Below are 109,937 nucleotides of genomic sequence, written 5' to 3'. Positions count from 1 at the left end.
GCTGATCAATGTGCGGCTCGCGATCGTGCTGGAGGTCGCGACGACGGCCGGGGCGCTGGCGGGCGTCGTGGCATCGGGACTGTTCTCAGCCCGATTGCTGTCGCTCCTGTTCGCACTCGTGATGCTGCTGTCGGCCTGGCAGATGGTGCGCCCGCGCACCGTCAGAATGGCCATGGCAGGCAACCCGGCCGCCTTCGCCCGCAGGCTCGACGGTATTGACCCTGATCCTGCCCCGGACGGCACCCCTTATCGGATCGATCGCTTGCCGCTCGCCATGGGGATGATGTTCGGTGCGGGCATGTTGTCAGCGCTGCTCGGCATCGGCAGCGGTGTGCTCAAGATCCCCGCCATGGACAGCGCGCTGCGACTGCCGATCAAGGTCTCCTCCGCGACGTCGAACTTCATGATCGGCGTCACGGCCGCGGCCGGTGCCATCGCCTACTTCCTGACCGGCGCCCTCGATCTCACGCGCGCGGCACCGATCTGCCTGGGATCGGTCGCGGGGTCGATCGCCGGCGCGCGGGCGCTGAAAGCGTTGCGCCCCGATCGCCTGCGCGTGATGTTCGTCGTGATCCTCCTCGTGCTCGCCGTGCAGATGGCGCTGGCCGCGGCCGGAACCTCGTTCCTTACGTTGGGCGGCGGGTGAGCATGGGATCGTCAGAGCGTCCGATCTCGCTCCTTCTCACGGTCGGAACGGGCGTGGCCACGCTTCTGGTGGCGGTCGGCCTCGTCTTGCCTCCGGGCTTGCACGCCGGCGCGGTTCTCAATCTGGTCGGCGTCGGCCTGTTCATTGCGTTACCCGTCGGGCGGGTTCTGCTGATGCTGGTGCTGTTCGTCCGGCAGCGGGATACCTTGCTAACGGCCGCGGCGATGGCGGTGCTGCTGATTATCGTCGTGGGCAGCTCGGCGGCGATGATGCTCGATCGCTGAGCGGGGCGTGAGGCCGTTCCTGGACGCCCTCGTCATTGCATGGCGGCGAGAAGATCGTCGACGCGCGCCGTCGCGAAGGCGGTGAAGCTGTCGGCCACGCCATAGGGGATCAGCAGCTCGCGACCGTGGACCATCGAGCCGCAGCTATAAACGACGTTCGGGACAAAGCCGTCGCGCTCGTCGGGACTGGGCTGTAGGATAGGCTCGGGCGTCCGAGCGAGCACGCGTGAGGGATCGTCGCGATCGAGCAGGCAGGCGCCCACCGCGTAGTTGCGCACGGGCCCAACGCCGTGGGTGAATACCAGCCAGCCCTCCTCGATCTCGAGGGGCGAGCCGCAATTACCCATCTGGACCGTCTCCCAAGGGTAGCGCGGCTCGATCAGCTTGGCGCCGCCATTCCAGGTAAAGGGATCGTCGGAGAAGAGCAGCCAGATGCTCTCGCTATCCTGTCGGCCGAGCATGGCGTAGCGGCCGCCGACCCGGCGCGGGAACAGCGCCATGCCTTTGGCCGCCGTCGCGTCGCCAGCGAGCTGGCGCATTTCCCATGAGCGGAAGTCTGTCCCGACCAGCATCTCGGAGCGCGCGGTCATTCCGTCGAACGCGGTGTAGGTGCCGTAATATGTGACCTCGCCATCGGCCTCGACGAAGCGGACCAGCCGAACATCCTCGATGCCCTGGCGCTGGCTGGGGAGTACGGGGAAGAGCACCGTCTCCGAGACGACGTGGCTACCCCCACAATGCAGTTCGAGCCTCGCCGGGCCTGCCCGGACCGCCTCGTTGTCGACGATCGGCGGCTGGGTCGTGCGGCCGACCGGATCAATCTCGAGCCCGCTTCCTGGCGTCCATAGGCCGGTGCGGAAGCTGACCGAGGAGACATGGCCTTCGCCGATGCCTCGGAGCGACATGACGAAGCGCAGACTACCGTCCGGCACGCCGGCTTGGTCGGGGTGAAGCACGGCGCTCGGATTGAAGAGCGCGGCCGCCTCGAACGCATATTCCTCGGTGAACGAGGCGGCGAGGAGATGCTGCCGGGATTCGTCGAGCGGTGAAACGCCGTTGAGCATCGGGAGCAGCTCGGCGAAGCGACGCCGAAACGTCGCTTTCACATCGCGATGGCGGCCGTCCATGGACGCGAGGACGCTGCGCAGCGTCGCGGCGACCTGGGCGTCGTCGTAGCCGATGATGCGTTCGGCGATCACGCGCAGGCGCGAGCGGCCCTCCCCGTCATGCCCGGCGGGATAGCCGGGTGCGAACGGGCGAACCACCGTTCGCGACGGGTCGGGCTTCAGCATCGCATCATGATGGTGGAGGAGCACCAGGTCCCCAGAGGGGCGCCAGCCCATGAGAAGCCAGCCGAGATCCGTGAGCCGCATCGATCGCTCCTTGGGAAAAGGCTCAGGCGCGATCGGCAGGCGCGAAGCGCATCGCGACGCCGTTCATGCAGTAGCGCAGGCCCGTGGGCTTCGGGCCGTCGTTGAACACATGGCCGAGATGCCCGTCACAGCGCGCGCAGCGCACTTCGGTGCGCTCCATGAACAGGCTGGTGTCGCTCTTCGTGACGATCGCATCGGGGAGATGCGTCCAGAAGCTCGGCCAACCGGTGCCGCTGTCGAACTTGGTCCGAGCGGCGAACAGCGGCAGCGCGCAGCCAGCGCAAAGGAAGGTGCCGGTGCGATGCTCTGCGTTGAGCGGACTGGAGAATGGGCGCTCGGTCGCAGCCTGCCGGAGCACGGCATAGGCTTGCGGCGACAGGCGCCGGCGCCACTCCGCGTCGGTGAGGCGTAAGGGGCGCGGCGCTGCCGCGAACGCCGGCAAGGCCGCGCCTGCCATGGCGGCGCCGGCGAGCGCGAGGGCGCTGGTGGTGAGAAAGGCTCGGCGATCGGATGTCTGGGTCATGCCCCTCCTACGCTCGATCGCGAATGGCGGTTACGCGTAACCTGTCGGCCCCACGCTGCGTATGTCCGGGTAGCAAAAGGAGTTTTCCGGCTATGCGTTCAGTTTCCTATCTCGGCTTCGGCGGTGTCGTGGCGGTTGCAATGATCGCGGCATCCTCGGCCGTCGGTGCGTCCGCCGAGACGTTCGTCAATGCGCCTCAGCCGCGGGTCACGACGCCGGCCGCAGGCAAGACCGAGACCGCGATCTTCGCGGGCGGCTGCTTCTGGGGCGTCGAGGGCGTCTTCGACCATGTGAAGGGCGTTGTGTCTGCGACGTCCGGCTATGCCGGCGGCACCACCGGTTCGCCCAGCTACGAGCAGGTGTCGACCGGCACGACCGGGCACGCAGAGGCGGTTCGGGTCGTGTTCGACCCTGCCAAAGTCAGCTATGCCGAGCTGCTGCGCATCTATTTTTCGGTGGTCGCCGATCCGACGATGCTGAATGCGCAGGGGCCTGACCACGGCACGCAGTACCGGACCGCGCTGTTTCCGCAGTCGGCTGGCCAGGAGCGGGTCGCGCGGGCCTATCTCCAGCAGCTCACGGCGGCGCACACCTTCGCCCGCCCGATCGTCACCCGGATCGAACATACGAGCCGCTTCTATCCGGCTGAGGGCTATCACCAGAACTTCATGGCGAAGAACCCGACTTATCCGTATATCGTCATCAACGACGCGCCGAAGGTGGACGCGCTGCGCCGTATGATGCCGAACCTCTATCGCTCGTGAGCTCGTGAGCGGTGTGCTGCCCGATGATACGGAAAAATCGGTAGATTTGTAACCGATCGCGAGCGACCGCCGTAAGACCGGAATGAGGATGGCCACGAGCGAAGCTGAGCTCAAAGCGCTGATGATCGGCAGCCTGAACGGCGATGCGCTGGCGCATGGCCTGTTGCTGCGCGCGCTCGTGCCCCTTCTCCAAACATTCTACCGTCGCCGCATGGCTGATGCCGACGTCGACGATCTCGTACAGGACACCTTGATCGCCGTGCATACCCGCCGCGAGACATTCGACAGGGAGCGCCCCTTCACTGCGTGGCTCTATGCGATCGCGCGCTATCGGGCGATCGACCACTACCGGCGCCGTCGGCAGACGGTGGCGATCGAGGACGTAGAGTCCATTCTGGTGGCTGAAGGCTTTGAAGATGCCACCAACGCCCGCATGGACGTCGACAATCTCCTCCAGACGCTCTCCCCCAAGCAGGCCCGCGCGATCCGCGACACGCATGTCGACGGCAAGAGCGTTGCGGAGGCCGCTGCCGGCGCCGGAATCGGAGAGTCGGACGTGAAGGTCTCGGTGCACCGCGGCCTGAAGGCGCTCAGCGCCCGGATCAAAGGCTCATCACGATGAACACCGAACAGCTCATCCAGTCGCTCAGCCGGGACGTACGCCGCGTACCGCGTCACGCCGTTGTGAAGCGGATCGGCTTGGGCATCGCAGTCGGTTGCTTCGCTGCCATGCTGCTGGTCACGGTGACGCTCGGCATCCGTCCGGACCTGCGCATCGCGATGCACGGCTTCTCCTTTTGGATGAAATGGAACTACACGATGTCGCTCGGACTGGGCGCGATCTACGGGATCACGCGGCTAGCGCGGCCCGCGCCCGGATCGCTCAGTGGTCTGTGGTTTCTCGCGGCACCGGTGTTGGTCCTGGCAGGTATCGGGGTTGGCGAGCTCGCCCGCACGCCCTCATCGCACTGGCTGGCGATGTGGCTCGGCCGGAGCTGGATGGTGTGCCCATGGTTTGTACTGGCGCTGGCGGCGCCAATCTTCGCCGGACTGCTCTGGTCGTTCCGGAAGCTTGCGCCAACGCACCTGCGGGCCGCTGGCGCGGTTGCCGGTCTCGGCGCGGGCGCCTGGGCCGCGACGATCTACTGCCTGCATTGCCCGGAGGTGTCGGCAATCTTCGTGCTCACCTGGTACAGTCTGGGGATCTTACTGGCAGCAGGGATTGGGGCGCTACTGGGCCCACGACTGCTACGCTGGTAGCCGCAGCTCACGGTCGCCGGTGCCGATTGCGTGGGCGACCTTGCCGATCGACAGCCCGGCGACGCCGCGAGGCAAGCCGGGCTGTCGCGAGTAAGGTTTTGCCCGGAGTTTAGCTCTGGAGCTGACGGTCCGTTGAATTCCCAACCTAAGTTGGTCTTCGCTACCTCAGCACCTCGTTGAACTCGATCACGTTGAGATCGGGGTCGCGGATGAAGCATGTGATGCGCCGATCATGCCCGAGCCTGATCGGTCCTTCGCTGATCCAGATTCCCTCCTGCTCAAGCCATCGGACGAGCTCGTCCATGCTGTCGATGACGAACGCTGCGTGCGTGTAACCGGGCCGCTTCACGGCAACGTCGAGCAGGACGTTGCCTTCACCGGCGGGTTCGCCGTTGTAGATGAGATGGATGCGCAGGCCGGTCGGATGCACCAGGCCGAGTGCCGAGACTTCAGGTGCATCCTCGTCAGGATCGGGGACAAAGCCCAGCTTGGCGTAGAAACGCTCCGCGACCTCAAGATTGGAGACGCGGATGCCGATATGGGGTCGGCTCCGGCTGAGGGCGAAATGACACTCTCTCATGACTGCCATCCGAAACGCTGGTCGAGTTTACTCCTTCGCCGGCTGCAAGACCAGCGGTTACATTGACCTTGGCGGGTGTGCCGCGGGCGCCTGATCGACGACGATTGATCATGCTCTCATCCGCGGGTTGGTTACCGCACTACCCGTATCCGTCGCTGGGCCTATCCTCTGTCTAAGCACGGGCATCGGATGAACCTGCCCCTTGGTGTACCGAGGATTGCCCATCACAGTCGGGTGCCCGCGGCACGCCGGCCAAGGCTATGCAAATGGTCCGCTGGCGCCTCCTCTCGTGATTGTTACAAGTGGATCAGCCAGCCACAGCTGGTGACACGCGACGTGCAATGTCCCAAGCATAGCCGACCAGTTCACGCGCGATCGCAGTGGTCACCTTCGGCTGCGGTTTGCCGGTGGCTGCCAGGCGACGGTAGCGCTGACACAGGCGAACCTGTGCTTTCCATCCGATCGCCTGGATTTCGTCTGGTAAATCAGCAACGCGCTCACGATAACGGCGCTCCTCGCGGGCAGGAAGACGATACGACCATCCTGCTTCGACCAGCATGGTTCGGGCATGTCCATTACCCGCGCGGGTAATCCAGCCGCGCTTGGTACGAGCGCCGCTGGAATGCTCGGAGGGCACCAGGCCGACATAGGCCATCAACTGTTTTGGGTTGTCGAAGCGAGTGAGATCACCGACCTCGGCGACCAGCGTAGCGGCGACGATCAGCCTAATGCCGCGCAAGGCCTGGAGATTGTGGACCAGCGCTCCGAAATGCCAGGCTTGCATTGCTTCGCCCAGCGCGGCCTCGAGGCGACCGACCCGTGCCTGAGCCTCCAGCACCCGCTTTTGCATTTCCTCAAAGGCCAGCTGCTGGTGCGGGAAGTCGAAGCGCTGTTCCGATAACCACCGCCAGTACATCTTCGTCCAGGCCGTCTTGCCGCCAAAACGACGATCGTGGCGGAGCAGGAAACTTCGCACTGCCTGCCGCGCCTCGGTAGCATTTTCCTGAGCGCTTCGCCGGGCCCGGATCAGGTCGCGCACCGCCTCGTGGGCTTCGTCCGGCACCCAGATCGCGGTGAGCTCGCCGGCACGCAGCAGCCGCGCCAACGTCATCGCATCACGCCGGTCGGTTTTTACGTGATCCCCCGGCCGTCTCGGCATCATTGAGGGGGCGATAACGATACAAGCCTGTCCCAGTTTCGTCAGAAGCCGGTGCAAACCATAGCCGCAAGGGCCAGCCTCATAGCAGACGCTCAAAGTTACATCCGGCGCCGCCAGTCGCTTGACCAGCCTTCTGACTGCGTCGTCCTCATTGACGATTGTGCCTACAAAGCGCACCTCGCCTCCGCGTTCTCCATCAGCGACTGCGACCGCGATGGTTTCCTTGTGCACGTCCAAACCGACATATTTCACTGCCTGTGTCATGACTCGCCTCCGTTGCTCACCAATCCAACGTCAGCATCTCAGATTTGAGCCCTTGAGGCTCCGGCAGTCATTGGGTCTAAGCCGAAAGAGCATGGTTGGAGAAAGTGCGAAGCCGTTTCACGCGATGCATGCCTGATTGCAGCAGCGGTTATGAACTATCGGTCTTCCTGTCGCCGCCCCATCGCTGAAGCCGCTGAAGTGAACCAAGCAGCTCGTCAGTTGCTCGATCCCCGCTTTCGTTTATGCCCAAGAGCTTTGCTGCCGCTTCGCGTGCAAAAACGTCATCTGGATCATCGTGGAGCATGGTTTTGAGGAAACCCAACGCACGTCGATCGCGGCGACGACCAAGACCAATGATTGCCTCATAGCGAACGTCAGGATCAGCGTCGCAGAGTTGATTCTTTAGCGCGTGTCGGATGGCATCTGAGTCAGCGTCGCTTTGCTGACCAATCCCGAAAGTTGCCCAATTTCGCACCTCGGGATCGCGATCTGTCATCAACGATAGCAGAGTGGTCTGCGCTTCGACGCTATCAACAGCTCCTAATGCAAACGCGACTGCATACCGGATGTTGTCCCAGCTGTGGTGCGCAAAGGGGATGATGTACGGGGCAGCACGTGACCGATCTATATGATGAAGTGCAAAGATGGCATCAAACACCACCTGCTGGTCATCATCCGCGAGCAGGCGGAGGACGGCCGCAAAGCACTGATCAGGAAATGTACGATCTGGAATGCCGATCTGCCCGAGAATGTCGGCAGCCCGTCCGCGTTCTTTAGGATCACGTGAGCAGGCCAGGGCAAGTGCCCGGTCCAGCACATCCTTCGATCCGCGCCAATGTAGTGCAGCCACAGCGTCCCATGCTGCATCATTGTCACCTTCAAATGCAGCATTGAATAGCTCGGGTATGGAGCGATTATCGTCTGCCGGGCTGGTCATGCTATTACCTCGATCTCGGGAGACCTGTCCGCCTTCGACCGCCCAACGATCGCGGTGACGGTGTTCTTGCTGAGGCCGAGGTCGCGCGCGATCCAGCGATAGCTGCGCCCCTCGGCGACGAGCGCCAGCACCCTGGGGGCGAGCCGGTCGGACTTGGGGCGGTCGCCGGTCTGCCGCCCGAGCTTGCGGCCGCGCGCGCGAGCTGCGGCGAGGCCGGAGCGAACCCGTTCGCTCAGCATGTCGCGCTCGAACTGCGCGATGCCGGCAAGCATCGTCGCCATCATCCGCCCGTGCGGGGTGTCGACCTCGAACGTCATGCCGCTCATGGCGACGACCGACACCCGCCAACCCGACAGCCGGTTGAGCGTATCGAGCAGGTCCTGCGTCGAGCGCCCCCAGCGGCTGAGTTCGGTGACGAGGATCGCATCGATGTGCCGCGCCTGCGCCAGCTTCATCACCTCAGTGCGCGCCGAGCGGTTGGCCTTCATGCCCGAGGCAGTTTCGCGAAACACCTCGACCACCTCATAACCGCCGCGTTCGGCGAAACCGGCAAGGTCGCGCAACTGCCGCTCGCACGACTGGTCGGCGGTCGAGACCCGGGCGTAGATGGCAGCGCGTTGTCCCAATTGAACCTTCCCGAAATCCGGCCCCGAAAACCCTTGATTTGCGTGGAGTCAGTGTTGTCCAAAACAGACTTCTGTTCAATCGGGACACTGTGCCATGCCGCGCCGCCATATCCTGAGCGCCCGGCAGCGGTCGGTGCTGCTCGACCTGCCGACCGACGAGGCATCGCTGCTGCGGCACTACATCCTGGCCGACGACGACCTGGTCCATATCGACCGGCGACGCCGGCCGGAGAACAGGATCGGCTTCGCGCTGCAACTGTGTGCGCTGCGTTATCCCGGCCGGATGTTGGTACCGGGTGAGGTCATCCCGCTGGCGGTGTCGGCCTTCCTCGGCGCCCAGCTCGGCATCACCGGCGACACGCTCGCCCGCTATGCCGTCCGCCGACAGACCCGCCAGCAGCACATGGAGGTGTTGCGACGGACCTACGGCTACAGATCGTTCCCCGGTCAGGGCGCACCGGCACGCGCGTTTCGCGACTGGCTGCTTGGCCAAGCCGAACAGGCGCGCTCGAATGACGATCTCGCCCGGCGCTTCATCGCCCGCTGCCGCGACACCATGACCATCCTGCCGGCGATCACCACCATCGAGCGACTGTGCGCCGACGCGCTGGTCGCGACCGAGCGCAATATCGAGAAGCGGATTGCCGCGCGCCTCGATCGCGTCGCCTGCACCCGGCTCGATCGGTTGACGACCGAGATGCTGCCAGGCGCGATCAGCCGCTTCATCTGGCTGCGCCGGATCGAGCCGGGCAACAATTCCGCCGCGGCGAACCGGCTGCTCGACCGGTTGGAGTTTCTCCGCGCGATGAACCTCGGCGCTGACCTGCTCGCTGGCGTCCCGCCGCACCGCGTCGCCCGGCTGCGCCGGCAGGGCGAACGCTATTTCGCCGATGGCCTGCGCGATCTGAACGCCGACCGGCGCCGCGCCATCCTCGCGGTCTGCGTCGTCGAATGGGCTGCCGCGACCGCCGATGCGGTGATCGAGACGCATGACCGCATCGTCGGCCGAACCTGGCGCGAGGCGAAGCAACTCCACGATGCCCGCACCGCGGAAACCAGAAGCGCGGTCACCGCGACGCTGGACGGGTTCGCCGCGATCGGCCGGTCGTTGCTGGACGCACATGGTTATGGTGCGTCGCTGGAGGATGCGGTCGCGCGCGTGGCGGGCTGGGACCGGCTCGACTACCTTGTCGCGACAGCCACGACGCTGACCGACACGCTGAGCGACGATCCGCTGGCGCATGTCGATCAGGGATATCACCGCTTCCGCCGCTATGCGCCGCGCATGCTACGCTGCCTTGACCTCGCAGCCGCACCGGTCGCCCGCCCCCTGCTCGACGCGGTGAAGGCCATCGCCGCCAAAGGCGAACTGCCGGTGACCGACGATTTCCTGCGCCCGCATTCCAAGTGGCGGCGTCAGTTGCGGGTGAAGGGCAGTGACGATGCGCGTCTCCGCGAGGTCGCGGTGATGTTCCACCTGCGCGACGCGCTGCGCTCAGGCGACATCTGGCTCGACCGCTCGCATCGCTACGGCGACCTGCGCCATGTCCTCGTGCCCATGGCGGTCGCACGCAGCATGAAGCTGGCGGTCCCGCCCGACCCGCATGTCTGGCTGGCCGACCGCAAGGCGCGGCTTGCCGATGCCCTCGCCCGCCTCGGTCGCGCCGCGCGCAACGGCACAATCCCCCACGGCGGCATCGAGGACGGGATGCTGCGCATCGACCGTCTTACCGCCGATCCGCCGGACGGGATCGATGAACTGGTGCTCGATCTGTACCGTCGCCTGCCGCCTGTCCGCATCACCGACCTGCTGCTCGAAGTCGATGCCGCGCTCGGCTTCACCGATGCCTTCACCCATCTGCGCACCGGCATACCGTGCAGCGACCGGATCGGCCTGCTCAACGTTTTGCTCGCAGAGGGGCTGAACCTCGGCCTGCGCAAGATGGCCGAGGCGTGCAACACCCATGATTACTGGCAGCTCTCCCGCCTCGCGCGCTGGCATGTCGAGAGCGAGGCGATCGACCAGGCGCTGGCGACCGTGGTCGCCGCGCAGGGCGACCTGCCGATGGCGCGGGTGTGGGGTATGGGCACCACCGCGTCGGCCGACGGCCAGTTCTACCCCGCTGCGCGGCAGGGCGAGGCGATGAACACGGTCAATGCCCGCTACGGCAACGACCCCGGCATCAAGGCCTATACCCATGTCAACGACCGCTTCGCGCCGTTCGCATCACAGCCTATCCCCGCGACCGTCAGCGAGGCACCCTATCTGCTCGACGGGCTGACGATGAACGAGGCCGGGCGGCGGATCGAGGAGCAGTACGCCGACACCGGCGGGTTCACCGACCATCTGTTCGGGATCAGCGCGATGCTCGGCTATCGCCTCGTACTTCGCATCCGCGACCTGCCGTCCAAGCGGCTGTACGTCTTCGACCCTGCCGCCACGCCGACTGAACTGCGCCCGCTGGTGGGCGGCAAGGCGCGCGAGGCGCTGGTCGTCGCCAACTGGCCCGACCTGTTCCGCTGTGCCGCCACCATGAGTGCCGGGCAGGTCGCGCCGAGCCGCATCCTGCGCAAGCTCGCCGCCTATCCGCGCCAGAATGACCTGGCCACAGCCCTGCGCGAGGTGGGTCGGATCGAGCGCACGCTGTTCATCATCGAATGGATTCTCGACACCGGGATGCAGCGCCGCGCGCAGGTCGGACTCAACAAGGGCGAGGCGCATCATGCGCTGAAAAACGCCCTGCGCATCGGCCGCCAGGGCGAAATCCGTGACCGCACCACCGAGGGCCAGCACTACCGGATCGCCGGCCTCAACCTGCTCACCGCCATCATCGTCTACTGGAACACCCTGCATCTTGGTCATGCTGTCGAGGCACGGCGACGCGAAGGGCTGGAGACGCCGGACCATCTTCTCGCCCACGTCTCTCCGCTCGGATGGGCGCACATCCTCCTCACCGGCGAATACCTCTGGCCGAAAGACGCCGACGCTTAGACCCAATGACTGCCGGAGCCTCAAGGGCTCAAATCTGAGATGCTGACGTTGGATTGGTGAGCAACGGAGGCGAGTCATGACACAGGCAGTGAAATATGTCGGTTTGGACGTGCACAAGGAAACCATCGCGGTCGCAGTCGCTGATGGAGAACGCGGAGGCGAGGTGCGCTTTGTAGGCACAATCGTCAATGAGGACGACGCAGTCAGAAGGCTGGTCAAGCGACTGGCGGCGCCGGATGTAACTTTGAGCGTCTGCTATGAGGCTGGCCCTTGCGGCTATGGTTTGCACCGGCTTCTGACGAAACTGGGACAGGCTTGTATCGTTATCGCCCCCTCAATGATGCCGAGACGGCCGGGGGATCACGTAAAAACCGACCGGCGTGATGCGATGACGTTGGCGCGGCTGCTGCGTGCCGGCGAGCTCACCGCGATCTGGGTGCCGGACGAAGCCCACGAGGCGGTGCGCGACCTGATCCGGGCCCGGCGAAGCGCTCAGGAAAATGCTACCGAGGCGCGGCAGGCAGTGCGAAGTTTCCTGCTCCGCCACGATCGTCGTTTTGGCGGCAAGACGGCCTGGACGAAGATGTACTGGCGGTGGTTATCGGAACAGCGCTTCGACTTCCCGCACCAGCAGCTGGCCTTTGAGGAAATGCAAAAGCGGGTGCTGGAGGCTCAGGCACGGGTCGGTCGCCTCGAGGCCGCGCTGGGCGAAGCAATGCAAGCCTGGCATTTCGGAGCGCTGGTCCACAATCTCCAGGCCTTGCGCGGCATTAGGCTGATCGTCGCCGCTACGCTGGTCGCCGAGGTCGGTGATCTCACTCGCTTCGACAACCCAAAACAGTTGATGGCCTATGTCGGCCTGGTGCCCTCCGAGCATTCCAGCGGCGCTCGTACCAAGCGCGGCTGGATTACCCGCGCGGGTAATGGACATGCCCGAACCATGCTGGTCGAAGCAGGATGGTCGTATCGTCTTCCTGCCCGCGAGGAGCGCCGTTATCGTGAGCGCGTTGCTGATTTACCAGACGAAATCCAGGCGATCGGATGGAAAGCACAGGTTCGCCTGTGTCAGCGCTACCGTCGCCTGGCAGCCACCGGCAAACCGCAGCCGAAGGTGACCACTGCGATCGCGCGTGAACTGGTCGGCTATGCTTGGGACATTGCACGTCGCGTGTCACCAGCTGTGGCTGGCTGATCCACTTGTAACAATCACGAGAGGAGGCGCCAGCGGACCATTTGCATAGCCTTGGCCGGCGTGCCGCGGGCACCCGACTGTGATGGGCAATCCTCGGTACACCAAGGGGCAGGTTCATCCGATGCCCGTGCTTAGACAGAGGATAGGCCCAGCGACGGATACGGGTAGTGCGGTAACCAACCCGCGGATGAGAGCATGATCAATCGTCGTCGATCAGGCGCCCGCGGCACACCCGCCAAGGTCAATGTAACCGCTGGTCTTGCAGCCGGCGAAGGAGTAAACTCGACCAGCGTTTCGGATGGCAGTCATGAGAGGGTGTCATTTCGCCCTCAGCCGGAACCGACCCCGATATGGTCGAGTCGTAGGTTGTCGAAGTTCATGGGACCGGTCCTGATGCTGTCGGGGGTCGAGGCTCAGAGGATCGCCTCGAGCCCCGCCGCGGTTCGACGGAACGGGACGAAGCCGGGCAGGGTCTCAATCCGGCGCAGCCAACTGCCCACGGCGGTATAGACTGACGTGTTTACGTTCCCCTCGGGCGCGCGCTCGATATAGCTGTAGAGCGCGACATCGGCGATCGTTGGCTCGTCCGTGCCGGCGATCCAGCGGTTCCACTCCAAGACCTGGTCGATGACGCCGAGTGCATCATGGGCACGGCCGATCACCTCCAGAGGATCGAAGGGAGCATTGAACACGGTGATGAGGCGAGCGGCGCAGGCGCCATAAGCGATCTTTCCGGCCGCGACCGATAGCCAGCGTTGAACCTTGGCCTCCTCGATCGGATCGGTCGGAAGCCAGTGGGAAGGACCGATTTTCCTCGCGATGTAGACGAGAATAGCGTTTGAATCCGGAATGATGACCCCATCATCATCGAGGATGGGGATCTCGCCAAAGGCGTTGAGCGCGAGGAACTCGGGCGTCTTGTGCTGCTGCGCGGCCAGATCGACCTCGACCAGCTCGTGGTTGACCCCGGCCAACGACAGAAACAGGTGAGCGCGGTGCGCGTGCCCCGACAGCGGGTGGTAATAGAGCTTCATTCAAAGTCTCCTGGGGGAGCGTGTCTCAGCGCCCGCGGAGCGTGCGCGCGAGAAAGGCACGTATCGAGGCGCGGGTCTTATCCGGCTGCATCTTGCTCTCGGCCTCAGATTGCCGCAAACCACTGGTAATCGGCCGAATCCTCCCAGTAGCCGCCCTTGCCCGCGCCGATCCTGGCGAGGCTGTCGACCGCCTCGACGCGCATGACGTATTTGGCCTGCTTGTAGCCGAGCTGGCGCTCGACCCTGAGGCGCAGCGGCGCGCCGTGGCCGACGCTCAGAAGCTGGTCGTTCATGCCCCAGGCGAGAATCGTCTGGGGGTGGTAGGCGTCGATCAGGTCGATGCTCTCGTAATAGGGGGCGCCGTCGAAATCATCGGCACAGTGGAACACGACATAGCGGGCGGACGGCAGCACGCCGGCTGCGTCGAGCGCCAGCTTGAGCGGCAGACCGGTCCATTTGCCGATCGCGCTCCAACCCTCGACACAATCGTGGCGGGTGATCTGCGTGCGGGCGGGCATCGCCCTGATTTGCGCCAGCGAGAGTTTCTGTGGACGCCGGACCAGGCCGTCGAGCTCCAGACGCCAATCCGCAAACCTAGCGGCGGCGTGAGCCTGATAGGCGTCGCTCGCCGGCATGGTGTTGCCGTTGGTGCGGAACACCGGCGACATATCAGAGGCGGCGAACTCGCGAGCTAGCGCGGTGCGGTCGGTGACGAGCCGCTGCGCGCGCATGGTCAGGCCTTCCCCGAGGCCGAGCACGTCCTGCACCTTGGGCGAGGCCGCGATCCGGTCGCAGCCGGAGAGCAGAAGACCGCCCGCGCCGGCGCCGAGCGAGCCGATGAGGCGACGTCGTGTCAGCAGCGTCATTGGTCGCGCTCCTTAGGTAGGCGATACCAGCCGGTGATGATCGAACGCAGCTCGTTGATAGGGCCGGCGAGGAGCACCATCAGCAGGTGGACGACGATGAAGCCGGCGAGCAGCGCCGCGCAGATGAAGTGGATCGAGCGCGCCGACTGACGGCCGCCGAACAGGTCCAGCAGCCACGGCCAAGCCGCGTCGATCCCGGGTGACATGGTGAGCCCGGTCAGCACCATGATGGGCAGCAGGCCGAAGATCACGCCGACATAGCTCAGCTTCTGGAGCACGTTGTAGCGCCGCGCCGCCTCGCCCGTGTGGAAGCGCAGACGCGCATGGTCCTTGACGTCCTGCCACAGGCTGCGTGGCCTGAGTTCCTCCGCGGTCGGCGCGAGATCGCGCTGGACGTGCCGTGAGATGAAGCCCCAGAGCCAGAACAGCAGGCCCGGCACCACGAGGAGCCAGGCGAAGAAGAAGTGCCACTGGCGCGCCGCGGCAAGGTTGTAGCCCGACGGGATCGTCACGAGCGGCGGAAAGGCACGCTCCTCGCCGCCGGCAAGCCCCAGCACGCCGGTGGTGGGAATGGTGACGGGGCCGACGCGCAGGTAGCCGCGCTCGCCGTCGCTGCCGATCTCCAGCCACGGCGTTTCATGGTTCGCGCCGTACTGGCCCCAGTAGAGGTGGGGATGCGCGTTGAAGATCATCATCCCGCTCATCAGCAGCACGATCACAGCGAGCGCATTAAGCCAGTGCCAGGCGCGGACGGGGCGGCGCTGGCGATAGATGAGGTCACCACCTACGCGGAGGCGGTCAATCGGTTGGGTAGCCATCGGGTCGCTCCGAAGGGGAGGGGCGTCGGCATAGGCACGACGCCCCCGAACGCCGATCAGTGGCCGGCGCTCATCATCGCATCGCCGTGCTTCATCTTGTCGGCATGCGCCTTCTTCGCCTTGCCGCGCTTCATCGCGCCATCGTTCTTCATCGCGCCGGTCGACGTCTTGCCCGAGGCCATATGGTCCTGAGCGGCCATCTGGTCGTGTGACGCCATCTTGTCGTGGGAGGCCATCTTGTCATGCGAGGCCATCGCGTCTTGGGCGAAGGCCGGCGCCGCGGCGCCAATCGCGAGGGCGGACAGGGCGATCATCATTGTCTTGCGCATGGGATAATCCTTGAATGGGTGAGCGTCGGGACGACCGAACCGCGGCGACGCTTCCGGCGGTTCGGTAGACGCGACCTGGCACCCGTTCGGGGGTTGGGGGCTGCAGCGGGCGGCAGGCCGCGTCTTATTGCCCATCCGCAGCTCCCGCCCGGTCGGTTACATCGGGTCAGGATTTTGTAACGGCGCCACTGCTGTAACCGCCGCGCCGAGCCCTCCGTAGGTCCTTGGGCTGGCATCGGCCCGGCGGGCGCTCATCGTCCAACTCGGCCGCGCACGCATCGTTGAACGAACACGAGGATCGCGACATGCACGACATGGGTAAGCTCAAGAACCTGAAAAAGCTCGACGCGGGCGCTCCCGACGCGATGAAGGCGTTCTGGGAGTTTGATAAGGCCGTGTTCAAGGAGGGCGAGATCTCCGCCCTCAACAAGCAGCTCATGGCGGTGGCAGTCGCGCTCACGACGCAGTGCGCCTACTGTATCGAGATCCACACCAAGCAAGCGCGCGAAGCCGGCGCCACCGACGCACAACTTGCGGAAGCGACGACCGTTGCCGCGGCGATCCGAGCTGGCGGGGCGATGACCCACGGAACGCACCTCTTCTGAGCCGATCCGGCGGCATCGACACGAAATGGGCCGGCCCGCTTTGACGGACCGGCCCATGGTCGCACCAGCGACACGAGAACCCTAACCGGCGGGGCGGGCGACGGGCCGCGAGTTCATCCCGCTTGCAACCGTATCGCCACGCTTGGCCCTGAGACGCGCATCCACCGAAAGGGGGCCGGCTCCGCCGATGCACAGTGCGATCAAGCCGGCGATGTAGAGCAGATCGGTCTCGTAGCCCGGCTGACCGAAATGCGCACCGCTCGCGTCATAGGACATCAGCTTGATCGAGCTGAAGCCGTTCGGCAGGTGGACGGTGAAGATCGCGACCAGCAGCACCACTATCATCGGCACCGTGATGAGCGGCACCAGTGCGCCGACGATGATCATCAGACCATCGTCGGTAACGACCGGCAGCAGCTTAACGCAGCGATCGCAAGAGCCCGGCGCTCGGGCGGTCCGCAAATCACGCTGGCGGGCGGTAGGATCTCGATCGGGGCGGCAGGCAGCACCAAGCCGTCGACGGTATGGCTCGTTCGGTACGACCCCCGCGTCAACAACGTGCCGATCCGCGCCGGCGAGAATGGCGGACGCACGCTGCCCCATCGCAACATCGTTCGCCAGCTTCAGGCGGTCGGCACCTGGTCGGGCAAGGTCGCCAGCTTCCCCGTGCCGGCCAGCCCCAGCCCGGTCTACCGCACGGCCGTTCTCGTCCAGGCCGGCAAAGGCGGTCCGATCGTGGCGGCCGCGAGGCTGTGAGTTCCCTCGGCGTTATGTAGGCGGGTCGGACCATGTGGATGCAGTCGCGTCAAACGGGCTGCATTCGGGACGAAGTCGAACGCCGTGACCTAAGGAGCCTCACATATGGAACTCTGGTATGCGCCAACCTCGCCCTTCGCGCGAAAGGTGCGCGTAGCGGCGCACGAGCTCGGCCTTTCGGGCGAACTGACGCTGGTGCAGGTCAACCCATGGACCGAGGAACGTTTGCGGACGATCAATCCGCTCTCCAAGGTGCCGACGCTCGTGCTCGAGGACGGGACCGTGCTCTTCGAGTCCACTGTCATCTGCGAATACCTGGACACTCTAGGCGGGCGACACCTCTACCCCGCCGACGGGCCTGAACGATGGCGAACGCTCCTGCTTCAAGGGATGGCTGACGGAGCGATGACCGCGATGGGACGGCTCTTCGCCGAAGAGCGCAACTCGCCGGATCGGCCCCCAACCGCGATGCAGGAACGTTTTCACGCCGCACGCGAGGCTACCCTGGACCGGCTGGAAAGTGAGCGGCTGCGGGCCGATCCGCTGATCGGAGAGATCGGGGTCGCAGTCTTCCTCGGCTACCTCGACTTTCGCTGGCCCGATCGCGATTGGCGAAGCGGAAGACCCACGCTCACGCGATGGTTCGAACGCTTCGAGGAACGCCCATCGATGACGAGCACGAAACATAGCCTTCTTCAGGGTTCTATGTAGATCGTTCACACCACCTGGCTGGGTCTGATGGTGAGACTTAGCTAGATGACGTACGATTCTGAGGTGTGCCACGTGGCACACCTTTGCGTCTCATTCTGGCGGGATCGTCAGCGCCTCTTGGCACCGCAGCCGTCTTGAGCAATCAACGCTCATCAAGGCGGAGCAAGTGAGACGTGACAAGCATTCGGATTCTACACCGCGATCCCGCCGGCAAGGTGTTCGATGGCGGCGTCGAATTTGGCCTCGAACAGTTCGCCGGCCAGGTGCCGATGGTCGGCGACACGATCCTCGATCCCGGCGTGCTGCAGGGGCAGGACCGGCACATGCCGCAAAACCGGTCGATCTGGACCGTGGTTGGCCGGGTGTTCAATCCTCGCGATCGGGAAGACACGGTGGCGTTGATCGTCGAGTCTCGCGACGGCAACCTCGCCGACGAAGCCTTCGCCTGAATAGGAAGGCGAGGGGGAGGCCGTAGGAGCTCCCCGTTGGCTTATCCTCGGTTGATACGCCAGGAGTGTAGCCTGAGCGGTTCCTATATGGGGATGTCCTATACTTTGTAGGCCCCCAGCGGCTCCCGCCTCCTGGGCGCGTCGGCCCGGGGAGTGGGCGGCCTCAGCGCCCGGGGAGGGCGCCCCCAGCGCCGCCCCCTCAAACTTGAAGGATGCTTGCGCGAAGCTCATATCCGCAGTCAAGAAAGGATTAGACCTATGGCTGCGAAGAAGCAAACAGACAGCAGCGCCGATCTTCGGACGAATGAGAAGAAGTGGACCAAGCCGCTGATGGATGCGGGTTGGACGGCGTTGCCGAGCGTCATTATCGAAAACCAGCGCCAGCTCGGCCTCGAACCGCTCGACCTCAACATCGTCGTGTATCTGGCGAGCAAGTGGTGGACGGCGGAGGGCAAGCCCTTCCCGTCGAAGTCCACGATGGCGAAGGCGATGAACGTGCACCCGCGCACGATCCAGAAGCATATCGCTGGGCTGGAAGGGGCGGGCTATATCCGCCGCGAGGAGCGGCGGACAGAGACGGGTAGCCGGACCAACATCTATCACCTCGATGGCCTGATCGAGGCGGCGGCGCCGTTCGCGGCGGAGAAGCTGGCGGAGATGAAGGACAAGTCGGAACTGGCGAAGCGTCGCGAGAACCGGCGCGGTGCCCCCAAGCTGCGCTTGGTGGAGAAGGATGACGACGCGTGAACGCGCATGTCCAGGAAGCGCCGCCGAGGGTGCCGCCTAAGGTCACGGCTGCGCCGAGCATTCGTCAGCTCTATTGGTGCGACTTCCCCCAGGACGCGCAGCTTCCCGAGTTCTGGAAGCGGCGTCCTGTCGTGATCCTGTCGTTCAAGAACACGCTGCACGGCGCGGTGACGGTGATCCCATGCTCGACGCAGGCGCAGCCGGGCAACAAATGGGCATTCCCGCTGCAGACGACGATCGACGGGCGCGCCGCGTTCGCGATCTGCGACAAGCCTACAACGGTTGCGGTTAGCCGCTTGACGCCAGATAAGGGCGGCATCGTGCGGATGCCTGTCGCCGAGTTCGACGACATGCTGCGCCTGGTGCTGGCATGGCTGCCGGTCCCGGCGGCGTTACCCGCACCGGCACCCGCGCCGCCGGCGCCTGCCGGCCCCGCGGCGTAGGGGCCGCCGGGGCGATTCAAATTTTAGTTGAATCCTAAGAGATCGGTTTCTACATGGGGAGCACGCGCGGCCTCCCCCTGGGGAGTGTCCGTTTCCCGCGAGGGAACTAAACGGTCGGGGCCGCCTCAAAAGGGCGGCCCTTGGCTTATCTGGTCATTGCTGACAGATTACGCTGAAAGCTCGCCTTCCTGGCGGGTGACTGCATCTACGTTCCCGTCCATCGGCGCCGCGTAGAACGCGGCCGGGGTGGATAGCATGACGAGGCAACTTACCAGGGGATCGGTGTGGAATCGGTGGGATCCGCATATCCACACACCAGGCACGATCCTGTCGGATCATTACCCTGCTGCTGACGGGTGGGAGCAATTCCTAGACCGCGTCGAGACGTCCGAACCACGGGTTCGAGCACTAGGTATCACCGACTATTTCAGCACAGCTACCTACGAACAGGTGCTGACGCATAAAGCGGCAGGGCGGCTGCGGGACGTCGATCTGATCTTCCCTAATGTCGAACTGCGACTTGGCGTCGGCACCGACAGGGGTTCGCCGGTCAACATCCATCTTCTCGTCTCGCCCGACGACAAGGATCATCTGCCCCGGCTGCACGCTTTCCTGTCGGACCTTAGGTTCGAAGCCAAGGGCGAGCGCTATCGGTGCACCCCGGCAGATATCATGCGACTGGGCCGGGCCCATGACGCGGAAGCGACCAGCGACGAGCGTGCGCTGGAGGTTGGCACCAACCAGTTCAAGGTCGACCTTGCCAACCTTCGGGAGGCGATGAAGGCGAGCGACTGGGCGCGGGCAAATATCCTGATCGCCGTCGCTGCCAGCAGCAAGGACGGCACCGCCGGGCTACAAGGCGATGCGTCGCTCGAACGCCTGCGTCGTGAGATCGAGCGCGCGTCGCACATAATCTTCTCGAGCAGGCCGGCGGATCGCCAGTTCTGGCTCGGCCAAGGGCCGGTGACGCGCGATGTCCTGGTGTCCGAATATGGCGGCATCAAGCCATGCTTGCACGGCAGCGACGCGCACCGGCCCGAAAAGGTCGCAGCACCAGCGCAGGACCGACGGTGTTGGCTTAAGGGGCGGGTGACGTTCGAGACGCTGCGCCAGGCTTGTCTCGAACCCGAAATGCGCGTGTTCGTGGGGACGGCTGCGCCGCCTGCGGCGCAGCCGTCGCAGGTGATGACCCAGGTTGAGGTCAGCGGCGCACCGTTCATGCTCGACGCGAAGGTGCCGCTCAATCCCGGGCTGATCGGGATCATAGGCGCGCGCGGATCGGGCAAGACCGCCCTTGCCGATCTGATCGCGGCAGCGGGCTCGGCCTTGATGGTCAAGGGCAACAAGCTCTCCTTCCTATATCGTGCCCGCGAGCATCTGGCCGGGGCGCGAGTGGATTTGAGCTGGGATGACGGCACAGGCTGGCCTCTGTGCATTGTAGGGACACGGATTCACGGTAGGCATCGACGTCAGGGGTAGCGAACTATTTGCGCAGGTTCTCGATGCCAAGTTCGCGCCATATCCAAGTGAAGTCGTAGGTGGCCATCGGGTCGTTCGCGTCGAGTTGGCTGCTGCTGCGGTTTTCGAGATGCTTGAGCCACCCGGCTACTCGGTGCCGGCCTGCGGCAGTTTGAACGGCTGCGCGCGGGGTGATGTCGCCGAGCATGCCGACGGGTTCATCGAGCGTCGCGCGGTACTGACGGTCGAGCATGGCATGGATGAGCGGGGTTGCAACCTCTGGCGCAATGGCGGGTGCCGGTTCGGATGATGTCAGCCCCTCGGCCCGCGCCGCCATGGCCTGTTCGACCGTCTCAATCGTGGTCAGCGGCGAGCCGACCAACCCGGCGAGCGCATCGTTGATAAGCGCGGTGCCGCGTTTCGCTCGCTCGGCCGAGGTGACGGCGAGCATCAGGGCGCGGCCTTTCAATTCGACATTGCCGAGCACCGGGGTGCCGTCCGCCATCGTCACACCCCACGCCATGCGCCCGGTGCTTTTCGCTTTTCCGTTCGGTTTCTCGCCCAGCCAGTTCCAAAAGTGCGTGGTTTCCCGCTGAAGCGCAGGGACAGTATCAAGCCGCTCGCCGACCAGCGCCTGGGTCACGCCGCGTGCGAAGGGAAAGCGCACGCGGTGGAACATCACCTCCTCGCCATCAATGTTGTGCAGCGTGGGGATGGGCGCCGGTCCCATGGTCTTGGGAACGACATCGAACAGCCATGCCGTGCTGATGAGGGCCGGAAGTGCAGCCAGATCGTCGGCGTCTAGGTTCAACGCGGTGCGCGGGCTGCGCTTGCCCTTCGAGCGCCGTAGATCGGCGACGAGCGCCTCGGCCGCCTCCATCGTGAACGACAGCACGCCGCCCGACAGGAGGTGCTTGCCTCCGACCTGCACGACGCGGGCACCGATCCTGTCCCATTGCTTCAGCGTCTGCGAGGCGCTGCGCTCGGATACTCGAAGCGGCTCGCCGCCCCGGATCAGGTCGCGCACGAGGAAGCCGCTGCCGGGCTCGACCTCGCTGACCTCGTGGAGGCTCATCACTGACGATCGAAGGGCACGCAGGTAGATTTTGGTCGGGCCGCTCTCATTCCAGCCCCGGCGCCGAATATAGTCATCGACGATGTTCCGGTCGGGTTGGATGGTGCGCGTCAGCAGATCCTCGAACGCGCATCCCCACAACACGCCGGCCCAATGATCGCCGACGATGTCCGCCAGCTCGTCCGCTTCGAAGTCGAACTCCTCCATCGCCAGCCCGAGATGATCGCCGAGCGCCTCGCCCAGATGCTCGCCCCAGGCCGGCGAGGTGGCGAACTTCATGACGCCGGACAGATCGTGACCACGCTTCATGCCTGTTCCCTCTGCTGCTGACTGAATTGCTGGCGGTGCGCGGCGACGATGCGCGAGACGGTGGGTTCACTGACGCCGTAGAGCCGCGCCATCTCGGCACCGGACTTGCGGCCGGACGTGACGGACTCGGCGATTTCGCGGCGCTGCTTGTCGCCGAGCTTGGGCCGACGCCCGCCGATCCGTCCTTCTGCGCGAGCCTGGGCAAGGCCGGCGCTGGTACGCTCGCGGATCATGGCCCGCTCGAACTCGGCGAAGCTTCCCACCATCTGCATCATCATCCGCCCTGCCGCGGTGGTGGTGTCGATCGCCTCGGTCAGTGAGCGGAAGCCCGCGCCTGCCAGCTCGATCCGCTCCATGATGTGCAGCATATCCTTTAGGCTGCGCGACAGCCGGTCAAGCTTCCAGACGACGACGACGTCTCCGTCGCGCAACTGGCCGATCATCTCCAGAAGCTTGGGTCGGTCCCACCGCCCACCGCTGGCGGTCTCCTCGAACACCCGCTTGCAGCCGGCCGCATCGAGCGCGCGCCGCTGCGCGGCGTTCGACTGGTCGTCGCCCTTCGACACGCGGGCATAACCGATCAGATAGGGTTCGCGCGTCATCTGCGTCTCTTTCACAAACGGCCGTATCTGGAGGCGGAAACAGCATGCACCAATTTCCGCAGCCTTGGGTCTTTCACAATCCTCTTTCACTAAGCCAACAAAAGGCAAGAGGTTTTTGGAGGATGAAACATGCCCGCACGTATTCCGATGACCCAGCGGCAGCGCGCCGCGTTGCTTGCTTTGCCCGACAGCGAGGCGGCGGTGGTGCGACATCATGGCCTCGATGCCGAGGACCTTGCTGCGATCGGCTTCGCACGCACTCCGGCGACCCGCTTGAGCTATGCCCTGCAACTCTGCTGCCTGCGCTATCCGGGGCGACATCTGCGCACAGGCGAGCTGTTGCCTGCAATCATGCTCGACCACATCGCCGAACAGGTCGGAGTGGATGCAGGCGTCGTCGCCGACTTCGCGCGGCGAGCGCCGACCCGCTACGATCAGCTTGCCGCCATCAAGGCGCGCTTCGGATTCACCGATCTGAGCCGGCCAGCGCGCGGCATCATGATGACTTGGCTGGAAACCGAAGCCATGGCTATCGTGGACGGGCGCATTTTGCTTGATCGATTGCTGGACGAGCTGCGCACGCGACGCATCGTCATCCCTGGCATCAGCGTCGTTGAGCGGATGGCGGCCGAGGCGATGCTTCGGACGGAAACCGATCTGGTCGCCGCGGTCGATGCTAAACTCGATGCGGATATGCGTCAGCGTCTCGATATGCTGATCGATGAGAAGGTACATGACCGGCAGAGCCGCTTGTCCTGGCTGCGCGAACCAGAGCCCCGCGTCGCGTCAGCCTCGCTTGCCGAAATCCTCGAGAAGGTCGCGATAATCCATAGGACCGGTATTTCCAGCATTCCGGTCGATCCCCTGCACGAGCCCCGCCTGACGCAGTTCGCCCGCGAAGGCGTGCGATATACAGCCCAGGCTTTCCAACAGATGCGCGTCTCCCGCAGGCGGGTCATCCTGCTTGCAACGCTGCGCGAGATGGAGGCCACGCTTACCGACGCGGCGATCGCCATGTTCAGCGCCTTGATGGGACGCGCTCACCTTCGTGCTCGCAAACGCCTGGAGCAGAGGGTCGCGATTTCGGGACGCGAAGGCCGCGATCGGCTGATGCGGATCGCCACTGTGCTGGAAACAGTTAGCCAGGCAGCACGCGCCGGCGGAGATATCGGTGCGGCCCTCAGGGATATCGTGCCTCTCGACATGCTCGATGCTGATGCCGCAATCATCCGTCGTACCGCGGCACCTCACAGGGACGATGTGCTGAGCGAGATCGCAGCCGAATACCGGACCTTCAAGCGAACAGGGCCTCTATTCCTGCAAGCGCTCGATTTCCACGGTCGGGCCGGCACCGCGGCATTGCGCGACGCGATGGCGATCCTGTCGAAATCTTGATGGCGACTGGCGCAAGCCCCTCCCTGCCGACGTTCCGCTCGGTCATGTCGAGCGGCGCTGGCACCGCCATGTCGTGGTCGCCGGCAAGATCGACCGGACGCACTGGGAGATGGCGACTTACGGCGCGCTCACCAATGCACTGGCCTCGGGTGATATCTGGGTGCCGAGGTCAAGGCTGCACAGGTCGCTGGACGTGCTGCTCGCGCCGTTATCCGGCGCAGCGCTGCAACCGCCGTTCTCGCTCGGTAATCCACACGCATGGCTCGATCAGCGCGCCGCGCAGCTCGACAGCGCCTTGCGCGACGTCGCCCACAATCTGGCCGGACGCGATGCTGCCCTGTTCGCTGGCGAGCGATTGCGATTTCCCAAGGAACTGAAGGACGATGATGCCAGGCACGACGAAGGACGGCGCCTGACGCTTGCCTGCTACGACATGCTGCCTGCCACGCGTATCACCGACGTGTTGTCGCAAGTCGAACGCTGGACCGGCTTCACCCGGCACTTCGGGCACGTCTCGACCGGGTTGCCGCCTGGCGATGAGCAGGCCTTCCTCGCCACTCTGATTGCCGAAGCGACCAATCTTGGGCTGTCGCGCATGGCCGAGGTATGCGGCGCAGGGTCACGCCGCGCGCTGCTGCGCATGCAGACATGGCACATGCGCGAGGAAACCTTTCGGGCGGCGCTCGCCTGTCTGACCGACGCCATCCACGCCGAGCCGATCGCCGCCTGGTTTGGGCAAGGACACCGGGCTTCCGCGGATGGCCAGGCCTTCTACCTGGGCGGGCCGGGCGAAGCCGGCGGAGCGGTCAACGCCCATTATGGTCGCGACCCAGTGGTCAAGATCTACACCACCATCACCGACCGCTACGCGCCGCTGCACCAGACGGTGATCGCCGGCACGGCAGGAGAAGCCATCCATGCGCTCGATGGGCTCCTCGGCCATGACAGCAACGCCGATCTGACCGCGCTGCACGTCGATGGAGGCGGCGTTTCCGACATCGTATTCGCGACGATGCATCTCCTCGGGCTCGATTTCGAGCCGCGCATTCCTCGCCTGTCCGACCGGCGCCTCTACGCTTTCGAACCCTCGAAGCGCTATGGCAGGCTTGCGCCACTGTTCGGTCACAGGCTCAACCGGGACCTGATCGTCAGCCACTGGCCCGATATTGAACGTGTCATTGGCGCGATCCGTCACCGCACCGTCACGCCATCGTTGATCCTGAAGAAGCTGTCCGCCTACCGCCAGCAGAACAGCCTCGCTGCGGCGCTGCGGGAGATCGGGCGGATCGAGCGCACGCTGTTCACGCTCCGCTGGTTCGAGGATCCGGCTCTGCGCCGTACCGTCACTGCCGAGTTGAACAAGGGCGAGGCCCGCAACAGCCTTGCCCGGGCGGTCGCCTTCCATCGGCTCGGCCGTTTTCGCGACCGTGGCCTGGAGAACCAGCAGACCCGAGCGGCCGCGCTCAACCTCGTCACCGCAGCGATTATCCTGTTCAACTGTCGCTATCTGGGGCGCGCCGTCGACGAAATGCGTCGTCGAGGAAGCCCCATCGATCCAGCTATGCTGTCCCGGCTCTCGCCGTTGGGTTGGGATCGCATCAATCTCACCGGCGATTATGTCTGGTCCGATCACCTCGATCTCGACGCCAACGGCCTCATGCCGCTGCTCATCAAACCGCTACCGTGAATCCGTGTCCTGATAATGCACAGGGGCCACCTTGGCCTGACAACTCGCCAGGCGAACCCTCCCAAGCGCTGGACGGCGCCGTGCGCTGCCCGCCCCTCCGGGGCCGTTTGCCCAGAGCACTTGCAGTCCAAGGAGAGGAATCATGAAGACCTTGATATTCAGCGCTACGGTGGCCGCATTCACGATGCTCGCCGCCGCCCCAGTTCCGGCATTGGCACAGGCAGATGTCGAGAAACCGGCTACCATCAAGTGTGAGTGGCAACCCCAGGCTCCTGGTCCGCGTGCACCGCTAAGTGCACGGGTCTGCAGGAAGGTCGCCGACCAACGCGAGCAGTGGACAGGCAAAGGTGGACCGGAATGCGATCCGGCCTATACCGGCAAAACCGGCCGTTATGTGTGGCGGCAGCGGCCGCAATATGGTCCGCGTGCGCCGTTGCAGGGACCGGTCCGCGTTTGGGTCGATGGGAGCGATGTCTGCTGATAGCGTGAAGTGACGGCGAGGCGCTAACTTCCCCTCGCCGTCGATCATGGATTGGCGAACATTGCCTGTTCCAAACTTGTCGGAGCTCTTCGGGAGGCTCTTTCATGGCTCCTCCCGAAGAGCTCAGCGACTGTCTATAGTATCCGGGTGGCCGTCACGTCGAACGCGACCTTGCCGCGACGGCAATGCCATCGAGCAGTGAAGGCTTGCCGTCGAACGCCATGTTCATCGCCGCCGACCGTCCGCGCCGGCTCGTGAAGCTGACGGGACGCGAATTGCAAAACTGAGAGTGCAGGCGTGTCGTTGAACATGTTCAAGATGCCAGGTGCGTCAGGATCGGACATTCCGGTCGGTTGTTGCCGTCACAGCTCTTCGCCAACCCCATCAGCGCTTCTCGCATCGCATTTAGCGCATCCGCCTTGCGGCCAAGGTCGGCCGCTCGGGCCTCTGCCAGCGCCTTGACCTCTGAACTGGCGCGTGCACGATCGGACCATAGATCAAGCAGCTTTTGGATTTCTTCGATCGGAAAGCCGAGATCGTGGGCATTGGCTATGAAGCGCAGGCGATGGACGTCGGCGTCGCTGTAATCGCGATAGCCACTATCCCGCCGCACAGCCGATGGGACCAGGCCGATCTTTTCGTAGTGGCGGATCATCCGCTGTGAGACCCCGCTCGCGCCCGACGCACCGCCTATGTTCATAGCGCCGCCCGATTAAGGCGCAGCGCGTTGGTGACCACGCTGACTGAGGACAATGCCATCGCTGCTGCAGCGATGATCGGCGAAAGCAGGATGCCGAAGATCGGATAGAGCAGCCCTGCCGCGATCGGGATCCCGGCGGCGTTGTAGATGAAGGCGAAGAACAGGTTCTGGCGGATGTTGGACATCGTCGCCTCGCTAAGCCGGCGCGCACGCACGATGCCGTTAAGGTCGCCCTTCAGCAGGGTCACGCCAGCGCTTTCGATCGCGACATCGGTGCCCGAACCCATCGCGATGCCGACATCGGCGGCGGCGAGCGCGGGCGCGTCGTTGACCCCGTCGCCAGCCATGGCGACGATGCGCCCTTCACTCTTCAATCGCGCGACCACCGCGCTTTTCCGATCCGGTAGCACTTCGGCTTCGACGTCGTCGATCCCGAGCTTTCGCCCGACCGCTTCGGCCGTGGTGCGATTGTCGCCGGTCAGCATCACGACCCGTATGCCCTCCTTGCGAAGCGCCGCGATGGCCTCGGCCGTCGTCGCCTTGATTGCATCGGCGATGGCCAGAATGCCGGCCGCCTGCTTGTCGATGCCGATGAAGATGGCGGTCGCGCCATCCTGGCGCAGTTCGTCCGCCTGGGGCTCGAGTGCGCTGACGTCGATCCCGTTTTCTGACAGGAAACGGGCGTTGCCCAGGGTGATGCGCTTGCCATCCACCGTGCCGATCGCGCCCTTGCCGGTCGGTGAATCAAAGTCCGCGACCTCGGGAAGCACGATTCCCCTGTCCTTGGCGGCGGCGATCACGGCGAGCGCCAGCGGATGTTCGGACGCCCGCTCCACGCCGGCGGCGAGCCGCAGCAGTTCGGTCTCTTCATAGCCTGTCGCCGGAATGATGCGGGTGACCGATGGTCGCCCCTCGGTCAGCGTACCTGTCTTGTCGACGACGAGCGTGTCGATCTTCTCCATCCGCTCCAGCGCTTCGGCATTCTTGATGAGCACGCCGAGCCCCGCGCCCCGGCCGATGCCGACCATGATCGACATTGGCGTCGCAAGCCCCAAGGCGCAGGGGCACGCGATGATAAGCACGGCGACGGCGGCGATCAGGCCATGGGCCAGACGGGGTTCTGGCCCCCAGATACCCCATACACCAAAGGCAATGAGCGCGATCAACAGGACGGCGGGCACGAACCATCCCGCGACCTGGTCGGCCAGGCGTTGGATAGGTGCTCGCGAACGCTGCGCGTCAGCGACCATCTGGACAATGCGCGCCAGCATCGTGTCGCGGCCCACCTTCTCGGCGCGCATGACGAGGGCACCGCTCTGATTGATCGTTCCGCCGATGACAGTGTCGCCGAGCGCCTTCGTGACGGGCATCGACTCACCCGTCACCATCGACTCGTCGAGCGAGGATCGGCCGTCTTCGACCTTGCCATCGACCGGTACTTTTTCGCCCGGCCTGACACGGAGGAGATCGCCGACGGCTACCTGGTCGAGCGATACCTCCTCGTCATTCCCGTCGGCGCCAATGCGGCGCGCGGTCTTGGGGGCGAGGTTGAGCAGCGCCTTGATGGCGCCTGAGGTCCGCTCGCGGGCGCGCAGTTCGAGCACCTGTCCCAGCAGCACCAGCACGGTGATGACGGCGGCGGCCTCGAAATAGATAGCGACTGTGCCGTCCATCATTCGAAACGCTGCGGGGAACACCCTCGGGGCGATGGTCGCGACCACGCTATAGGCCCAGGCCACGCCCGTCCCCATCGCGATCAGCGTGAACATGTTGAGGTTGCGCGTCCGGATGGACACCCATCCCCGTTCGAAAAATGGCCAGCCCGCCCAGAGTACGACCGGGGTTGCCAGTGCAAGCTGCAACCATCCGGACATGCGGGCCGGTACAAGATTGTGCAGTGCTGGGAACAGGTGGCTGCCCATTTCCAGGACAAAGACCGGGATGGTGAGCAGCACCGCGATCCAGAAACGCCGCGACATATCCAGGAGTTCGCCGCTTGGTCCGGTGTCTGCCGTCACAAGTTCCGGCTCGAGCGCCATGCCACAGATCGGGCATGGCCCGGGATGGTCTTGACGGACCTCCGGGTGCATGGGGCAGGTCCAGATCGCGCCTGGTTGAGCGACCATCGCCTCTTTGTCACCCGCGGACAAATAGCGCACCGGCTCGGCGACAAACTTCGTGCGGCATCCGGCGCTGCAGAAATGATATTGCTCGCCATGATGCGAGGCATGATGAGGCGTTGCGGCCGGATCGACCATCATCCCGCAAACCGGATCCTTGGCCGTCTTCGCGTCCGTGCCGCCGCCGTGCTTGGCCGCGCAGCAGCTGTGCGCACCCGAATTGCTTGCAGGAACAGGGTCAGTCACAGGCTCGTCTCCTTATCGACGAAAAGCAATCTGGGGCCTGACATCGTGTCAGGGTCAAGCCCGACGAAAATATATTTTCGCGTGGCTGACTCTGCGCTGCCGCGTCAGCCGGACAACAGATTGTGGATGGCCGTCGCGGCCTTAGCCGCCTGACCTGCCGCAACGGCAATTTGATCCAGTCCTTCAACCATGTCGCCGGCCGCGAACAGGCCGCCGACTGTCGTTTGCTGGTGCGCATCGACGACGATGCCACCTCCCCGGCTCAGGCCAGCGCCAGCCATTCGCGCCAATTCCGAGCGAGGGGCGGTTCTGAGGGCAACATAAAGGGTGTCGAATTGGAGCAATTGGCCATCGGCCAAATGGGCGTGCAGGAATTCTCCATCGATCGACAAATCTCGAACCGGCGCGCGTTCGACGGCAATACCGCCTCGAGCCAGATCTGCCGTCTCGGCTACCGACAATTGCGAACTGTCTTGCGCGAGCAAGGTCACGGTGTCGCTATAGTGGCGAACGAACAAAGCCTCGGCCGCGCCATGGTCGGAGCAGCCCAGCACGGCCACTCGCTTGCCGCGGACCTCATAGCCGTCGCAGATCGGGCAATAACGTATCAATCCCTGGGCGACGCCTCGATCATGCGTTTCCTGCCTCATTCGGGGTCGATGATTTGTGACGCCTTGGGCAAGCAATATTGACCGGGCACTGAAAGTCTTGGCATCTGTATCGACGACGAAACCTGTCCTGACCCGGTCGATGCGATCGACGAGCCCAGGGACCAATTCGGCACCGTATTGGGCGGCATGTCGATGCATACGGACAAGCAGATTTTCGCCAGAGATACCGTCTGGAAAACCGAGGAGGTTATGTGTCGTCGGGATGCGGGTCGCGCGGCCATCGCCAGCATCGATGACCAGCGTAGAACGCAGAAACCGGGCTAGATAGGTGGCTGCTGTCAGCCCTGCGGGGCCGCCGCCGATGATGACGCAGTCGTACATGCGTGCCTTTCACTGAGCGCGGTCTTCACTGGTATTACGCGGAATGAGGCTTCTTCCCTCAAACGAGTGCGCGTTCTTCGAAAAAAAGGTCGGGTCGTGAGGGGTAAACCCCGTCGCTGCGTAAAATCAGATGAAGCCCATCGCCTAGCAGGATGGACAGCCGAGGTGCCCACGGGTCGCAGCGTGGCGCGGGGGCGAGCGGATGTGGGGAAGACGGATTGGAATAAACCGATCGCGCTCCATGTCGCTCGCCCCGCAACAACCACAGGCCGCAACGTCAGGGGGCGACGAAACCATCATCGTCGGGGGAGAGATGGAGACCTACAGCCCTTTTTCGGTTTCGATGGGCCAGGCGCTTTGGGTGATAATGGTTGTCGCTGGACCCCCGCTGATAATCATGCTGGTGGTCGGGCTCATTATCTCCATGATCCAGGCTGCGACTTCGATCAACGAACAGACTGTGAGCTTCGTCCCCAAGCTCCTGGCGTTCATTTTGTTCCTCGCGCTTTACGGGGCAACCGTTGGCGATCTCCTGATCGGCTACACCCGTGACCTGCTGACGCATATTCCGGACGATATCAGATGACGCGGGTCGCTTTTCGTCCTGGGCGGCCGCGCAAAAACTGTTCGTATACGGGGCGGAGTGTTAGCGTTGGAGAAGATCGACGCGAATGGGGGAACGGGGTTTGGCGGAATTTGAATTGCTGGCGCGGCAACTGATCCAACGATGGAGGGAAGATCCGAACGCGACGTATCAGAGCTGGTTTCTATGGGACGAGCGCATCAAGAATTTTCGTTCGATACGGCGTGGTCTCGCCCAGGTGGTCGCTGAAATCGAAGCCGGAAGGTTCGGCGTCGCCTATCGCGGATCTTCGCTGGAAACGGTCGTTCATTCAGTCGCAGAACAGAGGCAGATCTTCAAAGGCGCGGACCATGCGTTTCTCTGGAAGCCCAAATTGCGGATCCCCGACATCTATGAAAACCCGGCGAACCAGCGCGCCTTTGGCCGATTGCTCGATCACTGCGCCTGTTGCGACACCGCGGAAGAGATTATCGCAGGTATCCACACGATTGATCGCCTGAACATCAAGGGGCTGGGGCCTGCGGTCGCCAATCTCCTCTATTTCCTGCATCCGACCCTCGTGCCGCCGTTCAACACCGCGATCGTCAACGGCTATAACAAGCTGACCGGCGGCAAGGTGAAGCTCGGAAGCTGGCACCATTTTCTCGCCATGCGCTCGGGTGTGCTCGACCTGAACGAGCGGTTTCGCGATCTTCTGTCAAACGATCTGGGCGCTATTGGCGGCCTCCTGTTCGATATCGGCTCTGGCCGTTATCCGGCGCCGCCCCGCGACGAGGAAGACCAGACCCTGGGATCCTGGACCGCACGCCTCGAACAAGCTCGGGCGGAAGCACAAACGCTCAACAAAGCGCTGCAGAAGCAGGGCGAGAGTGATCGAACCCATTCGGAAATCCAGGCATGGCTGCGCGATATCGGTCTGGCCCTGGGGTATGACGTCTGGATCGCATCCAATGATCGGGGGCGACTGCATGACGGTGTGCGTTTGGGGGAGGGGTGCCTCGAGAGCTTGCCGGCTTCAATTTCGACGTCGACCGGAGCGGATGCTATCCGCCTCATTGATGTTTTGTGGCTGGAGCGGGGTGGTGACCGGGTCGCGGCAGCCTTCGAAGTCGAACATTCGACTTCCATCTATTCGGGGATCGTCCGGATGCTCGATCTTGCCCTGAGCGGCAGCGACCTGCATGCCACAGCCGGATTGTTCCTTGTCGCTCCAGATGCTCGCGAAAGCGAAGTGCGCGCGCAAATCGCAAGGCCGGCGTTCAGCCGGATCGCGGACCTGGAGATCGCCTATCTCCCTTATGGTGAGCTAGAACGGAACAAGGACGCGATTTCCCGGTTTGGCTCGGGCCTTAAAGCGATCAAAGCTATTTCGCGCGCGCTTCCATGAAGGCGGATTACATCCCCGATGCAGGTGGGGCCAGCAGTCCTAACCATGCAACGAGGGCTAGAATGACAAGAGCGCATCCGGTTTCAATGGCGAGGCTGCGACGAAGTGTTCCTATCGCCGAGGATGTATTGCCCGTTTCAATGGCTGCAGCGAGGGAGGGGGTCAGGAAGAAGCGATTGGCGGCGGCCAGCGTCAGCATGACGCCGAACAGTATCAGCTTTGCCCCCAGCAGAAGGCCGTAGAGACTGGCAAAAAGGGAACCGAGCCGGGATGGTCCGATCAGGATCCAACTGTTGATGAATCCCGACAGGATAAGCAGCCCTACGACTACCGATCCGACCTTTGCAAAGCCATCCAGCGCGCGGTGAGAAAGGTGGATATGATCGATCGCCATGCGAGCTGCAGGGCGGAAAATGAGAAGGCAAAGGGCGAATAATGCGCCTACCCAAATCCCCGCCGCCCAAAGATGGGTGATGTCGGCCCCAAGATGGACCCATCCCCGCAAGCCTTCGTCGGCAGCGCCATGCCCCGTCCAGGCCAAGGTCGCCAGAGCGACAGCGGCGGTCGCTGACAGCGACCACAGGGCGAAAGCGGGACGCCGCCAACCGACGATGGAAAAATAGAGCACGAGCAGGAGGGCCGCGACCCGTACCTGCCAGACCGTCCCGATCGCAGTGCCCGATATGAGAAGATTGACCGTGGCGCGGTCTACCTGATCGAGTGGCACGCCCCCCATCGAGGCCGCCAGGACCATCATGCCCAGGATAGATAATACGATACCGGCCAGCGCGATTGTCGCCAACACCGACCGGAAACGCAGGACCGAGCCGGATGCCCGCTCAGTCCCGCGCAACGTGTAGAGGCCGAACATCGGCAACCCGAAGAGGAGCATGAGATCGAGGAAAAGTCCCAGCCTCACTGCGATCGCTATGATGTCCGGCACGGTCTTACTGGACCTTGAAGGTGTAGCTGCCCTGGATGCGATGGGTGTCAGCAGAGACGACGTGATAGTCGACCTTGTAGGTTCCAACCGGCAACGGCATGGCAAGCGTCGCGACGAGCGTCTTGCCATCGGCGCCCACGGTGGCCTTGACGCCGTTCATCTTCATCGGCGCCATCTTCATGCCTGGCATTTCGGTCATCGTCAGGTCGAGCCCGGAAAATTGTGCGACGAGCGCTTCAGAAAAGACGAGCTGAATTCTGGTCGGGGCGGCGACCACGGCATTTGCGGCAGGGGTGGCGGCATTGAGCTTAGGGTGAGCCTGCGCAGCGGTAGCGGTGAGGACAGACGCCGCCATGGCGACGGCAAAGATTGTTTTACGAAACATCGATTTCTCCATGGGCGGCGAGACTGCCGACACATCGAATTACCCACCACGCGGCGCCACCCCTCATCAGGCGCGCAAGAATTCTGCAAATCAGAACCCCGGCGGGATTTGCGAATGAGATCTGCGCGACAGATGAGGGATCGAAGCTTGCAGTGCGTATGGACAATTGGATGGGTGTGAGAACCACCCGGATCCAAGGGACGCTGCCGCTCGGGAGGAAGCTATGGAGAATGCTAGGACGACTTGGCTGCGCAGGCACTTTCCAAGTGTAGGTTTTATCGCTGCGACAGCGCTGGTCGGCGGCGCGCTAGCGGGGATCGTCGTCTATGTGGGTGCCTATGACATCGGGGCGGATTCGCCGCACACCAAACCGGTCTATTGGCTGATCGAGCAGCTCCGAGATCGTTCCATCGCCGTGCGATCTCGTGATGTGAATGTCCCGGCCAACCTTGGGGACGTGAAGCGGCTGCAGAGCGGGGCGGGGCTCTACACCGAGATGTGCAGCGGCTGCCATCTCGGGCCAGGACTGGAAAAGTCCGAAATCAGCCAGGGACTCTATCCGAGGGCGCCGGAGCTTTCCCGCGAGGAGCAAAGATCGCCAAAGGAGCAATTCTGGATCATCAAGCATGGGGTCAAGCTGACCGCGATGCCAGCTTGGGGTAAGACCCATAGCGACGAACTGATCTGGGATATGGTGGCTTTCGTAAGGCAACTTCCGCGTATGTCACCCGCCCAATATCAGGCGGCAATAGCCAGTGCGCCCGAAGACCATGACGCGATGATGAAGGATATGCCCGGCATGACGAAGACGGCGCCATAGCGTTGCGGCTGCTCCGTCGCTGTTGCTCAGATCTGCCCGCTATGTGCGATGCTTTGACGGACAGGCTGATAGAGGGGAAAGTAAAGAACACGTCCTGGGCCGTTGCCCCGGATTGATTGAGGATTGGACTTTTCGATGGATACCGACCTGGACCGGCTGCTGAGCCGCTTACGCAACGAACCGACGCATCCGGGGCTGATTGGTCTGGAGGATGCTGTGTTCCGACGCATAGCGGCATTGCCGCAGGTTTCGACCGCGTCTCAATTCCGCCTCGGTGCGGTCGCGGCTTTCGGAGCGGTACTGCTGGGTATCGCCAGCAATGGCTTTACGCCGCGTGCCGAGGCGTCGGTCACGCTATCGCCTTTCGGGCCATCAAATCCGCTTGCCCCTTCGACGCTGCTGGTAGGTTCTCAATGAAGCCCAAATTGCTCCTCCTCGTCGCCATCGTCGCCTTTGCATCGGCGGTTGCGGGCGTGTTCCTGGGCCGCTACTTTTTCCCGCGGCCCAAGGCAGCCGGCGTCGAGCTCCACGATGTCTTGCACAGCAAGCTCGATCTGGATGATCGTCAGAAGGCCAAGATCGAGCTGCTAGAGCAGGGTTTCGCCGTGCGTCGGCGCGCGCTGGAGCTTGAACTGCGATCGGACAATGCGCGTCTCGCAGCCGCGATCGAGGTCGAACATGGCGAAGGGCCGCGTGTGACCGCGGCCGTCGATCAGTCGCATCAGGCAATGGGCGAACTGCAAAAGGAAACGCTCGGGCACATCTTCGCCATGCGGCAAATCCTTCGCCCCGATCAGGCCAAGACCTTCGATCAGGCGGTGGTTCATGCGCTCACCGACGATGCACGGTGAGTCTGGATCTCCAGGCGTGTTCGGACGGTGAACTAGCGGCACTGACGCTTGCCGGTCGGCAGTCGGCTTTCGCCGAGATTATGCGTCGGCACCAGACAGCGATATTTCGACTGGTGCGCGGCCTGGTCGGGAATGCCGAGGAAGCACTTGATCTCACGCAGGACTGCTTTGTATCCGCGTTCAGCCATCTGCGGAAATATGATGGTGCGCGTCCGTTGCGCGCCTGGCTATCCCGGATCGCGATTAACAAATGTCGCGATTGGCGCCGCCGCCAGAGGGTGCGGCAGCTCTTCACATTTGGCTCCGCGCCGTCGGATGATGAGATTGAGCAAGTGCCGGATGACGCACCCTCCGCACATGCCAGTGCTGAATCGAAAATAGAGGTGGAGCGACTGTCGGCGGCGATCAGCGCATTGCCTGCCACGTTGCGTGAAGTCCTGATGCTCAGGACCGTCGAAGGGCTCAGTCAATCAGAGGCCGCCAAAGCGCTTTCCGTCAGTAGCAAGGCTGTGGAGACGCGCCTGTATCGCGCGCGCGCGCGCCTCGCAGAAATACTCGCTGAGGAATGAGGGGTGCGCGCTGCTCGCGCGTAAGGATAAAGAGATACCGCGCTTAAGCGTCTTTTCAGACCCAAAGTGCTGCACGTTGAACAAGGAGATATTATGTCCCCCGGATTGAACCGCCGCGACCTTTTCCGCGGCGCTGCGCTGGCCGGCGGTGGCCTCGCATTGTCGGCATGGCTGCCGGCATGGGCTCAACCCATTTCGTCCGGGATTGCCAAGCCACTGCCAACGGTCAGCGGGAACGATATCACGCTCAAGATCGCGCATCAGATGATGATGATCGACGGCCGACAAAGCCATGCCATCGGCATCAATGGCACTGTGCCTGCGCCCCTCATCCGTCTGCGTCAGGGCCAAAACGTCCGCCTGTCGGTGATCAACGATCTCGAGGAAGACAGCTCGATCCACTGGCACGGCCTGCTTTTGCCGTTCCAGTTCGACGGCGTGCCCGGCATCAGCTTCCCCGGCATCAAGCCCAAGTCGACCTTTGTCTATGAGTTCCCCATCGTCCAGGCTGGCACCTATTGGTATCATAGCCATTCGGGGCTGCAGGAGCAGTTAGGTCATTACGGACCGATTGTCATCGACCCGGAAGGCGAGGATCCGATTCAGTCGGATCGAGAGCATGTCATCGTGCTCTCCGACCATAGCCAGATGCATCCGCACGCAATTTTCCGGAAGCTCAAGCAGGTCGGCGGTGGCTATTTCAATTATCAGCGGCAAACGCTGGCCGGTTTGCTGGCCAAGGAAGACCAACCCCTCAAGGACCGACTTGACTGGGGCAATATGCGGATGGATCCGACCGACGTGTCCGATGTCACGGGCTCGACCTATACCTATCTCGTGAATGGGCATGGCCCACGGGACAACTGGACCGCGCTTTTCAAGCCAGGTGAGCGCGTTCGCCTGCGTTTCGTCAATGCCTCCGCGATGACGACGTTCAATGTCCGGATTCCCGGTCTCAAACTTACGGTTGTTCAGGCCGACGGGCTCAATGTCAGGCCGGTCGAGGTCGACGAGTTTCAGATCGCGGTTGCCGAGACCTATGATGTCATCGTTACTCCGACCGATGATCGCGCCTACACGCTGGTCGGTGAATCCGTTGATCGTTCGGGCATGGCACGCGCCACACTGGCTCCGCGTGAAGGCATGACGGCCGAAGTTCCGCCGCTCCGCAAGCGGCCCCTTGCCGATATGAAGGACATGGGCATGGGGGACATGGATATGAGCGGCATGTCCGGCATGGACCACGCAGCAATGGGGCATGACATGTCTGCCGGCGGAGCTGCCGCGGGCGGGATGGCAGGCATGGATATGGGGGCCGGCGCGTCGATGCCAAGCATGCAAAAACCGGCGGATAGTTCCATGGCCAACATGCCCGGAATGGGCAGCGGGTCCGGTGATACAATGGGCGGCATGGCGATGGGCGGAATGGGCGGCATGAACATGCGCGACGCCAGCAAAGCGCCGCAGGTTAAGATGGGACCGGGTGTCCAGACGATCTCGCCCATGCCGATGGATCGCACGGGAGAACCGGGACAGGGTCTCGAAGACGTTGGCCACCGGGTTCTTGTCTATCGCGATCTCATGGCGGTGGAGCGCAACCCCGATGTTCGCGCGCCAGACCGCGCGATGGAAATCCACCTGACCGGGAATATGGAACGCTATATGTGGTCGTTCGATGGGGTGAAGCTCAGTGACAAGCGCGAGCCCATTCCCTTTATCGAAAACGAAAGGGTCCGCGTCACGCTCGTCAATGACACGATGATGTCGCACCCGATCCATCTTCATGGGCATTTCTTCGAGCTGGTGACCGGGCATGGCGAGTATTCGCCGCGCAAACACACCGTCAATGTCGCACCAGGAGGCAAGGTAAGTTTCGACGTCACCGCAGACGCAGTCGGCGACTGGGCGTTTCACTGCCATATGCTCTATCACATGCATGCCGGGATGATGCGCGTCGTCTCCGTCCGTCCCCGGGGAGATGCCGCATGAAGTCGCTTCTCCTTCTGATCGGCGCGGCCCCGCTCGCCTTGGCGACCCCAGTCAGCGCGCAGTCGATGCAGAATATGCCGGGCATGAACATGCCTGCTGCTCAGCCAGCGGCGAAGAAAAAGCCGGTGGCCAAGCCAGCAAGCCAGCCCAGGCGCGCCGCTGCGCCCACGGCTAAGGGCAAGCCTGCCACCCCGAAGCGCCGGGCACCGGCAGCAAAACCCAAGTCGGCGCCGCACGACATGTCGGGCATGGGGGCTATGTCCGGCATGGAGATGCCCGGTGACAAGACGCCTCCAACGGCTGACCCGCATGCCGGCCACGACATGTCCGGCATGCCTGGCATGACCATGCCCGATGGGGCGGGCGGTACGATGAAACACGACATGCCCGGCATGGACATGCAGGCGGCACCCGGCGGTCAGCCGATGCAGCACGATATGTCGTCGATGCCCGGCATGGCGATGGATGGGCCGATGGCAGCCCATGGCGCTGGTGGCACCAGTCTCATGCCCGGCAACGCCCCTGCACCCCAACCTCCTACCGACAACTATGCCGACCGCGTCTACAAAAACGGCGAGATGGCGGCTTCGCGTACCATGCTGCATAAGGAACATGGCGGCTCATCCAGCTCGATGATCCTGTTCAATCTGGCGGAATATCAGGTCCGTAACGGCCGCGACGGCTATCGGTGGGACGGGGAGGCGTGGTTCGGCAAGGATCTCGATCGGCTGGTGGTCAAGACAGAGGGTGAGGGCGTTCTTGCTGGCAGAAGCGGCACCTACATGGAGACCGCAGAAGTTCAGGCGCTCTACAGTCGTGCACTCGACCCTTATTGGAACCTCCAGGCGGGTGTCCGTTACGATTTCAAACCCAACCCATCCCGTACTTATGCGACGATCGGTATTGAGGGGGTGGCGCCTTACTGGTTTGAGACCGAGGCTGCCCTGTTTCTGTCGAACAAAGGCGAGGTGTTGGGGCGGATCGAGGGCTATTATGATCAGCGTATCACGCAACGCCTCATTCTCCAGCCGCGCCTGGAAGTGAACCTTTCAGCACAAAATGTCCCGGAGACGCGGATTGGAGCGGGCATCACGAACGCCGAATTGGGACTGCGTTTGCGTTACGAACTGCGCCGCGAATTTGCCCCCTACATCGGCGTTTCTTACGACCGAAAGTTCGGGCGGACGGCGGACTATGCACGCTCAGACGGAGGGGACGTGAAGGCGGCCAGCTTTGTAATCGGTGTTCGGACCTGGTTCTGAGAAGCGCCAAACTCCGCTTCCACATCGGGGCTAGCCGCGTTCATCGCTGGTTAGCCCTGGTTATCGGCGTCCAGCTGCTGCTTTGGTTTGCGAGCGGTCTTGTCATGAGCCTGTTGCCGATCGAGCGAGTCCGCGGTGAACATCTCGTCGAGCGATCGTCGCCGGCGATATTGGAACAGTCGAGATCGCGCGCGCCGTTGGACCTAGTGTTGCGCGCGGCGACCAGACCCGTGCGTGAAGTCCGATATCGCGCGCTGCTCGGCCGCGAGATTGCGGAGGTCGAGTCTATCGATGGGACGATCTCACTCCACGATGCAGAAACAGGTCGTCGACTTGGTCCCGTGAACGCTGCGATGGCTCGCGCGGTGGCGATACAGGCCTACCGTGGTACGTCGGAGCCGCCGAGCGTGCGCCTGGTTGTGGCGTCGACCCCAGAATTCAAGGGCGTCCTGCCGGCCTGGCGGGTGGACTTCCCTGACCGCGAAGCGACCCGCGTCTATGTTGCCCAGAATAGTGGTCGGATCGTCGCTGTGAGAAATGGAACGTGGCGCCTGTACGATTTCTTCTGGGCGCTCCACATCATGGATTGGAAAAACCACGAAAATTTCAACACGCCGTGGTTGATGGCGTTTGCCGCAGGTGGTCTCGCATTGGCGATCGCGGGTTCGGCACTTTTGTATCTTCGGTGGCCGCGAAAGCGACGCCGCACGGGTTGAATAGTCAAGCAGGATCGGGGCGGGGGCCAAAGGAGACGACCAATGATGAAAAATGCCTATGCGAGCCTCGCCCTGCAGACCTTGGTTGGCGGCGTCATCATGTATCTGGTGATGTTCGTCATGATCGACAGCTTGGGGAGCTTCTACAACAACCTGAATATGCTCTACATGACGCTAATGATGGTGGCGCCCATGGTGGTGCTGATGGTCCTCGCGATGGGCCATATGTTCCCGTCGAAAAAGGCAAACGCGGCCCTTATATTAGGGTCAGTTGCGATATTCGCCGGATCATTTGCCCTCATCCGCACGCAAACAACGATCGGCGATACAGCATTCCTCCGATCGATGATCCCGCATCATTCGGGCGCGATCCTGATGTGCCGCGAGGCCTCCTTGAAGGATCCGGAAATCGTTCGTCTGTGCAGCGGCATCGAGGAATCTCAGCGCCGCGAAATCGATGAAATGAAGGCTATTCTAGCCCGCAAGTAGGCTTCGCGCTCCCGTTCCCGTAAATTTTGTGCCGCCTCACGAGGGAAATGGCGCGCCCATGCGTATTATCAATGCGGGGCGCTGAGGAGAGAATTGTGAAGAAAATAGTCCCCATCATCATCGCTGGACTGGTGGCCGCGCCGGCGATCGCCCAAATGCAGGGCATGGACCATAGCAAGATGGACATGCGCCAGACCATGAACCCCACGCCAGCCAATCCTTACCCGCCTGCAGAAATGGAGATGCATCAGAAGATGATGTCCGCCACGGGCAGCGATGCAACGGAGACCTGGGTGCGCAAGATGATCGAGCATCATCGCGGTGCGATTGCGATGTCACGCATCGTTTTGCGCGACACCAAGGACGCGCAGGTCCGAATGATGGCGAACAAGTCAATCACCGAGCAAACGCGAGAAGTGGGCGAGCTTCAAGGCTGGCTGAGAGCCCACAACAAGCGCGCCCAATAGACCTTTCCTCCCCGCCCAGGGGCGGGGGAACCAATAAGGGATCGTATGACACTCAAATTTGCCCTCGCTGCGTTCATAGCAGCCTTCTCCGTCGCCAGCGCCGAAGCTGCCCCGATCATCATGCATCGTGACCCTGGTTGCGGTTGCTGCGAACAGTGGGCGGCCCAGGTGCGCAGACAATTTGGACAAAGCGTCAATATCGTCGACGACCAGCAACGCGGCCGCTTTCAACGCGCTCAAGGCGTGCCCGCTGCGCTGGCATCATGCCATACTGCAATTGTCGATGGCATGGTTTTCGAGGGCCACGTTCCCATTGCCGACATGAAGCGCGCGATCGCGAAGCGCCCGAAGGGCGTAAAGGGATTGGCCGTAGCGGGCATGCCGCTGGGTTCTCCGGGGATGGAAGTCCCCGGCCAAAAACCACAACCCTACTCTGTCATCGCCTTCGGATCGGCGGGTCAGACGGTATTTGCCCGACACGGCGGGTGACCATCTCGTTGATCTTTGATGCTACGAGGCGTAATAAATAACGGCTGTGAAACGCGTTTTGCAACTTCTTCTCCTTCTGGGAGCCATGGTTGGCTTGATTGGCCAAGCGGCGGCCTTTGCGTCCGCTCCGCCTGCGATGTCCGCCCCAATGGCCACGTCTGTGCAGGCCGTGGCTGGGATGTCGGAAGACTGCATGAAGATAATGGCACAGCAGCAACAACCTGCTCAGAAGCCTTGCAAGGGCATGACCCTGGAATGCATCGCGGCCATGGGCTGCGTCGTTCCGCTGGCCGTTCGTAATGACGCGCCTATGCTGGAAGCACGCGAAGCCAGTCCAGCTCTGCCCTTCTGGGCAACCATCACTGTCCTGCACGGCAGTGACCTCACTCCCGAACCGGAACCACCGACTCTCCTTGGCTGATCGACACCGGCTGCCAGGCTGACAGGATTCTTGCGTCTATCGCGCATCTGAAAATCCTGTCTGACCCGCGGCTACCACGATATTTTGCCCAAGGATTACAGTCATGAAGAACCGTGTTTTCTATGCCCTGCTGGGCATTGCGCTTGCCGCTCCCGTTGCCGCTTTCGCCGGCGAACCCAACACAAACTCGCAGTCTGGCCATTATGAATGGCGTTAATCGCCAAACTATGGCCCGCGTGCGCCATCTATGAGCCCCCGTCGCGTCTGGGTGCCCGATGCTCCGCAGATGGCGAACTGCAACTGCGACATGATGAAGATGAGCGCGGCGGACTGCATGAAGGAGATGCATAGCATGGCATCGCCTTCGTCGGCTCCCTCGGCCGGCTAGGCACAGCCTCTGGCCGTGTAAGGTCGCATAGACGGCCAGGCCAGCAGTGGCGGCGGGATTGCCCCCATCCCGCCGCCACTGACATGCCTGCCAGAGTGCGCGACGCCGGCCTGATCCTCCGATCAGGAGTTTTCCATGCGATTGTTTGTTTGTCTGCCGCTGCTCGCGGCGATCCCCGGCGTTGCATTCGCTGGTCCCCTCACTTTCGACGCTGCGCTCCAGCGCGCGCGGCAGGAAGCGCCGTCGATCAAGGCCAAGGCGCTCGCCGCCGAGGCCGCTCGTTCCGCTCGTGGCGGCGCCGGATCGCTACCTGATCCGACTCTGGCCGTTGGGCTCGACAGTTTCCCGATCTCGGGGCCATTGGCGTTTGCTCCCGGGCAGGACAATTTCACGATGGCGCGGGTGGGCGTGTCCCAGGATATTCCCAACCTCGCCAAGCGCCGTGCGCAACGCGCCCGCGCTGACAGCGATATCAAGGCTGCAGATGCCGACACCGCATTTGAGGCGCGTTCGGTTGAGGTCGGCACTGCGCTTGCCTGGATCAACCTTGCCTATGCCGAGCGCCGGCTGACCGCGCTTGATGATCTTCTAGCCCGTCTGGAGCGCGTGGTGCGGACAACGCCCAGTGCCGTCGCGTCGGGCAATGCCCGGCCTGCGCAGACTCTTGCCGGCCGACAGGCTATCGCCTCATTAGAAGATCGTCGCAGCGAACTGGTCTCAAACATAGCGCGGGCACGGGCTGCTCTGACGCGATGGACGGGTGACCCGGCGCCTGAAATTGCCGGATCTATTCCCGACTTCCCTGTCGATGGGGCCGAACTGCGCGCTGGCCTGGATCGCCTTCCCACCATGGCAATGATCGACGCCCAGTCCGGTCAGGCAATGGCCGATGTGCGTATGGCCGATGCCAACCGCCGTTCCGACTTCGGGGTGAACCTTGCCTATCAACGCCGCGACCCTCGTTTTGGAGATTATGTGTCAGCCGGTGTGACGGTCAGTCTGCCCTTCTTTACCCGCAGTCGACAGAATGCGGGCATTGCGGCGGCCCAGGAGAATGCCGGACGCATCCTGGCCGAACGCGACGCGGCCCTGCGGGCGCTGGCCGCTGATCTCGAAACCGATCTTGCGGACCATATCATGCATCATGAACAGTGGCTGCGCGCGCGGGACACATTGCTGCCACTCGCCGAGCAGCGGGTGACGTTGGAGACGGCAAGCTACGGGGCAGGTCGCGCCAATCTTGTCGATATCGCGGATGCCTATGCGGCCCTTGCCGACGTCACCCTCAACACTCTCGACCGTGAAGCCCTTGTCGCTGCTGACGGTGTTCGACTGAACCTTACGTATCGGAGCGAATCGCAATGAGCCATTTCACAATCCCTCGGGGCGGCCTTTTCGGTGCCGCGGCGCTGCTCGCGGTCGCCGCTGGCGGGGTCGGTTTCACCATCTCTGAATGGAGAGGAGGATCACCCGACGCTACGGCCGCCAAACCGCCGGCACGCAAGATCCTCTATTGGTATGACCCGATGATCCCCGCTGAGCATCATGACGGTCCAGGCCTGTCGTCGATGGGAATGCAAACAATCCCGCGCTATGCGGATGAGGTGGGGGCAAGCGCGGCACAGCCGGGAATATCGATCGACCCGTCCGCCTCCCAGGCGCTCGGGATGCGAACGGTGGCTGTGCGGCGCGGCGAATTGGCGAGCAGTCTCACCGCCACCGGCACGATCGACTTCAACCAGCGCGACGTTGCGATCGTTCAGGCGCGTGCAGGCGGCTTCGTTTCCCGTGTCTATGGCCGCGCACCTGGTGATGTGATCGGTGCAGGCGCGCCGCTTGCCGATGTTCTGGTGCCGGAATGGGGCGGCGCACAGACCGAGTTTCTGGCGGTCCGCCGCACCGGCAACGCCGCTCTGATCCAGGCCGCGCGTCAACGGCTCATGCTGCTCGGCATGCCCTCCGGCACGATCGCATCGGTCGAGCAAACCGGACGACCGCATAATGTGATCACCATCTCCACGCCCACGGGCGGCGTGATCAAGACGTTGAACGTGCGGGGCGGCATGACCTTGATGGCAGGCCAGACGCTTGCCGAGGTCAACGGGCTCGGCACGGTCTGGTTGAATGCCGCCGTGCCGGAAGCGGTCGCCGGTCCCTTGAAGCCTGGACAAGCGGTGCGAGCCGCGCTTGCAGCCTTCCCCGGCGAAACCATCTCCGGGCGCGTTTCGGCGATCCTCCCCGAGACACAGGCCGACAGCCGCACACTCACCGTTCGGATCGAGCTGCCCAATCGCGGCGGGCGACTGCGTCCCGGCATGTTTGCGACCGTCTCGTTTGGCGGGAGCGCGCAGCCGGCGTTGCTGGTGCCGTCCGAAGCCCTGATCCGCACTGGCAAGCGCACGTTGGTCATGCTCGCGCTCGACAAGGGGCGCTACCGCCCTGCCGAGGTGCAAACTGGGAGGGAAGCTGGCGATGATACGGAGATTCTGGCGGGCCTGAGCGAAGGCGAAAAGATCGTCGCTTCGGGTCAGTTCCTGATCGATTCCGAAGCAAGCCTCTCGGGCGTGGAAGCACGGCCGATCGGTGCTGACATGCCAAAGAGTCCTGCCAAACCTATGCCGACCGGCGCAGTCTATGAGACCGTCGGTACGATCGAAAAGATCACCGCCCAGTCGGTGACGCTGAGCCATCAAGCCGTGCCAGCCATTGGCTGGCCAGCGATGACGATGACGTTTCAGCTCACAGACCCGAAAGTCGCGCGCGGCTTAAAGACGGGCGACCGGGTCCGGTTCGGGTTCGATCAACCACCGAGTGGACCAACCGTGCGACGCATGGCGAAGGTAATGGGCCAGTGATCGCCCATCTCATCCGCTGGTCAGTCAGAAACCGCTTCTTCGTCATGATCGGGGTGCTGACGCTGATCGGCGTGGGCGTCTGGGCGGTGCGATCGACCGCGATCGATGCGTTGCCCGATCTCTCGGACACGCAGGTGATCATCCGCACCTCCTATCCCGGGCAGGCGCCGCAGATCGTCGAGAACCAAGTCACTTATCCGCTCACCACCACAATGCTCTCTGTGCCCGGCGCAAAGACCGTCCGCGGCTATTCCTTCTTCGGCGACAGCTTTGTCTATGTGATCTTCGAGGACGGCACCGATCTCTATTGGGCGCGCAGCCGCGTGCTCGAATATCTCAACCAGGTACAAGGCCGGCTGCCGGCCAGCGCCCGCAGCGCGCTGGGGCCGGATGCGACCGGGGTGGGCTGGGTCTATGAATATGCGCTGGTCGATCGCACTGGCCGCCACGATCTCTCGCAGCTTCGCGGGCTTCAGGACTGGTTCCTGCGCTACGAGCTGAAAACGGTAACGGGGGTCGCAGAGGTCGCCAGCATTGGCGGCATGGTGAAGCAATATCAGGTGCTGCTCGATCCGGTGAAGCTCGCCGCCTACGGCGTGACCCACGCCCAGACGGTCGATGCCATTCAGAAGGCCAATCAGGAGAGCGGCGGCTCGGTACTGGAGATGGCCGAGGCCGAATATATGGTCCGTGTCTCCGGCTATCTGAAGACGCTCGACGATTTCCGCGCCATTCCCTTAAGGACCGCAGCCGGCGGTGTGCCGGTGCGACTGGGCGACGTTGCCACGATCCAGGCCGGCCCCGAGATGCGGCGCGGGATTGCCGAACTGAACGGTGAGGGCGAGGTCGCGGGCGGCGTTGTGATCCTGCGCTCGGGCAAGAATGCGCGCGAGACAATCGCGGCGGTCAAGGACAAGCTCGCAGAGCTCAAGAAGGGCCTGCCACCCGGCGTCGATGTGGTTACGGTCTATGATCGCTCGCAGCTCATCGACCGCGCCGTTGAGAATCTGACCCACAAGCTGGTCGAGGAATTCATAGTCGTTGCGATCGTCTGCGGGCTCTTCCTTTGGCATGTCCGTTCGGCGCTCGTTGCAATTCTCACGCTTCCGCTTGGTGTGCTGGCAGCCTTCGTCGTCATGCGTTTCCAGGGGGTCAATGCCAACATCATGTCGTTGGGCGGCATCGCGATCGCCATCGGCGCGATGGTCGATGCCGCGGTCGTCATGATCGAGAATGCCCATAAGAAAATCGAGCGATGGGAGGAGGATCACCCGGACGAACATCTCGAGGGGGATACCCGATGGACCGTCATCACCGAAGCGGCAGCCGAAGTTGGGCCAGCGCTGTTCTTCAGCCTTCTGATCATCACCCTGTCGTTCATTCCGGTGTTCACGCTGGAAGGACAGGAAGGACGGCTGTTCGCACCGCTCGCTTTCACCAAGACCTATGCGATGGCGTCGGCGGCGATCCTGTCGGTGACCCTGGTGCCGGTGCTCATGGGTTTGCTGATCCGGGGCAAGATTCCGCCCGAGCAGTCCAACCCGGTCAATCGCTGGCTGACGAACATCTACCGGCCCGCGCTCGACTGGACGATGCGGCGGCCAAGGACCGTACTGCTGATCGCGGCGCTCGCTTTTGCAACAACCGCCTGGCCGCTCACCCAGCTTGGCGGCGAGTTCATGCCGAAGATGGAGGAGGGTGATCTGCTCTACATGCCCTCGGCGCTGCCGGGTCTCTCGGCGGCGAAGGCGTCGGACCTGCTCCAGCAGACCGACCGCCTGATCAAGACCGTGCCCGAGGTCGAGAGCGTGTTCGGCAAGGCCGGCCGCGCCGAGACTGCCACCGATCCTGCGCCGCTTGAGATGTTCGAGACGACGATCCAGTTCAAACCTCGCGACCAATGGCGACCGGGCATGACTCCGGACAAGCTGGTCGAGGAGCTTGATCGAACGGTAAAACTGCCCGGCCTCGCCAATGTGTGGGTGCCGCCCATTCGCAACCGGATCGACATGCTGGCGACCGGCATCAAGAGCCCGATCGGGGTCAAGGTGTCGGGTGCTGACCTCGCTGAGCTCGACCGCATCGCGCACGATGTCGAGACAGTTGCGAAAACCGTGCCTGGGGTCAGTTCGGCGCTCGCAGAGCGCTTGACGGGCGGGCGCTATGTCGATGTCGATGTCGATCGGGCCGCTGCCGCCCGATTTGGGCTCAATATTACGGACGTGCAGCGGATCGTCTCTGGCGCGATCGGCGGCGAGACGATCGGCGAGACGGTCGAGGGGCTGGCACGGTATCCGATCAGCGTCCGCTATCCGCGGGAGCTACGCGACAGTCTTGACGGAATACGGATGCTGCCGGTCCTGACCCCGTCCGGACAGCAGATCACGCTCGGCACCATTGCGCGCGTCTCGATCGCTGAGGGGCCCCCGATGCTCAAGACCGAAAACGCCCGCCCATCGACCTGGGTCTATGTCGACGTGCGCGGACGCGACCTTGCGTCGGTCGTGAGTGACCTGCAGCATGCGATCGCAAGACAGGTGACGCTCTCGCCAGGGGTTAGCGTCGCCTATTCGGGACAGTTCGAATATCTCCAGCGTGCCGTTGCCAAATTGAAGCTCGTCGTGCCGGCGACGCTGCTGATCATCTTCGTGCTGCTCTACATGATCTTCGGGCGGTTCGATGAAGCAGCTTTGATCATGGGGACGTTGCCGTTCGCGCTCACCGGCGGCATCTGGATCCTCTATCTGCTCGGCTTCAACCAGTCGGTCGCCACCGGGGTAGGTTTCATCGCGCTCGCTGGCGTCTCCGCCGAATTCGGCGTCGTGATGCTGATCTACCTGAAGAACGCCTTGGAAGAGCGCACCGATCCGGATGTCGCCGAGGTCGAGACGGCAGTGCGCGAAGGCGCACTGCTCCGCGTTCGGCCCAAGGCGATGACGGTCGCCGTGATCCTCGCTGCCCTCTTGCCGATCCTGCTGGGATCGGGCGCCGGATCCGAAGTCATGAGCCGGATCGCCGCGCCGATGATAGGCGGCATGCTGACCGCGCCGCTGTTGTCGATGTTCGTCCTGCCTGCCGCCTATCTGCTGCTTCGGCGGCCGAAGATGAAGCCCAATGACCAACACGTTTCATTATAAAGGAGAAGACCATGAACTACGGACGACTGACCTTTGCCCTCGGCCTCGCGGCACTGACCGTCGCTTGCGGGAAAAAAGCCGAACCGCCCGTTGCGGTCGAGACCAACAAGGCAGAACCCGCCGCCGCTATGAGCGGCAACATGGCAAATATGGCGATGGAGCCGTCGGCTGCCACTGCAATCAAGGTGAAGGGACACGGCACGGTCACCGCGATCGACAAGTCTGCGGGCACGATCACACTCGATCATGGCGCCATCCCCGAAGCCAAATGGCCGGCAATGACAATGGCGTTCAAGGCTGCCCCGGCGATCACAGATGCAGTGAAGGTTGGCGATAAGGTCGATTTTGACCTTATGTTGACGGGCAACGCCGGCGAGGTAACGGCGATCCAAAAGCAGCCGTAAATCCGCGCTACTACGGGCGTTCTTAAATCGTAATTAACCTTGTTCGTTCACGCTTGCACTATGAAGAAAGATAGAGCTGGGCGCGAAACGCAGGTCTTGAGCGAAACAACCGGGTGGCGGCAATCATGATTGCCACCGCGTTCGGCTGCGTCGCGCTTTTGTGCGTCATTAGCTGGCCGTTTTTCGACGACTATCGAACCGCGGTGAAAATCCAGAGCGCGGGTGCTGCCGCCTTCGCGCTCTATTTTTTGATGCTCGGCTCACCCACTGCGGCGATAGCGTGCCTCATTTCATGTTCGCAGCTCGCATTTCCGCGTCAGTGCGTGATCGCTATGTGGTGACGAGGCTTTACGGCGCTAGTCTGATTTTGATGGCTTTTCTGTCGGTTGTGACCTGGCACGGTCTCCCCTCAGCTCTGGCGTTCACGGGCAGTTCGTTGGGCAGCTTCGCACGGCTCCAAACCTCGACTACGCGGATGAAAGGCCTTTTTCTCGTAGGGGCCCCATTCTGGCTCGTCCACAATATGATGGTCGGAGCTTTGTTCGCCTTGGGCACTGATTTGGTATCCTTGGTCTCGAACCTCGCGAACCTGATGAAGTTCGTTGTCCGGAATCGAAATCCTTTGTTGTCGATCTCTGTTTGGAATACGCTGATCAGCACATTCATCCCGGCACCAACGCGTTTGAAGCGGACCGGATGACAGAGTTTCGCGCGACGATGGAATGAGGGTGGCTCCTTCCGGAAGTGAGCAAAACAGCGGATGGCGCCGCGCCGCAATTCGCGATTTCAACGAGGACGCCGAAGGCGTTCCGGATGTTGTTGATCGGGATCGATCCCGGGACCGGTCGCGCTACGCGTAGCCCCTGGCCGCCGCCTGACTTGGCTGGGGCCATGCCTAGATGCCATCAGTTCCGGTCGAGGTCGAAATGAAATTGTCAGCAGAGTGGGGCCTTTGCCAGGTCTGGTGGATTCCGGAAAGGCCGCCACAGTCTTTCGCTCCCGTTGATGATGGCGGGGCTTAGGGGTGCGGCAGGGAGCACTGGAGTAGGCTGGAAAGGCGCTTTCTCCGGAGCTGCAGGCACCGCCTGCTCCGCCTGCCCGGGTGGCATCTGTTGCGACCGAAATGGCAGCCCGCAAGGAATTGCTCGTGAGATACGAGGGAGATAGCGAAGCGTAAATTCGTCGGACGAACCTTCGACGACCTTCTTCTATCGCCAACGTAGCCGTTTTGCGCGGCCAGCTGGACGTAAAGCGCTTGTCCTCAGGGGTTAAGGCCTGGTTCCAGACTACGTTTCATAAACACGAAAGTCGTGCCCTGGATCGTTACGTACGAGTAAGCCCGGCCTTCAGACACCTTGCCCGAAAAACTTCGGCTGCGAACACTACGTATACCGAGCTTGGACCCGGGACCATAGTCCTGTGGGCGAAGAAACAAAATCTTCCCCTCGAGAAATCGAGCAGCAGTTCTCAACGCTCACTCAAGGAGTCAAGATGATGATGAAGAAGTCCATCATGGTGGCGCTGGCCGGAATCTCGATGCTCGGCGCCTCTCCGCTATTCGCGCAAGGTATCGGCCACACCTGGTTCATGCGCGGTTCGATCGTCGACACGGGCAGCAACGGCACGGTCGTCTGCATCGGAAAGGCCGATGGCGCCGAGGTCGGCCAGAAGCTCGAGGTCTATCGCGTCGTGACCCATCCGGGTCCGTCCAAAGGCGTGGCGCCGACTTATCACCGCCAGCTCATCGGCCATGTGACGATCGATCATATCTTCGATGATCACTTCGCGCACGTGTCCGTCGCCGACGGTACGCCTGCCAAGCACGACATCGTCGAGCTTCGCAAGAACTGACGAGCCGGTGGCCCGCCGGCACAAGCTGCCCGGATGCGAGACGTCGGGGCAGCGGGCTGCCGGCGGCAACGGACCGTTCGGGGTCAAAGCGAACCGCTTGACCCTGGACACAACCGGCATGATGATCGAGCGGATGACATGGGCAATTTCAAGATCGGCGAACTGGCCGCCGCTGCGGGCGTGGGCCGCGACACGATCCGCTATTATGAGCGGATGGGTTTGCTGCGCGAACCCGCGCGCACGGCAGCGGGCTACAGGCTCTACGACGCGACCGACCTCGAGCGCGTCAATTTCATCCGCTCGGCGCAGGAGCTTGGTTTCACACTCGAACAGGCCCGGCAGCTGCTGGCGCTCAGGGCGTCGGACACCGCGCATGCCCAGGCCGTGCTCGATATCACGCTTGCCAAGATCGCGGACGCCGAAGCCCGGCTCGAGCGCCTGTCGGATATCCGCGACATGCTGCGGATGCTCGCCGACGAATGCCCGGGCGAAGTGCCCGTCTCCGATTGCCCGATCCTCGCCTTCCTGACGGCGCGGCGGAAAGACCAACAGCATAACAAGAAACATCAGGCAGCGCAGGACGAACGATCATCACTAGCGAAAGGGCTTTTGTCATGAAGAAAATGCGTTTGATCGCCGTCCTCACGCCGGCGCTGCTTCTAGGCGCCTGTGTAACCACGCGGCCGACCTCGGCGCAGGTCGAGAGTTGCCGGGCGATGGAGGGCAATATGGGTCTCCAGACGCCGCATGATCATGGCGAGATGAAGGGGCAGGGGCGCAACCCGATGAACCTCTCGCACGACCGGTGCCTTCAGATCCTGCGCAGCGCGCAATGAGCCGGTCCGGGCGCCATCCCCGGCGCCCGGGACCACAGTTTTCAAGCCAAGGAGCAAGCTATGATCGACCATGCGAAAAAAGCCCTTCCGCTTGTCGGCGGAAGCCTGTTGCTGGCGCTCGCGCTTTCGGGCTGCGACCGCCAGGCCGACCAGACGGTGCCGCCCGCGGCGAACAGCGTCGCCGCCACCCCGGTCCTGACCGACAGCGGCAACGCTGCAGACGCGGCGTCGATGGACGCGATGAGCAACCAGGCCGAGATGGAGCGGCATCACCGTCAGGCGATGGACCATGACGCGATGCGCGCCGGGGCCGGCAACCAGACCGCGCCGGCACCCGATCCCGCGCCGGGCAATTCGGCGATGCCGATGAAGGATATGTAAGCGCGCTGAAAAAGGGGATGAGGATGTCCAGGCGGATCAGCCTTCGACGCTTGAGCCTCGGCTGCGCAATCGCTCTCAGCCTGTCCGCGGGCGCGGGCGCGCAGGAGGGCGAGGATCATGCCGCGCATCATGGCGCAGGCATGCCGGCCGGCGGGGGCATGTCCGCACCGGCATCGTCGGGGTCGTCGGACATGGCGAAGATGATGAACCCCATGATGGATCGCATGATCAATGGGGAAGGGGAGAATGAGCACGGCCACGAATCGCGCCGGACCGGCTTCATCTCGCAACTGCTCGCCTTTCCCGCGCTCGACGAAGCGGCAAGGCAGCGGGTCGCTGCGCAGGCTGGCGAACGGGTAAGCACGGGCCTAGCGATGATCAACGCCGCCTCGGCCGACGGCGCGCGTGCAACCACGGTCTCGGCCCGGCTCGATGCGGCGCGCCGCCTGCGCGAGGGAACCGACCTGTTCCGGTCCGGCACCGCCGCGCAGGGCGCGATCGGCGGCTTGCAGCCGCCCCGGGAGGTCGGGCTTGCCTGGCTGCGCGATCAGCTCGACATCGACCAGGCCGCGCCCGGCCATGCCGACCACTGGTTCGGCATCTCGCCCTCACACCTCCTTCTCATGCTCTTCCTGGGGCTGGTGAGCGCCACGCTGATCGCGCTGCAGATCTTCCGCCTCCGGCGGATCGGGGCGATCGCCGGCGGTGTCGCCACCGCCAAGACCTCGGAAAAGCCGGAGCCGAAGGCTGTCCCGCCCGCTGCGAAGTTCGCGCCCGCACCTGCCCCCGTTGCCGGCAGCGCCGGGCTCGCCTCGAGCAATGCGGCCGCGCCCGCGGGAGCTTCGCTGCGCAAGCCCAAAAGCTGGGCGGGGCAGCTGCGCGTGGTCCAGATCGTGCGAGAGACGCCGAGCGTGCTGACCTTCCGGCTCGCGGACCCGGCCGCCGACCGGCTGCCGTTCGACTTCCTGCCGGGCCAGTTCCTGCAGGTCGAGGTAGAGCCCGAAGCGGGCAAGACCGCGCGCCGTTCCTACACGATCGCCTCTTCGCCGACCCAGCGGGCCTATGTCGAACTGACGGTCAAGCGCGAGGAGCAGGGCGTGGTCTCGCGATACCTGCACGACAAGGTCGTCGCCGACGATCTGCTGAAGGTCAGCGGACCGTTCGGCGCCTTCACCTTCACGGGAACGGATGCCCAGAGCATCGTGCTGATCGCGGGCGGGGTCGGCATCACCCCGATGATGTCGGTGCTGCGCTATCTCACCGACACCGCGTGGAAGGGTGATATCTTCTTCTTCTACGGCGCACGGTCGACCGAGGAATTCGTGTTCCGCGACGAGCTCGAACGGCTCGAACGCCGTTTTCCCAACCTCCATGTCGTCGCCGCGATGCAGCGCGCGCCCGGCACCGTCTGGATGGGCCCCGAAGGGCCGATCACCCGCGAGATGATCCTGGCCGCGGTGCCGGAGATCGCGAGCCGGCGGATCCATATGTGCGGCCCGCCGGCGATGATGGGCGCGATGCGCGGCGTGCTGGCGGAACTCGGCGTCCCCGAAGCGCAGCTGCACACCGAGGCGTTCGGTCCGGCCTCGCTGCCGGCCGACCACGAGGATCTCGAGGTCAAGCCCGCGCCCGCGCCAGCAGCTAAGCCGGCCCCGAGCGCCGAGGTGGCACCGAGCACGGTGACCTTCTCCGTGTCGGGGGTGTCGGCGGCTTTGCCCGCGGACGAGACCGTGCTCGAGGCGGCCGAGGGCGCGGGCGTCGAGATCCCCTATGCCTGCCGTGCGGGCACATGCGGCGCCTGCGTCGTCAAGCTGCTGCAAGGCGAGGTGACGATGGAGGTCGAGTCCGGCCTCGCGCCCGCCGACAAGGCGCAGGGCTATGTGCTCGCGTGCCAGGCGAAGGGCACGGGCACGCCGCTCGTGGTCGAAGCCTGATGCGCGAACGCAGCGACATCGCCGTCGGCCTGCTGGTCGCGTTCCTGCTGCTGTTCCCGTTCGGCTACCTCGTGCATGTGTCACCGCGCTTTCCGGGCAGCCTGGCCGGCGGGATCATCGGGATCGCAGCGCTCGTGCTGATGCTGCTGACGCTTCCCTATGTCGCGGCCAAGCATATCGCCTGGGTCGACAAGGCGCTCTCCCGGCTCGTCAGCAAGCCGACCCTGCTCGCCATCCACATCTATGCCGGCGTGCTGGCGCCGATCCTGGGTCTGGTCCACGCCGCGCACAAGCTCGAAAGCCCGGTCGGACTGCTTCTGACCATCCTTCTGCTGATGACGGTCATCACCGGCTTCATCGGCCGCTACCTGCTTGCCCAGCTTGGTCGGGCGCTGCGCGGACGCAGGTCGGAACTGGCTTCGCTTCGCGCCGCCTTCCTCGAGGAGCCGGCCGCGCCGACGCAGGCCGATACCGCAGCCGCGCCGCTGTCGGGCTGGAGGCGCTATCTGTTCGTCGCCGGGGATGCGCCCGCGGGCCAGCACCCCCAGGACAAGGCGGGGATCGCCGCGGCGCTGGCCGATACCGAATTCGCGATCCGCGCCGAAGAGGCGACCAACACCCTGTTCGCGCGATGGCGGTTCCTGCACATCCTGCTGGGCTGTCTCATCTTCGCGCTGCTCGCGCTCCACGTCGGCGCGGCGATCTATTACGGGCTGCGCTGGCTATGAGCTGGCAGCGTCTTTCCTACGCCGTCTTCATCGCGGCCCTGCTGGTGATGGTCGCCGCGGTCGCGATCCGGATGCGATCGGACGCGCCGAGGGATGCCGGCCTGGTGGCGCAGCTCGTAGCGCCCGGCCCGCTCTCGAGCGCCCACCAGTCCTTCGCCGGCCAATGCACGGCCTGCCACACGCCGGGCAAGGGCGTCGAAACCCGGACCTGTCTCACCTGCCATGCGGGCACGGATTTCGGGACGAAGCAGTCGACGCAGTTCCACGCGAAAGCGACGCAGTGCACCTCCTGCCACGTCGAACATGAGGGAGAGCGCGGCATCATCCGCATGGATCACGCCGCCTTGCTCGACATGGCAAAGTGGCGGCAGCCTTTGGCGGGCATGTCGACAAACACTCGAAGCCTGACCCCCGAGACCGCGCTCAATTGCGCGAGCTGCCATGCGTTCCGCGATCCGCACCAGGGCCTGTTCGGCACCGACTGCGCGAGCTGTCACAAGACCGACAGCTGGAAGATCGCCAATTACCGCCATCCATCGGTCAATTCGACGCAGTGCGCCGAGTGCCACAAGGCGCCGCCCAGTCACTTCATGGAGCATTTCAGCATGGTCTCGCAGCGCGCAGCCGGGTCGAAGGCGCGCGTCGACCAATGCTATGCCTGTCACGCTACCGACAGCTTCAACAATATCCGCAAGCGAGGCTGGTATGATCACCATTGAGGCCGACTGGCTGAGCGCCTTCTTCCGGCTCGCGGTGATCGGCCTGGAACTGGCGGGCACGCTGACCATCCTGGTCGGCGCGGGGCTCGCAACCTTTCTGTTTGCGCGGCGGGCGAGGGCGGGCGACCGAACCGAGGCCTATAGCGCGTTCCGATCGGCGCTCGGCCGCAGCATCCTGCTCGGCCTGGAATTTCTGGTCGCCGGCGACATCGTCAAGTCGCTGGTGATCAACCCGACGCTCGACGATCTCATCGTGCTGGCCGGGCTTGTGCTGGTGCGGACCTTCCTGAGCATCTCGCTCGGGGTCGAGATCAACGGCCACTGGCCCTGGGAGGAAACGCGGATGGCGCGGGAGAAGGCGCGTGCGGCGTCGGATGGGTCGCCGGCTACGGCTGAGGCCGCCGGATGCGGCACAGCGCTCAAGCGATAGCAGATGGAAGGCGCATCATGATCGAGAGACGCGAATTGCTGATGGCGGGCGCCGGCCTTGCCGCCGCCGGAACGCTGGCTGCGCCGGCGGCGGCGCAGCAGCATCGAATGGAAGGGATGGCGATGTCGATGACGGACTGCATCGACGATTGCGTGGCGTCTCACCGCATGTGCCTGGAAACCGCCGCCTGGCTGACGAAGCAAGGCGGCGCGTCAGCCACGGCGTCGCTGATCGCCATGCTGAACGACTGTGCGGAACTGTGCCAGGCGACCGCCAACTCGATGCTGCGCGAATCCCCGCTCCATACCATCCTGTGTCGCGCCTGCGCTGACGCCTGCGAACGATGTGCGCGGGAATGCCTGAGCCACGTCGTGGACGAGCGGATGAAGCGTTGCTCGGCTACCTGCAAGGACTGCGCCGCCAGCTGTCGGATGATGGCGGACATGGCGAGCTGAGTTTCCTCGAACGCGCCCAGGCGTAGTGAGGTCAAGCAGCTCCAGCACCATTGAAGCGATCCGTCGGCTCTACAATGTGGGACCGCTGCGAAGCTGGGTCGTATGGGTGCGAAAGCGGGACTGGTTAAGGATCGGCGGTAGCGCTTCTAGACCAGCCAGGCAGCGATCGCGCCAACCACCGACTTGGTTTCGGCAACGTCGCGGACTCGCACGGTATCCAGCCCGAGATGCTTGGCCGGATAATCATTTCCGCCCGGGAAGATCGCGTCACCGAAGAAGATCATCTCGTCGAGTGCGACGCCGGTCTGCTCGGAAAGGCGCTTAAGGCCATAGGCCTTGTCTATCCCTTCGCGGGTGATGTCGATCGATGTCGCCCCGCCGATATTGATGGCAAAGCCTGGCAGCAACGGCTGGAGCAGGGCCTGCAATTTCTTGCGCTTGGCGTGATCGGGATCCCACGTGTCCTTGGCCTCGAGCGGCGCCTGCTGACCGAGCGCGGAGAATGTGATCTGGCTGCCGCGATCCTCGATCTGCTCGCCCCAGATGTTCTCGTTTGCATAGCCCGCCTGCTCGACCGCCTTGGTCAGTGCTTCGCGGATGCGCTGGCTTTCGTCGCCGGTGAACAGATCGGCATAGATACGCGTCCATTGGCCGTCGGCGTGACGATATAGCTTGGTGCCCGTGGTCGGCTGGATGATAAAATTGTCGAGCCGCGCACGGGCGGGCATGCGCGACACCACCTGTTTCTCGAATTGCGGCCAGTCGCCTCCGGAGATGATCGCTACCATCGTCACGTCGAGCAGGCGGGTAAGCAGATCCGCCATTTCATCGTCGAGCGGCTGCTTGTTGAGCGCGAGCGTTCCATCGAGGTCGAAAGCGGCCAGTCGCTTCATGATGATCATCCCACAAGCGGCAGCAGAAATGCGTCGATGGCATCGGCGATGCCATCTTTGTCGTCGCTGGTTGAAATGTAGTGCGCTGCGCTACGGATCTCCTCAGGCGCCTTGCCCATGGCGATCGATAGGCCGGTGCGCACGAGCAAAGGGCAGGTCATTGGGCATGTGGCCGAGCGCCCGCGCCAGGGCATCGACGCCAGCTCGCTTGTTGGCATAGGGCCACCTTTTCCTCGTCCGGAAGCGAACTCGTCGCCCCCGTTACCGCTCATGTGGTTGCTCGCTTGCACTGCGCATGAGCCGATCACCGTCATCCCAAGTTCTGCGCCGGCTGCCTTGTCCTGGGCGATCTGCGATCAGATGCCATCGCAGGCGTCCCTTCTGTCTAGCGACAAATACGCATTACCACCGGCAGATGGTCTGCATAGTCTGCCAAGGGCAACCAACGAAGCTCTCAGCGGAGTGAGTGTGGATCGGAAGGGAATAGTATGACGATCGCGCTTAACGGGTTATATCGATGCCGGCTGCTCACTTTCACACGGTGGTCGTGTTCCATCTGGGCGATTTTCGCCGCGCTCACTGTGCCAACGCTACCTTCGCCGGCCAGGGTCGTTCCCGCAGGGGAAGATACCTCGACCACCAAGCTCGCGGGTGTCTGGTCATTTGATGGCCGATCCGGCTGTAAGTCGGGGATGGCCTGGGTTCTTAATCGCAACGGATCTTACAGCGAAATCCGATTGCCTGACCAGACGCCGCTTGGCGGAGGAAAGTGGTATGAACGCGGCGATACCATCTTTTACTCATTGCCGCGAGTACTGACAGCGGCCGCGGGACGGCCCGACAAGCGTATGGTCATTATAGAGCGCGGCCCGCGGCGCCTGGTGGCCGTGACTAACCGCAGGGTTCGTCATGTGATGCACAAGTGTCCGGGATGATCGAATGCCTTCGATCGAGATGTGCGAAACGTTCTGGCCCAAGCCCGAAAAGGGAACAAAAACGAGAGTGGAGTTCGAAGTCACACGTCGAGCATTGCCCCCTTATTGGCAGATGCAGGATCGGATTTCGCTTCTTGAGTTGTTCCCACTACGTCACGGAAAACTGACCCATCATGCCTTCGTCCTCGTGCTCCAGGATATGGCAATGGAACAGGAAGGGCGCTTTTGAAGCAGGCTGGTCGAAGCGGATTAATAATTCGACCGGTTCGTCCACGACGATGGTGTCACGTGGCCCCTGATCAAGAAGATCTGGCTCCTCGCCATCGCGACTTAGCACGTCGAAGTGCACTCCATGAATGTGGAAGGGATGGGCCATTTTCTGCCCGGAGACTTTCCATATCTCGACGGCGCCAAGCTCGACCTCCTCATCGATTCGATCCATATCGAATCGCCTGTGGTTGATCGTTAGCGGCTCTTCGTCGCTATCCATCATGCCTCCCAGCCTCATGTTGAGCACCAGACGTCGCCGTGCGACGACCGTAGCCGGATCTGGCACCGCGCGGGACGCCAGGAGGAGGGGAAGCGTGGTGCTACCTCGCTTACTCGATGCCAAGCGCGGTGAGAATGTGAGGACAGTTTCATTGCCTGCGTTGTTTTCGCTAGCCTCGTGCCGATGCATCATGCTCATGCCATGCATCCTCAGGGTGCTTTGGTCTGGAGCCGAGACCAACGAGACCGGTCTGCCATCGCTGAAGTCCACCAAAATCTCAGCCCGCTGACCGGAGGCCAGAGGGAGGGACTGCAATTCAACGGACTTTTCCAAAAGGCCGCCCTCGGTGCCGATCCAATAAAAGGCTCGTCCGTCGCTGAACGAAAGATCGTAAGTCCGGGCATTCGAACCATTTACAAGCCGCAGCCGCACTAAGCTTCTGGGAACGTCTGCTCGCGGGTTGTACGCGCCGTTTACGAGAATAACGTTGCCCCGCCTCCCGTCCAGCGCCACCATCATGCCCGCCGGTAACACCAGACGGCCATCCACGAACTGCCGATCCTGGATCAAGATTGGTAGATCGTCGACGCCATAATCCGAAGGCAAACCGAGACCTTGCTCTTCCTCGTCGGTGACGAAGAGCAATCCCGCTAGGCCTGCATAGACCTGCTCCGCCGTTTGGCCATGTGCATGCGAATGATAAAAGAGAGTGGCCGCCGGCTGACGGATCGGCAGCGTCGGACGCCAAGTCTCGCCTGGACTAATGGTCTGGTGGGGGCTGCCGTCCAGCTCTCCCGGTACGAGCAGCCCGTGCCAGTGAACCGTGGTATCAGCAGACAGATTGTTGCTGACTGTCACCGTCACGTCGTCCCCGCGATGTACCCGCAGAGTCGGGCCGAGATAGCTGCCGTTGTATCCCATGGTGGCGCTCCGCCGCCCTGGGAAGAAAGTGGTTTCCCCTTCCTGCGCCCTCAGTCCAATTCTCTGCCCATGGTCGCGTGCATCTAACAGGCGAGGAATGGGCAGCGTGCCTGCTTGGTCCGGCGTCGCAAATCTGCGCGTGCATGCCGCCCCCAGCAGGAGGCCTCCGCCCGCCAAGAGAGTTCGCCGATTCAGAAAAGTCATTTCGAAGCCCCTCCTGAGCAATCGTGAAACTGACGCAAGCGCGCTTTTCTCGATCCCGATGAGATCCACCGAGGCGAAGCGCCGCTCTTCCCTTAAAGGGCGCGCGGGAGGGCAATATCCGTAATACCCGAACCGATCGCTTTTGTGCCCGCCCCCTCTGGGAAGACAAAATTGCCCTTCTAAGCTGGTCGCGGCCCTCGCCAGTTGATCAATCATCAGCCAGGCGAGCGTTCAATCACTGCGGCACCGATCCGAGCGAGCGTCTATTCCGACAATTTAGCCTGGGCCAGTCCGAGTGGCTGGTTCGGCGGTGGGCCTTGCCACGATCGCGCCGAAGCAAAAGCGGCGTGCGATTTACGTTTCGCTGTTCGCCACTGCAGCAGGCGGCGTCGCTTTCCAGTGCTCGGGCTAGGCGGAGGCTTTGATGGCCGCCGTCTTCGGTCATCCGCGCCCAGCTTTTGCTAGCAGCCGAACTAAAGCGGACATTGCAGGCTGACCGCCAGCTTCGCAAATTACGTATACTGCCGCCTCCAGGCCGACACCATCTCAACGGCAAGCTCCCTGGGGAGCGAGAATCGACCGGGCATGTGTCCGGTCGAACTGAAACTCAGACTTGAAGGAATCATATTTGCGCAAGAAAGCAGCGATTATCGCGTCGCTCGCAGCCTTTGGCGTCCTTGCCGTCGGCGCCGGGCCAGTTCTCGCCGATGGGATGCCGCCGGGCATGCCGGACCTTGAGCAGACGCTCAAGGCGAAGCCGGCGCCGGCTCGGTCCGAGACGGCCCAGATGCAAGGAATGCGACACCGCGAAGTGCGGATGCACGGTGAGATGATGCAGGACCATCGGATCGCTATGCGGGAGATGGGAACCCAGGACGGAGCCTCCCGCATGTTGCGTAGGTCGCGGGGCGGTTGCTGACCCTGCACTTAAGCCAGCTCCGATCACGAGGCGGGGTGGCCAACGACCGTGGCCTGGTTCAACTGCAGCTTTGGCCCGCCGTTCTCCCACGGCGGGCCAATTGGTTTTTGCACTTCGCTGTCGGCCGCCATCAAGCGGGATCATGAATTCGCTTGACCTTGGACCATGGTCCACCCCGCACGATCCCGCGCATGCTAGTCGCGATCCAAAGCGGATTCGTAAGTTACGTATACAGACTGCGTCTCGCTAGCAGCATTGAAGCTTCGGAATTGCCGGGATCGGAACGTCGATCGGGCAACAGGACGAACACTCGGAGACCCTCAATGCGACAGACGACACTTCTAGCGGCGACCGTCAGCCTCTTCGCGACGCTAACCTTCGCCGCCGGCACCGCTCTCGCCCAGTCGACGCCCGCGCCCGCACAGACTGCGCCGGCCCATGCCCACCAGCAGGGCATGGATCATGGCGGGCAGCAGATGCACGATCAGATGATGAAGGATCATCAGGCCGGCGCGCAGAAGCAGCAGGGGCAACCGGCCCAGCAGGATCAACAGGGCATGTCGGGGATGGCCGGCATGTCCGGCGGGTCGCCTGCATCGAACGGCTCGGGCATGGCCGGTAAGGCGAAGAGTGGCTGCTGCAAGATGCCGATGAAGAAGGCCAAGCCGGCCGCGAAGAAGAAGACCGCCAAGCCCATGGCCGACAAGCCGATGAGCGACATGTGAAGTTTCCAGCCCCGATAAAACACCCCCCGGGGCTGAGGGCCCGCCGCCGCCCCCGCGGCGGGCCAGTTCTTTGACGATGCCCAGCGTCGCCCGTGCTCCCGGCCTTCAAAACCGGGTCCGAGCGTCTGACGTGACAGAGGAAACAGCGATGCGAAATCATCTTGGCGTCGGTGCTGCTATTGGCTTTCTGTTCTTTGGCAGCACGCCGCTCCTCGCACAGGGTATCGGCCATAGCTTGTTCATGCGCGGCAAGATCGTCCGTATGGATGCGGGCGGCACAGTGGCCTGCCTGGGCAAGGCCGATGGCGCGCACATCGGGCAGATACTCGAAGTCTATCACGCAACGCCGCGACACCGCCGCCTTGTCGGTCATGTCGAAGTCGACCAGATTTTCGACGACCATTACGCTCATTTTCGCGTGAGGGACGGGACGCTTCAGAAAGGCGATTGGGTGAGCCTAAAGCGCGTCCGGGCGTAACGCCAGAATTGGAATGCCAAGCGCCGCCCTCCCCAAAAGAAGAATCAGCCGAGTAGCGTGTCTCGGCATAATTCCGATCATGCGTGCGCGAATAGGTTCGGGAGTCGATGAATACTCATCGGCTCCGTTGGCGTGTCTGACCCTCAAAGACCGCGACACCGATACCAAACTACCTTCTGCGGAACTTACTTATAGGCCGCCCGGGCAAAGAGATTACTCCGTCAGGCCATCGATAGAGATGGAGTCAGGTTATGTTCGAGAAGGCGATCGGGACCATTAACGCGGCGGCCTCCTTCCGACACCGCTATGATAATTTCATCGGAGGCCGCTGGAGCGCTCCTGCGGGCGGCGAGTATTTCGCCGACACGAGCCCGATCAATGGCGCCCAGATCGCAGAGTTCGCGCTGTCGACGCCGGAAGATGTCGAGCGCGCGCTCGATGCGGCGCACGCCGCCAAGGATCAATGGGCAAGGATCGCGCCCGCCGAACGCGCCAGGATTCTCAATCGCGTCGCCGACCGGCTCGAAGACAATCTGGAGTTGCTGGCACTTGCCGAGACGATCGACAATGGCAAGCCGATCCGCGAGACGCGCGCTGCCGACGTGCCGCTCGCGATCGACCATTTCCGCTACTTCGCCGGCTGCATCCGGGCGGAGGAAGGCGGCATCTCGACGATCGATGCGGACACCATCGCCTATCATTTCCGCGAGCCGCTCGGCGTCGTCGGCCAGATCATCCCGTGGAACTTCCCGCTGCTGATGGCGGCGTGGAAGATCGCCCCGGCGCTGGCGGCGGGCAACTGCACCGTCATCAAACCCGCATCCCAGACGCCGCTCACCTTGCTGATGTTCGCCGAGCTCACCGCCGACATCCTGCCGCCCGGCGTGCTCAATGTCGTTACCGGCCCGGGACGGACCGTTGGCCAGGCGATCGCCGCCAATCCGCGCATCGCCAAGGTCTCGTTCACCGGCGAGACCGTCACCGGCAAGCAGATCATGCACGCCGCGGCGGACCATCTGATCCCCCAGACGATGGAGCTTGGCGGCAAGTCGCCCAACATCTTCATGGCGGACGTGCTCGACGAGGACGATGCCTTCTTCGACAAGGCGCTCGAAGGCTTTACTTTGTTCGCCTTCAACAAGGGCGAGGTCTGTACCTGCCCGTCGCGCGCCCTGATCCATGAGTCGATCTTCGACCGCTTCATCGAGCGCGCCGTGGCGCGCGTCGCCGCGATCCGCCAGGGCGATCCGCTCGACCCGTCGGTCCAGGTCGGCGCGCAGGCGTCGGAGGACCAGCTCCACAAGATCCTGGGCTATATCGATATCGGCAAGGCCGAGGGCGCGCAGTGTCTGGTCGGTGGCGCCAGGGCGCTGCCGGGCGGTGCGCTCGACCAGGGCTATTTCGTGCAGCCGACCGTGTTCGTGGGTCAGAACCACATGCGCATCTTCCAGGAGGAGATCTTCGGTCCCGTCCTGTCGGTCACCACGTTCAAGACGGTCGAGGAGGCGATCGCACTTGCCAATGACACCGCCTACGGTCTTGGCGCGGGCGTCTGGACCCGGAGCGGCAACACCGCCTACCGGCTCGGCCGCGCGATCGAGGCCGGGCGGGTCTGGACCAACTGCTATCATCAGTACCCCGCCCATGCCGCCTTCGGCGGATACAAGGCATCGGGCTTCGGGCGTGAAAACCACCGGATGATGCTCGATCATTATCAGCAGACCAAGAATCTGCTCGTCTCCTATGACGAGCACGCGCTCGGCCTATTCTGACCCCCCCGCTTAAAAGGAGAAACGGACATGGCGAAAACCATGAAGGCGGCGGTCGTCCGCGAATTTGGCAAGCCCCTGGTCATCGAGGACGCGCCGATCCCGACGGTCGGCCCCGGGCAGGTCCTGGTCAAGATTGCGGCAACCGGCGTGTGCCATACCGACCTGCACGCGGCAGAAGGGGACTGGCCGGTCAAGCCCAACCCGCCCTTCATTCCTGGCCATGAGGGCGTCGGGCATGTCGCCGCCGTTGGTGCCGGCGTCACCCATGTGAAGGAAGGCGACCGGGTCGGTGTGCCCTGGCTCTACACCGCCTGCGGGCACTGCGTGCATTGCCTGGGTGGCTGGGAGACGCTTTGCCACGAACAGCAGAACACCGGCTATTCGGTCAATGGCAGCTTTGCCGAATATGTCCTCGCCGATCCCAACTATGTTGGTCACCTTCCCGACAATGTCGACTTCCTCGACATTGCGCCGATCCTCTGCGCGGGCGTCACCGTCTACAAGGGATTGAAGGCCACCGAGGCCCGACCCGGCGAGTGGGTGGTCGTCTCCGGCATTGGCGGGCTCGGCCACATGGCGGTGCAATATGCCCGAGCCATGGGTCTCAATGTGGCCGCGGTCGACATCGACGATAGCAAGCTCGACCTCGCTACACGCCTTGGCGCCACACTGACGGTCAACGCGCGCAACGAGGACCCTTCGGCAGCGCTCAAGAAAGCCATTGGCGGCGCGCACGGGGCGCTGGTGACCGCCGTTTCGCCCAAGGCGTTCCAGCAGGCGCTCGGCATGGTCCGGCGCGGCGGCACGGTCGCGCTCAACGGCCTGCCGCCGGGCGACTTCCCGTTGTCGATCTTCGACACCGTGCTGAACGGCATTACCGTGCGCGGCTCGATCGTCGGCACGCGGCTCGATCTGCTCGAGGCACTGGCGTTCGCCGGCGAGGGCAAGGTCAAGGCCACGGTCCATGCAGACAAGCTGGAGAACATCAACGACGTCTTCTCCCGCATGCATCATGGCGACATCGAGGGCCGGATCGTCCTCGACCTCGCCTGAAGCCGACTTCGCGAAAGTACAGTTCATGTCTCCCTTACATATCCGGCCGATCGCGCGGCGCCGTTTCGTCCAGGGGCTGGCGATCGGCGGCGCGGTCGCCGGTTTCGCCCCGGCGCTTCTCGCGCGATCCGCACCAACCTTGCCCGCTGAGCTGAGCGGGACCGAGTTCGACCTCGAGATCGCCGAGCTGCCGGTCAACTTCACCGGCAAACGCCGTATCGCGACCGCCGTGAACGGCAGCGTGCCCGCGCCGGTCCTGCGCCTGCGCGAAGGCGACACGGTCACGCTGCGCGTACGCAACGGCCTCAAGGAGATGTCGAGCATCCATTGGCACGGCATCATCGTGCCGGCGGAGATGGACGGCGTGCCCGGCATCAGCTTTGCCGGCATCGCGCCGAGCGAGACCTTCACCTATCGCTTCGAGGTCCGCCAGAGCGGAACCTACTGGTATCACGCTCACACGCTCGCCGAGCAGACGGGACTCTATGGAGCGATCATCGTGGAGCCAAAACAGGTGCCGACGGCGCGGGCGCCCGATCGCGACTATTGCATCGTGCTCAGCGACTGGTCGGACGAGCCGCCGCTGCAGATCTTCCTCAATCTCAAGAAGCAGAGCAGCTACTATAATTTTGCGCAGCCGACCGCCGGCGATTTCCTCAAGGATGTCGGCACCATGGGCTTGGGCAAGGCGCTCGAGCGGCGGCGGATGTGGAACAGCTCGCGGATGAACCCGACCGACTACAGCGATGTCTCTGCCGCGACCTACACCTATCTGATGAACGGCGCGCCGCCCGCCGGCAACTGGACCGGTATCGCCGCGCCCGGCGAGCGCGTGCGCCTGCGCTTCGTCGGCGCGGGGACGGCGACGTTCTTCGACGTGCGGATCCCCGGGGTCGAGCTGACGGTCGTATCGACCGACGGGCAGCCGGTCGAGCCGGTCACGGTCGAGGAATTCCGGATCGGCCCGGGCGAGACCTACGACGTCGAGTTCACCATGCCCGAGGGCGGCGCCCGCACCATCTTCGCGCAGGCGATCGATCGGAGCGGCTATGCGCGTGGCACGATCGCACCGGCCCCGGGCATGGCGGCAGCCGTGCCGCCGCTCGATGCCCGGACCTGGCTCGAGCCGGTCGACATGATGGGCGCGATGGCGACGATGGGCGCAATGGGAGGCGACGCGCATGCCGGGCACGGCATGACCGAGATGCCGGCCAGGGCACGGCACGCCCGCACCGAATATGGCGCCAATACCGACATGCGCGTCGACTATCCGCGCACCAATCTCGACGATCCCGGCGCCGGGCTGCGCGGGCGCGGCTGGCGCGTGCTGACGCTGGCCGATCTGCGCACGCCGGGCGGCGATCCCGACCCGCGCGAGCCCGAGCGCGACATCGAGCTGCATCTGACGGGCAATATGGAACGGTTCATCTGGTCGCTCGACGGCATCAAGCTCAACGATTCCAGGCCGCTTCATTTCAAGCCAAACGAGCGGCTGCGCGTCACCTTCGTCAACGACACGATGATGGCGCATCCGATGCATCTGCACGGCATGTGGAGCGATGTCGAAGGCCCGGACGGCGCCTTCCAGGTCCGCAAGCATACGGTCGTGGTCCAGCCCGCCCAGCGGGTGAGCTTCCGCGTCACCGCCGACGCCATGGGCCGATGGGCCTTCCACTGCCATCTGCTCTATCACATGGCGGCCGGCATGTTCCGGGAGGTGGTGGTCGCATGATCCGGATTTTCCCCTCGCGCGGCATCGCTCTTGGCGCTGCCCTCTTCCTGGCGCCGGCGATCACGGCTCCCGCCCTCGCGCAGGATGCCTCGCCCCCGTCGCCCGCCGCCACCCCTGCCCAAACGGCCACTCCCGCTCAGCACACCCCTTCCGCGCAAGGCTCTCAGGACCATGCGGGCATGGACATGCCGGGCATGGATATGACCGACACGAAGGCGTCCGGTAACGGCGCCACGATGGACATGGGCTCGATGCAGGGCGGCCAGGCCCCGCCGGACGCGCGCAACTCGGACGATTATGCCGACGGCTACCGCAACTCGACGCTGCCGGGCTATGAGATGGCCGACAAGCTCTCAATCCCCAAGATACTTGTCGATGAGCTTGAGTTCACCAGCGGCAACGAGGGTCAGGGCGTGGGCTGGACCGTGCTCGTCACCAAGGGTCAGGACAATGACAAGCTCTGGCTGCGCAGCCAGGGGCTCAAGAACTCCCGCGACCAACGTCTCGATCCGGAGAGCAGCGTCGAGGCGCTGTGGTGGCACAGCAAGAACCCGTTCTGGGGCACGCTGCTCGGGGTCAGGCAGGATCTCGGCAAGGGTGCGACCACCTGGCTGGCCGCCGGCGTCGAGGGACTGGCGCCCTATTGGTTCGACGTCCAGCTCACCGGCTATGTAGGAACCGATGGGCGTCTCGCGGCGCGCGCCAAGGCGTCCTATGAGGTCTTGTTCACCAATCGGTTGATCCTTACGCCGCAGGTGGAGACCAATATCTATTCGAAGCGGTCGAGCGATCGGCAGCTCGGCAGCGGCTTCAGCAATGTCGAGCTGAGCGGACGGTTGCGCTACGAGGTGTCGCGCAAGTTCGCGCCCTATATCGGCTTCGTCTGGGAGCGCGCATTTGACGGCACGGCCGATTTCCGTCGCCTGCGCGGGGAAGGGCCTTCCGAACACAGGCTGGTGATCGGCTTGCGCGCCTGGTGGTGATCCGCGGATGGCCACTCGAGGGGTCGACCGCGAACGCGCCGCGTGACAAGACTGGATCGCAAGCCAACGGTCGCTGGCCGGCCTCCTTTTTCGTCTTGTTGCTCGCGGCGGCTGCGGCGTCGGCGGGACAGACGGCCATTCTCGCCTTCCTTCCGGCACTGGTCGACCCGGCTCGTGGCGCGCTATCGTCAAGCGCTCATGATTTTCATGTCGCGAGCCTGACCGCGGTCCATCCCCTGGCAGCCTTGCTGGCGGCGCCGCTCTGGGGCTGGATCGCGGACCGGGTCGACTATCGGGCGATGTTGCGCGCAGCGCTGGTCATCCTCGCCCTGGTGACCGCGCCGATCGGCCTCGTCGGGCTGCCTGAGCTTTATGCATTGCGCCTGGTGGCGGGGATGGCGTCGGCCGCCATCATACCGTTGGGCTTGCTCTGCGCGAGCTTTGCCGCAAACGAGCGCGCGGACCAGGCGCGGCGCTTCACCTGGCTGACCGCCTTCTTGTTTCTGGGCGATCTCGCCGGTCCGCTGGTGGCGGAGGTCTCGGCCGCGATCCTGCCCCGCGCTCCCCTCATGATCCTCGCTTTCGGCATCGGTGCCGTCGGGGCGGCGCTTTGCGCCGTGCGTCTGCCGCGCTGGTGTGCACCTTGCATCGATGGCGGAGACCTGCCCGCGCCGACGCTCGGCGCGACGCTGATCCTGCTTTTCGTCACGATCGTCGCGGGCGGCGGGCTGGCGGCGATGCATGTCAATCTCCTGGTGACGCGGAGCGTCATTTCGCTGAGCCGCGAAGAGATCGCCTGGATGCTCAGTCTCTGCGGATTGGGCATGCTGGCAGCACAGATCTTCCATGCGAGGCTCGATTGGCTGGTGACCATGCCGAGGCGGCTTGCGGGGCTGACGCTCGGCCTGCTGGCTGCGGCGCTCTTCCTGTTCCCTGTCGCCGCGAGCATGGCCGAACTCAGTGGGATCATCGTTGCTGCCGGCTGGAGCTCGGCAACCCTTCGATTGGTCACCAGCTTCTGGATCAGCGGTGCGGCAGCCCCTTCGGGTCTGAAGCTCGGTCTCCAGCATTCCGCCGCCAGCATCGGGCAGGCGCTCGCGCCGCTGGCGATCGCCGTCGTCGCTCCCGGGGCGCAGCACTTAGTCTTGTGGGGGATTGGTGGTCTGTCGCTGGCGCTGCTTGTGTCCTTGCCGCTCGCCTGGAGGCCGCGCGCCATCGTGAAATCTTCAGCGTGATGAGGGGTAGGGGGCATCAATGCGTATAGATCATTAGGAACCCTATCGCATGCTTCCGGGAGCCGTTCATGAAGACCCGTCTTTCTGCCGCCTTGCTGTTCCTCGCCCTGCCCGGCGCAGCGCTTGCGGCGAATGATGTCGTCGTCCACCGGGACCCGGGTTGTGGATGCTGTGAGAAGTGGGCCCAGGCGCTTCGCGCGAAGCTGGGCCGCACGGTCGTCATGCGCGACGATGCGTCGCGCGGGGCGCTTCAGCGGAGGGCCGGCATGCCGGGCACGCTGGCATCCTGCCACAGCGCGATGGTTGATGGCTATCTGATCGAGGGCCATGTCCCGGTCGCCGATATCAAGCGCCTGCTGGCAACCCGTCCCGTAGGCGTCAGAGGCATTGCGGTGGCGGGGATGCCGATCGGCTCGGAGGGCATGGAAGTGGCAGGCGCCGCCCGCCAACCCTATGCGGTGGTGTCGTTCGGCAGTTCGGGCCAGAAGGTCTTCGCGCGGCATTGATCACGCACGCCTCGGCTCTCGCTGGTGATTTCCTGTTTGAATGACTGGGACTTGCTCGCCCCCACCTGTATAGTCATTTGATGCATGCTCCCGCTCGCCCCCATAGCCGCGCATCCGCTCCCCGGACGAAAGCTGCTTCTGTGGGCGAACCCGCGGTCGACGCTGCCGGTGCGGAGAAGCAACCTCGCTATGTGGCGATCAAAGACAGCATTTTCGAGGACATCCGGGAAGGTCGCCTGAAGCCCGGCGACCAGACGCCGTCAGAGGCCGAGCTCGTCGAGACGTTCAAAGTCTCGCGCATGACCGCAAACCGGGCGTTGCGGGAACTGCAATCGGCCGGTGTCGTGGTACGGCGGGCGGGGCGGGGCAGCTTTGTCGCCGAGCCCCGGCCGATCGGGCAGCTGATCGAGATCCGCAACATCGCGGAGGAGGTGCGCGGCAGGGGCCACGCCTATCGCGCGCGCGTCATTTATAATATCGAGATACGGGCTGATGCGGAAAGGGCAGCTCTGCTGGAAGTCGGCTTGGGCACGCGCCTCTTCCATTCGCTTATCGTCCATCACGAGACCGAATTCCCAATTCAGGTCGAGGAGCGCTTTGTACTGGCATCTGCTGCGCCACGCTACGGAGAGAGGGATTTCAGCGCCTCGACGCCGAATGAATATCTGACACGTGTTGCCCCGCTCGAGCGAGTAGAGCACCGGGTGTGCGCGGCGATGCCGGATACAGCCATGCGAACAATGCTGGGCCTCGCTGAAGGAGAACCAGTGCTAATGATGACGCGCAGAACCTGGAGTCGCGGACGTCTCGTATCGCACGCTTGGCTCACGCACCCGGGCAATCGGTTCGAGCTATCGGCGGCTTTTTCTGTTGGGACCTAGCGATCAGCCCGCGCCCAACTTGACGGCCGATTTGCGCCTGCGCCGCAACCATCGCACGTCGGCGCGACTGAAGCTCTTAAACAGCAGGTAGAAGCCCGTCCCCGACAGCCACAAAGTACCGAACGCAACGAAGACGATCAGCGGGTGATTGAAGCTGGTGCGGTTCACATAGTCCATATTGTGGAGCATCCAGAAGAAATCCCAGGTGCGCCATGTGTCGCCGCGCATGACCAGGAATCGGCCGGTGTCGGCGGAGATGTAGGCGCTGCTGTTCTCTGCGTCCGCGAAATCCAGTCGCCACATGGTGCCTTCGTGCTCGCGCGCTTCCACATTCGGTTCGGCGAGCAACGTTGCCTTGCGGATCGGTGCTTCATTCACCATCGTCGCGACGTCGCGCGCGACCTGCTCGTCGACCCGAACCGGGGCGCCGCTCGTCGCGTCGATTAGCCGCGTGCCCGTGGTGGATCGAAGCTCGTAGACGGGGCGTGTGGCAAGGGACCGCAAGGCGATGCCGAGCACGGGACCATCAAGAGCGAGCTTTGCCGGCGCAATATAGTCACCGGCAGGTAGGGCGTGCTGATGGCTGGCCTGCGCACTGTGTCCGCCGACCTTCTCCTGATCGAGCAAGGCCATCATCGAGCCGCTCAGAGCCCAAAGGAGAAACTGCACGCCCAGGATCAGGCCGACCCATTTGTGGATGCGCCGAAAAAAGAGCGGGGTGAACCGGATTTTCTTCATGCCTTCTTCTTCCTGCGCCGCGGGAACGACCAAAGCAGCAGCCAAGCCCCGGCCAGCGCCATGGCAAGGGCACTCCAGGTCGCCACGCGCAGCAGCGGATTGTTGACGTCGGAGCGATCGTCATAGTCCATGATGTGCAGCATCCACGCGAAATCGAACACGCGCCACAGCGCATGGCGGCGCGAGATCAGCTCACCGGTCTGCGGAGAGAGATACAGGGTTGGCCGGTTCCAGGCATCGAATTCGACCTGCCAATAGGGAGGCTTGCGCGCCTGCATTTCCAGTGGCGCCGTCGTCAGCAGCCGGGCTGCGACGATGTCCCCGGTGCCGCTGTAGATGCGCCGAGCGGCGGCGCGGATTTGTGCCTCGCTCAAATCGGGGATGGGCTGTCCCGAACCTGCATCGAAGAGTCTTGGACCACCCGGGGTTTGCGCGCGCCAGACGGGCTGATCCATGAACCGTTGCAGGCGGATCTCGGACGCGTCGGGAGCCGATTGAACAATCCGCGCCGGCGGGACGAAGCTCGCAAGCTCGATGGGGGCGACGACCGGTGGGCGGACCAGATCGTCGCCATGGATGATGTCGATATGGACGGCCACCATATAGAAGCCGGTCAGCGTCCAGAGCAGAACCTGGACGCCGACGATCAGGGCCAGCCACTTGTGCGTCCGGCGGATGACCAAAGGCCAGCGAATTGCCATGTGCTGCCCTTCAGAACGCGGTTCGGAAGCCGGCGTAGAAGCGCCGTCCGAGCAGATCATAGGTCATCGTGTCGGTGTTGGCATCGGTGAAGCTCTGGATATAGGGCGCCTTGCGGTCGAACAGATTATCGGCCCCGATCTGGAAACGTGTCTTCTCGTCGATCGCGAAGGCAAGCTGAAGATTGTGGTAGAAGACGTTCGGCGTGCGGTAGCCGATGTCGCCGGCCGATGCGTTGAAGTCGGTCGCCTTGCCGATCCATTGTGTCGACCAGGTCGCGCTGATGCCGTCCTTTTCCGCCGTCAGCACGCCATAACCACGCCATTTCGGATAGCCGCCATTGCCGCCCCCGATAAACCCGTCGAAATAGATCGGCGCGCCGCCGGGGAAGGGGTTTACGACATATTTGTTGAGATAGGTCATGTTGAGATCCAAGGAGATCTTCACCTCGCCCACCGCACCACTGTACACCAGACCCAGATCGAGACCATTCATCTCCTCGCGGCCGGTGTTGATGGGCTGGGCGGAGAGGTAAGTGACCTCGCCGGTCAGCGCGCTGCGCGTAAAGTCGCTGCAGAACGGGTGCGACAGGTTCTGGCTCGCATAGCAGACTGCGAGCTTGGTCGAGCCGGGAATGGCCCGGATCGCGTCCTTGATCTTGATGTCGAACCAGTCTGCCGTCAGCGACAACCCTGGGATGATGCCGCGCGGCGATATCACCGTACCAACGGTCCAGGTCGTGGAGCTTTCGGGCCGAAGGCTCTGGTTACCGCCCACTGTGGTGAGGATCGTGGTGCCGAGCTGCGTATAGTTGGCCGGCACACCGGACGCCTGACAATTGGCGATCAAGGTCACGTTGCCGCTGGAGGTGTAGCGCGAGCAGGGATCGGTCGTGGTCAGATTGCCTTCCGAGACGCCGCCGAAAAGCTCCGGCACGTTGGGAATGCGAAAGCCCGTCCCATAAGTGCCGCGCAGACGGATGCTGTCATTGACTACCCAGTCGGCACTGAGCTTGTAATTCCAGTCGCTCCCGAAGAGATTATAGTTTGAGTAGCGGACTGCGCCATCGAGCGTGAGCGCCTTGGCGAAAGCTGTGTTGGCAAGCACCGGCACCGATAGCTCGAGATAGGCTTCCTTGGCGGTGCTCGAGCCCGAAATAGGATCCTGCTGATTGACGTTCGCCACGCCGAGCACCGTCAACGGGTCGGGATCGCGCCAGCCTTTTTCGCGCCGATAGACCACGCCGGTGGCGAAGGACACCGCGCCGGCTGGAAGGGAGAAGAGATCGCCGTTGAGGTCAGCCGTGACCGTGCCGAGTTCGTTGCCTCCGCGATCGCGCGAGGTGAACAGAATATAATCCAGAACCTGAGGTGTCAGGTCTCCGAACCCAAGATAGTCACCGCAGGGGATGGCCGCGCCCGCCGTGCTGGAGCATTTGCTCCTGTCGAGCGTGTTCGCGACGCGCTCGAGATTGGCGATGTTGGTCGAGCCGTCGACGGCCGTGTTACGCCCGAAGCTGCCCGCGACTTCCCAGGCCCAGTCGTTCGCCAGCTTGCCGCGCAGCCCGAAGGTGCCTTGCCAGGTATCGGTCTCCTGGAAGAAGTGGCGCGCGCCGGGTTCGGCGAGGCGGCGCTGGGCCAGGACCAGGTTCTGGCCGGTCGGATTGGTCGGATTGCTGGCTGGTATCGAGAGATTGCGCAGCGTGCCGGGTGTCGCGATCTGATTCGACTTGCGGAACGTATAGAGGAACTCGCCGAACGCCTGGATACCGTCGGTCAGCGCATAGTCCGCGAAGAAGGCCGTGCTGACGCGCTCGACTGGGCTGACCGCATTGAGAAACGGGTTCGAGTTGAAGTTGTGCTTGGCGGGACTGTAAGGCTCGTAGAAGTTCCCGTTCCCTCCGGGTACCTGGTTGAAGTTGATCTGTTGGCCGTTGGGCAGCACCGCGCGTCCGCCGATCGTCGAGGCGCTGTTGACGCAGCTCAGCGAGCCCGGCGTCGTTTCAGCGAGCGAGCAGGGCGCACGCGAGGCCATGTTGACGGCGCTGGTCTTCTGGTAGGTGACTGCTGCCATGAACCCGCCACGATCGTTGCGAATGCCCCAAAGTAGGTCCGCGGTGAGATCGGAGCCGTCGCCGCGCTCGGTAATGCCTTGTCGGACGCTGAGACCCAGGCCTTCATAATCGGTGCGCGTGACAAGGTTGACCACGCCGGCCATGGCATCGGCCCCGTAGATAGCGGACGCGCCATCCTTGAGGACATCGGTGCGTGCCAGCGCCACGACCGGGATCATGTTGAGATCGGGTGAGGAATTGGCGCCGGTGCCGCCCGCGACGAGGCGTCGGCCGTTGAGGAGCACGAGTGTGCGCTTGATGCCGAGGCCGCGCAGATTGACCTGAGCAGTGCCATAACCGTTGTTGGTCCAGTAGGCCGATGTCTGGTTGCCCGCGAAGCCGGCATTGGCCGGCAAACGCTGCAAGGCGGTTTCGATATTGACGATGCCGGTATTTTGGATCTGCTCGGCGGTGACCACGGTGGCCGGTCCAACCCCGGCCAGATCCTGCCGACGGATTCGTGAGCCGGTAACGACGATGTCGCTGTCATCCCCCAGGACTTGTGCTTTTGGCTGCGGTGTCGGATCGGCCTGAGCGAGAGCCGGCGCGGCGTAGCCCGCGACGATGGCGGCGCTGCCGAGCAGGGCCATCCTGATGGTCATGTGCAATCCCCCTGACGTTTTAGAACAGCCACAGACAACATCAGTTGTATATACAGGTCAACAGTATTTTTCCTGTTTTTCCAATACCTTATTCTCGTGAAATTTAGATATAGATATAGCTATAATACGCACGCCAGACGTCGAACCCTCATGACTGAAGAGATATTTTTGCGAGCGCTCATTTGCAAAGCTGCTGAGATAGGAGATAGAATATCATATCGTAATACAGCCTCGCACGCTTCGATTTGATGATCGGGACATTTGGCCGGCAAGAATGCGAAGCGGCATGATCACATGTTATTGGTGTCGGCGTGATATACCTAGGTATAGCGCTAGAGATGCTCCGGGAACATTAGTCCTTTGCTGAGCTTGCACGCGCCAGGGAAAGTAATACCGATGCGGACCGCATTTGATCCTCGTTTCCTGGATGTGTCGCGCCTTCTTCCGGATTGAGCCGCAGGTTCGCCTTTTGAGGCAGATGAAACGACTCCTGACGAAACGTCGTGCGACGAGTCCGGCGACCTGAGATCGTCGCGCAGCCACTGGGTCACTTGGCGATGATCCAATCCGGTTCGGCAGTGGCGGCGCAGTCCTCGAACGTCGATCGCATCCGCGGAGCCGACGGGCCGGCTTGTGCATGAGCCGCCCTGATTTTGCCGCTGGGCAGTACGGCAGGTTGCGAAAAATGCTTGCTGTGTCCCGGTCGGCGCGCGGGCGTGCAGCTCGCGCCTCGCACGATCACACGCGCAGCAGTCGCCCCACCGCCCGCATGATCGTCGCCCGGCGCGCCGCGTGCTCGGCAGCGTCGCGTGCAGCTCCGGTCATGCACCAGAGCTGGGTGAGGGCGGCGACAAGCCGGACGACATCCAGGGGCGTGAAGTCGGCGACGATCCGCCCCTCGGCCTGCGCCGCTGCGATCCCGTCCAGCTTCTCCCCGAGAAGGACCTCGCCGGCCGGGAGCATCAGAACATCCTGGCCACGCTCCAAATGATGCCAGGTCAGCAGCCTCCACAGGCGCGGGCGTTCGACCAGCAAGTCATAGGTGCGCCCCGCATAACCCTCAAGATCATTGGGATCGAAGCGATCGGCCTGCGCCGCGTCCATCACTTCCTGCGTCAGCGCGGCATCGAAGAGCGCCTCCTTGTCCCCGAAATAGGTGTAGAGCATCGGCTTGCTGATACCCGCCGCCTGCGCAATCCGGTCGATCCGCGCGCCCGCCAGCCCATGGGACGCGAACTCCTCGGTCGCTGCAGCCAGGAGCGTCTCGCGGCTCTGTGCGGCATTCCGCCGGGTTCGTTGCTTCATCACACCTCCAAGCATTGACGCATTCCAGGTTTCAAGTTACCTACCAGTTGGTAATATATGGAGTAACATATGTCCAATCACTGGTTTCTCACGGGCGCGTCCAGCGGTATCGGCCGCCATCTGGCCGAACTGATCCTGGCCGCTGGCGACGACCTTACCGCGACGGCCCGCAAGCCCGAAGGCCTCGATGATCTCGCGGCGAAATATCCGAGCCAGCTGCGCGTCGAAGCGCTCGACGTCACGGTCAAGGACGATATTGCTGCGGTCGTGGCCCGGGCGCAGGCGCGTCGACCCGTCGATATTCTGGTCAACAACGCCGGCGGCGGCGTGATCGGCGCCACCGAAGAGATGTCGGACGCCGAGGTCGAAGGCCAGATCGCGCTCAATCTCATGGCGCCCATCCACATCACCCGCGCCTTTGTCCCCGCCATGCGGCTGCGCGGGAGCGGCCGGATCATCCAGATCTCCAGCGCTAGTGGTCAGGGCTCGCTTCCGACGAGCAGTCTCTATCATGTGGCCAAATGAGGCCTGGAGGGCTTCAGCGAATGCCTCCGCCAGGAGCTTGAACCCTTCAACCTGTTCGTGACACTGATCGAGCCGGGCGGGGCGCGCACCAGCTTCAGCCACAATCTGCAATTCGCCAGCGAGATCGCCGCGTATCGCGATACGCCCGCCGGCCATATCCGCAAGATGTTCGAGACCGCCGGAAACGAGCTCTACACGCTCGACCCGCAAAAGATCGCGCAAGCGATCGTTGATGTCGCAACCAGCGACCATCCGCCGCTGCGCGTGACTCTGGGGGGTGACGCTTTCGGCGTTGTCCAGGCGGCGCTGCAATCGCGGCTCGCCTTTCTGCAGTCCCAGGAAGCGCTCGCGCGCTCGGTCGCTTTCGACAGTTGAGCTTTTCCGTCTTCCAGCTTTCGTCTCCGCGCGGTGCGACGCGCCTCACCGGGGCCCGGCAACCCTGTCGTCAGCGCCGTTATCCGATACTTAGGTATAGTCATCCGACACGATTGCAGAGGCGCCACACGGGCAATCGCTTGGTACCATCGCAAGAGAGGAAAACCCTCGCGGTCGCCAATCAAGGGTGCGCAGACCTTCGCAGTCGCGTGCCCTTGATGTGGCAGCGCGCCGCCCAGCCACGCGCGTCATGAACGGGAGCGGCCTTCTGCGAAACCCAACGCTCCGCCGCATTTTCTATAAGCTCTCGCTCGAATTGCTGCGCGCCGCCTTCTTCTTCCTGCGATTGGGCTTGAAGAATGACGAGTGTTTGTGCGCGCGTCTCAATAGGCGAGGCACACGGCTTCCGGTCGCCGCCGCCGTTCTTTGTCACAATGGCAAACGGCTACGGCCGGCGACCCTGATCGATCCGGCGTGCGAGCACGTCGGCAAGGATGACTTCGTGTGGATCAAAATGTCCCAGCCCAGCGAAACAGAACTTGCCGACATCGCCGGGAATTACGGCCTTCATCCGCTTGCCATGGAAGGTGCCGACAACGGCCACCAGATTTCGAAGCTCGACGATCACATGCTCAGGGTTGAGAGCGCCATCACCGGCATCCGCGACATCCTGATCTCGGTGTTCGAGGCGAGTCACCTGCTCGAACAGCAGCGCCAAGGTGCGATCACCCGTTAGCTTGCCGCCCGGGCTGCGATCCTCGCGGTGCCTACCGCGATTGCCGGAATCTACGGCATGAATTTCGAGAATATGCCCGAACTGAAGACGCAATGGGGATATTTCGTCATCCTCGGCGTCATCGCTGCGGTCTGCATTGGGCTCTACATCCGGTTCAAACGTAGCCACTGGCTTTGACGGCGCAGATCGGCTTTCCACATCGCGTCGGGCTGAGGCTGCCGGGGGCCGGCCGCCATAACTCAATGCTTTCGCAGAACCTCGGCGCGGTGCCGGTCCAACGCATCGAGCAAAGCCCTGCCGATCAAAGGCTTTGCGAGAACGTGATCGAAGCCCGCCTCGGCGGCCCGCCAGGCCAGCAGCGTGTCGTGAAAGCCTGAGATCATGATGGCGCGTCCCGACCATCCGATCTCGCGAAGGTGACGCAGCATCGCGAATCCGTCGATGTCGGGCATGCGATAGTCGAGGATGACGCAGTCTGCCTCCTTAGCGCGGGGGTCGGCCAACAGCGCGTGGCCGGTCGTATATCCCCACACGGCATAGCCGCGCGATCTCAGCAGCAGCTGGAGGCCACGCCGCACGCCGGGATCGTCGTCGGAGACGAGGATGGTGTATCTGCCATCATGCTGAGTGGAACGGACCGATGGCATTGCGAGAAGCGGACACCCGTGTGACGATTGCACCATCGATCGCATATCGCGCCTCGTCCCGTCGCTACGTAGAGGTCGCAGTCACTTCGGCTTGCGGCCCATGCCCGCGGCAAAGGCGATCCGCAGGGCTTCGGACAAATTGCGGACCTCGAGCTTGGCCATCAGGCTCGCGCGATGGACCTCGACCGTTCGCGATGAACAGCCCAGGTCATAGGCGATCGTCTTATTGGGCAGGCCGTTCGCCAGCCCTTCCAGCACTTCACGCTCCCGGGGCGTCAGTGCAGCGACCCGCACGCCGGCTTCAGAGGTTTCCAGAGTGCGAAAGTCGACATCGTCGAGACGCGCGAACGCGCGGCTGACGGCGCCGAGCAGGGCGGCTTTCTCGAAGGGCTTCTCGAGAAAGTCGACCGCGCCGCCTTTCATGGCCTGCACCGCAACCGACACGTCGCCATGGCCGGTCAGGACGATGACCGGCATATTGACCCCGCGTGCTGCCATGGCGGCCTGAACCTCGAGACCGTCCATCTCGGGCATGCGCACGTCGAGGATGACGCAGCCGACGGCCGCCGACTTCGCCTCCTTGAGAAACTCCACGCCCGAGGCATAGGTCACGACGTCGTAGCCCGCGGTCTTGAGCGCAAAGCTCGTCGCCTTGCGGATGCTCTCCTCGTCGTCGACCAGATGGATGACGCGTCTATCCCCCATGTTCCTCCTCCGCCCGCGCATGGATCAAGGTAAAATGAAAGCGCGCGCCGCCGCGGACGGGGCGCTCCATCCAGATACGGCCCCCATGCGCTTCGATGATGGTCCGGCAGATCGAAAGGCCGAGGCCCATGCCGTCGGCCTTTGTCGACTTGAACGCCGTGAAGAGCTGCTCCCGGACCTCGTCGGCGATGCCGGGGCCGGTATCCGCCACGGTCACCTCGATCAGCCCGTCAGGGCGCAACCTGGTCGCCACCTTGAGGTCGCGAACCGGACACTCCGCCATCGCCTCGATGGCATTGCGCATCAGGTTGACCAGCACCTGCTGGAGCTGCACCCTGTCGACGAGGACCGGCGTCGCGGCGGGATCGACTGCAAAGAAGCTGCGGATGCCGCGCTCGCGGGCGTCGACCAGCGCGAGCTGGCTCGCCTCGGCGATGACCCGCGGCAGCTCGTGGAGGCTCTTGTCGACCTCGCCGCGGGCGACGAAATCGCGCAGGCGCCGGACGATGTGGCCGGCCCGCAGCGTTTCCTGTGCCGCATCATCCATCACCGACCGTAGCGACACGAAGGGTTCGTCGTCCCGCTCGTCGAGCATGTCGCGGATCGTCTCGAGATAGAGCGCGACCGCGGCAAGCGGCTGGTTGAGCTCATGCGCGAGGGTCGAGGCCATCGTGCCCATCGCGCTCAGCCGGGAGACATGGACCAGCTCTGCCTGCAGTTCCTTGAGCCTGAGCTCATCCTGCTCCTTGGCGGTGAGATCCCGGATGAAGCCGGTGAACAACCGCTGCCCGTCTTCACCGGCCTCGCCAACCGACAGCTGCATCGGGAAGGTCGAGCCGTCGCGGCGCTGGCCGACCACGACGCGGCCGAGGCCGATGATCCGGCGCTCGCCGGTCTGGAGATAATGCGCGATATATTCGTCGTGCCGGTCGCGATCGGGCTGGGGCATCAGGCAGGAGACGTTGCGGCCGACGAGCTCGGTTTCCGAATAGCCGAACAGGCGTTGGGCGGCCGCGCTGAACGACGTGATGGCGCCGGTCTCGTCGATGATGATCATCGCATCGGGGACGGTCGCCAGGATCGACTGGAGATGCTGCTCGCGGGTCTCGATTGACGCCCGGACCGCCGCCTCGTCGGTGACATCGCGACTGATGCAGGCAAAGCCTCGATGTGCGTCGCCTTCGAACAGGGCGCTGATCGTCAGGCGCGCGAGATATTCCGCGCCGTTCTCGCAGACCCGCCACGCTTCGCGCTCCAGCGTGCCTTCGTGAAGGGCGGCCGCCAGGTCTGCGCACGGGCGGCCGGCCGCAATCTCGTCGGGCGGGTAGAACAGGTCATGGGGCTGTCCCAGGACGCGATCGAGGGGCCAGCATTCGGCACGCTCGCCTTCTTCATTATAGCTCAGCACGATCCCGGCAGGATCGAGCAGCGTCAGGACGTGGCCGCCAGCCTGTCGCAGGAACAGCGGCGCAAGCCGCGCTACGTCGCTGGCAATCTCGTCCGGCCCGCGCCTCGTGTCGACCATCGTCCCGGCTCACGGGCCTGGCCGGGCGCACGGATCCGGGCGTAGCCCGACCGTGCCACTCAGCGCCGCGCGAGTATGGCCTTCATCTCGTCGATTTCCTGCCGCTGCGAGCGCTTGATCGCTTCGCAAAGCCGGATGACTTCCGGATCGCTGAGCTTTGCTTCCTGGCACATCAGGATCGCCCCGGAATGATGCGGGATCATCGAGCGCAGAAAGGCCGTGTCGCCGATCGTGGTCTGGGTGCGGATGAGCGCAAAGCTGCCGAAGAAGGCGACCAGCGACGCGGCGATCAGCGCGATGTTGGCGGCTTTCGACGCGAACATGTGCCGCATGGCGACGATCATCAGCACCACCATCGGCGCGACCATCATCAGCGTCATGTAGAGCATGTTGAGGTTGTTGTAGAAGCTGTCGAGCCCGTCGATCATGACGAACATCACCAGATACATGATGACGCCGCTGATGACGGTCTGAACGGCAAGGCTCCAATAGGCGCCCATCTTCCGGGTGTTCATGTGGGACGAATGGTCCATGGCGTATCTCCTTCGCTCGGCGCCGGCCGACCTTGGTATGAGTGTAACGCCCCGCTCTCCTGTTCGCCCCCGCCATCAGCCGTCCTGATGCTAAAACCAGAAGCGAACGCCGGCGACGAAGCTGGTCGCATGGACGTCCTCGCCGGCAAGCCTCGACAGCCGCGCCGTGTCGCCGGCTTTGCGCAGATAAGAGACGCCGATATAGGGTGCGAACTGGCGGCTGAACTCATAGCGCAGGCGCGCGCCGAGCTCTATGTTGACCAGCCCCGAACCGATGTCGTTCTCCGGAATATCCTGCGCGGCGAAATTGACCTCGGCGCGCGGCTGCAAGATCAGGCGCTGGGTAATGCGCTGGTCGTAATAGCCCTCGACCCGGCCCAGAACATCGCCCTTGGTCGAGAGGAACAGCGCGCCTTCGACTTCGAACATGCCGGGAGCCAGGCCCTCGACGCCGACCGTCGCGTAAGTGCGGTCGGGCCCGCGGCCGAAGTCCTGGCGGATACCGCCCTGAAGATTGAAATAGGGGTCGATGGCCCGGCTATAGAGCACCTGCACCTCCGCGCTGTCGATGCCGCGGCCGAACTCGCCTTCGCCCTCGCTCTTGAGCCAGAGCCGGTTGATATCGCCGCCGTAAAAGCCTTCGCCATCCCAGCGATAGCCATCGCGACCGCTATGCGCTTGATACTCGAACAGGTTGAGCAGCACCTGCCCGAAATTGTTGCCGCCGCTGTCCTTCATCATGATGTCGCGTGAGCGCGCCATCTCGGCGCCGGGAAAATCACGATCGGCGAAGTGGTCGCTGGGGGGAGGCGGCGGGGGCGCATTGCCGGCCGGAAGCGCCGTGCCGGTCATTTGCATGCCGGGCATGGCGGTCTGGCCATGCTGCGAATGGTCCATCCCGGGCATGTCCGGCATCGCGCCGTCCTGATGCTGGGAGTGGTCCATGCCCGGCATGTCCGGCATCGCGGGAGACGCGGGTTGCGGCTGACCGGCCGCATCTCCCTGCGGCGCAGGACTGGCCTGGTGCTGCGAATGGTCCATCGCCGAGGTGGCGTCTGGCGCTGGTGTCTGAGCGCGCGGCCTGGCGGCGGCCTTGTCCTTCTTCTTCTCCTGCGCCGGCGGCACCTCGCCCGGCGGCGCCATGCCGGGCATGCCGTGCATTGAATGATCCTGGGCAAAGGCGGGCGCGGCAGCGAAAAGGGCGATCGCGCTCACCAGCGGCGTGAGGATGCGGGTCATTACGCGTCTCCCTTCGGACGGACGCTCACGACCCGCATCATCCCGGCATGCATGTGGTAGAGGAGATGACAGTGGAAGGCCCAGTCGCCGACCGCGTCGGCGGTGAAGTCCCAGGTCACCTTGCCGCCGGGCTGGACGATTACCGTATGCTTGCGTGGCGCATGATCGCCATGCCCCGTCACCAGCTCGAAAAAATGCCCGTGAATATGGATCGGATGCCCCATCATCGTGTCGTTGATGAGATTGACGCGCACCCGCTCGCCTTCGATGAAGGGGATCGGCTCGTGATGGTCCGACATTTTTTCGCCGTCGAACGACCACATGAACCGCTCCATGTTGCCGGTGAGGTGAATGTCGATGCTGCGGCTCGGCGCGCGCACGTCCGGATTGCGATCGAGCGCCATCAGGTCCCTGTAGACAAGCACCTTGTGGCCGACGTCGGCGAGGCCCTGGCCGGGCTCGCCGGTGCGGTCGACGGGCATCGGCGAGATGGTCTGGACGCTCGGGTCGCGCTTCACCTGCGGCGCGTTCGAGAAGTCTCGCATCTTCATCGACCCCATCGCGTGCCCGCCATGGTCCATGCCCGCCATCTGGCCATCGGCGCCCATCGCGCCGTGGTCCATCCCGCTCATCGCGGAATGATCCATCCCCGAATGATCCATGCCTGCCATGGCGCTATTGTCCATGGTCGCCATCGCTGCCGCCGCGCCGGTCGCGAGGCGCGCGGACGCGTTCTTCTCGGCCGTCGGATCGACGCCCCGCATAGCGCCGCCCGACATGTCCATGCCTTCCATGCCCGGCATCGAGGACATGTCCATGCCCATGTCCTTCATGTCGGCGAGCGGCCGTTTGCGTAAGGGGGGAACCTCGCCGGCCATGCCGGCGCGCGGCGCGAGCGTGGCACGCGCCATGCCCGAGCGGTCGATCGCCTCGCCGACAAGGGTGTAGGCCTTGTCATCGCCTGGGCTGACAACGACGTCGTAGGTCTCGGCAACACCAACCTGGAACTCGTCGACGGTGACCGGCACCACATTCTGCCCGTCGGCCTGGACGATGGTCAGCGGCAGGCCGGGGATGCGGACGTTGAAGGTGGTCATCGCCGACGCATTGATGACCCGCAGCCGCACCCGTTCGCCCGGGGTGAAGAGCGCGGTCCAGTTGTCCATCGGACCATGGCCGTTGACGAGATAGGTGTAGGTGGATCCGGTCACATCGGAGATGTCGGCCGGGTCCATCCGCATCTGGCCCCAGTCGAGCCGGTCCTTGAGCGGCTGATCCTTGCCCGACAGGAGCCCGGCCAGGGTCTGGCGCTGGAAATTGAAATGGCCGGGGTTGACCTTGAGGCGCCGGAAGATCGCCTGCGGCGAGAGCGCGCTGTGATCGGCGAGCACGATGACATGCTCGCGGTCATAGGCGACCGGATCGGCACCGGCGGGATCGATGATGATCGGGCCGTAATGGCCTTCCTGTTCCTGCAGGCCTGAATGGCTGTGGTACCAGTAGGTGCCGCTTTGCACGACGGAGAACTGGTAGAGGTAGTTCGAGCCCGGCTTGATGCCCGGAAAAGACACGCCCGGCACACCGTCCATATTGGCCGGCAGGATCAGCCCGTGCCAGTGGATCGAGCTGTCCTCCTCCAGCTGATTGATGACGTTGAGCCGCACGCGCTGGCCCTCGCGCAGCCGGATCAGCGGGGCGGGGACCGTGCCGTTGAGGCCGATTGCCCGGAACTTGCGCCCGTCGATGGTCATCGACTGCCGGGCGATGGTGAGCGTAATGTCTTCGCCCGACACGGTCGGCAGCGTCGGTCGCATCCCCGGCGAGATCGTCTGCGCCCAGGCCGGCAGCCAGGCTGACAATGCTGCGCCGCCGCCGGCGAGGGCCGCGCCGCGGAGGAACTGGCGGCGGTCGAGAGCAGAAATCATTCGGTTGTCTCAGCTTTAAGAAAGAGGGCGTACCTATTGGGAATACGCAGCATGGCCTCATCCCCCTCAAACTTTCTTTAATATTTCCGAAAGGCGTGCCCTAGCTCGATAGAGGCGCGTTTCGACCGCCTTCTGGCTGATCCCGAGAATTTCGGCGGTTTCAGCTTCCGATTTCTCGTCGATCGTACGCAAAATAAGCGTGTCCTTGAGGGAAGACGGCAGGGCAGCAATCGCTTTCATTGCTTGCGCGAGCTGCTGTTCGGCCCCGATCGCCTGATCGGGCAGCGGTGCGTCGTCGGCGACGCCGTCCGCCTCGCCGAGCGGTAGGGCTAGGGCAAAGAAATTTCGAACCGCTCGCCGACGCCGCCAGTCATGGCATTTGTTGATGACAATCCGGGACATCCAGACCTGGAAGGGTCGGGTTACGTCATAGCGGTTGAGTGCGGCAAAGGCCGCGACGAAGCTCGCCTGGGTGACATCCAATGCCTCATCCATAGATCCGACATGGCTGCGCACGAGCCGGTGAACCCAACCTTGATGCCGGCGGACCAGCTCGCCATAGGCCGCTTGCCGGCCTCCAAGCGCCAGAGCCGCGAGCTCCCCGTCCGAGCAGTCGGGGAGGCACGCGGTCATTCGGATTTGGCCGTCAGCGCTTTCACCACGGCGTCGTCGAATTTGTCCGTCTGATCCGGGCGCAGCACGGCCCGCATCGCGAAGATATGCTCAAGTGTTTCTTTCTGCAGCGCGCCCATGGCCTGGTGCGAGCGATCCACCGCAGTTGCGACTTGCGGGCCATAGCCATGCTCCGCTTCGATCGCTTCCGCGAGACGCGCATTGTCGGCGCGCAATTCGGCCTCCAGCGCTTGACGCCGGATCGCGTAGTTCTTCTCGATTGTCTCGAGTCGGCTGTGTTGCGCTGAATTCAGCTTCAGATCGCGATGGAGCAGCTCGTGCAGCTCATTTTCGACCGGGCGCACTGGAACCACATAGACGCGGCCAATGACAACGCCAGCGATCGCCGCGGCGAAGGTCACCAGGACGAGGAGCAGGAGCCGGCGGCGGTCGCGCATCACTGCGAGCTCAGCAGCGTCGAGGGCGCAAGCGCGAGCCGATCATCGAAGGGCGATAGCGGTTTGGCATCAGCAGACCGTGTCGGAACTGCCGAGCCGGCAATTCCGATGAACAGCGCGGTTGCGGCCGCGATGCCGAACGTCATAGCGCCAAGGCTTGGTATGGCCCGGATGCGCGCTATTTCCGCCATGACCCGGCTTTCCAGGCCGCCGAGCCTGGGATCGAGAGGCGCATCGCGCAACCGCGAGAGCAGGTGGTCAAGTTCATCCATGGTGCTTCTCCGTCTTCATCCTTCAATACGCACGATGGTCCAGGAACCCTTGCTGTAGATTGAAAAGAATAATTGCGAGGGGTGGGGGCTCGGGCTGCGTATTGTCTCATGGGATCTACAGGAGAATGTTCCAATGCGTTTCTTTTCGCCTCTCGCAGTTATCGCCGCCGTCGGCCTGAGTGTTTCTGCTCCGGCCTACGCGCATCCCAAGCTTGTGTCCTCGACGCCCGCCGCGAACGCCAGCGTCTCGGCGCCTTCGCGTATCACGCTCACCTTCAGTGAAGGTCTGATGCCGAAGCTGTCGGGCGCCGAGATCGTGATGACCGGCATGCCCGGCATGCCCAACCACCGCATGGCGGTAACCGGCTTCAAGACGTCCGTCGAAGGCGACAAGACGCTCGTGCTGACGCTCGCCAAGCCGCTCATGGCGGGCAGCTATCAGGTCGCCTGGCACGTCGTCTCGACCGACACGCACCGCATCCAGGGCAATCTCGCCTTTACCGTCAAGTGACGCCATGAACGACGTGGCACTCGTCGCCGTCCGCTGGGCGCTCTACGTCGATCTCGGCCTGTTGTTCGGCCTGCCGCTGTTCGCGCTCTATGCGCCCGGCGGCGGCCGGATGGTACAGCGGCATCTGCCGATGGTAGCAATGGTGGCCGGTCTCGCCTGTCTCGCCCTCCTGCTGTCGGCGCTGGGGTTCGCGTTGCAGGCAGCGGCCATGACCGGGCTGCCGCTCACCCAGCCTGATCTTTCCATGGTCGCAGAGCTGTTCAACGGCACGTCCATGGGAACGGCGCTGAAGGCGCGCCTCGTCGCGCTCCTCGTTCTTCTGCTCTCCATCCCCTTCTATCGCCGGCAATCCCGTCCTGCCTTCATCGCCTCCACTCTGGCAGGCGCGGTCGCACTCGCGACCCTCGCCTGGAGCGGGCATGGCGCGGCCGGCGAAGGCGAGGCGGGCTGGCTGCAACTGGGGGCCGATCTCATCCATCTGCTCGCCGCGGGCGCCTGGGTCGGCGCGCTTGCCGCATTCCTTGCGCTGGTTCTTACCAGGCTCGCAACCGATGATCTCGCCACTGAAGACATGGACCGGGTCATGCTCGCCGAGGAAGCGCTGCGGGGCTTCTCCCTCGTCGGCACGATCATCGTCGCCCTGCTGATCCTGACCGGGACGGTGAACGGCTGGTTCCTGGTCGGCCCGGGCAACATCGCGTCTCTCGGGCAGTCGACCTACGGCCTGCTGCTCATCGCCAAGCTGCTGCTCTTCGCCGGCATGCTGGGCCTGGCCGCGCTCAACCGTTATCGCCTGACCCCGGCACTTGCGCAGGCGATCGAGGAAGAGGACGCGCCACGGGCGCAGGCGCTGCTGCGCGCGAGCCTCGTCGTCGAAGGCGGTCTTGCGATCGTCATTCTCGGGCTGGTCGCCTGGCTGGGGACACTGTCGCCACCCATGTCGATGTAGTTTATCGTTTCGAACGCCTCGCGTTGGGAGAAGCCAATGCAATCGTACACCCCGCCGCGCGGGACTGGATCGACGAAAGACTATGATCGCGCGATCCGCCTGTGGGCGCGGGAGAAGCGGTGGCGTGCCGCCATGCTTGCCATGCTGCGCCCGGATTGGCGCCTGGTAATCGCCGATTATGGCCGCCAGCACGGGTCTCATGCGGCTCGCCTTCCGCCTGACCGTGCAGCGGGCTCGATGGCATCGACGATACCCAGCCCAATGCCGACGGCGTGCTCCCCGGCCTGATGGCGGCCAAGCGAACGGGCCCGCCGATTTGGCCACTTAGGCGATTACGTATTGACCCTGACACGGTGTCAGCCCCTAGATCGTCAGGCGTCGAAAGGAGCGAGGCGATGAACGAGACACATGGAGCGGCGCATGGCGGCGGTTGCTGCGGCGGCCACGGCACCGCTAAAGCGGCGACCGGCGTCAAGGACCCGGTCTGCGGCATGACCGTCGACCCGGCGACCACGGCGCATCACGCCGAGCATAGCGGTGAAAGCTATCATTTCTGCAGCGCGGGCTGCCGGACCAAATTCATCGCCGATCCCGAGCGCTATCTCGGCCCGCCGACGCCGCCGGTCGCGGCGCCCGAAGGCACGATCTGGACCTGCCCGATGCATCCCGAGATCCGCCAGGACCATCCCGGGTCCTGTCCGATCTGCGGCATGGCGCTCGAACCCGCGACCGTGACCGCCGACAGCGGCCCCAGCCACGAGCTAGTCGATTTCACGCGGCGCTTCTGGGTCGGCCTCGTGCTGGCTCTCCCGGTGCTGATCCTCGAGATGGGCGCGCATGTCTTTCCCGCGATCCATCGCCTCGTGCCGATGTCTATCTCGGTATGGATCCAGTTCGTGCTGGCGACACCCGTCGTGCTGTGGGCGGGCTGGCCGTTCTTCGAGCGTGGCTGGGCCTCGCTCAAGACCCGCAACTTCAACATGTTCACCCTGATCGCGATGGGGACCGGGGTCGCCTGGATCTACAGCGTCATCGCGACGCTCGCGCCTCAGCTGTTCCCGCCGGCCTTCCGCGGCGAGGACGGCATGGTTGCCGTCTATTTCGAGGCGGCCGCGGTGATCACCGTCCTCGTGCTGCTCGGCCAGATGCTCGAACTGCGCGCGCGGGAACGCACCTCGGGCGCGATCAAGGCGCTGCTCAACCTTGCACCAAAGACCGCGCGCCGGATCGGTTCTGATGGGAACGAAGAGGAAATCAGCCTTGATCTGGTTGCGGTGGGCGACCGCCTGCGGGTGCGGCCGGGCGAGAAGGTGCCGGTCGACGGCGTAGTCGAGGACGGCCGCTCCTCGCTCGACGAGTCGATGGTCACCGGCGAATCCATGCCCGTCACCAAGGCAAAGGCCGACACAGTGATCGGCGGCACGCTCAACCAGACCGGTGCGCTGGTGATCGTCGCCGACAAGGTCGGCCGCGATACCATGCTCGCACGCATCGTCCAGATGGTCGCTGAGGCGCAGCGCTCGCGCGCGCCGATCCAGCGCATGGCCGATCAGGTGTCGGGCTGGTTTGTGCCCGTGGTCATCGCGGTCGCGGCCGTCGCGTTCATCGCCTGGGGCATCTGGGGTCCCGAGCCGCGCTTCGCCTATGGGCTGGTGGCGGCGGTCGCCGTGCTGATCATCGCCTGTCCCTGCGCACTGGGGCTGGCAACGCCGATGTCGATCATGGTCGGGGTCGGCCGCGGCGCCGGGCTCGGTGTCCTCATCAAAAATGCCGAAGCACTCGAGCATATGGAGAAGGTCGACACTCTCGTCGTCGACAAGACAGGTACGCTGACCGAAGGCCGGCCTGCCGTCACCCAGGTCGTGCCGGCGCCCGGCTTCGACGAAGCCGAGCTGCTGCGTCTTGCCGCCTCGGTCGAGCGGGCGTCCGAGCATCCGCTCGCGTTGGCAATCGTCGAGGCCGCGAAGGATCGCGGCATCGTCACGAGCGACGTCATCGACTTCGACTCGCCGACCGGGCGCGGTGCGCTCGGCACGGTCGAAGGGCGGCGCATCGTCCTCGGCAATGCGCAGTTCCTTGCCGACAAAGGGGTTGCGACCGATGCGCTCGCCAGCCAGGCCGACGCGCTGCGCCGGGATGGCGCCACCGCGATCTTCATCGGGGTCGACGGCACAGTCGGCGGCGCCTTCGCGATCGCCGATCCGGTGAAGGCCACGACACCAGAAGCGCTCGCCGCGCTCAAGGCGGAGGGCATTCGCGTGGTCATGCTGACCGGCGACAACCGCACGACCGCGGAAGCGGTCGCCCGACGCCTGGGCATCGACGAGGTCGAAGCCGAGGTGCTGCCCGATCAGAAGAGCGCCGTGGTCGCCAGGTTCAAGCGCGAGGGGCGGGTCGTCGCCATGGCCGGCGACGGTGTCAACGACGCCCCCGCGTTGGCCGCCGCCGACGTCGGCATCGCCATGGGTTCCGGCACCGACGTCGCGATCGAGAGCGCTGGCGTCACGCTGCTCAAGGGCGACCTGACTGGCATCGTCCGGGCGCGGCGGCTCAGCCAAGCGACCATGTCGAACATCCGCCAGAATCTCGTCTTCGCCTTCATCTACAATGTCGCGGGCGTGCCCGTAGCGGCAGGTGCGCTCTATCCGCTGTTCGGTATTCTGCTCTCGCCCATTATCGCGGCGGCGGCGATGGCGCTCTCTTCGGTGAGCGTGGTCACCAACGCGCTGCGCCTCAACCGGAAAGCACTGTGAACATCGGCGAGACGTCACGGCAGAGCGGCGTCTCTGAGCGGATGATCCGCCATTATGAAAAGATCGGCCTCATCCCGGCGCCGGCGCGTCGGGGTGCTGGCTATCGTGACTATGGCGAGCGCGACCTCCATCGCCTCCGGTTTATCGCCAATGCCCGCGATCTCGGCTTCCCGATCGAGGAGATCCGCACGTTGCTCAGCCTTTGGGCCAATACCGGCCGTGCCAGCGCGGAGGTGAAGCGGCTTGCCCTTGCCCGCGCCGATGAGTTTCAGCGCAAAGCCGAGGCGTTGACGGCGCTGCGCGACACGCTAATCGACCTGGCCGAGCGCTGCCAAGGCGACGAGCGGCCGGATTGTCCGATCATCGCCGAACTGGCCGCGGCCCGATCCGCATAGCATCCGGCATCGCACGGCCGAGAATTTTAGGGGTGCCCGTTTTCGGTCGATTCGTGCAGGTCGACGGCGAAAGCGATCCGCAACAGGTCGGGCAGGCTTTGCGCGTTGAGTTTGATCATCAGACTGGCCCGATGCAGCTCGACCGTGTGCGACGTGACGCCGAGTTCATCTGCGATAAGGCTATTTGGATAGCCTCGCGAAATTCCTCTCAGAACGGCCCGTTCGCGCTGCGTCAGTCTCGCGGCTTTCGAAAGAGCGTCGGCCTGTTCGGAGGCACGACGGGCTATACTCTCAAGCCAGCTGAAGCCGCGGTCGATCGCGCCGAGCAATGCGGCCTTCTCGACCGGTTTGGCGAGAAAGTCGGCAGCGCCCGCCTTCATCGCCTGTACGGCGAGCGTAGGATCGCCATTGCCCGTCAGCACCACGACGGGCATGTCGATACCGCGTCGCGTCAGCTCCGCCTGAACCTGCAGGCCGTCCATGTCGGGCATGTGCATGTCGAGAACCACGCAGCCTTTCTCGGCGTCCTCTGCGCTCAACAGAAACTCCGGCCCCGAAGCGTAGGCTTCTACGGCAAACCCTGCGGTCCGCAACGTGAAACTTAGTGCTTTTCGTATTGTCTCTTCGTCATCGACGATATGCACGACGCGCTTGTTCCCCATAGCCCCCGAGATCGATCAATACGCAGTGCCGCGAGGGCAGCGCTTCAAGGGATACTTCTCTGCACGTTGGACTATGGTCCCAGGTCAAGAGTAAAAATTTGGCGAGGCAAAACGGCGAAGGACAGCGAAACTGTGAGGGTTCGGCTACTCCGCTCACACCAATGCCGCGGTCGCTGCGGCTCATTGCCGGGTCTCTGCTCCGGACGATGCATGCGAGTTGCCCGCGCCGCCCTCGGCGCGATCGAGCCATCGCTACGCTTCCATCACATCGTCGACCGGCAGCGGGTTACTGGCGCCCGGCGGGCGAGGGGGGCGGGTTAGCCCTTGACGGCTGCGCGATCGGACGCCCAGGATAGCAGGGTGGCGCGCTTTACTTCGGGCTCAAGCTTCAGGTGCCCAGCAACGTCGAGGGGATCGATGAACGAGCGTGTGTGCGACACGACATATCCTCCTTCCCTGCCGCGATTTTCTCCGAAAGGGAGATCTCAGGAGATTGGTTCGGACTCGTTTAGGGTCAATGGATGAGGACGCGCACAGCGTTTGCCGGGCGTTCATTTCCGTCTTAGAACTGACGCGCAGCACGCCATTCAATCCGGTGGCGAACGGCCTCCGCGATCGCTGGCATGACGTCTATATCATTCGACGCATGTGCAACCGCGTTCGTGCTGACGATCCTTTCGACAAGCCCACCCAGAACCTGCGCTGCATCGCCGGCAAAAAGCGGATGCACGACCACGCAATCCGGTCGCGCGAACCCCATGCCGACCAGTTGGCGCGCCGCCTCGGTGAGGGTCCGACCGGATGAGGCGATATCGTCGACCAGCACCGGCTGGCGATCGAGAAACGCTGGGGCATTCGGAATCGAGATGGTGACGTGACGGTCGCCGGATCGGATTTTCTCGCACACGAGAAACGGAGCATCGGCATCGGCCGCCACCTGCGAGACCCACTGTTCGCTTTCCAGGTCCGGACCGATGATCAGCGGGCGAGCGACATTGCGCTTGATCCACGAGGCCAAAAACGGCGCGGCATGAACAACCTGGGTTGGGATGCGGTAGATTTCCGACAATTCATGGTAGCGATGGAGATGCGGATCGACCGTCACCAGCCAGTCGAGATGGCGAGACAGGATCGCAGCAAAGGTTCGCGACGTCACCGCCTCGCCGGCATGGAAGCGTATGTCCTGGCGCATGTAAGCGAGGTAAGGGGCGACGAGCCCGATCCTGCGAGCGCCAAGATCGCGCGCGGTGTCGGCTGCGAACAGCAGCGGCAACAGCTTGGCGTCCGGATGATCGAGACTGGACAGCAGGATGACCTCGCGGTCGCTGACGTCGTTTCCGACCCTGAGATAGGTTTCCCCGTCAGGAAATTGACGATGCTCGATCGTGCCGACCTCTGCATCGAGCGCGGCGGATAGCGGCTGTGCCAGGGCCTCGCTGCCAGGCAGCGCGAACAGGACGGGACGGTTCATAGCGCTTCAATCCCGAAGATCGGCCCGTCGCTCACGGCATAGGCCGCCGCATAGTCGAGCTCGCCCGGGCTCTCGGCATGAATGCTACACAAGGGAGCCCCGGCATCCACCATCTGGTTCAGCCGACACTGCAGTGCGACGCCAGCGGCCTTGGCCACCGGCGCGCCGGCGAGCTTCGCGACCGTCGCGAGCTTGCGATTGTCGATACTCACCAGGCGGCCGCTATAGGGAGCGATCATATCCTGCTGCAACCGGGCGACCGGTGGAGCCCGCATGCCGCCCTGCGCTTCGCAGATACGTTGGAACTTGGCCCAGGCCCCGCCGCTTTCGAGACACGCCCGCGCACGCGCATAGCCTTCGCCGGCCGGGGCCGCGTCAGCGAGCTCAAGCAGTCCTCCCGCCAGCTCGCAGGCCCGGTGGGCGAGATCCTCGGCGCCCGGCTGCCCCTGGAGGACGGCAAGGATATCCTGCGCCTCGAGCGCCGGGCCGATGCCCCGTCCGATCGGCTCCGCGCCGGGGCCGCGCATCACGCGCGTGCGAAGCCCGAAGGCTTGGGCGACCGAGCTCAGCGCGCGCTCCAGCGTATCGGCGGCATCGGTTCCGCGTACCTTGGCGGTCGGCCCGACCGGGATATCGATGACCAGATGGGTCGCACCGGCCGCGATTTTCTTGGACAGCACCGAGGCGACCATCTGCCCTACGGCATCGATATCGAGCACTCGTTCAACGCCGATGATCACATCGTCGGCCGGGCTGAGATTGACGGCGCCGCCCCAGGCGATGCAGCCGCCTTCGCGCTCGACCACCTTGCGGATGGCGGAAACGTCGAGGTCGACAGGTGCAAGCACCTCCATCGTGTCCGCCGTGCCGGCCGGCGAGGTGATCGCCCGCGACGATGTCTTGGGCATGATCAGGCCCTCCGCGGCCATGATCGAGACGATGATCGGCGTGGTGCGATTGCCCGGCAATCCACCGACGCTATGCTTGTCGACGATGACCGCTCCGGACCACTGCAATCGCTCGCCGACATCGACCATCGCCCTGGTCAGGCTGATCGTTTCGTCCGTATCGAGCGGGACCGCTGAGCATGCCGTGATGAACGCCGAGAGATGGACATCGCTATAGCGTCGCTCGGCGATGTCGGTCATGATCGCTGAAAAAGCCCCTTCACTGAGACGATTGCCATAGATGCGCCGACGCACTTCGGCGAGCGAGGCGAGAGGCTGGGCATGCGCGATCTCGACCGGATCGCCCTCGCTGACGCCGAGCCGCCGCCATGCGGATTCGGACAGGCCGATCTCGCCGGGCGCTGGAGCCTCCGCGGAACTGTGCAGCAGCGAGACGACGATTTCCCGCCCGCCGGCGTGCAGCGCGACCTGCGCGCGCGACGCGAGACCTTCCGAGCGGCAGACGGGACAGTCTTGGCGCATGACCGCGATCAGATCACCTCCGGCAGCCGACAGGCCGAGGCGGTGTGCCCGCAGCGTCGTCGCGACAGGCTCTACTTCGGCGTCCTCGATGATCCCGGGCTTCACGCGAGCATGCCCCAGCTACCCAGCGCCGGTACGCTGCATGCCCAGCCCAGATCCTCCGAGACACGCTTCGCCAGGACCTGGGCGCCGGTCGGCTCGCCATGCGTGACATAGACATGGCGCGGGGGCTCTTGCAGCGACCCGAGCCAGCGCATGAGCTCGTCGCTGTCGGCATGCGCCGAAAGCATCGTCAGGTTGGCGACATCGGCTTCGACCGGGATATACTCGCCGTGGATCTTGATCGTCCGGGCGCCCCCGATCATGGCGGCGCCGCGGGTGCCCGCCGCCTGGAAGCCTGAGAAGAGGATGAGGTTCTTCCCATCCGGCGCGAAGCGCTTGAGATGGTGGAGCACGCGGCCGCCCGTTGCCATTCCACTGGCCGAGATGATGACCTTGGGAGCGGGGTTGGCGGTGAGTTCCTTGGATTCCTCCACTTCGCGCACATAGTGCGCGACGCTGCACGCCGCTTCGCACTCGGCGCGGGCCAGGCGATGCTCGTCCATGAAATCGCACATCAGCCCGCTCGCGTTGATCGCCATCGGGCTGTCGAGGAAGATCGGGATGTCGCGGAGGCGTCCCTGCGCGCGCAGACGCGAGAAATGATAGAGAAGCGACTGAACCCGTCCCACGGCGAAGGCCGGAATCACCACCGTCCCGCCTCTCTCGACGCATCGTTCGACATGATCTCCAAGCGTCTTTGTCGGATCGACCTGCTCGTGGCGCCGATCGCCATAGGTCGATTCCACTAGGACATAGTCGGCGCGCGCGGGCGGCTCGGGATCCTTCATAACCGCATCGCCGTAACGGCCGATGTCGCCTGAGAAGAGGATTGTCCGCCCCTTCCAGTCGATCTCGATCGACGCCGCGCCGAGGATGTGGCCGGCGCGATGGTAGCGCACCCTGATGCCGTCCGTGACTGCATGCCACGCTCCGAACTCGATCGGGCGGAAGAGCTGCAATGCCAGACGCGCGTCGGCCTGGGTGTAGAGGGGCAGCGCCGGCTGGTGCCTGGAGAAGCCGTGCTGGTTGGCGAACTCCGCATCCTTTTCCTGCAGATGGCCGCTGTCGGGAAGAAGGAGCTCGCACAGGGCCGCGGTCGCCCGCGTGGCAAGGACGGTCCCGTCCCAGCCCAGGCGCGCCATGCGCGGTAGTGCGCCCGAGTGATCGAGATGGGCGTGGGTCAGCAGCACCTGGCCGACATCCGCGACTTCGGGTGGGATCGATACCCAATTAAGGCGGCGCAGATCCCTGGGTCCCTGAAACAGGCCGGAATCGACCACGATCTGAGTTTCACCATCGTCCACCAGATAACGCGACCCTGTGACCGTTCCCGATGCGCCGAGAAAGGCAACGCCGAGACCATCGGCCGGGCGCTTGGCCAGATCGATCCTTGCTTCACGCTCGAAGATGGTCACGCGGGAATGGTGCCGTTTCTTTCTCTTTTGCATGGACGCGGGCCTGCCTCTCACGATTATGTTCGTGAGCGCAGCATTGGTTCGCGGACGCCGCACGCCTATACGCAAAATCCGCAGCACGACTGCTGCTCCCCGACAGCTGCGTCGCCCGAACGCCGATGGCCGATCCCATCGATCGCCTTACCCATGCCTGCGCGATGCCCGGGGGACTTCGGTCTCTACTTATACCTTGCTCCTTGGACTCGAGCCTATGCTGCCCGGACGTTGACCAGAAGAGGACGGCATATGGGCGAACATGACCATCGCATGCGCAAGCGCGGCAAGATCGTTCTGATCGGCTTCCTGCTCGTCGCTAGCTTCTTCCTCCTCACCGAGTATACCGCGCACTTCCTGGGTGTGCTGCCCTATCTCATCCTGCTCGCCTGCCCGCTCATGCACCTGTTCATGCACCGCGGCCATGGTGGGCATCAGCATGGCCATGAGCCCGGTCAGGCACCCGCCGGCTTACCGGCCAATCCCAACGGCCGCATCGAAGGAGAGTCGCGATGACGCACGCCGACTATGGCTATGGTCTGTGGGGGCTCGCGCTGGTTAACGCCGCCGTTTTCATCCTCTTTGCGTTCAGCTTCTTCAAGCCGGCAACTAAACGAGACTGGCGCAGTTTGGGGGCGTTCAGCGCTTTCATCATAGCGCTCTTCGCGGAAATGTATGGCTTCCCGCTCACGATCTTCGTGCTTTCGGGGTGGCTCCAGTCGTATTTCCCCGCTGTCGACTGGTGGAGCCACGATGCTGGACATCTCCTGGAGATGATGTTCGGCTGGCGAGTTAATCCCCATTACGGTCCATTCCACATCGCCAGCTTTGTGCTGATCGGCGTGGGTTACTGGCTGATCTCGGTTGCATGGACGGCCCTTCACTTGAGTCAGCGCAAACACCAATTGGCCCTTACTGGGATTTATGCCCGGATCCGGCACCCGCAATATGTCGGCTTCATTCTCGTCATGCTCGGCTTTTTGCTACAATGGCCGACCCTTTTGACCCTTGCTATGTTTCCGGTGCTCGTCGTGATGTATATTCGGCTGGCTCGGCATGAGGAAAAGGAGGCGCTAGCCAGCTTCGGCGAGGTTTACCGCGATTATATGGCTCGCGTGCCCGGCTTCATTCCGAATCTGACAATCCATTCGCGTCGAAGAAGGCCATGGCGATCCTTTGACGGGAATGGCTGATGTAATTGCCGGCAAGGTCAATGCTGACGTTCTGACTGGCCTTATTATTCGGACATCGTTACCCGACCTCACAGCACACTACTGCAGCAACCCCGGTTCGACTGCGCAATCATCTTGGGAGGGCAAGTTCGCCTTGCACGGGCAGATTCGGTGTGGAGCTGATGCCCGGCACTAGACGCAGAGCATCGCCGATCAAGGTATAGACGGCGTGGCGCTGGCCGCCACGGTTCCGATGGTCGACGCGATAGCCCTGATAATGTCGGCGGAGCAGGCCTGCATTCACCAGTTCGGAAACGGCGCGACTGAGATTACTCTTGCCGGCTGTGCGAATGCGTGCCCGCATTTCCTCCGCGATCACGCCGCGCCTTTTCTCCAGATCGCCGGGGAGCAGTCCGTTTCTAGCGAGGTCGCTCTCGACCCGCTCGGCCAGCGTAATGCTGCGCGGACCACGCTGGGCCATCGGGGTCAATGCGTCGCATAGCCAATCGCGCAGGGAAACGAGCCCATCGTTCCGCCTGACCCAGGGACCGGCGCTTCCATCTGGCCCCGCCACCTGGGCGATCAGGTTGAGCAGCATGAAGGCATAACGGGGCCGGCTCGATACGGTCGCCAGCGTCTCGAGCACGGCCGCGACATCACAGCCAATGGAGGGTTCAAGAGGCTTGCCTGCATGAAACATAACATGATGGAATCAAGCACAAAGCAGGATCAATGTGAATCCCAAATCGGCGGCCGCAGACGGGTTGTCAGCTATGACACTTTGCCGGCGGATAAAGTGTCATAGGCGATCCATTCTAATCGTAGATTGTTGCGAATCGTTCTCAACTCATTTTGATAATCATGGCGCTCGCCGCTTAGGTCTGGACGAGCCGTCTCCTCGCGGACGAGCTTCCGTCGCCTATGGCGAACAGGATAAAAGACTGCGGCCGCCTTGATGATCTCACGCGCTTTGCGGAGGACTGTCAGCGTGCTGAAACCCTTGGCGATTTACATGGCACGATCGATGCCGCCGTGCGCGATCTTGGCTTCCGCTGGTTCACGCTGCTTCACAATATCGACCTTCGGCGCGGAGGCGAGCAAAGCCTGTTCCTCACAACCTATCCATCGGCCTGGCTCGAGGAAGTTCTCGAAGAACGCCATTATCTCGAAGATCCGATCCATGCGGCCTGCGCTCGCACCCCGTCAGGGCTCGCCTGGGACCGGATCGGCGACGTACTGGAGCTCACGCCGCGCCAGCGAAGCATCCTCGACCGCGCCAGGGACCATGACCTTGCGTCCGGCTACAGTTTGCCAATCCGGACCCCGGGGGAACCCGAGGCGATCTTTACCGCCGCCCGATCGCGCGACGAGCCGCTCAGCGCAGAGGAGGTTCTGACCGCCCGTCTGCTCGGCTCGGTCGCTTATGATCGGGCGCGCGAGCTGCTTGGCGAAAGGGCAGGGCCATTGGCCTGCGTCCCTCTCAGCCCTCGCCAGGTCGAATGCATCGCGCTCGTCGCGCAAGGCAAAAGCGACTGGGAGATCGGCCAGATCCTCGGCCTCAGCCGCGACACCGTGCACGAATATGTTGAATCGGCCCGCAGGCGTTATGGCGTGCGACGACGCACGCAGCTGGTGCTGCGCGCGGTTCGCGATGGTCATCTCAACATGGAAGCGCTGCTCTGATCTCGCCGGCCATATGATGATCGGGCTTGGGCAAGTTCAGGATTTCTGCGCTGTCGCTGGCGCGATCAAGGACGCTACGGCCTTGTCTGACCTGATGGCCGAAATCACGAAGGCCATGGGCTTTCGGCACTATGCCCTGGTCCATCATGTCGACCTGAAGCCTGCGGTTCGCTCGGTCCACATCGTCGACTATCCGCAAGACTGGGTGGAGCGCTTCCAGGCGAGACGCCTCTATGCGAGCGACCCGATCCACCGCGCCAGCCATCGCACCAATGTGGGCTTTGCCTGGTCGGCGGTTCAGTCGATCATCTCTCTGACGGCCGCCGATCGCTCGATCCTGGCAGAAGCCTACGAGGCCTCACCTCAAGATTTGTTCGCCAGACAACGCTAAGCTGGAAATACTGAGAACATCCTAGGCGACGAGCCGAAGTCTGCCGTTCGGACATTGGCAATCCCAACATTACTGGCGACCCCGCCGCCGGCCTGTCGAAGCGCCTCGTCGGCCGTGGTGGCGCGATGATAGGTAAAGGGGGTCATTGGGCGACCTCCGCAAAAGTCTCCAGGATTGCGTCAACAATGCCATTATGCGCGCCGCAGCGGCACAGATTGCCGCTCATCCGCTCGCGTACCTCGTCGCGCGTCATTGCGATGCTGCTGCCGAGCGCTTGCGTTACATGGCTGGGGACGCCGCGTTTCAATTCGGCGGCCATTCCGACTGCCGAACATATCTGTCCCGGTGTACAATAGCCGCATTGGAAGCCGTCATGCTCGACAAAGGCTTGCTGCAGAGAGTGCAGATTGTCGGCGCTGCCCAAGCCTTCGATTGTTGTAATCTCCTGCCCCTCATATTGAGCGGCGAGCGCGAGACAGGACAGGATCCGCTCCCCGTCCGCCAGCACGGTGCAGGCGCCACATGCGCCTTGATTGCAGCCTTTCTTCGATCCGGTGAGGCCCTGTTGCTCCCGCAGGAAGTCGAGGAGAGAAATGCGGGGATCCTCAGGACCCTCGACCACGGCGCCATTTATAAGGATGCTCATCCATCACTCCCCAAAGTCGGGTGCGTAAACATGGTAGAAATGCGCGGGTGGAGGTTTCGGGCCCATCATCTCCTTTTTCAAATGACGTTGTTGATCGGACTCGGGGCGGTGACGCTGGAAGCTACGGCTTGCGCGAGTGATGATCGATCCGGTCGCGCTGCCTTTCCGAAAGCAGAAACATGCGGCCGGACGCCCGGAATTCAAGGAGATGGCGCGCATAAGCTGAGACCCAGAATATTCCCGGTTTCGTCTGTCTGATCTGCCTATTTGGGGGGGCGTTGCCTTCAGACCCGATGATGCATCGAATCGCTGGATCGTGCGCGGCCAAGCGCTAATGGTGCGCTCATGCGTAGACTGATCCTGACCGCCGCTCTCTTCTCGATGACTTCGCCCGCTCTCGCCTGGGGACCGATCGGCCACCGGGTGACCGGCGCCATTGCCGATCGGAACCTAAGCGGCCTGGCCCGAGCCAATGTCCAGCTTCTCCTGGGCGAGGAGAAGCTGGCACAGGCGGCAACCTGGCCCGACGACATGAAATCCGACCCCGCCGATTTCTGGCAGAAACAGGCCAACCCCTGGCATTATGTGACCGTCCGCGAGGGCGATGCCTATACGAACGTCGACGCGCCCGCCGAAGGTGACGCAATGACGGCCCTGACACGCTTTACGGCGACCCTTCGCAATCCCGCGGCGTCGATCGACGACAAGCGCCTTGCCCTGCGCTTCGTCGTCCATATCATCGGCGATCTTCACCAGCCGCTTCATGCCGGTGGCGGCAATGACCGGGGCGGCAACGACATGAAGGTGAGCTGGTTCGGCCGCTCGACCAATCTCCATTCGGTCTGGGACAGCGCTATGATCGAGCAGCGATCCTTATCCTATTCCGAACTTGCCGACTGGCTGGCGCGCGCGATCACGCCCGAGCAGGTCATAGCCTGGAATAATCGCGATCCGGGCACCTGGATCCGCGAAAGCATCGCGCTGCGCAAGACCATCTATCCCACCGACACGAATCTGTCCTGGGACTATGCCTATCAGCACCGTCTCGAGCTTGATGATCGGCTGAAGCGCGGCGGCATCCGTATCGCCGTCTATCTCAACTGGGTGTTCGAAAATTCTCAGGACCAGAACGGGGTCGAGGCCCGATCCCCGCGCAAGCCTGCAAGGCGCAAATGACATGCCACGCGGCACGCGGCACGAACTTGTCGGCATGCTGCTTGGCGATGGTCCTTACCCCGTGCTGCGTGTCGCCGATGGCGGGGAATGGCGGCTCGATTGCACCAGATCCTGCCGCCATCTTCTTGGTCGACGAGTCCGGGTCGTAGGGACAAGGTCTGATTTCGACATGCTCGATGTCGAGCGGATCGAACCCACCTGAGCATTATCGGGGAGGCGCCGCCTCTCAGCGAAAATCTCGTGTCTTGACCTTGATGCCCTCTGTCGGCTGGCCCGGAATGATGCCCGAGCCCAGGCGCAGGTCGGGATCGTAAAGATCGCGGGGGCCGCGCCCGAGCGGCCTGTTCGCCGCATCGCGCGGATCGGGGGCCATGGCGCTTCTGACGATATCGGCGCGGCTGACCTGATAGATGCTGGCGACATCCGCCCGCTGCCCTACGCTGGCAAGGAGGGGCGAGAGGTCGTCGAGCCGCTGGGCGATGAGATGGATCACATCGCCCTCCTTCTGGACCTGACCGCGCACACCCATCATCGAGGCGCCCAGCACCACGCGCCGATGCTTCTCGAAGAGATTGGGCCAGACGACGAGATTGGCGACATCGGTCTCATCCTCAAGCGTGATGAACATGGTGCCCTTGGCGGAGCCGGGCTTCTGCCGCAGGAGAACGAGGCCGGCGAGATTGACCCATCGCCCGTCGCGAATATCCTTGAGCGCGGCGCAGGTCACCATCTTCCGGCGCGCCAGTTCGTCGCGCAGGAAGGCGAGCGGATGGGCGCGCAGCGAGAGCCCGATCGCGCGATAATCCTCCACCACTTCCTCGCCTTCGCCCATTTGCGGTAGCGCCACCTCCGGCTCGATGGCTTCAGGCTGCAGCTTGCCGGCCCGCGCGTCCGCAGCGGCAAAGAGCGGCAAGGCTTCTTCGCCAAGACCCTTCACTTCCCAGAGGCCGGCGCGGCGCGAGAGCGCCAGCGATCCAAAGCCACCGGCATGGCCGATCCGGTCGAGCGCGCGGCCGCTGACGCCGGCGCGGCGCTGGATTTCCTCGACACTGGCATAGGGTTCATTGCCCCGTGCCAAGACAATCGCGGCGCCATCTGCATTTTTGAGCTCGCGCACATAGCGCAGTCCGATCCGCACCGCATGATAGCGGCCCCAGGTTCGCTCGAGCGTGCATTCCCAGCGGCTGTGATTGACGTCGATCGGGCGGACCTCGACCCCATGCTGGCGCGCATCCCGCACGATCTGGGCGGGCGCATAAAAGCCCATGGGCTGGGCGTTTAGGAGCGCAGACGCTCGAGCTCCTGCTGCGGGGTAAGGCCGCTTTCCCCGATCTCGTCGGGATAGGTATAGGTCAGCTGACCAAGGTCGAAGCGGCAGGCCCGCGCAATCTCGACGCTGCGGCGGAGCGGCGTCACGTCGCCCAGATAGCGGGTGAAGACGGCGACGGCCCGCAAGATAGCTGTGCTGTTCTACAATAGTCTACGGTATGGCATGGCCTATCACGATCCAGGCGCATCGCAGTACGAAGAGCGGTATCGCAGCCGGGTCATCGGCAATTTGCAACAGCTCGCCAAGGCCTTCGGCTTCTCGCTCCAGGAACTGCCGTCGGAGCCCGAGACAGCTGTTTCTTAGGAAAGCCACCGCGTATTTGACCTGCGGTCACTTCGTTCCGCCAGGGATGCAAAGTGAGATACGCATTTGTCGCCGAGCATCGTGACCAGTTCGGGGTTCGATCGATGTGTCGGTGTCTGCGCATCCAGCCCAGCGGTTTCTATGCTTGGCAGAAGAGCCCACTGAGCACGCGGGCCCAGGAAGATGCTCGGCAGACAGAGTTGATCCGGCAAGCCTGGAACGACAGCGGCAAAGTCTATGGCTACCGCAAGCTGCACGACGACCTGCTGGATCAGGGCGAGACCTGCTGAGCTGGTCCGGAATTGCCAACGTTGCGCTAGAACGGCGCGATTTGCTCGCGAGCTGCCGAAAAATGAAAGGTCTGCGCCTGAGCAGTTGTACTCTGGCTCTATGCGTCTTGAATGGGGCGCCTAGTGCCGAACCTCTCAATCCGCGAAGCCTCATTCGAGAGATGGTTCTTTTCCACTGTCAGACGTTATCGGCCTTTAATTATTCCGAACAATGTGATGTCGGATTCTTCTTGCCGAGCAGGCCGAATGGATCATTCCAAGCGGCAAAACCATTTGGAGAGGCTGGTACGAACATGCGCGAGGCTCCGGTCCCACATAGCGAAACGCAGTTAGCGACAGGCCGGAAACCATCTGTAATCAATCTTCATTTTAGTGCCGCATTTTATTACTGCAGGCTCAAAATAAGCATTGATTGTAGGTGCGAACCGTGAAGCGCGCGATAATTGCTGTCATTGCTCTCCTCGCCGCCTGCGATATGTTGCCTCGCGATCCGGCCGGCACATCGAAGCGGATTACAGAGGAACGAACTTTCACGGTTGCACTGGCTGATCCCACTGTTCACGAAGCTTCACAAGTCCAGACCCTGATTCATGAAATCGAGCGGCGGACCAGCGCGAAGGCGCAATGGCGGCCAGGGGCGGGCGAGGCACTATTCCAGCAACTTGACGACGGTAAGCTTGACCTAGTGATCGGGCGTTTCACGGCAGAGAGCCCCTGGGCAATGGAAGTGGCGTTCGGTCCTCCTCTCTCGACGACAGGCACGAAAGAGGCTCCACTCGAGCTCAAGGCGGCGATGCGCAATGGCGAGAACCGGTGGATTATGACAGTCGAGCGCGCCAGCCGCGCCATTTCGCAGGAGGCGCGCGAAGAATGAGCGACACGAGCCTTCCCGACGAACTGCGTGAGCCCATGGCCCGGGCTGTGCGCCTGGAATATTGGAACATCTTCTGGACGCTCACGATCATCGTGACGATGGGGCTGGTGCTTGGTCAAAGCCAGACGATGAAGACCGCATGGATCGAGGACACGCTGGGGCTCGTCCCGCCTGTCATGTTCCTGATCGCCGCGCATATGGAACGCCACGCCCATCGCTCGCGCCGTTTTCCCTTCGGGTTCGAGCGCGTCAACGGTCTAGGATTTTTCGTCGCAGCGGTTGCGCTGACGGCAGTTGGCGCGCTTCTGCTCTACAATGCGCTGATGGCACTTGGCGCAGCGGAACATGCAAGCGTCGGCTCGATCGCCATTCTGGGCCAGGATATCTGGCTAGGCTGGCTAATGATCGCCGCCCAGATCTATTCGCTGATCCCGCCACTCTTTATCGGCCGGAAGGAACTGCCGCTGGCGCAGGCGCTCAACGACAAGCTGCTGCATACCGATGCGCTCATGAACAAGGCGAACTGGTTGACCGGGGCGGCCGGGCTCGCGGGCATCATCGGTCTCGGGCTTGGCTGGTGGTGGGCCGACTCTGTGGCGGCCGCCATCATTTCGCTCGACGTCCTCAATGACGGGATCAAGGCGCTGCGATCGTCCACGGCCGAACTGGTCGATGGTGCGCCAAGGGCGCTTTCCAGCACGGATCTTTCGGACGATGCGCAAAATCTCTGTGATCGGCTCAAGGCGGAGTTTCCCGGTGGTACGATCCGCCTGCGTGAGACCGGTCGCCTCATCCGGGCCGAAGTCCATGACACGCATCCCCCCGCGCAATGCCGTCATCCGCGATATTACTGGCCAGAGGGCGAGGACAGAGCATGGCGGCTGGCTCAGGTGAGCTTCATCCCGCCCATAGAACGCGAGGACCGGAACTAGACCGGTGGCTTCTGCTGCACGGCATCAGCCTGCTTTTCCGGTCGGATGTAGATGGAGGTCAGATCGGGCACGCAGGCCTTCATCTCGCGCTCAATCTCCTCGATCAGGCGCTCTGCGTCTCCCATCGGCAGATCATCGACGAAATCGGCACTGATCGCCACGAACACGGCATCGGGCGCGGTGTGGATCGTGCGGACATGATTGACCGCGCTGATCTGTGGTCGCTTGTTCAAAATGGCCCATAATGCCGAAATGATCGCCGGATCGGCGCTTTCGCCGATCAGCAGCCCCTTGGCTTCGCGCGCGAGCAAAATCGCAACCCCGGCCAGGATGAGACCGATGGCGATCGATGCGAAACCGTCGATCCGTGGGTCGGCATAATGATGGCTGGCCCAGACTCCGATGCCCGCAATGCCAAGGCCGATCAGTGCTGCGCTATCCTCGAACAGGACAATGAAACCGGCCGGATCCTTGGATCGGCGGATCGATTGCCACCAGCTGCTTGATCCCCTCTTACCGTTGAACTCGCGCACCGCAATGGCCCAGCTCGTTCCTTCAAGCAGTATCGCGACCGCCAGCACCACATAATTGATCGTGGGATCGCGCAGCGGTTCAGGCTCGGCAATGTGCAGCCAGCCCTCGTAGATCGAGACGCCGGCGCCGACGGCAAAGATCAGGATGGCGACGACGAAAGCCCAGAAATAGAGTTCGCGGCCATAGCCGAAGGGGTGGGTGGCGTCGGCCGGGCGCCTGGCCTTTGCCTGGCCATAGAGCAGCAGGATCTGGTTGCCGCTGTCGACCAGCGAGTGGACCCCCTCGGTCAGCATGGACGAAGAGCCGCTGATCGCCGCCGCCACGAATTTGGCGATGGCGATCCCGACATTGGCCAAGAGGGCGCCATAGAGGACGATATTCTCGCGGAACCTGCGCGGCAGATCGGCCATCGGGCTCAACCGGGATAAGGGCTGGAGCGCAGCAGGCCGGCCAGATGCGCTGCATTGCCGGCGACCATCTTCGCCGTCTTCGTTACCTTCTCCGGCGTCTCGTCGAGATCCTTGAAATCGACCGCCCCCATCGCTTCGCCGACCCAATAGCAGGCGGCAACAGCGGGGATGGTCCAGCCCACATCGTTCAATGCCTGGAACAATTGGGCGCTGGCAAAATGAGCGCCATCCTCATTGCCCACGATCGCCGCGACGACAACCTTGCCATAGCTTGGCATCCGGCCCTCATCATCGGTCTCGGAGAGAAAGGCATCCATCCGCTCCAGCACCCGTTTGGCGATGCTGCTGATCTGCCCCATCCAGATCGGTCCGCCAAAGATCAGAATGTCGTGCGCGAGGATCTTCTCGCGCAGACCCGGCCAGGCATCGCCATCCCCTACGTTGGAGGTGACGCCTGGCTTAATGTCGAGAGCTGCAACCCGGACCGTCTTGCTGACTGTCACATCATATTGACTGAAGGCTTCCGCCAGCACGGCGATCATCGCGTCGGTCGAGCTCTCCTCGCTACCGTCCGCCTTAAGCGTGCAGTTGAGCGCCAAGGCCTTGAGCGACATAGTTCTATCTCCTTAAGGGGCTAGGGTCAGCTCTGGAAATTGTAGAACGCGCCCATCCGTCCTTCGCGGAAAGAACACCTGTACGCGTAATGGGTTCTTTTGCTCAAAGGAGAATTGGCTGAGCGATGCCGGTTTTGTGATACTTCCGTCTGCGCGGAGGCCAGCGACAAGTCTGGTAGGGGCGGGGACCAGATGGTAGCGCCATGGAGATGAGCGATCTGCCATGCCAACCCATTGAAATGGCAAAGCTGGGCAGTCGGCTTTCATATGGAGGGGCGATCACGGAACCAACTCGCAGATTGCACGCTCTCATCGCGGAGGTCGCACATGGCTGCACGCGCATATTGGCAGGGCCAGTTAAAGCTGGCATTGGTGTCCATCCCGGTCGAAGTCTACCCCGCAACCAAATCCGGCGCGGCGGTCAGCTTTCGTCAGATTCACGAGCCCACCGGCAAACCCATCCGCTATGAAAAGGTCGTGAACGGCGTGGGGCCCGTCGATCGAGATGAGATCCTCAAGGGGTTCGAGCTTTCTAAAGGCAATTACGTGCTGCTCGAACAGGAGGAAATCGAAGCGGTCAAGATTGAGAGCCGCAAGACCCTCGACCTTGTCCAGTTCGTCGAGGCAGATGCGATCGACGTACTGTATTATGAAAAACCCTATTTCGTCATACCCGCCGATGACCTCGCAGAAGAGGCCTATGCCGTGCTGCGGGATGCGCTGCGAAAGGCAAAGAAGGTCGGGCTTGGCCAATTGTCGGTCCGCGGTCGGGAACAGCTGGTATCGATCAAACCCTGTGGGCGGGGGCTGGTCATGGAAGTTCTGCGCTATGCAGACGAAGTCACTAAGGCCCAGACATATTTCCGAGGTTTGCCTGCCGATACGGCGGATGACGATATGCTCGACCTTGCTACCAGCATTATCGACAAACGAACAGCGCCCTTCAGGCCGGAAGAGTTTCACGATCGCTACGTCGATGCGCTCCATCGCCTGATCGAAAAGAAGAAAAAGGCCAAGGGGAAGCGGATAATCGAAGAGGTGGACGAGGAGCCAGCACGCAAGGGCGGCAATGTCATCGATCTGATGGCGGCGCTCAAGAAATCAGCAGGGGAAACGGCTAGTACCACAGCGAAGAAGAAGAGCCCGAAAAGCGGTTCGGCGACGGACGCTGGCAACAGACGTGCGACTGCAACCAAGCGCAAAAGCGCATGATGACGCTGAATCCGGATACCCCGCTCCACCTTATCGACGGGCCGGTCGTGCTGCGCCTGAGCATTGCTGCTCTACTCGGCCTGCTCTTGGGACTCGACCGACAGATACGCGGCCATGCAGCGGGGCTACGCACCCATGGGCTCATCTGCTTCACCAGCGCCCTCATGACTGTCTGCGCAATTGCGCTGCACAATCAGTTGCAAGGCGAGGGGAATATCGATCCCTTGCGGGTCTTCGAAGCTTCGGCCGCATTTTCGGGCATCATAGCGACTGGTCTCATCATATTCAGCAAAGGTGAAATCAAGAATCTGACCACGGCAGCCCATATATGGCTGGCGTCGATGATCGGAATCGCTTGCGGCGCTGCTCTCTGGCCATTGGTGGCCAGTGCCACTCTCGTCGCGATCCTCATGCTCAGCCTGCTCGGATTCGTGGAACGGCGCTGGCTTGCGTCCAAGGAGCGACAGGGCAAATGAGCCGGAACAATCCCCTTGCCTCCTATAATGCCAAACGGGATTTCAATCGCACCAGCGAACCTGCAGGCAAGATAGCAAAGAAAGGCGGCAACAGTTTCATTGTCCAGAAACATGCCGCCACAAGACTGCACTGGGACTTCAGGCTGGAAGTCGATGGCGTGCTCAAGAGCTGGGCCGTCACCAAGGGGCCGAGCCTGGATCCCGATGACAAGCGGCTTGCTGTCCGCACCGAGGATCATCCTCTGAGCTATGGTAGTTTCGAAGGTAATATCCCCAAGGGCGAATATGGGGGCGGCACTGTGATGCTCTGGGACCGAGGTTGGTGGGAACCGATCGCGGGAAAGAGCGCGAAAAATATAGAGGATGGTCATCTCCACTTCATACTGCATGGCGAACGGATGAAGGGGGAATGGCTGTTGGTGCGGATGAAGGGGCGCGCGGGCGAAAAGCGCGAGAATTGGTTGCTCCGCAAGATCGATGATGGCGAGGCCCGCCGGAATGGCGATCTGGTCGAGCGCGCGCTGACAAGTGTTCTGACTGACCGCTCCATGGCGCAAATCGCCGGGGACATCGCCGGCACGCAATCGTTGAAAGGTGCAAATGGCAAGACATTCGCGGACAGGATGCAGGCAGCCAACGCGCATAATGCTAGGATCGGCAAGACGAAGGGGAGGGCGAAAGCCAGAACGGAGGCTATGCCGCGCTTCATCAAGCCGCAGCTTGCAACATTGGTCGACAATGTACCGGCTGGCAATGAATGGATGCACGAGATCAAATACGACGGATATCGCGCGCTCGTTGCAGTCAGTGGCGAAGCGATAAAAATATATACGCGTAGCGGCTTGGACTGGACGGACAAATTTAGTCCTCTGGCCGGTGCCATAAAAGCGCTCGACCTCCCGCCTGCGTTGATCGACGGCGAGATCATCGCCTTTGACGCTGATGGCAATCCCAGTTTTTCGGCGCTGCAGGCAGTGTTGAAACGGGGCCATGGCGCGGAGCGAGCCGACACGCCGTTCCATTTCTTCGCTTTTGATCTTCTTTCCCTTGATGGCATGGATTTGAAGTCTCTCCCCGCAATCGAGCGAAAAGAGCGGCTCGAGGCCTTATTGGCGGATGCAGAACAACCGATCCACGTTGCCGATCACCTGATCGGCTCGGGCGAGAAGCTCTACCGATCGCTTTGTCAGGCCGGGCAGGAAGGCATTATCGCAAAGCGCGTCGATGCGCCCTATCGCAGCGGACGGACACGCGCCTGGGTGAAGGTCAAATGCACCCGTCGCCAGGAATTCGTGATCGTCGGCTGGACCCGTAGCAAGGCGAAGGGGCGTGCCTTCTCGTCCCTGCTACTGGGCCAGCATGAAGGCAGTGAACTGGTCTATAAGGGAAAGGTCGGCACTGGGTTCGACGCTGCCACAATGACCGACCTAGCCGAGGCGATGGGTCCGATTTCGACCGGCAGGCCGCAGGTCATCATTTCCGCCCGTGAAGCGCGCGACGTCCAATGGGTCGAACCCCGGCTCGTTGCGGAAGTCAGTTTTGCCGAGTTCACCGGTGAAGGGCGCGTGCGACATGGCAGCTTTCTGGGGCTACGAAGCGACAAGTTAGCAAAGACGGTCAAGCCCGAAAAAGCGGCCCCGACGCCTCCTTCGGCCACGGTCATCAAGATCAGCAATCGCGCGCGCGTGATTTTCCCGGAGAGCGGGCAGACCAAAGGGGAGTTGGCCGATTATTACGCCCGGATCGCCCCGCTGATGCTATCTTTTGCTGCCAACCGGCCGATCAGTCTTGTTCGATGCCCACAGGGCCGCGCGAAGAAGTGTTTTTTCCAGAAACATGACAGCGGCGCCTTTGGCGACCATGTCCGCCATGTCGCGATCCGCGAGAAAAACGGCGGCTCAGAAGACTATCTCTATGTCGACGATACCGATGGCCTGATCGCCTGCGTCCAGATGGGCACGATTGAATTTCACGGCTGGGCGAGCCGTGCCGATGCAGTCGAGAAGCCTGATCGCATGATCTTCGATCTCGATCCCGACGAGGGCATGGATTTTGCCCAGGTTAGTCAAGCAGCAAAGGATATTCGCGATCATCTACGCGAAATCGGTCTGATCTCCTTCGCCATGCTGTCGGGGGGGAAGGGGGTCCATGTCGTCGTCCCCCTCAGCCCCACCCACGACTGGGACGCACATAAGGATTTCGCCGCCCGGTTCGCCCAGGCCTTGAGCGCGGCAGAACCCGATCGCTTCGTTGCCACGATGAGCAAGGCCAAGCGCAAGGATCGCATATTCATCGACTGGCTGCGCAATCAGCGCGGCAGCACCGCCATCCTGCCCTACTCAGCGCGCGCGCGCGCCGGCGCGCCCGTAGCCATACCGGTCGACTGGAACGAATTGAACGATTTGCAGGACGCCCATCCCTTCGACATTGGAGATGTCGAAATGTTGTGGGAGCGCGCAAGCAAGCTTAAAGGCTGGGGCTTCGCTGCGCAGGCCCTACCGGACCTATGAGCCGCTTCAGGCACCATGGAGCCCGCTATGCGTTGATGGGACAAGATCAGCACGAAAGGATCAAAATGCCCCATCACAAGGAACGTCCTGCCCGCAAGGCCACCAGTCGTCTTGCTCTCTACCTCGTCCTCGCATTCATCGTTGCAGCCATCCTGGCTTTCATCTGGGTCAACATGCACGCCTGACCGGACGATAGCCCCCTTAGTCCGACCCAGGTTGCGCCACCGTCCGCGCCAGTTCATCGATCTGATCGACCGGGATACGTCTTGCTATCATCGCCATGGTATCGGGCGGCAGGCGCGCGTCGATGACATCGTCATCTTGCTGCCAAAGCCGCAGGCGCGCAGCGAGATAGCCTGGCTTCTGCCCGGCAAGAATGGGCGCCGCCTTGCCAGCCGCATGACAATTGCTGCAGGCCGGGAGGGGCTGGCCAAAACGATCCAGTCGCGGAGAACTGGGCGAGGTCGCGTTAATCTTGAGCCCGGGCATCGCGGAAAAATAGCTCGCGAGCCTCGTCATGTCCTCGCGCCCGGTCGTTGCCAGCGCCGTCTGCATGACCGCACTGCTGCGCTTCCCCGCGACATACTGGCGCATGCTGGCGAACAGATAGGACGCGCTCTGCCCAGCCAGGACCGGAATATCGGATTGCTCCCTCCCCCGACCATCGACGCCATGGCAGCTTGTGCATGCCGACAAGGTTGCCGGAGCAACGCCGGGCAGGCGTCGCTCCTCGCCAGCCTGAGTCAGTGCTTGATATTGCGCCGCCGTCATCTGTGGCAAGCGCCGGACGAAAGCGGTCATCCGCCTCACCTCATCTGGTCGATCAGCCGCCGCCCAGGCCGGCATGCCGGTGAATTTGACGCCATGCCGGATGATCCAGAATAATTCGCGATCCCGCCATTCCCCCGCCGTCCGGGCAAGATCAGGCGCCGGCGGGGTTGCCTGCTGCATCACGGGTGATGGACGCACACCCGGTGCGCCATGACAGACTTGGCAGGCCTGACGAAAATGCCCT

At 63.3% G+C, this 109,937-nt stretch carries 115 protein-coding genes and 5 pseudogenes (1 of these 120 running past the window's edge); 74 read left to right on the top strand and 46 right to left on the bottom strand.

Features of this window, described 5'->3' with window-relative positions; genetic code table 11:
* Together VHN57_RS25050 and VHN57_RS25045 are read left to right on the top strand one after the other, a co-directional pair.
* Nucleotides 1–646, top strand: partial view of a sulfite exporter TauE/SafE family protein gene (locus tag VHN57_RS25050; RefSeq protein ID WP_206434228.1) — the 3' portion only. 173 nt of this gene lie to the left of the window's left edge; the window shows 646 of its 819 coding nt (coding positions 174–819); its start codon lies beyond the left edge, outside the window; its stop codon occupies nt 644–646.
* 53 nt (nt 647–699) lie between these two features.
* Nucleotides 700–930: a DUF1634 domain-containing protein gene (locus tag VHN57_RS25045; protein ID WP_206434227.1), complete on the top strand. Its 231-nt coding sequence runs from the start codon at nt 700–702 to the stop codon at nt 928–930.
* Between the two features lie 32 nt (nt 931–962).
* Here VHN57_RS25045 and VHN57_RS25040 read toward each other — a convergent pair whose 3' ends face one another.
* Together VHN57_RS25040 and msrB are read right to left on the bottom strand one after the other, a co-directional pair.
* Nucleotides 963–2,303, bottom strand: a complete 1,341-nt coding sequence (locus VHN57_RS25040) for a glycoside hydrolase family 130 protein (RefSeq protein ID WP_125990240.1) — start codon at nt 2,301–2,303, stop codon at nt 963–965.
* 22 nt (nt 2,304–2,325) lie between these two features.
* Nucleotides 2,326–2,826, bottom strand: coding sequence for a peptide-methionine (R)-S-oxide reductase MsrB (gene msrB / locus VHN57_RS25035; RefSeq protein ID WP_125990238.1), 501 nt, complete (start codon nt 2,824–2,826; stop codon nt 2,326–2,328).
* 92 nt (nt 2,827–2,918) lie between these two features.
* Between msrB and msrA the strand changes: the two genes are divergently transcribed.
* From msrA to VHN57_RS25020, 3 genes are all read left to right on the top strand, one after another.
* On the top strand, nt 2,919–3,590 hold the full coding sequence (msrA, locus tag VHN57_RS25030) for a peptide-methionine (S)-S-oxide reductase MsrA (RefSeq protein WP_125990236.1): 672 nt from the start codon (nt 2,919–2,921) through the stop codon (nt 3,588–3,590).
* A gap of 88 nt (nt 3,591–3,678) precedes the next feature.
* Complete coding sequence (locus tag VHN57_RS25025; protein WP_125990020.1) at nt 3,679–4,212, top strand: sigma-70 family RNA polymerase sigma factor; 534 nt, start codon at nt 3,679–3,681, stop codon at nt 4,210–4,212.
* A complete protein-coding gene (locus VHN57_RS25020) occupies nt 4,209–4,850 on the top strand; it encodes a DUF1109 domain-containing protein (RefSeq protein WP_125990022.1) in 642 nt (213 codons plus the stop codon). The genes VHN57_RS25025 and VHN57_RS25020 overlap by 4 nt, the downstream gene beginning before the upstream one ends.
* Before the next feature lie 160 nt (nt 4,851–5,010).
* On the opposite strand, the gene VHN57_RS25015 is transcribed toward VHN57_RS25020, so the two are convergent.
* The 4 genes from VHN57_RS25015 to VHN57_RS25000 form a co-directional block, all read right to left on the bottom strand.
* Nucleotides 5,011–5,430, bottom strand: a complete 420-nt coding sequence (locus VHN57_RS25015) for a VOC family protein (RefSeq protein ID WP_423286233.1) — start codon at nt 5,428–5,430, stop codon at nt 5,011–5,013.
* A 307-nt stretch (nt 5,431–5,737) separates the two neighbouring features.
* Complete coding sequence (locus tag VHN57_RS25010) at nt 5,738–6,853, bottom strand: IS110 family RNA-guided transposase (RefSeq protein WP_423286228.1); 1,116 nt, start codon at nt 6,851–6,853, stop codon at nt 5,738–5,740.
* A gap of 148 nt (nt 6,854–7,001) precedes the next feature.
* A complete protein-coding gene (locus VHN57_RS25005; protein WP_267224365.1) occupies nt 7,002–7,790 on the bottom strand; it encodes a HEAT repeat domain-containing protein in 789 nt (262 codons plus the stop codon).
* Nucleotides 7,787–8,416, bottom strand: coding sequence for a recombinase family protein (locus VHN57_RS25000; RefSeq protein WP_147037438.1), 630 nt, complete (start codon nt 8,414–8,416; stop codon nt 7,787–7,789). The genes VHN57_RS25005 and VHN57_RS25000 overlap by 4 nt, the downstream gene beginning before the upstream one ends.
* 94 nt (nt 8,417–8,510) lie before the next feature.
* Here VHN57_RS25000 and VHN57_RS24995 point away from each other — a divergent pair, with 94 nt between their 5' ends.
* Both VHN57_RS24995 and VHN57_RS24990 read left to right on the top strand, forming a co-directional pair.
* Complete coding sequence (locus VHN57_RS24995; RefSeq protein WP_288936969.1) at nt 8,511–11,408, top strand: Tn3 family transposase; 2,898 nt, start codon at nt 8,511–8,513, stop codon at nt 11,406–11,408.
* 76 nt (nt 11,409–11,484) lie between these two features.
* On the top strand, nt 11,485–12,600 hold the full coding sequence (locus VHN57_RS24990) for an IS110 family RNA-guided transposase (RefSeq protein ID WP_423286228.1): 1,116 nt from the start codon (nt 11,485–11,487) through the stop codon (nt 12,598–12,600).
* 413 nt (nt 12,601–13,013) lie between these two features.
* Here the strand turns inward: VHN57_RS24990 and VHN57_RS24985 are convergent, their stop codons facing one another.
* The 4 genes from VHN57_RS24985 to VHN57_RS24970 all read right to left on the bottom strand — a co-directional run bounded on the left by VHN57_RS24985 (nt 13,014) and on the right by VHN57_RS24970 (nt 15,635).
* A complete protein-coding gene (locus tag VHN57_RS24985; protein ID WP_125990026.1) occupies nt 13,014–13,634 on the bottom strand; it encodes a glutathione S-transferase family protein in 621 nt (206 codons plus the stop codon).
* A 104-nt stretch (nt 13,635–13,738) separates the two neighbouring features.
* The gene (locus tag VHN57_RS24980) at nt 13,739–14,500 is read right to left on the bottom strand and encodes a molybdopterin-binding protein (protein ID WP_125990028.1); all 762 of its coding nucleotides are present in this window, start codon (nt 14,498–14,500) and stop codon (nt 13,739–13,741) included.
* The gene (locus tag VHN57_RS24975; protein ID WP_125990030.1) at nt 14,497–15,318 is read right to left on the bottom strand and encodes a cytochrome b/b6 domain-containing protein; all 822 of its coding nucleotides are present in this window, start codon (nt 15,316–15,318) and stop codon (nt 14,497–14,499) included. The genes VHN57_RS24980 and VHN57_RS24975 overlap by 4 nt, the downstream gene beginning before the upstream one ends.
* A gap of 56 nt (nt 15,319–15,374) precedes the next feature.
* Nucleotides 15,375–15,635, bottom strand: a complete 261-nt coding sequence (locus tag VHN57_RS24970; protein ID WP_125990032.1) for a pentapeptide MXKDX repeat protein — start codon at nt 15,633–15,635, stop codon at nt 15,375–15,377.
* Nucleotides 15,636–15,952: 317 nt separating this feature from the next.
* On the opposite strand from VHN57_RS24970, the gene VHN57_RS24965 reads away from it, so the two are divergent.
* Entirely contained in the window at nt 15,953–16,252 is a 300-nt protein-coding gene (locus tag VHN57_RS24965) for a carboxymuconolactone decarboxylase family protein (protein ID WP_125990034.1), read from the top strand.
* A gap of 81 nt (nt 16,253–16,333) precedes the next feature.
* Here VHN57_RS24965 and VHN57_RS24960 read toward each other — a convergent pair whose 3' ends face one another.
* The gene (locus tag VHN57_RS24960) at nt 16,334–16,639 is read right to left on the bottom strand and encodes a DoxX family protein (RefSeq protein ID WP_267224405.1); all 306 of its coding nucleotides are present in this window, start codon (nt 16,637–16,639) and stop codon (nt 16,334–16,336) included.
* Between VHN57_RS24960 and VHN57_RS24955 the strand changes: the two genes are divergently transcribed.
* The 6 genes and pseudogenes from VHN57_RS24955 to VHN57_RS24930 form a co-directional block, all read left to right on the top strand.
* Nucleotides 16,559–17,008 (top strand): DUF1223 domain-containing protein, encoded by a 450-nt coding sequence (locus VHN57_RS24955; protein ID WP_267224354.1) that lies wholly within the window; start codon nt 16,559–16,561, stop codon nt 17,006–17,008. The two genes, VHN57_RS24960 and VHN57_RS24955, sit on opposite strands and share 81 nt — an antisense overlap.
* A 105-nt stretch (nt 17,009–17,113) precedes the next feature.
* Nucleotides 17,114–17,719, top strand: coding sequence for a glutathione S-transferase family protein (locus tag VHN57_RS24950; protein WP_125990041.1), 606 nt, complete (start codon nt 17,114–17,116; stop codon nt 17,717–17,719).
* A 173-nt stretch (nt 17,720–17,892) separates the two neighbouring features.
* Nucleotides 17,893–18,168, top strand: a complete 276-nt coding sequence (locus VHN57_RS24945) for a hypothetical protein (protein WP_125990043.1) — start codon at nt 17,893–17,895, stop codon at nt 18,166–18,168.
* Between the two features lie 258 nt (nt 18,169–18,426).
* Nucleotides 18,427–18,915 carry a helix-turn-helix domain-containing protein gene (locus VHN57_RS24940; RefSeq protein ID WP_125990045.1) on the top strand — a complete coding sequence of 163 codons (489 nt, stop codon included), beginning with the start codon at nt 18,427–18,429 and terminating at the stop codon, nt 18,913–18,915.
* Nucleotides 18,912–19,358 (top strand): type II toxin-antitoxin system PemK/MazF family toxin, encoded by a 447-nt coding sequence (locus VHN57_RS24935; RefSeq protein ID WP_267224348.1) that lies wholly within the window; start codon nt 18,912–18,914, stop codon nt 19,356–19,358. The genes VHN57_RS24940 and VHN57_RS24935 overlap by 4 nt, the downstream gene beginning before the upstream one ends.
* Before the next feature lie 255 nt (nt 19,359–19,613).
* Nucleotides 19,614–20,780: pseudogene (locus tag VHN57_RS24930) on the top strand (TrlF family ATPase); the annotation flags it as partial.
* A 61-nt stretch (nt 20,781–20,841) separates the two neighbouring features.
* Here the strand turns inward: VHN57_RS24930 and VHN57_RS24925 are convergent.
* Nucleotides 20,842–22,170, bottom strand: coding sequence for a hypothetical protein (locus VHN57_RS24925; protein WP_020817906.1), 1,329 nt, complete (start codon nt 22,168–22,170; stop codon nt 20,842–20,844).
* Between the two features lie 26 nt (nt 22,171–22,196).
* Nucleotides 22,197–22,802 (bottom strand): recombinase family protein, encoded by a 606-nt coding sequence (locus VHN57_RS24920; RefSeq protein WP_026109404.1) that lies wholly within the window; start codon nt 22,800–22,802, stop codon nt 22,197–22,199.
* Nucleotides 22,803–22,931: 129 nt separating this feature from the next.
* Here VHN57_RS24920 and VHN57_RS24915 point away from each other — a divergent pair.
* Together VHN57_RS24915 and VHN57_RS24910 are read left to right on the top strand one after the other, a co-directional pair.
* A pseudogene (locus VHN57_RS24915) lies at nt 22,932–25,884 on the top strand (Tn3 family transposase).
* Nucleotides 25,885–26,026: 142 nt separating this feature from the next.
* Complete coding sequence (locus tag VHN57_RS24910; RefSeq protein ID WP_125988681.1) at nt 26,027–26,365, top strand: hypothetical protein; 339 nt, start codon at nt 26,027–26,029, stop codon at nt 26,363–26,365.
* 313 nt (nt 26,366–26,678) lie between these two features.
* Here the strand turns inward: VHN57_RS24910 and VHN57_RS24905 are convergent, their stop codons facing one another.
* The 3 genes from VHN57_RS24905 to VHN57_RS24895 form a co-directional block, all read right to left on the bottom strand.
* Nucleotides 26,679–27,065, bottom strand: a complete 387-nt coding sequence (locus tag VHN57_RS24905) for a MerR family transcriptional regulator (RefSeq protein ID WP_026109405.1) — start codon at nt 27,063–27,065, stop codon at nt 26,679–26,681.
* A complete protein-coding gene (locus VHN57_RS24900) occupies nt 27,062–29,431 on the bottom strand; it encodes a heavy metal translocating P-type ATPase (RefSeq protein WP_026109406.1) in 2,370 nt (789 codons plus the stop codon). The genes VHN57_RS24905 and VHN57_RS24900 overlap by 4 nt, the downstream gene beginning before the upstream one ends.
* 104 nt (nt 29,432–29,535) lie before the next feature.
* Nucleotides 29,536–30,423 carry an NAD(P)/FAD-dependent oxidoreductase gene (locus tag VHN57_RS24895; RefSeq protein ID WP_423286215.1) on the bottom strand — a complete coding sequence of 296 codons (888 nt, stop codon included), beginning with the start codon at nt 30,421–30,423 and terminating at the stop codon, nt 29,536–29,538.
* A 241-nt stretch (nt 30,424–30,664) separates the two neighbouring features.
* Between VHN57_RS24895 and VHN57_RS24890 the strand changes: the two genes are divergently transcribed.
* Together VHN57_RS24890 and VHN57_RS24885 are read left to right on the top strand one after the other, a co-directional pair.
* A complete protein-coding gene (locus VHN57_RS24890; RefSeq protein WP_017502270.1) occupies nt 30,665–31,009 on the top strand; it encodes a flagellar biosynthetic protein FliQ in 345 nt (114 codons plus the stop codon).
* A 100-nt stretch (nt 31,010–31,109) separates the two neighbouring features.
* On the top strand, nt 31,110–32,393 hold the full coding sequence (locus VHN57_RS24885; RefSeq protein WP_246428431.1) for a type II restriction endonuclease: 1,284 nt from the start codon (nt 31,110–31,112) through the stop codon (nt 32,391–32,393).
* A gap of 7 nt (nt 32,394–32,400) precedes the next feature.
* Here VHN57_RS24885 and copD (VHN57_RS24880) read toward each other — a convergent pair whose 3' ends face one another.
* Nucleotides 32,401–33,336, bottom strand: coding sequence for a copper homeostasis membrane protein CopD (gene copD / locus VHN57_RS24880; RefSeq protein WP_017502271.1), 936 nt, complete (start codon nt 33,334–33,336; stop codon nt 32,401–32,403).
* Nucleotides 33,337–33,340: 4 nt separating this feature from the next.
* On the bottom strand, nt 33,341–33,733 hold the full coding sequence (gene copC, locus VHN57_RS24875; protein WP_412458721.1) for a copper homeostasis periplasmic binding protein CopC: 393 nt from the start codon (nt 33,731–33,733) through the stop codon (nt 33,341–33,343).
* Nucleotides 33,734–33,944: 211 nt separating this feature from the next.
* Here copC (VHN57_RS24875) and VHN57_RS24870 point away from each other — a divergent pair, with 211 nt between their 5' ends.
* The 26 genes from VHN57_RS24870 to VHN57_RS24745 all read left to right on the top strand — a co-directional run bounded on the left by VHN57_RS24870 (nt 33,945) and on the right by VHN57_RS24745 (nt 55,912).
* Nucleotides 33,945–34,541: a c-type cytochrome gene (locus VHN57_RS24870; RefSeq protein WP_017502273.1), complete on the top strand. Its 597-nt coding sequence runs from the start codon at nt 33,945–33,947 to the stop codon at nt 34,539–34,541.
* A gap of 135 nt (nt 34,542–34,676) precedes the next feature.
* Nucleotides 34,677–34,958 (top strand): hypothetical protein, encoded by a 282-nt coding sequence (locus VHN57_RS24865; RefSeq protein ID WP_017502274.1) that lies wholly within the window; start codon nt 34,677–34,679, stop codon nt 34,956–34,958.
* Nucleotides 34,955–35,392: a periplasmic heavy metal sensor gene (locus VHN57_RS24860; protein ID WP_017502275.1), complete on the top strand. Its 438-nt coding sequence runs from the start codon at nt 34,955–34,957 to the stop codon at nt 35,390–35,392. The genes VHN57_RS24865 and VHN57_RS24860 overlap by 4 nt, the downstream gene beginning before the upstream one ends.
* A complete protein-coding gene (locus VHN57_RS24855; RefSeq protein ID WP_021243451.1) occupies nt 35,389–35,961 on the top strand; it encodes an RNA polymerase sigma factor in 573 nt (190 codons plus the stop codon). The genes VHN57_RS24860 and VHN57_RS24855 overlap by 4 nt, the downstream gene beginning before the upstream one ends.
* A gap of 93 nt (nt 35,962–36,054) precedes the next feature.
* Nucleotides 36,055–37,950, top strand: a complete 1,896-nt coding sequence (locus VHN57_RS24850) for a copper resistance system multicopper oxidase (protein ID WP_021243450.1) — start codon at nt 36,055–36,057, stop codon at nt 37,948–37,950.
* Nucleotides 37,947–39,212 (top strand): copper resistance protein B, encoded by a 1,266-nt coding sequence (locus VHN57_RS24845; protein WP_017502279.1) that lies wholly within the window; start codon nt 37,947–37,949, stop codon nt 39,210–39,212. Before VHN57_RS24850 ends, VHN57_RS24845 begins: the two co-directional genes overlap by 4 nt.
* Complete coding sequence (locus tag VHN57_RS24840) at nt 39,203–39,928, top strand: PepSY domain-containing protein (protein WP_031290469.1); 726 nt, start codon at nt 39,203–39,205, stop codon at nt 39,926–39,928. Before VHN57_RS24845 ends, VHN57_RS24840 begins: the two co-directional genes overlap by 10 nt.
* Nucleotides 39,929–39,970: 42 nt before the next feature.
* Nucleotides 39,971–40,417: a DUF305 domain-containing protein gene (locus VHN57_RS24835; RefSeq protein WP_017502281.1), complete on the top strand. Its 447-nt coding sequence runs from the start codon at nt 39,971–39,973 to the stop codon at nt 40,415–40,417.
* 71 nt (nt 40,418–40,488) lie between these two features.
* Nucleotides 40,489–40,884: a DUF305 domain-containing protein gene (locus VHN57_RS24830; protein ID WP_017502282.1), complete on the top strand. Its 396-nt coding sequence runs from the start codon at nt 40,489–40,491 to the stop codon at nt 40,882–40,884.
* A 45-nt stretch (nt 40,885–40,929) separates the two neighbouring features.
* Nucleotides 40,930–41,373: a DUF411 domain-containing protein gene (locus tag VHN57_RS24825; protein ID WP_017502283.1), complete on the top strand. Its 444-nt coding sequence runs from the start codon at nt 40,930–40,932 to the stop codon at nt 41,371–41,373.
* A 193-nt stretch (nt 41,374–41,566) separates the two neighbouring features.
* Nucleotides 41,567–41,794 (top strand): hypothetical protein, encoded by a 228-nt coding sequence (locus VHN57_RS24820; RefSeq protein ID WP_234781450.1) that lies wholly within the window; start codon nt 41,567–41,569, stop codon nt 41,792–41,794.
* 523 nt (nt 41,795–42,317) lie between these two features.
* Complete coding sequence (locus VHN57_RS24815; RefSeq protein ID WP_017502287.1) at nt 42,318–43,547, top strand: TolC family protein; 1,230 nt, start codon at nt 42,318–42,320, stop codon at nt 43,545–43,547.
* Nucleotides 43,544–45,037 (top strand): efflux RND transporter periplasmic adaptor subunit, encoded by a 1,494-nt coding sequence (locus VHN57_RS24810; RefSeq protein ID WP_017502288.1) that lies wholly within the window; start codon nt 43,544–43,546, stop codon nt 45,035–45,037. The genes VHN57_RS24815 and VHN57_RS24810 overlap by 4 nt, the downstream gene beginning before the upstream one ends.
* Nucleotides 45,034–48,174, top strand: coding sequence for an efflux RND transporter permease subunit (locus tag VHN57_RS24805; protein WP_017502289.1), 3,141 nt, complete (start codon nt 45,034–45,036; stop codon nt 48,172–48,174). Before VHN57_RS24810 ends, VHN57_RS24805 begins: the two co-directional genes overlap by 4 nt.
* 11 nt (nt 48,175–48,185) lie before the next feature.
* Nucleotides 48,186–48,578: a copper-binding protein gene (locus tag VHN57_RS24800; protein WP_017502290.1), complete on the top strand. Its 393-nt coding sequence runs from the start codon at nt 48,186–48,188 to the stop codon at nt 48,576–48,578.
* Between the two features lie 125 nt (nt 48,579–48,703).
* Nucleotides 48,704–48,919, top strand: a complete 216-nt coding sequence (locus VHN57_RS24795) for a YgjV family protein (protein WP_017502291.1) — start codon at nt 48,704–48,706, stop codon at nt 48,917–48,919.
* Entirely contained in the window at nt 48,871–49,278 is a 408-nt protein-coding gene (locus VHN57_RS24790; RefSeq protein WP_009824019.1) for a YgjV family protein, read from the top strand. Before VHN57_RS24795 ends, VHN57_RS24790 begins: the two co-directional genes overlap by 49 nt.
* Nucleotides 49,279–50,069: 791 nt before the next feature.
* Nucleotides 50,070–50,429 (top strand): hypothetical protein, encoded by a 360-nt coding sequence (locus VHN57_RS24785; protein ID WP_009824018.1) that lies wholly within the window; start codon nt 50,070–50,072, stop codon nt 50,427–50,429.
* A gap of 138 nt (nt 50,430–50,567) precedes the next feature.
* Entirely contained in the window at nt 50,568–51,047 is a 480-nt protein-coding gene (locus tag VHN57_RS24780) for a heavy metal-responsive transcriptional regulator (RefSeq protein WP_004213016.1), read from the top strand.
* Complete coding sequence (locus VHN57_RS24775) at nt 51,044–51,265, top strand: hypothetical protein (RefSeq protein WP_004212658.1); 222 nt, start codon at nt 51,044–51,046, stop codon at nt 51,263–51,265. The genes VHN57_RS24780 and VHN57_RS24775 overlap by 4 nt, the downstream gene beginning before the upstream one ends.
* A 60-nt stretch (nt 51,266–51,325) precedes the next feature.
* Entirely contained in the window at nt 51,326–51,646 is a 321-nt protein-coding gene (locus VHN57_RS24770; protein WP_009824017.1) for a hypothetical protein, read from the top strand.
* 23 nt (nt 51,647–51,669) lie between these two features.
* Nucleotides 51,670–53,580: a 2Fe-2S iron-sulfur cluster-binding protein gene (locus VHN57_RS24765; RefSeq protein WP_004213019.1), complete on the top strand. Its 1,911-nt coding sequence runs from the start codon at nt 51,670–51,672 to the stop codon at nt 53,578–53,580.
* Nucleotides 53,580–54,308: a hypothetical protein gene (locus tag VHN57_RS24760; RefSeq protein WP_017503491.1), complete on the top strand. Its 729-nt coding sequence runs from the start codon at nt 53,580–53,582 to the stop codon at nt 54,306–54,308. Before VHN57_RS24765 ends, VHN57_RS24760 begins: the two co-directional genes overlap by 1 nt.
* A complete protein-coding gene (locus VHN57_RS24755; RefSeq protein WP_004212662.1) occupies nt 54,305–55,027 on the top strand; it encodes a hypothetical protein in 723 nt (240 codons plus the stop codon). The genes VHN57_RS24760 and VHN57_RS24755 overlap by 4 nt, the downstream gene beginning before the upstream one ends.
* On the top strand, nt 55,014–55,457 hold the full coding sequence (locus VHN57_RS24750; RefSeq protein WP_004212663.1) for a DUF1622 domain-containing protein: 444 nt from the start codon (nt 55,014–55,016) through the stop codon (nt 55,455–55,457). Before VHN57_RS24755 ends, VHN57_RS24750 begins: the two co-directional genes overlap by 14 nt.
* Nucleotides 55,458–55,471: 14 nt before the next feature.
* Complete coding sequence (locus VHN57_RS24745) at nt 55,472–55,912, top strand: four-helix bundle copper-binding protein (protein ID WP_026109687.1); 441 nt, start codon at nt 55,472–55,474, stop codon at nt 55,910–55,912.
* Between the two features lie 146 nt (nt 55,913–56,058).
* Here the strand turns inward: VHN57_RS24745 and VHN57_RS24740 are convergent, their stop codons facing one another.
* The 4 genes from VHN57_RS24740 to VHN57_RS24725 all read right to left on the bottom strand — a co-directional run bounded on the left by VHN57_RS24740 (nt 56,059) and on the right by VHN57_RS24725 (nt 60,199).
* Nucleotides 56,059–56,805, bottom strand: coding sequence for an HAD-IIB family hydrolase (locus VHN57_RS24740; RefSeq protein ID WP_004213020.1), 747 nt, complete (start codon nt 56,803–56,805; stop codon nt 56,059–56,061).
* A gap of 5 nt (nt 56,806–56,810) precedes the next feature.
* Nucleotides 56,811–56,948: an HAD hydrolase family protein gene (locus tag VHN57_RS24735; RefSeq protein WP_423286528.1), complete on the bottom strand. Its 138-nt coding sequence runs from the start codon at nt 56,946–56,948 to the stop codon at nt 56,811–56,813.
* A 940-nt stretch (nt 56,949–57,888) separates the two neighbouring features.
* Nucleotides 57,889–59,355 carry a multicopper oxidase family protein gene (locus VHN57_RS24730; protein WP_037522288.1) on the bottom strand — a complete coding sequence of 489 codons (1,467 nt, stop codon included), beginning with the start codon at nt 59,353–59,355 and terminating at the stop codon, nt 57,889–57,891.
* Nucleotides 59,356–59,977: 622 nt separating this feature from the next.
* Nucleotides 59,978–60,199 (bottom strand): hypothetical protein, encoded by a 222-nt coding sequence (locus VHN57_RS24725; RefSeq protein WP_169863481.1) that lies wholly within the window; start codon nt 60,197–60,199, stop codon nt 59,978–59,980.
* 398 nt (nt 60,200–60,597) lie between these two features.
* On the opposite strand from VHN57_RS24725, the gene VHN57_RS24720 reads away from it, so the two are divergent.
* The 9 genes from VHN57_RS24720 (at nt 60,598) to hutC (ending at nt 69,639) form a co-directional block, all read left to right on the top strand.
* Nucleotides 60,598–60,999, top strand: a complete 402-nt coding sequence (locus tag VHN57_RS24720; RefSeq protein ID WP_017501289.1) for a hypothetical protein — start codon at nt 60,598–60,600, stop codon at nt 60,997–60,999.
* Nucleotides 61,000–61,147: 148 nt separating this feature from the next.
* A complete protein-coding gene (locus VHN57_RS24715) occupies nt 61,148–61,477 on the top strand; it encodes a hypothetical protein (RefSeq protein WP_017501290.1) in 330 nt (109 codons plus the stop codon).
* 251 nt (nt 61,478–61,728) lie between these two features.
* The gene (locus VHN57_RS24710; RefSeq protein ID WP_015449264.1) at nt 61,729–63,249 is read left to right on the top strand and encodes an aldehyde dehydrogenase family protein; all 1,521 of its coding nucleotides are present in this window, start codon (nt 61,729–61,731) and stop codon (nt 63,247–63,249) included.
* A 27-nt stretch (nt 63,250–63,276) separates the two neighbouring features.
* Nucleotides 63,277–64,302 carry an alcohol dehydrogenase AdhP gene (gene adhP, locus VHN57_RS24705; protein ID WP_004212676.1) on the top strand — a complete coding sequence of 342 codons (1,026 nt, stop codon included), beginning with the start codon at nt 63,277–63,279 and terminating at the stop codon, nt 64,300–64,302.
* A 25-nt stretch (nt 64,303–64,327) separates the two neighbouring features.
* Nucleotides 64,328–66,034: a copper resistance system multicopper oxidase gene (locus VHN57_RS24700; protein ID WP_125988672.1), complete on the top strand. Its 1,707-nt coding sequence runs from the start codon at nt 64,328–64,330 to the stop codon at nt 66,032–66,034.
* Nucleotides 66,031–67,017 carry a copper resistance protein B gene (locus VHN57_RS24695; protein WP_015449262.1) on the top strand — a complete coding sequence of 329 codons (987 nt, stop codon included), beginning with the start codon at nt 66,031–66,033 and terminating at the stop codon, nt 67,015–67,017. The genes VHN57_RS24700 and VHN57_RS24695 overlap by 4 nt, the downstream gene beginning before the upstream one ends.
* Nucleotides 67,011–68,252, top strand: coding sequence for an MFS transporter (locus VHN57_RS24690; RefSeq protein ID WP_423286189.1), 1,242 nt, complete (start codon nt 67,011–67,013; stop codon nt 68,250–68,252). Before VHN57_RS24695 ends, VHN57_RS24690 begins: the two co-directional genes overlap by 7 nt.
* A 68-nt stretch (nt 68,253–68,320) precedes the next feature.
* On the top strand, nt 68,321–68,758 hold the full coding sequence (locus VHN57_RS24685; protein WP_004213035.1) for a DUF411 domain-containing protein: 438 nt from the start codon (nt 68,321–68,323) through the stop codon (nt 68,756–68,758).
* A 191-nt stretch (nt 68,759–68,949) separates the two neighbouring features.
* Nucleotides 68,950–69,639, top strand: coding sequence for a histidine utilization repressor (hutC, locus tag VHN57_RS24680; RefSeq protein ID WP_230588639.1), 690 nt, complete (start codon nt 68,950–68,952; stop codon nt 69,637–69,639).
* 3 nt (nt 69,640–69,642) lie between these two features.
* Here hutC and VHN57_RS24675 read toward each other — a convergent pair whose 3' ends face one another.
* The 4 genes from VHN57_RS24675 to VHN57_RS24660 all read right to left on the bottom strand — a co-directional run bounded on the left by VHN57_RS24675 (nt 69,643) and on the right by VHN57_RS24660 (nt 75,096).
* Complete coding sequence (locus tag VHN57_RS24675) at nt 69,643–70,377, bottom strand: PepSY domain-containing protein (protein ID WP_004213137.1); 735 nt, start codon at nt 70,375–70,377, stop codon at nt 69,643–69,645.
* Nucleotides 70,374–71,078: a PepSY domain-containing protein gene (locus tag VHN57_RS24670; RefSeq protein ID WP_048938663.1), complete on the bottom strand. Its 705-nt coding sequence runs from the start codon at nt 71,076–71,078 to the stop codon at nt 70,374–70,376. Before VHN57_RS24670 ends, VHN57_RS24675 begins: the two co-directional genes overlap by 4 nt.
* A 10-nt stretch (nt 71,079–71,088) precedes the next feature.
* Nucleotides 71,089–73,791, bottom strand: a complete 2,703-nt coding sequence (locus VHN57_RS24665; protein WP_004213139.1) for a TonB-dependent receptor domain-containing protein — start codon at nt 73,789–73,791, stop codon at nt 71,089–71,091.
* Between the two features lie 738 nt (nt 73,792–74,529).
* A complete protein-coding gene (locus VHN57_RS24660) occupies nt 74,530–75,096 on the bottom strand; it encodes a TetR family transcriptional regulator (protein WP_015449258.1) in 567 nt (188 codons plus the stop codon).
* Between the two features lie 69 nt (nt 75,097–75,165).
* On the opposite strand from VHN57_RS24660, the gene VHN57_RS24655 reads away from it, so the two are divergent.
* The 3 genes and pseudogenes from VHN57_RS24655 to VHN57_RS24645 all read left to right on the top strand — a co-directional run.
* Nucleotides 75,166–75,621: an SDR family NAD(P)-dependent oxidoreductase gene (locus VHN57_RS24655; RefSeq protein ID WP_423286180.1), complete on the top strand. Its 456-nt coding sequence runs from the start codon at nt 75,166–75,168 to the stop codon at nt 75,619–75,621.
* A 57-nt stretch (nt 75,622–75,678) separates the two neighbouring features.
* Nucleotides 75,679–75,996, top strand: coding sequence for a Rossmann-fold NAD(P)-binding domain-containing protein (locus VHN57_RS24650; RefSeq protein ID WP_234792544.1), 318 nt, complete (start codon nt 75,679–75,681; stop codon nt 75,994–75,996).
* 610 nt (nt 75,997–76,606) lie between these two features.
* A pseudogene (locus tag VHN57_RS24645) lies at nt 76,607–76,909 on the top strand (CorA family divalent cation transporter); the annotation flags it as partial.
* A gap of 62 nt (nt 76,910–76,971) precedes the next feature.
* On the opposite strand, the gene VHN57_RS24640 reads toward VHN57_RS24645, so the two are convergent.
* The 9 genes from VHN57_RS24640 to VHN57_RS24600 all read right to left on the bottom strand — a co-directional run bounded on the left by VHN57_RS24640 (nt 76,972) and on the right by VHN57_RS24600 (nt 84,648).
* Nucleotides 76,972–77,379, bottom strand: a complete 408-nt coding sequence (locus tag VHN57_RS24640) for a response regulator (protein WP_007683354.1) — start codon at nt 77,377–77,379, stop codon at nt 76,972–76,974.
* Between the two features lie 81 nt (nt 77,380–77,460).
* A complete protein-coding gene (locus VHN57_RS24635) occupies nt 77,461–78,084 on the bottom strand; it encodes a response regulator transcription factor (protein ID WP_069339021.1) in 624 nt (207 codons plus the stop codon).
* Nucleotides 78,074–79,609 carry a PAS domain-containing sensor histidine kinase gene (locus VHN57_RS24630; protein WP_423286176.1) on the bottom strand — a complete coding sequence of 512 codons (1,536 nt, stop codon included), beginning with the start codon at nt 79,607–79,609 and terminating at the stop codon, nt 78,074–78,076. The genes VHN57_RS24635 and VHN57_RS24630 overlap by 11 nt, the downstream gene beginning before the upstream one ends.
* Before the next feature lie 59 nt (nt 79,610–79,668).
* A complete protein-coding gene (locus VHN57_RS24625) occupies nt 79,669–80,142 on the bottom strand; it encodes a DUF305 domain-containing protein (protein WP_004212732.1) in 474 nt (157 codons plus the stop codon).
* A gap of 90 nt (nt 80,143–80,232) precedes the next feature.
* Entirely contained in the window at nt 80,233–81,381 is a 1,149-nt protein-coding gene (locus VHN57_RS24620) for a copper resistance protein B (RefSeq protein ID WP_020820521.1), read from the bottom strand.
* The gene (locus tag VHN57_RS24615; RefSeq protein WP_007683365.1) at nt 81,381–83,306 is read right to left on the bottom strand and encodes a copper resistance system multicopper oxidase; all 1,926 of its coding nucleotides are present in this window, start codon (nt 83,304–83,306) and stop codon (nt 81,381–81,383) included. The genes VHN57_RS24620 and VHN57_RS24615 overlap by 1 nt, the downstream gene beginning before the upstream one ends.
* Nucleotides 83,307–83,372: 66 nt before the next feature.
* Entirely contained in the window at nt 83,373–83,939 is a 567-nt protein-coding gene (locus VHN57_RS24610) for an RNA polymerase sigma factor (protein WP_007683367.1), read from the bottom strand.
* Nucleotides 83,936–84,376, bottom strand: coding sequence for a periplasmic heavy metal sensor (locus VHN57_RS24605; protein WP_007683368.1), 441 nt, complete (start codon nt 84,374–84,376; stop codon nt 83,936–83,938). The genes VHN57_RS24610 and VHN57_RS24605 overlap by 4 nt, the downstream gene beginning before the upstream one ends.
* Complete coding sequence (locus VHN57_RS24600; RefSeq protein ID WP_423286172.1) at nt 84,376–84,648, bottom strand: hypothetical protein; 273 nt, start codon at nt 84,646–84,648, stop codon at nt 84,376–84,378. The genes VHN57_RS24605 and VHN57_RS24600 overlap by 1 nt, the downstream gene beginning before the upstream one ends.
* 133 nt (nt 84,649–84,781) lie before the next feature.
* Here VHN57_RS24600 and copC (VHN57_RS24595) point away from each other — a divergent pair, with 133 nt between their 5' ends.
* The 4 genes from copC (VHN57_RS24595) to cueR all read left to right on the top strand — a co-directional run bounded on the left by copC (VHN57_RS24595) (nt 84,782) and on the right by cueR (nt 89,256).
* Nucleotides 84,782–85,159 (top strand): copper homeostasis periplasmic binding protein CopC, encoded by a 378-nt coding sequence (gene copC, locus VHN57_RS24595; RefSeq protein WP_007683372.1) that lies wholly within the window; start codon nt 84,782–84,784, stop codon nt 85,157–85,159.
* Between the two features lie 4 nt (nt 85,160–85,163).
* The gene (gene copD / locus VHN57_RS24590) at nt 85,164–86,108 is read left to right on the top strand and encodes a copper homeostasis membrane protein CopD (protein WP_020820523.1); all 945 of its coding nucleotides are present in this window, start codon (nt 85,164–85,166) and stop codon (nt 86,106–86,108) included.
* A gap of 395 nt (nt 86,109–86,503) precedes the next feature.
* The gene (locus VHN57_RS24585; RefSeq protein WP_125988685.1) at nt 86,504–88,861 is read left to right on the top strand and encodes a heavy metal translocating P-type ATPase; all 2,358 of its coding nucleotides are present in this window, start codon (nt 86,504–86,506) and stop codon (nt 88,859–88,861) included.
* Complete coding sequence (gene cueR / locus VHN57_RS24580) at nt 88,858–89,256, top strand: Cu(I)-responsive transcriptional regulator (protein WP_004212744.1); 399 nt, start codon at nt 88,858–88,860, stop codon at nt 89,254–89,256. The genes VHN57_RS24585 and cueR overlap by 4 nt, the downstream gene beginning before the upstream one ends.
* Nucleotides 89,257–89,282: 26 nt before the next feature.
* On the opposite strand, the gene VHN57_RS24575 is transcribed toward cueR, so the two are convergent.
* The 4 genes from VHN57_RS24575 to VHN57_RS24560 form a co-directional block, all read right to left on the bottom strand.
* A complete protein-coding gene (locus VHN57_RS24575) occupies nt 89,283–89,918 on the bottom strand; it encodes a response regulator transcription factor (RefSeq protein ID WP_004212746.1) in 636 nt (211 codons plus the stop codon).
* A 562-nt stretch (nt 89,919–90,480) separates the two neighbouring features.
* A complete protein-coding gene (locus VHN57_RS24570) occupies nt 90,481–91,389 on the bottom strand; it encodes a ribose-phosphate pyrophosphokinase (RefSeq protein ID WP_004212748.1) in 909 nt (302 codons plus the stop codon).
* Nucleotides 91,386–92,924 carry a thymidine phosphorylase family protein gene (locus VHN57_RS24565; RefSeq protein ID WP_125988666.1) on the bottom strand — a complete coding sequence of 513 codons (1,539 nt, stop codon included), beginning with the start codon at nt 92,922–92,924 and terminating at the stop codon, nt 91,386–91,388. Before VHN57_RS24565 ends, VHN57_RS24570 begins: the two co-directional genes overlap by 4 nt.
* Nucleotides 92,921–94,369, bottom strand: a complete 1,449-nt coding sequence (locus tag VHN57_RS24560) for an MBL fold metallo-hydrolase RNA specificity domain-containing protein (RefSeq protein ID WP_423286166.1) — start codon at nt 94,367–94,369, stop codon at nt 92,921–92,923. Before VHN57_RS24560 ends, VHN57_RS24565 begins: the two co-directional genes overlap by 4 nt.
* Before the next feature lie 252 nt (nt 94,370–94,621).
* Here VHN57_RS24560 and VHN57_RS24555 point away from each other — a divergent pair, with 252 nt between their 5' ends.
* Both VHN57_RS24555 and VHN57_RS24550 read left to right on the top strand, forming a co-directional pair.
* Complete coding sequence (locus VHN57_RS24555) at nt 94,622–94,885, top strand: DUF2933 domain-containing protein (protein WP_004212752.1); 264 nt, start codon at nt 94,622–94,624, stop codon at nt 94,883–94,885.
* Nucleotides 94,882–95,562, top strand: coding sequence for a methyltransferase family protein (locus VHN57_RS24550; RefSeq protein WP_004212753.1), 681 nt, complete (start codon nt 94,882–94,884; stop codon nt 95,560–95,562). Before VHN57_RS24555 ends, VHN57_RS24550 begins: the two co-directional genes overlap by 4 nt.
* A 109-nt stretch (nt 95,563–95,671) precedes the next feature.
* Here the strand turns inward: VHN57_RS24550 and VHN57_RS24545 are convergent, their stop codons facing one another.
* Entirely contained in the window at nt 95,672–96,241 is a 570-nt protein-coding gene (locus VHN57_RS24545; protein ID WP_004212754.1) for a hypothetical protein, read from the bottom strand.
* A 221-nt stretch (nt 96,242–96,462) separates the two neighbouring features.
* Here VHN57_RS24545 and VHN57_RS24540 point away from each other — a divergent pair, with 221 nt between their 5' ends.
* Both VHN57_RS24540 and VHN57_RS24535 read left to right on the top strand, forming a co-directional pair.
* Nucleotides 96,463–97,224, top strand: a complete 762-nt coding sequence (locus VHN57_RS24540; RefSeq protein WP_063976096.1) for a helix-turn-helix transcriptional regulator — start codon at nt 96,463–96,465, stop codon at nt 97,222–97,224.
* A 13-nt stretch (nt 97,225–97,237) separates the two neighbouring features.
* Nucleotides 97,238–97,615, top strand: a complete 378-nt coding sequence (locus tag VHN57_RS24535; protein ID WP_230588645.1) for an autoinducer binding domain-containing protein — start codon at nt 97,238–97,240, stop codon at nt 97,613–97,615.
* A 142-nt stretch (nt 97,616–97,757) separates the two neighbouring features.
* On the opposite strand, the gene VHN57_RS24530 is transcribed toward VHN57_RS24535, so the two are convergent.
* Entirely contained in the window at nt 97,758–98,261 is a 504-nt protein-coding gene (locus VHN57_RS24530; protein WP_037521880.1) for a 2Fe-2S iron-sulfur cluster-binding protein, read from the bottom strand.
* A 345-nt stretch (nt 98,262–98,606) separates the two neighbouring features.
* Between VHN57_RS24530 and VHN57_RS24525 the strand changes: the two genes are divergently transcribed.
* Together VHN57_RS24525 and VHN57_RS24520 are read left to right on the top strand one after the other, a co-directional pair.
* Nucleotides 98,607–99,437 carry a S1/P1 nuclease gene (locus VHN57_RS24525; protein WP_069339016.1) on the top strand — a complete coding sequence of 277 codons (831 nt, stop codon included), beginning with the start codon at nt 98,607–98,609 and terminating at the stop codon, nt 99,435–99,437.
* A 1-nt stretch (nt 99,438) separates the two neighbouring features.
* Nucleotides 99,439–99,639, top strand: coding sequence for a DUF5818 domain-containing protein (locus VHN57_RS24520; RefSeq protein ID WP_080727313.1), 201 nt, complete (start codon nt 99,439–99,441; stop codon nt 99,637–99,639).
* A 24-nt stretch (nt 99,640–99,663) separates the two neighbouring features.
* On the opposite strand, the pseudogene VHN57_RS24515 reads toward VHN57_RS24520, so the two are convergent.
* Nucleotides 99,664–100,728: pseudogene (locus VHN57_RS24515) on the bottom strand (helix-hairpin-helix domain-containing protein); the annotation flags it as partial.
* Nucleotides 100,716–100,892, bottom strand: coding sequence for a hypothetical protein (locus tag VHN57_RS24510; protein WP_164522485.1), 177 nt, complete (start codon nt 100,890–100,892; stop codon nt 100,716–100,718). The pseudogene VHN57_RS24515 and the gene VHN57_RS24510, both read right to left, overlap by 13 nt.
* A 37-nt stretch (nt 100,893–100,929) precedes the next feature.
* Here VHN57_RS24510 and VHN57_RS24505 point away from each other — a divergent pair, with 37 nt between their 5' ends.
* From VHN57_RS24505 to VHN57_RS24490, 4 genes and pseudogenes are all read left to right on the top strand, one after another.
* Nucleotides 100,930–101,070 (top strand): hypothetical protein, encoded by a 141-nt coding sequence (locus VHN57_RS24505; protein ID WP_423286161.1) that lies wholly within the window; start codon nt 100,930–100,932, stop codon nt 101,068–101,070.
* 38 nt (nt 101,071–101,108) lie between these two features.
* Nucleotides 101,109–101,354, top strand: a pseudogene (locus VHN57_RS24500) (IS3 family transposase); the annotation flags it as partial.
* Nucleotides 101,355–101,787: 433 nt separating this feature from the next.
* Nucleotides 101,788–102,234, top strand: coding sequence for a type 2 periplasmic-binding domain-containing protein (locus VHN57_RS24495; RefSeq protein WP_063976114.1), 447 nt, complete (start codon nt 101,788–101,790; stop codon nt 102,232–102,234).
* Nucleotides 102,231–103,166: a cation transporter gene (locus tag VHN57_RS24490; RefSeq protein WP_063976098.1), complete on the top strand. Its 936-nt coding sequence runs from the start codon at nt 102,231–102,233 to the stop codon at nt 103,164–103,166. Before VHN57_RS24495 ends, VHN57_RS24490 begins: the two co-directional genes overlap by 4 nt.
* Here VHN57_RS24490 and VHN57_RS24485 read toward each other — a convergent pair.
* Both VHN57_RS24485 and VHN57_RS24480 read right to left on the bottom strand, forming a co-directional pair.
* Nucleotides 103,163–104,110 (bottom strand): cation diffusion facilitator family transporter, encoded by a 948-nt coding sequence (locus tag VHN57_RS24485; RefSeq protein WP_063976099.1) that lies wholly within the window; start codon nt 104,108–104,110, stop codon nt 103,163–103,165. The genes VHN57_RS24490 and VHN57_RS24485 overlap by 4 nt on opposite strands.
* Nucleotides 104,111–104,115: 5 nt before the next feature.
* Nucleotides 104,116–104,724: a flavodoxin family protein gene (locus VHN57_RS24480; protein WP_063976100.1), complete on the bottom strand. Its 609-nt coding sequence runs from the start codon at nt 104,722–104,724 to the stop codon at nt 104,116–104,118.
* Nucleotides 104,725–105,051: 327 nt separating this feature from the next.
* On the opposite strand from VHN57_RS24480, the gene ku reads away from it, so the two are divergent.
* The 4 genes from ku to VHN57_RS24460 are packed head-to-tail and all read left to right on the top strand — an operon-like array spanning nt 105,052 to nt 109,107.
* Nucleotides 105,052–105,936, top strand: coding sequence for a non-homologous end joining protein Ku (gene ku, locus VHN57_RS24475; protein ID WP_423286158.1), 885 nt, complete (start codon nt 105,052–105,054; stop codon nt 105,934–105,936).
* A complete protein-coding gene (locus VHN57_RS24470) occupies nt 105,936–106,412 on the top strand; it encodes an MgtC/SapB family protein (RefSeq protein WP_423286526.1) in 477 nt (158 codons plus the stop codon). The genes ku and VHN57_RS24470 overlap by 1 nt, the downstream gene beginning before the upstream one ends.
* On the top strand, nt 106,409–108,922 hold the full coding sequence (gene ligD, locus VHN57_RS24465) for a DNA ligase D (protein WP_423286156.1): 2,514 nt from the start codon (nt 106,409–106,411) through the stop codon (nt 108,920–108,922). Before VHN57_RS24470 ends, ligD begins: the two co-directional genes overlap by 4 nt.
* A gap of 35 nt (nt 108,923–108,957) precedes the next feature.
* Complete coding sequence (locus VHN57_RS24460) at nt 108,958–109,107, top strand: hypothetical protein (RefSeq protein WP_423286154.1); 150 nt, start codon at nt 108,958–108,960, stop codon at nt 109,105–109,107.
* Nucleotides 109,108–109,123: 16 nt separating this feature from the next.
* On the opposite strand, the gene VHN57_RS24455 is transcribed toward VHN57_RS24460, so the two are convergent.
* Nucleotides 109,124–109,937: c-type cytochrome (locus VHN57_RS24455; RefSeq protein WP_423286152.1), on the bottom strand; the 814-nt coding region annotated here is incomplete at its 5' end.

This window comes from Sphingobium salicis subsp. salicis (assembly GCF_049472635.1).
Lineage (GTDB): Bacteria > Pseudomonadota > Alphaproteobacteria > Sphingomonadales > Sphingomonadaceae > Sphingobium > Sphingobium yanoikuyae_A.
Note: the sequence above shows the minus strand (reverse complement) of the source record. Positions and strands in the feature narration are given on the sequence as shown.

What these genes read in the sequence shown, in the direction of transcription:
- VHN57_RS25040 (WP_125990240.1), bottom strand. Translation starts at nt 2,303, where the DNA reads ATGCGGCTCACGGATCTCGGCTGGCTTCTCATGGGCTGGCGCCCCTCT.
- msrB (WP_125990238.1), bottom strand. Translation starts at nt 2,826, where the DNA reads ATGACCCAGACATCCGATCGCCGAGCCTTTCTCACCACCAGCGCCCTC.
- msrA (WP_125990236.1), top strand. Translation starts at nt 2,919, where the DNA reads ATGCGTTCAGTTTCCTATCTCGGCTTCGGCGGTGTCGTGGCGGTTGCA.
- VHN57_RS25025 (WP_125990020.1), top strand. Translation starts at nt 3,679, where the DNA reads ATGGCCACGAGCGAAGCTGAGCTCAAAGCGCTGATGATCGGCAGCCTG.
- VHN57_RS25020 (WP_125990022.1), top strand. Translation starts at nt 4,209, where the DNA reads ATGAACACCGAACAGCTCATCCAGTCGCTCAGCCGGGACGTACGCCGC.
- VHN57_RS25015 (WP_423286233.1), bottom strand. Translation starts at nt 5,430, where the DNA reads ATGAGAGAGTGTCATTTCGCCCTCAGCCGGAGCCGACCCCATATCGGC.
- VHN57_RS25010 (WP_423286228.1), bottom strand. Translation starts at nt 6,853, where the DNA reads ATGACACAGGCAGTGAAATATGTCGGTTTGGACGTGCACAAGGAAACC.
- VHN57_RS25005 (WP_267224365.1), bottom strand. Translation starts at nt 7,790, where the DNA reads ATGACCAGCCCGGCAGACGATAATCGCTCCATACCCGAGCTATTCAAT.
- VHN57_RS24995 (WP_288936969.1), top strand. Translation starts at nt 8,511, where the DNA reads ATGCCGCGCCGCCATATCCTGAGCGCCCGGCAGCGGTCGGTGCTGCTC.
- VHN57_RS24990 (WP_423286228.1), top strand. Translation starts at nt 11,485, where the DNA reads ATGACACAGGCAGTGAAATATGTCGGTTTGGACGTGCACAAGGAAACC.
- VHN57_RS24985 (WP_125990026.1), bottom strand. Translation starts at nt 13,634, where the DNA reads ATGAAGCTCTATTACCACCCGCTGTCGGGGCACGCGCACCGCGCTCAC.
- VHN57_RS24980 (WP_125990028.1), bottom strand. Translation starts at nt 14,500, where the DNA reads ATGACGCTGCTGACACGACGTCGCCTCATCGGCTCGCTCGGCGCCGGC.
- VHN57_RS24975 (WP_125990030.1), bottom strand. Translation starts at nt 15,318, where the DNA reads ATGGCTACCCAACCGATTGACCGCCTCCGCGTAGGTGGTGACCTCATC.
- VHN57_RS24970 (WP_125990032.1), bottom strand. Translation starts at nt 15,635, where the DNA reads ATGATGATCGCCCTGTCCGCCCTCGCGATTGGCGCCGCGGCGCCGGCC.
- VHN57_RS24965 (WP_125990034.1), top strand. Translation starts at nt 15,953, where the DNA reads ATGCACGACATGGGTAAGCTCAAGAACCTGAAAAAGCTCGACGCGGGC.
- VHN57_RS24960 (WP_267224405.1), bottom strand. Translation starts at nt 16,639, where the DNA reads ATGATCATCGTCGGCGCACTGGTGCCGCTCATCACGGTGCCGATGATA.
- VHN57_RS24950 (WP_125990041.1), top strand. Translation starts at nt 17,114, where the DNA reads ATGGAACTCTGGTATGCGCCAACCTCGCCCTTCGCGCGAAAGGTGCGC.
- VHN57_RS24940 (WP_125990045.1), top strand. Translation starts at nt 18,427, where the DNA reads ATGGCTGCGAAGAAGCAAACAGACAGCAGCGCCGATCTTCGGACGAAT.
- VHN57_RS24925 (WP_020817906.1), bottom strand. Translation starts at nt 22,170, where the DNA reads ATGAAGTTCGCCACCTCGCCGGCCTGGGGCGAGCATCTGGGCGAGGCG.
- VHN57_RS24920 (WP_026109404.1), bottom strand. Translation starts at nt 22,802, where the DNA reads ATGACGCGCGAACCCTATCTGATCGGTTATGCCCGCGTGTCGAAGGGC.
- VHN57_RS24910 (WP_125988681.1), top strand. Translation starts at nt 26,027, where the DNA reads ATGAAGACCTTGATATTCAGCGCTACGGTGGCCGCATTCACGATGCTC.
- VHN57_RS24905 (WP_026109405.1), bottom strand. Translation starts at nt 27,065, where the DNA reads ATGAACATAGGCGGTGCGTCGGGCGCGAGCGGGGTCTCACAGCGGATG.
- VHN57_RS24895 (WP_423286215.1), bottom strand. Translation starts at nt 30,423, where the DNA reads ATGTACGACTGCGTCATCATCGGCGGCGGCCCCGCAGGGCTGACAGCA.
- VHN57_RS24890 (WP_017502270.1), top strand. Translation starts at nt 30,665, where the DNA reads ATGTCGCTCGCCCCGCAACAACCACAGGCCGCAACGTCAGGGGGCGAC.
- copC (WP_412458721.1), bottom strand. Translation starts at nt 33,733, where the DNA reads ATGGAGAAATCGATGTTTCGTAAAACAATCTTTGCCGTCGCCATGGCG.
- VHN57_RS24870 (WP_017502273.1), top strand. Translation starts at nt 33,945, where the DNA reads ATGGAGAATGCTAGGACGACTTGGCTGCGCAGGCACTTTCCAAGTGTA.
- VHN57_RS24865 (WP_017502274.1), top strand. Translation starts at nt 34,677, where the DNA reads ATGGATACCGACCTGGACCGGCTGCTGAGCCGCTTACGCAACGAACCG.
- VHN57_RS24860 (WP_017502275.1), top strand. Translation starts at nt 34,955, where the DNA reads ATGAAGCCCAAATTGCTCCTCCTCGTCGCCATCGTCGCCTTTGCATCG.
- VHN57_RS24850 (WP_021243450.1), top strand. Translation starts at nt 36,055, where the DNA reads ATGTCCCCCGGATTGAACCGCCGCGACCTTTTCCGCGGCGCTGCGCTG.
- VHN57_RS24845 (WP_017502279.1), top strand. Translation starts at nt 37,947, where the DNA reads ATGAAGTCGCTTCTCCTTCTGATCGGCGCGGCCCCGCTCGCCTTGGCG.
- VHN57_RS24835 (WP_017502281.1), top strand. Translation starts at nt 39,971, where the DNA reads ATGATGAAAAATGCCTATGCGAGCCTCGCCCTGCAGACCTTGGTTGGC.
- VHN57_RS24830 (WP_017502282.1), top strand. Translation starts at nt 40,489, where the DNA reads ATGCGGGGCGCTGAGGAGAGAATTGTGAAGAAAATAGTCCCCATCATC.
- VHN57_RS24825 (WP_017502283.1), top strand. Translation starts at nt 40,930, where the DNA reads ATGACACTCAAATTTGCCCTCGCTGCGTTCATAGCAGCCTTCTCCGTC.
- VHN57_RS24820 (WP_234781450.1), top strand. Translation starts at nt 41,567, where the DNA reads ATGAAGATAATGGCACAGCAGCAACAACCTGCTCAGAAGCCTTGCAAG.
- VHN57_RS24815 (WP_017502287.1), top strand. Translation starts at nt 42,318, where the DNA reads ATGCGATTGTTTGTTTGTCTGCCGCTGCTCGCGGCGATCCCCGGCGTT.
- VHN57_RS24810 (WP_017502288.1), top strand. Translation starts at nt 43,544, where the DNA reads ATGAGCCATTTCACAATCCCTCGGGGCGGCCTTTTCGGTGCCGCGGCG.
- VHN57_RS24800 (WP_017502290.1), top strand. Translation starts at nt 48,186, where the DNA reads ATGAACTACGGACGACTGACCTTTGCCCTCGGCCTCGCGGCACTGACC.
- VHN57_RS24795 (WP_017502291.1), top strand. Translation starts at nt 48,704, where the DNA reads ATGATTGCCACCGCGTTCGGCTGCGTCGCGCTTTTGTGCGTCATTAGC.
- VHN57_RS24790 (WP_009824019.1), top strand. Translation starts at nt 48,871, where the DNA reads ATGTTCGCAGCTCGCATTTCCGCGTCAGTGCGTGATCGCTATGTGGTG.
- VHN57_RS24785 (WP_009824018.1), top strand. Translation starts at nt 50,070, where the DNA reads ATGATGATGAAGAAGTCCATCATGGTGGCGCTGGCCGGAATCTCGATG.
- VHN57_RS24780 (WP_004213016.1), top strand. Translation starts at nt 50,568, where the DNA reads ATGGGCAATTTCAAGATCGGCGAACTGGCCGCCGCTGCGGGCGTGGGC.
- VHN57_RS24775 (WP_004212658.1), top strand. Translation starts at nt 51,044, where the DNA reads ATGAAGAAAATGCGTTTGATCGCCGTCCTCACGCCGGCGCTGCTTCTA.
- VHN57_RS24770 (WP_009824017.1), top strand. Translation starts at nt 51,326, where the DNA reads ATGATCGACCATGCGAAAAAAGCCCTTCCGCTTGTCGGCGGAAGCCTG.
- VHN57_RS24765 (WP_004213019.1), top strand. Translation starts at nt 51,670, where the DNA reads ATGTCCAGGCGGATCAGCCTTCGACGCTTGAGCCTCGGCTGCGCAATC.
- VHN57_RS24760 (WP_017503491.1), top strand. Translation starts at nt 53,580, where the DNA reads ATGCGCGAACGCAGCGACATCGCCGTCGGCCTGCTGGTCGCGTTCCTG.
- VHN57_RS24755 (WP_004212662.1), top strand. Translation starts at nt 54,305, where the DNA reads ATGAGCTGGCAGCGTCTTTCCTACGCCGTCTTCATCGCGGCCCTGCTG.
- VHN57_RS24750 (WP_004212663.1), top strand. Translation starts at nt 55,014, where the DNA reads ATGATCACCATTGAGGCCGACTGGCTGAGCGCCTTCTTCCGGCTCGCG.
- VHN57_RS24740 (WP_004213020.1), bottom strand. Translation starts at nt 56,805, where the DNA reads ATGAAGCGACTGGCCGCTTTCGACCTCGATGGAACGCTCGCGCTCAAC.
- VHN57_RS24730 (WP_037522288.1), bottom strand. Translation starts at nt 59,355, where the DNA reads ATGACTTTTCTGAATCGGCGAACTCTCTTGGCGGGCGGAGGCCTCCTG.
- VHN57_RS24725 (WP_169863481.1), bottom strand. Translation starts at nt 60,199, where the DNA reads ATGGTCCTGCATCATCTCACCGTGCATCCGCACTTCGCGGTGTCGCAT.
- VHN57_RS24720 (WP_017501289.1), top strand. Translation starts at nt 60,598, where the DNA reads ATGCGACAGACGACACTTCTAGCGGCGACCGTCAGCCTCTTCGCGACG.
- VHN57_RS24715 (WP_017501290.1), top strand. Translation starts at nt 61,148, where the DNA reads ATGCGAAATCATCTTGGCGTCGGTGCTGCTATTGGCTTTCTGTTCTTT.
- VHN57_RS24710 (WP_015449264.1), top strand. Translation starts at nt 61,729, where the DNA reads ATGTTCGAGAAGGCGATCGGGACCATTAACGCGGCGGCCTCCTTCCGA.
- adhP (WP_004212676.1), top strand. Translation starts at nt 63,277, where the DNA reads ATGGCGAAAACCATGAAGGCGGCGGTCGTCCGCGAATTTGGCAAGCCC.
- VHN57_RS24700 (WP_125988672.1), top strand. Translation starts at nt 64,328, where the DNA reads ATGTCTCCCTTACATATCCGGCCGATCGCGCGGCGCCGTTTCGTCCAG.
- VHN57_RS24695 (WP_015449262.1), top strand. Translation starts at nt 66,031, where the DNA reads ATGATCCGGATTTTCCCCTCGCGCGGCATCGCTCTTGGCGCTGCCCTC.
- VHN57_RS24685 (WP_004213035.1), top strand. Translation starts at nt 68,321, where the DNA reads ATGAAGACCCGTCTTTCTGCCGCCTTGCTGTTCCTCGCCCTGCCCGGC.
- VHN57_RS24675 (WP_004213137.1), bottom strand. Translation starts at nt 70,377, where the DNA reads ATGAAGAAAATCCGGTTCACCCCGCTCTTTTTTCGGCGCATCCACAAA.
- VHN57_RS24670 (WP_048938663.1), bottom strand. Translation starts at nt 71,078, where the DNA reads ATGGCAATTCGCTGGCCTTTGGTCATCCGCCGGACGCACAAGTGGCTG.
- VHN57_RS24665 (WP_004213139.1), bottom strand. Translation starts at nt 73,791, where the DNA reads ATGACCATCAGGATGGCCCTGCTCGGCAGCGCCGCCATCGTCGCGGGC.
- VHN57_RS24660 (WP_015449258.1), bottom strand. Translation starts at nt 75,096, where the DNA reads ATGAAGCAACGAACCCGGCGGAATGCCGCACAGAGCCGCGAGACGCTC.
- VHN57_RS24655 (WP_423286180.1), top strand. Translation starts at nt 75,166, where the DNA reads ATGTCCAATCACTGGTTTCTCACGGGCGCGTCCAGCGGTATCGGCCGC.
- VHN57_RS24640 (WP_007683354.1), bottom strand. Translation starts at nt 77,379, where the DNA reads ATGCCATCGGTCCGTTCCACTCAGCATGATGGCAGATACACCATCCTC.
- VHN57_RS24635 (WP_069339021.1), bottom strand. Translation starts at nt 78,084, where the DNA reads ATGGGGGATAGACGCGTCATCCATCTGGTCGACGACGAGGAGAGCATC.
- VHN57_RS24630 (WP_423286176.1), bottom strand. Translation starts at nt 79,609, where the DNA reads ATGGTCGACACGAGGCGCGGGCCGGACGAGATTGCCAGCGACGTAGCG.
- VHN57_RS24625 (WP_004212732.1), bottom strand. Translation starts at nt 80,142, where the DNA reads ATGGACCATTCGTCCCACATGAACACCCGGAAGATGGGCGCCTATTGG.
- VHN57_RS24620 (WP_020820521.1), bottom strand. Translation starts at nt 81,381, where the DNA reads ATGACCCGCATCCTCACGCCGCTGGTGAGCGCGATCGCCCTTTTCGCT.
- VHN57_RS24615 (WP_007683365.1), bottom strand. Translation starts at nt 83,306, where the DNA reads ATGATTTCTGCTCTCGACCGCCGCCAGTTCCTCCGCGGCGCGGCCCTC.
- VHN57_RS24610 (WP_007683367.1), bottom strand. Translation starts at nt 83,939, where the DNA reads ATGACCGCGTGCCTCCCCGACTGCTCGGACGGGGAGCTCGCGGCTCTG.
- VHN57_RS24605 (WP_007683368.1), bottom strand. Translation starts at nt 84,376, where the DNA reads ATGCGCGACCGCCGCCGGCTCCTGCTCCTCGTCCTGGTGACCTTCGCC.
- VHN57_RS24600 (WP_423286172.1), bottom strand. Translation starts at nt 84,648, where the DNA reads ATGGATGAACTTGACCACCTGCTCTCGCGGTTGCGCGATGCGCCTCTC.
- copC (WP_007683372.1), top strand. Translation starts at nt 84,782, where the DNA reads ATGCGTTTCTTTTCGCCTCTCGCAGTTATCGCCGCCGTCGGCCTGAGT.
- copD (WP_020820523.1), top strand. Translation starts at nt 85,164, where the DNA reads ATGAACGACGTGGCACTCGTCGCCGTCCGCTGGGCGCTCTACGTCGAT.
- VHN57_RS24585 (WP_125988685.1), top strand. Translation starts at nt 86,504, where the DNA reads ATGAACGAGACACATGGAGCGGCGCATGGCGGCGGTTGCTGCGGCGGC.
- VHN57_RS24575 (WP_004212746.1), bottom strand. Translation starts at nt 89,918, where the DNA reads ATGGGGAACAAGCGCGTCGTGCATATCGTCGATGACGAAGAGACAATA.
- VHN57_RS24570 (WP_004212748.1), bottom strand. Translation starts at nt 91,389, where the DNA reads ATGAACCGTCCCGTCCTGTTCGCGCTGCCTGGCAGCGAGGCCCTGGCA.
- VHN57_RS24560 (WP_423286166.1), bottom strand. Translation starts at nt 94,369, where the DNA reads ATGCAAAAGAGAAAGAAACGGCACCATTCCCGCGTGACCATCTTCGAG.
- VHN57_RS24555 (WP_004212752.1), top strand. Translation starts at nt 94,622, where the DNA reads ATGGGCGAACATGACCATCGCATGCGCAAGCGCGGCAAGATCGTTCTG.
- VHN57_RS24550 (WP_004212753.1), top strand. Translation starts at nt 94,882, where the DNA reads ATGACGCACGCCGACTATGGCTATGGTCTGTGGGGGCTCGCGCTGGTT.
- VHN57_RS24545 (WP_004212754.1), bottom strand. Translation starts at nt 96,241, where the DNA reads ATGTTTCATGCAGGCAAGCCTCTTGAACCCTCCATTGGCTGTGATGTC.
- VHN57_RS24540 (WP_063976096.1), top strand. Translation starts at nt 96,463, where the DNA reads ATGGCGAACAGGATAAAAGACTGCGGCCGCCTTGATGATCTCACGCGC.
- VHN57_RS24535 (WP_230588645.1), top strand. Translation starts at nt 97,238, where the DNA reads ATGATGATCGGGCTTGGGCAAGTTCAGGATTTCTGCGCTGTCGCTGGC.
- VHN57_RS24530 (WP_037521880.1), bottom strand. Translation starts at nt 98,261, where the DNA reads ATGAGCATCCTTATAAATGGCGCCGTGGTCGAGGGTCCTGAGGATCCC.
- VHN57_RS24525 (WP_069339016.1), top strand. Translation starts at nt 98,607, where the DNA reads ATGCGTAGACTGATCCTGACCGCCGCTCTCTTCTCGATGACTTCGCCC.
- VHN57_RS24520 (WP_080727313.1), top strand. Translation starts at nt 99,439, where the DNA reads ATGCCACGCGGCACGCGGCACGAACTTGTCGGCATGCTGCTTGGCGAT.
- VHN57_RS24505 (WP_423286161.1), top strand. Translation starts at nt 100,930, where the DNA reads ATGGCCTATCACGATCCAGGCGCATCGCAGTACGAAGAGCGGTATCGC.
- VHN57_RS24490 (WP_063976098.1), top strand. Translation starts at nt 102,231, where the DNA reads ATGAGCGACACGAGCCTTCCCGACGAACTGCGTGAGCCCATGGCCCGG.
- VHN57_RS24485 (WP_063976099.1), bottom strand. Translation starts at nt 104,110, where the DNA reads ATGGCCGATCTGCCGCGCAGGTTCCGCGAGAATATCGTCCTCTATGGC.
- VHN57_RS24480 (WP_063976100.1), bottom strand. Translation starts at nt 104,724, where the DNA reads ATGTCGCTCAAGGCCTTGGCGCTCAACTGCACGCTTAAGGCGGACGGT.
- ku (WP_423286158.1), top strand. Translation starts at nt 105,052, where the DNA reads ATGGCTGCACGCGCATATTGGCAGGGCCAGTTAAAGCTGGCATTGGTG.
- VHN57_RS24470 (WP_423286526.1), top strand. Translation starts at nt 105,936, where the DNA reads ATGACGCTGAATCCGGATACCCCGCTCCACCTTATCGACGGGCCGGTC.
- ligD (WP_423286156.1), top strand. Translation starts at nt 106,409, where the DNA reads ATGAGCCGGAACAATCCCCTTGCCTCCTATAATGCCAAACGGGATTTC.
- VHN57_RS24460 (WP_423286154.1), top strand. Translation starts at nt 108,958, where the DNA reads ATGGGACAAGATCAGCACGAAAGGATCAAAATGCCCCATCACAAGGAA.